The following is a 113,449-nucleotide window of genomic DNA, read 5'->3' on the forward strand; positions in this document are numbered from 1 at the left end:
AGGTTATCGTGCGCAACTGCATGCGCGGGCGTGGCTATAACGTCGTCGGCTAAGGGTTGATCGTCAAAACGAGTGGCTTGCGATGGCGGTTCCAGCGGCGTGGCCGGAGGACCATGCCCATTGGAAGTTGTACCCACCCAACCATCCGGTGACATCCACCGCTTCACCAATTGCATAGAGGCCGGGGACATCCCTGGCCTCCATCGTTTTTGAGGACAGGTCATCTGTGTCGATCCCGCCCAGCGTGACCTCGGCCGTACGGTAGCCTTCGGTGCCCGATGGGGTCAGTTGCCAGTTGGACAGGGCAGAGATCAGATCGCTGAGCGCCGCATCAGACTGGTCGGCCAAATTGCCATGCATTGGCATCTGCTGGCTGAGGTAATCGACCAGTCGCGCGGGCAAGTGGCGCGCCAGTTCGGTGGTCAAATCCTTACGCCCAGCGCTTTGGCGTTGATCCCGCAGCAGGTCGAACAGCGGCAGATCGGGGATCAGGTTCACGCAGATCCCCTCTCCCTCGCGCCAATAGCATGAGAGTTGCAGTACCGACGGCCCACTTAGGCCGCGATGGGTGAACAGTAGCGCTTCGTCAAAACTGGTACGCTCGTTTGACAGTCGTGCGGGCAGCGAGACGCCCGATAGGTCTTTGAACTTCCCATCTGAGAACGTGAACGGGACTAGCGCGGCGCGGGTTTCGGTCATTCGCAACCCGAATTGCAGCGCGATATCATAGGCCAGCCCTGTCGCGCCCATTTTGGGGATTGACTTGCCGCCTGTGGCCAGAACCAGATTGGAGCAAGTCAGGCTTCGGCGCTGTCCTTCGCGCTCGACCTCCAGCGTAAATCCACTTTCGGTCTTGCGCAGGTCCTTCAACTCGGTCCGGACCCACAGCTCTGCTCCGATACGTGTCATCTCATCCAGCAGCATCTGGATTATCTGTTTGGAGGACCCGTCGCAGAATAGTTGGCCGAGTGTTTTCTCGTGCCACGCGATGTTGTGGCGCCCGACCAGATCAATGAAATCCCATTGCGTGTACCGCGCCAGGGCGGATTTGCAGAAATGTGGGTTCTGCGACAGGAAATTGCCCGGCCCTGCGTACATATTGGTGAAATTGCAGCGCCCGCCGCCTGAGATACGGATTTTCTCGCCCGGGGCTTTTGCATGGTCGACCACCAGAACGCGTCCGCCGCAATGGGCGGCGCACATCATGCCGGCCGCTCCGGCCCCAAGGATGATCGTGTCATAGGTCATTGGTGGGGGATGGCTTGGATTGAGCCGGAACGCAAGAGCGTGCCATCGTCTCGTTCAGGCTGCAATCCCGCGCGGGAAATCCGGATTGCCAGTTGCCGGACGCACTGTCATCCTGCGGTGATAACTTACCTGCATAGAAGGAACAGTTCATGCAATTCCCGGATTTTATGGTGGCCTTTCCAAAACTCGAAGTTCCTTTCCCCGAAGATGTGGTGCAGACGGCCGTAATTCGCTCGGATGCAGGGCTGGTGGCGTTCTTTACCTTTCTTAAGGAAATGGAGCTTCCGCTTCATTCTCATGGCGCGCAATGGGGTACAGTCGTTGAAGGTGAGATTGAACTAACAATCGGAGATCAGACGAAAACCTACCGTCCTGGTGAAAACTACTCGATCCCAGCCGGGGTCGAACACGGAGGCCGGATCAAGGCAGGTACGCGCGTGATTGATGTCTTTGAGGAACCGGACCGGTACCCGATCAAAGCGTAACGCACTTTCATATCTCTGGGGCTGATCGAATTCCGCTTATGCCCCTCATTTCCCTAGCCCAATCCCCAAAATCCCTGTACACTTCGACCCAGACCCCGAAAACGGGGCGTTAACGAGGCAGTAAGTGGCGGTATCTCATGACTGAGATGGTGTATGGCGCGGTCCAAGACCAGCGCGGCGAACCGATTCTACCAAAGTGGTGGCGCACGATTGATCGCTGGACGATGTCCTGCGTTCTGATCCTGTTTGTCATCGGGCTATTATTGGGGTTGGCGTCCTCGCCGCCACTGGCTGGGCGCAACGGCTTCGATCCGTTTCACTATGTCGAACGGCAGGTGCTGTTCGGTGGACTGGCTCTGATTGCGATGTTGCTGACCTCGATGATGTCGCCGACACTGGTACGCCGTCTGGCGGTGCTGGGCTTTCTGGGGGCCTTTGTTGCGCTCGCGTTCCTGCCGATCTTCGGCACCGATTTCGGCAAAGGGGCGGTGCGTTGGTATTCTCTGGGATTCGCGTCGCTGCAACCGTCCGAGTTTCTGAAGCCCGGATTTGTGGTTGTTGCGGCGTGGCTGCTGGCGGCATCGCAGGAAATCAACGGTCCACCGGGGCGGTTGTGGTCTTTTGCCCTGTGCATCTCAATTGTTGCGATGCTGGTCTTGCAGCCCGATTTCGGCCAAGCCTGTCTGATCCTGTTTGGCTGGGGCGTGATGTATTTTGTGGCCGGGGCCCCCATGCTGCTGCTGGTAGGCATGGCCGGTGTGGTCATTCTGGCGGGGATGTTTGCCTATTCAAACTCGGACCATTTCGCGCGCCGCATTGACGGATTTCTGAATCAAGAGGTCGATCCGACCACTCAGCTTGGCTATGCCACCAATGCTATCCGCGAGGGCGGCTTGTTCGGCGTCGGCGTGGGCGAGGGGCAGGTCAAATGGTCTCTGCCCGACGCGCATACGGATTTCATCATCGCCGTTGCGGCTGAGGAGTACGGCCTGATCCTGGTGCTGATTATCATCGCGCTCTATTCGATTATCGTCGTGCGCTCGCTGCTACGGCTGATGCGCGAGCGGGATATGTTCATCCGCTTGGCGGGAACTGGCCTGGCCTGCATGTTTGGCGTTCAGGCAATGATCAATATGGGTGTTGCGGTGCGACTGCTGCCTGCCAAGGGTATGACGTTGCCTTTTGTCAGCTACGGCGGCTCGTCCCTAATTGCAGGCGGTATCGCAATTGGCATGTTGCTGGCCTTCACCCGAACCCGCCCGCAAGGCGAACTGGGCGATATTCTGCGCGGACGAAGCTGATGGGCAAACCCTACCTTCTGATTGCGGCGGGCGGCACCGGGGGCCATATGTTCCCGGCGCAAGCCCTGGCTGAGGCGATGTTGCACAAAGGTTGGCGGGTGCGCCTGTCTACCGATGCCCGTGGGGCCCGCTATACCGGTGGCTTCCCGCACACGACCGAGATTGTCGAAGCCTCCTCGGCCACTTTCGCGCGAGGCGGTTTAGCGGCTAAGGCACTGGTCGGCCCTAAGATTGCTGGTGGTGTCGCCAGCATGGCGTTTCAGATGATGCGGGACAAACCGGATGTGGTCGTGGGCTTCGGCGGATATCCCTCGATCCCAGCCCTGGGTGCGGCGGTGATGCTGAAACTCCCACGCATGATCCATGAGCAAAACGGGGTGCTAGGCCGGGTGAACCAGCTGTTTGGCACGCGCGTTTCACAAGTGGCCTGCGGTGTCTGGCCGACCGATCTGCCGGACAGTGCGCAGGGCATACACACCGGCAACCCGGTCCGAGCCTCGGTTTTGGAGCGGGCCGGGGCGCCCTATATCCCGCCCGGCGAATATCCGATGTCGGTTCTGGTGATGGGCGGCAGCCAGGGTGCCCGTATTCTCAGCGATGTGGTGCCTGAGGCGATTGCCGCTCTGCCCGAGTTCCTGCGCGGATTCATCCGCGTTTCACACCAGGCCCGGGACGAGGATGGCGCGCGCGTCACGGCCTTCTACGCCGATCACGGTATTCGCGCCGATGTTCAACCGTTCTTTGACGATGTGCCACGGCTCATGTCGGATGCGCAGCTTGTCATCAGCCGTTCGGGCGCGTCGAGCGTGGCCGACATCTCGGTGATCGGTCGGCCCTCGATCCTGATCCCTTTCGCCGCCGCTGCAGGGGATCACCAAACCGCCAACGCCCGAGGGCTCGTGCAGGCAGGGGGGGCGATCATGATCCCTGAAAATGCTCTTGACGTTGCCGCGTTGACCGAGCAAATGACCACGGTTCTGACAAACCCCGAAGCCGCACAGAAAATGGCCCATGCCGCCTTGTCGGTCGGGGCACCGGACGCCACCGAGCGTCTGGTCGCCCTTGTCGAGCAATTGGCGCAGAAGGAGACCACATGACCCCAGCAACCAAACTACCGCAGGACGTAGGACCTATCCATTTTGTTGGGATCGGCGGGATCGGGATGTCGGGCATCGCCGAGGTGCTTTTGAACCTAGGGTATCAGGTGCAGGGGTCAGACCTGAAGGCTTCAAAGATCACCGATCGGTTGGCCTCGCTGGGGGCGGAGATATTCGTGGGTCAAAAGGCCGAGAACCTGCAAAACGCTGCTGTCGTGGTCACATCCACGGCGATCAAGCCTGGCAACCCGGAACTGGATCAGGCGCGCGCGCAAGGTCTTCCTGTTGTCCGTCGTGCGGATATGCTGGCCGAGCTGATGCGCCTGCGGTCGAACATCGCCATTGCCGGGACCCATGGCAAAACCACCACGACAACGATGATGGCCGAATTGATGGTGGCGGGTGATTTCGACCCCACCGTCATCAATGGTGGCATCATCCACGCCTATGGCTCGAACGCGCGGATGGGGCAGGGCGAGTGGATGGTGGTCGAGGCCGACGAATCCGACGGCTCGTTCAACCGTCTGCCGGCAACCATCGCCATCGTCACCAATATTGACCCCGAGCATATGGAGCATTGGGGCGATTTCGATAAGTTGCGCGATGGGTTCTATGAGTTCGTTTCGAACCTGCCCTTCTACGGTCTGGCCGTCTGCTGCACGGACCACGCCGAGGTTCAGGCTCTGGTCGGACGCATCACTGACCGCCGCGTGCGCACCTATGGTTTCAACGCGCAAGCCGATGTGCGGGCCGAGAACCTGACCTACAAAGGCGGCGTCGCGCATTTCGATATTCATCTGCAATACGAAGACAAGGTGATTGAGGGCTGCACGCTGCCGATGCCTGGCGATCACAACGTCTCAAACGCGTTGTCTGCCGTGGCTGTCGCCCGCCATCTGGGCATGAAAACCGCAGAAATCCGCGAGACGCTGGCCAATTTCGGCGGCGTCAACCGCCGCTTCACCAAGGTCGGAGAGATTGATGGGGTCACCATCATCGACGACTACGGTCATCACCCGGTGGAAATCGCTGCGGTGCTGAGAGCTGCGCGTCAGGCGACGGACGGACGCGTGATTGCCGTGCATCAACCGCACCGCTATTCCCGTCTGTCCAATCTGTTCGATGATTTCTGCACCTGTTTCAACGACGCGGATGTGGTGGCGATCGCCGACATCTTCGCGGCCGGCGAAGACCCGATCGAAGGGGCGTCGCGCGATGATCTGGTGCAGGGGCTGATCCGCCATGGGCATCGGCATGCTCGTGCGTTGCTGGACGAGGACGATCTTGAACGCCTCGTACGCGAACAGACGCGCCCCGGAGATATGGTCGTTTGTCTTGGCGCCGGAACGATCAGCGCCTGGGCGAATGGGTTGCCTGAGAGATTGCAAAGAAAACAAGCAGTTTGACGGCACGCCTCATTTGCAGCACAACCTGAAAGTGTGATACAATAACCTCAGCTACCGCGAGTCCTCGGAGGGGGCGCATGGACTATTCGATGATCTTTGCCGCGATTTGGGTGATCTGCGCCACCATTGTGGCGTTGTTGCCCATGCGGCTGCAATTCCCTCCGGGTTTCACCTTGTTGATTTGCGCGCCAGTTCTGATTGTCTGGCTGGGCTATGATCACGGCTGGTTCTGGTCGGCTCTCGCCTTTGGCGGCTTTGTCTCAATGTTCCGCAACCCGATCCGTTACTACTGGCGCAAATGGGTGCGCGGGGAGGTGATGGAATGAGCTGGTCGCTTGCACTGGCCGCCCTCTGGGGCCTTGCCGCCAACCTGTTGGCCATGATCCCCAGCAAGGACAACCACTGGACTCGCGCCTATTTCCTGATCGCAGTGGGCATTCCGATTTTGGGCTATGTTACCTATGAAAACGGCCCATGGATCGGGTTGTTGGTTTTGGCTGCGGGCATGTCAATGCTGCGCTGGCCCGTGATCTATCTGGGTCGCTGGATCCGTCGACGCATTTGATCATCTGATATGATGTTGCATTCAGATGTGCTGATCTACGGTTTCATCCTTTGCGGCGCATTTGGATGGTTTCTAACATCTTCCTACGCCGCTTTTCATGGAAAGCTCTGGTTTGGGTATACAGCGATCACGTTATGGTTTGTCCTTTTGGGTCTGGCGCTATATGCGTGGTCCGTTGAAACCTATGACATCACGCGTGCGGGCCTCGGCTACATAATTTCTCTTCATGTGATGTTTGGATTGATTGCAGTTCTCGCGTGGAGAATAGGAACGTGGTTGCGGAAACGAAGTCAGATCTGAATTCAGTCACTCTACGTGGCAAACTGTCCGAAAATCGCGACCTAAACGACCTGACATGGCTCCGCGTTGGTGGCCCGGCAGACTTTCTGTTTCAGCCTGCCGATCTTGAGGATTTGCAGGAATTTCTGCGCGAGCTACCCGAAGATGTGCCAGTCTTCCCTATGGGCGTCGGCTCCAACCTGATTGTGCGCGACGGTGGCTTGCGTGCCGTGGTGATCCGGCTGGGGCGTGGCTTCAACGGAATATCGGTCGAGGGAACGACCGTTACGGCAGGTGCTGCCGCATTAGACGCGCATGTGGCGCGCAAGGCGGCGGATGCGGGGGTTGATCTGACGTTCCTGCGCACGATCCCCGGATCGATCGGTGGGGCGGTTCGGATGAATGCAGGCTGCTACGGCAGCTATACGGCAGACGTCCTACACAAAGCCACAATCGTCACGCGGCAGGGTGAGTTGATAGACCTCACCGCCGCCGAACTGAACTTCCGCTATCGCCAATCCGACCTGCCTGAAGGGGCTGTTCTGGTGTCGGCCACGTTCGAAGGCCCCAAGGGCGACCCGGCAGAGCTGCACGCCCGAATGGAGGCGCAGCTGAAGAAACGCGACGAAACGCAACCCACCAAAGACCGCAGCGCCGGGTCGACCTTTCGCAATCCGGCGGGGTTTTCCTCGACCGGCAAGGCGGATGACGTACATGACCTCAAGGCATGGAAGGTGATCGACGATGCCGGGATGCGTGGCGCAACCAAAGGTGGCGCGCAGATGAGCCCGAAGCATTCGAATTTCCTGATCAACACTGGTGACGCCACCGCGGCTGATCTGGAAGGTCTGGGCGAAGAAGTGCGAAAAAAGGTTTACGAAACAAGCGGCATCACGCTAGAGTGGGAAATCATGCGGGTCGGTGACCCGCTGACAAAATAAAGCCCCAACCGTCAGACCAAAACAGGCAAATTCAGGCGACGGATCAAAGGCATAAACGCAGTACGGACCATTACATAAGGTCCGGGGACATTGAGGCGCACATTGGGTATGTCGAGCAGGACAAACCCCAAAGTGGCGGTATTGATGGGCGGCCCCTCGGCGGAACGCGAGGTGTCTCTCAGCTCTGGGCGCGAATGCGCGGCCGCCCTTGTGGGAGAAGGCATTGACGTGGTCGAGCTGGACGCAGGTCCGGACCTCTATGCGCGCCTGATGGAAATCAAGCCGGATGTGGTTTTCAACGCCCTGCATGGACGCTGGGGCGAAGATGGCTGTGTGCAGGGGCTGCTTGAGTGGATGCAAATCCCATACACGCATTCCGGTGTTTTGGCCTCGGCCCTCGCAATGGACAAGCAACGCAGCAAAGAGGCGTTTCGCATTAACGGCCTGCCCATTGCAGACAGCATCATCGTGCCCAAGCGGGACGTGATGGCCGATCACGTGATGGCGCCACCTTATGTGGTCAAACCCAACAACGAGGGCTCAAGCGTCGGTATTTATCTGGTGCATGAAGATGCAAATGGCCCTCCACAGCTATCCGATGACATGCCGGATGAGGTGATGGTCGAGCAATATGTGGCCGGTCGAGAGCTGACGGTGACCGTCATGGGTGACCGGGCCCTGACTGTGACCGAGATCATGACCGATGGCTGGTACGACTATGACGCCAAGTATAAGCCCGGCGGCTCGTGGCACGTTCTACCAGCTGAGATTCCGGCTGAGATTTTTGACCTTTGTATGGACTACGCCCTGCGCGCTCACAATGTTCTTGGCTGCAAAGGCGTCAGTCGGACCGATTTCCGTTGGGATGACACCAAAGGCGCTGATGGTCTGGCGTTGCTGGAAACCAATACTCAGCCGGGGATGACTCCCACCTCGCTGGTCCCTGAGCAGGGTGAGCATTGCGGCATGACATTCGGCCGGCTGTGCGCTTGGATGGTGGAGGACGCCTCATGCGACCGCTAAGCGCCACCCGCGCTCCGGTGATCCACCGGACCAAACCCGTTGCAGGGCCGGATGCGGATTTCGAATCTGCAGATACAGAAACGCATGAGGTGGACCCCGTCTTGCGTCTGCGCGGGGCGCGGCTGTTTGGGCGTACGTCACGAGGCTCGGACCCGGCGCCTTCGCGGCTGAGCTATAGGTTTCAGCGCTGGATGCTGACGCCTGGCATTCGATTGGGTGTTAAGCTGGGCTTGCCGATTTGTGCGGTCGTTGCGGGTGTGGGGCTTTACTTTGCCTCTGCCGAACGGCGTGAGGCGGTCAGCACCTACATTGCCGACATCCGCACTTCGATTCAGGAACGTCCGGAATTTATGGTCAACCTAATGGCCATCGATGGCGCGGGATCAAGCCTTGCTGAGGATATTCGCGAGGTCGTGCCGCTGGATTTCCCGATCAGTTCCTGGGATCTGGATGTCGAACAGATGCGCGACACGATCATCGGGTTGGACCCCGTGAAAACGGCCACCGTGCGCATCCGGCCCGGCGGCATATTGCAGGTCGATGTGATCGAACGTCAGCCCGTCATTGTCTGGCGCACCCGGAGCGGCATTGAACTGCTGGATGAAACCGGGGTTCATGTCGATCAGATCGTCTCGCGCAAAGATCACGTTGACTTGCCGCTGATCGCAGGCGAGGGCGCGGATCTGCACGTTGCCGAAGCGTTGGAGATTTTCCGGACCGCGCGCAGCCTTGGCACGCGGGTGCGCGGGCTTGTGCGCATGGGCGAACGGCGCTGGGATCTGGTTCTGGATCGCGGGCAGCGCATCATGTTGCCGACCGAGCGTCCGGTGCGCGCGCTGGAACGGGTATTGGCCGTCAATGAAGTGCAAGATCTTTTGGAACGCGATGTCGCTATCGTCGACATGCGCCTCGGGCAGCGTCCCACGGTCAGAATGACCAAAGCCGCCAGCGAAGACTGGTGGAACACAAAAACAGACGTGAGTAGCGGGCAGTAACGACCATGATGACCGATCTTTATCAGTCCCAACGCGCCATGCGGCAGATGCGAAGACAAGCGATGCAGCGGGGTGTCATTGCCATTCTGGATGTGGGCAGTTCCAAGATTGCCTGTTTGGTGCTGCGCTTTGACGGAACCGGTCGCCTGAACGAGGATAACATGATCGGGTCCATGGCCGGTCAGACCGGGTTCCGCGTCATCGGTGCCGCCACAACGCGTTCGCGAGGTGTGCAATTCGGCGAAGTTACTGCGATGCAGGAAACCGAGCGGGCCATCCGGACCGCACTGCAAGCGGCGCAGAAAATGGCCGATATTCGCGTCGATCACGTGATTGCCTGTTTCTCGGGCGCGAACCCGCGTTCCTACGGTCTGGACGCGCAGGTCGATCTGGAAGGCCAACTGGTGACCGAGGCCGAAGTGGGCCGCGTACTTAATGCTTGCGACGTTCCGGATTACGGGGCAGGGCGCGAGGTTCTGCATGCGCAGCCTGTGAACTTTGCGTTGGATAACCGCTCAGGCCTGATCGATCCGCGTGGGCAACTGGGTCAAAGCCTGGCCGTTGATATGCACATGCTGACTGTCGATACGGTTGCGATCCAAAACATAGTGCGCTGTATCAAGCGTTGTGATCTTGAACTGGCCGGTATTGCAAACTCGGCCTATGTGTCGGGCGTTTCTGCATTGGTTGAAGACGAGCAGGAGCTGGGTGCCGCCTGTATCGATATGGGCGGTGGTACGACCAGCGTGTCGATCTTCATGAAGAAACACATGATCTATGCCGATTGCGTGCGCATGGGTGGGGATCACGTGACCGCTGATATCTCAATGGGGTTGGGCGTACCAGCGGCCGTGGCAGAGCGGATCAAAACCTTCAATGGTGGTGTCCACGCAACCGGTGCCGATGACCGCGACCTGATAGATATCGGGGGAGATACCGGCGATTGGGAACATGATCGCCGCACCGTTAGCCGGGCGGAGTTGATCGGCATCATGCGCCCCCGTGTCGAGGAAATCCTGGAAGAGGTCCGAGTGCGTCTGGATGCAGCAGGCTTTGAGCATATGCCGAGCCAACAGATCGTTCTGACTGGCGGTGGCAGTCAGATCATGGGGCTGGATGGGCTGGCGACGCGCATACTGGGTCAGCGCGTGCGCCTGGGCCGCCCACTGCGCGTTCATGGTCTGCCGCAATCGGCAACAGGGCCGGGCTTCTCGTCTGCCGTGGGGCTCAGCTTGTTTGCGGCCCATCCGCAGGACGAATGGTGGGATTTCGAAATTCCAGTAGACACCTATGCCGCGCGCCCGTTCAAACGCGCCGTCCGGTGGTTCCGTGACAATTGGTAGAGTTCTCGGCCTTACCACTCTGACGCTGTGGTCGGGCGCTGCCTTGGCGCAAACCCGGATCACGCCCGAAGCCTTTCTGGATGCTGTTGTCGGTAAAACCGTCATGTTCTACGAGATTCGCAGCGGGGATCTGGTCGGGACCGAGGAGTTTCTGAATCACCGAACCTCTGTCTGGCGGGAAGAAGGGCGCGGCTGCGTCTATGGTCAGATCACCACGCCGGATGGTCAGATTTGTTTTCTGTATGACAATGACGCGGACGGGGTGCCGGTCTGTTGGTGGCCGTTTTTGTACCAGGACCGGCTGATGGTGCGACTGGCCTCATTGTCGGATGGGGAAATTCAGGAAACGCGAAACATCTCTGACAAGGGTTTGAACTGTCCGAATGCGCTCACCAGCTAAAGAAACCGGTTGCAGCGCAGGCATTTATCCATAAAGATATCCACAAGGCCCGTCAGAGGCCCGGCGGCAGGACCATGAGCAGTTTTCCGCCCTTTGAAATCCGGGAATGCAACCCGCACGTGAGCTGAAAGGCGTCACGCACATTTCTGCTGTCTTGTAGCATCGTTAAGTCAATCCGCTAGATTTCGCAGGTGGCGCGAAATACCGCCGGATAACGCCTTATTTCCTCCATATTTTGTGGGAATTCGCGATTTTTAGCGTGACCTTTGCGCATCACAACGATAGAATCGAGCAAGGATAGGTAAGAAAAACACCGCTTTGGCGGAACAAAGATACAGGCGGACAGAGCATGACATTGAACCTTTCGATGCCCGGGCACGACGAACTGAAGCCTCGGATTACAGTATTTGGTGTTGGCGGTGCGGGTGGCAACGCAGTCAATAACATGATTGAAAAGCAGTTGGATGGCGTTGATTTCGTAGTTGCAAACACCGACGCGCAGGCGCTGCAGCAAAGCCATTCCTCTGCACGCGTGCAGCTAGGTGTGAAAGTCACCGAAGGTCTGGGGGCAGGGGCCCGCCCAACCGTCGGCGCAGCTGCCGCAGAAGAAAGCATCGAGCAGATCGTCGATCATCTGGCCGGCGCGCATATGTGCTTTATCACCGCCGGTATGGGCGGCGGCACCGGTACGGGTGCTGCGCCGATCATAGCACAGGCCGCTCGGGAACTGGGCGTGCTGACCGTTGGTGTTGTTACCAAGCCCTTCCAGTTCGAAGGGGCCAAGCGGATGCGTCAGGCCGAAGATGGCGTTGAATCGCTGCAACAGGTCGTCGACACGCTGATCATCATTCCGAACCAGAACCTGTTCCGGCTGGCCAACGAAAAAACCACCTTCACCGAAGCCTTCTCGATGGCGGACGACGTTCTGTATCAGGGCGTCAAAGGTGTGACCGACCTGATGGTGCGCCCCGGCCTGATCAACCTCGACTTCGCGGACGTACGCGCTGTGATGGACGAGATGGGCAAGGCGATGATGGGCACAGGCGAAGCAACTGGTGAAGACCGCGCCATTCAGGCGGCCGAGAAAGCCATCGCCAACCCGCTGCTGGACGAAATCAGCCTCAAAGGTGCCAAGGGCGTGTTGATCAACATCACAGGCTCGCACGACCTGACGTTGTTCGAACTGGACGAGGCCGCCAACCGCATTCGCGAGGAAGTGGACCCCGAGGCCAATATCATCGTCGGTTCGACCCTCGATACCGCGATGGAAGGCGGAATGCGCGTTTCGGTGGTGGCAACCGGGATCGATGCTACGGAAAAAACCAGCGATGTGCCGGTCGCGCGCCGTTCGATGTCCGAGCCGCTAACTCGCACCGTATCTGCCGAAGAACCGACCCCCGAGGCAGCGCCTGTTGCTGCTGAGGTTGCTGAACCTGCGCCTGAAATGGTGGAAAACCGTGAGCCGACGTTGTTCGAAACCACCGAAGACCCGGCAACCCGGTTCCAGCCGCAGGATCAGCAGGAGGATGACGGCCTGCCTCCGCCAGCCTATCAGCCTCGGGTCGCCGAGTTTGAACCGCAGCCGGAGCATTTCGAACAGACCCCCGAAAGCTATGTTGCGCCGCAGCCGGAACCCGCAGGAACACCTTCGCCAGAAGCGCTGCAGCGGTTGCAGGCCGCTGTGCAGAACGTGCCTTCTTCGGCGCAGCGTCTGACGGCGACCCGGGCACAGGAACCGGCGCCTCAGGCGCAGGCAGAAACCGAGGAACGCTCGCGCTTTGGCTTCAACCGATTGATCGATCGGATGACCGGACATGCGGCAGACACACCGTCTCAGCCAGCCCGTCAGCAGCCCGCGATGCGCCAGGTTGACGCCACGGCACCTGCGCATGAAGAGGCCGACCCCGATCAGGATCGGATCGAAATTCCTGCTTTCCTGCGCCGTCAGGCCAACTGATCGCGGTAACAAAATGAATGCAAAGGGTCGCCTTCCGGCGATCCTTTTTTCTTTGTTAACAGGTGGATATAGGGGGATAAGCAGGGTTTTGCCGATCTGTCACATCCATGTTTCATTCAGTTACAAAGAGTGAGTTGAGCATAGACCCGTGCTTCCTTAACTGAGTGGCCAACACAGCTTTAACAGGCTGGACACCACTCGCTGAGGCCCAATTTGCAACATACGCTCAAATCTCCGGTTACCTTTAACGGCGTCGGACTGCATGGCGGCCAGCCTGTCGTTATGGTTCTGAAACCCGCTGCGGCAGGTCATGGAATCTGGTTTAAGCGGACGGATATTGAGTTGGGCAATGCGCTGATCCCTGCGATCTATGACGTGGTCGAGCGGACACCGCTCTGCACCCGTCTGGTGAACGACGCAGGCGTATCGGTTTCGACCGTGGAACATATCATGGCCGCACTTGCAGGCTGTGGTGTTCACAACGCGCTGATCGAGATTGACGGCCCCGAGGTTCCGATCATGGATGGCTCGTCGATTGATTTCGTGCGCGGCATCATGGCCAAGGGCGTGCGCCGTCAGGCCAGCCCGGTTCTGGCTTACGAAGTGCTCAAGCCCGTTACTGCGTCCCGCGAAGGTGCAAGTGCAACGATTGCGCCTGCCGATGGTCTGATCATCGATTTTCACATCGACTTTGAAGATGACGCAATCGGAAACCAGACCAAGACACTGGACATGCGCAATGGCTCGTTTGTGCGTGAGCTGAGCGATTGCCGCACTTTCTGTCGCCGTATTGATGTCGAGACGATGCGCGAAAACGGCCTTGCCTTGGGCGGCACGCTGGAAAATGCAGTGGTGGTGCAGGGTGAAGAGGTGCTGACACCAGGCGGTTTCCGCCACGCGGATGAGGCCGTGCGCCACAAGATGCTGGACGCTTTGGGTGATCTGTATCTTGCCGGTGGTCCGATTCTGGGCCATTTCACCGGCGACAAGTCCGGTCATTCCATGACCAACACCCTGTTGCGGAAGCTGTTTGAAACGCCGGGTGCTGTGCGCCCGATCCTGTGTACCCCAGAACAGGCGGCACGCCTACCGGGGCAAGGTCTGGTTCAGGAAGAGATTCCGGCGGTGGCCTGAGCCGTTCACCTTTGACGACATTTGCGACAGAGGGTGCATAAGGCGTTTTGCACCGGAAATATCTATGCTAGACCATGGCTCAATTCGGGGCGAACCCCGGTGAGTAAGATGACAAGGATGGGCGGTATGGTTGGCAGCAAAGCGGCAGTCAGGTTCGCAGGTGCGATTCTTCTGGCAGCAGTTTTGACGGCATGCGGCAACAGGGGCGCAGACCGCGATCAAAACCTCGAAGGCTTCACGCCCGAGCAGATCTATACCCGTGGTGAATACGAACTGTCGCAGAATCGCTCGGATGATGCGGCTTGGTATTTCTCGGAAGTTGAGCGTCTCTATCCCTATTCTGACTGGGCAAAACGCGCACTGATCATGCAGGCGTTTTCGTTCCACTCCGACAAGAATTATGAAGAAAGCCGTGCCGCTGCGCAGCGCTATATCGATTTCTATCCCACGGATGAAGATGCCGCCTATGCGCAGTATCTACTGGCGCTCAGCTACTATGATCAGATCGACGAAGTGGGCCGCGATCAGGGTCTGACCTTTCAGGCGCTGCAAGCGCTTCGAACGGTGATCGAAGTCTATCCTGACAGCGAATACGCGACCTCGGCGGTGTTGAAATTCGATCTGGCCTTCGATCATCTGGCGGGCAAGGAAATGGAGATCGGGCGCTACTATCTGCGTCAGGATCACTATGTCGCGGCCATCAACCGATTCCGCGTTGTTGTCGAGGATTTCCAGACTACGTCCCACACAGCCGAAGCGCTGTATCGTCTTGTCGAGGCCTATTTGTCTCTGGGTCTGTTTGATGAGGCGCAGACCGCTGGTGCGATCCTGGGGTATAACTACCAATCCTCGGAATGGTATGACGATGCCTACAAGTTGCTGACCTCGCGCGGGTTGGACCTGAAGAGCCGCGGCAACAATTGGCTCAGCCAGATCTATCGTCAGACGATCAAGGGTCAATGGTTGTAAGCTGGTGACGGGCAGGGGATGCTAACACCCGATGCTGCGTGCCTTAGATATCCGTGACATGTTGATCATCGACCGGCTGGAATTGACCTTCCAGCCGGGACTGAACGCGCTGACCGGTGAGACCGGGGCGGGTAAGTCGATCCTTCTGGATTCGCTGGGATTTGTTCTGGGCTGGCGCGGGCGGGCCGAACTGGTCCGGCAGGGGGCTGCGCAAGGCGAGGTCGTGGCCGAATTCGAACTGACCGAAGGCCATCCCGCGCACGAGATTTTGGCTGAGGCTGGACTGCCGGGTGGGGAAGAGTTGATCCTGCGCCGTGTCAACACTGCCGAAGGCCGTAAGACCGCCTGGGTCAATGACCGCCGCTGTTCCGGTGAAGTTCTGCGCGCCCTGTCCGAGACTCTGGTCGAGCTTCACGGCCAGCATGATGATCGCGGCTTGCTGAACCCGCGGGGGCATCGCCTGCTGTTGGACGATTACGCTCAGGTCTCGGAGCAACTAGCCGCAGTGCGCCGCGCATGGTCCGAAGTGTCGCGCAGCGGCAAAGCGCTGGCCGAGACCGAGGCCGCGCTGGCTGCGATGCGGGCCGAAGAAGAATTCTTGCGGCATTCCGTTGCCGAACTGGACAAGCTGGACCCGCAACCGGGTGAAGATGCTGAATTGGACGCCCGCCGCCGCATGATGCAGGGGGCTGAACGCATCCGCGACGATGTCGCCCGGGCTTTTGACCTGCTGGGTGGCGAAGGGGCCGAAGGGGCGATGTCGGATGCGATGCGCTGGCTGGAAGGTGTCGCGGACAATGCTGGCAGGCAGTTGGAAGGGCCAATCGGTGCTTTAGGCCGCGCGCTGATCGAGCTGGGCGAAGCGCAGGACGGCGTGAACGCCTGCCTTCAGGCGCTGGATTTCAACCCGGCCGAGCTTGAAGCGGCCGAGGAGCGCCTGTTTGCGATACGCGCACTTGCCAGAAAGCATGATGTCGCCCCGGATGACCTGGGGGCCTTTGCGAATACCCTGCGGGATCGGCTGGGTCGTTTGGATGCAGGCGATGCCGATCTGGCCGATCGACGCGCATCAGTCGAGGCCGCGCAGGCCGCTTACAACGCCGAGGCTGCGACCCTCAGTACGGCCCGTCAAAAGGCGGCCGGTCAATTGGATGCAGCGGTCATGGCCGAGCTTGCGCCGCTCAAAATGGAACGCGCCGTGTTCCAGTCCGAAATCACTATAGCGGAGCCGGGTCCCGAAGGTATCGACGCGGTTGCATTTACCGTGGCCACGAACCCCGGCGCGCCATCGGGTCCATTGAACAAGATCGCTTCTGGCGGTGAGCTCAGCCGCTTTCTGCTGGCGCTCAAGGTCTGCCTGTCTGGCGATGACAGTGCGCGCACCATGATCTTTGATGAGATTGACCGAGGCGTCGGGGGCGCCACCGCCGATGCGGTTGGCCGCCGGTTGGCGGCGTTGGCGCAGGGAGGGCAGGTTCTTGTCGTGACACACTCGCCTCAAGTGGCCGCACGGGCAGCACACCACTGGCGGGTGCAGAAACAGGTCAGCGACGGGCACACGCTGTCTACGGTTGTCCCGCTGGCCGAAGGTGACCGTGTGGACGAAATTGCGCGGATGGTTTCGGGCGATACGATCACCGACGAGGCGCGGGCCGCAGCACGTGCGCTGTTGAAGGCGTGATGTTTCGGAGCCGCCTTCTTTGTCCTGCCATACTTTTATATGACCGCCCCTTGGCTTACTAAGGGTTAAGTGACGAGCCCCGAAGGCAGATGACTCAATCAACCTATACCGTTCTGCGCAACCAGCTGAATCAGGCCATCGCCGCGATCAAGGATGCCTTTTGGGTGATGCGCCGACGCGGGCCCAGTCAAATACAGTTCTGGTTCATCGCTTTGGTGATCGGGATTGCCGCCGGGTTCATGGCCCTGGGGTTTCGCAAGGCAATCCAGTTTTTGCAGGCCTATCTGTACGATACAGATAATATCTTGCTGCTGCACAGCCATGCCGAGAAACTGCCGTGGTACATGGTTCTGATTATCCCGATCCTGGGCGGTTTGCTTGTTGGCGTGATCCTAAACCGGTTCACTGATGATGGCCGTGTACGGTCGGTCGCGGATGTGATCGAAGGTGCTGCGATCACCGATGGCCGGGTCGAGACGAAGGCGGGTATCGCCTCATTCTTCGCCTCACTTATCACGCTCAGCTCGGGCGGTTCGACCGGACGAGAAGGGCCGGTTGTGCATATGGCAGGGGTTATTTCAACATGGGTCAGCAACCGTATTCATGCGGATGGGATCACAGGCAGGGACCTGTTGGGGTGCGCTGTCGCGGCTGCTGTCTCGGCCAGTTTCAACGCGCCCATTGCTGGGGCTTTGTTCGCGCTTGAGGTCGTGCTGCGCCATTTCGCAGTTCACGCTTTTGCACCCATCGTCATTGCCTCGGTCGCAGGAACGGTGATCAACCGGCTGGCCTATGGGGATGTGACTCAATTCGCGCTGGATACGCCTGGGTCGCTGAAATTCTATGTGGAACTGCCCGCGTTTCTGATCCTCGGCCTGATCTGCGGTCTCGTTGCTTTGGTATTGATGCGCTCAATCTTTTTCGCCGAAGACATCGGCACCCACGTCCAGAACCGCCTGTCCTTGCCGGGATGGCTGCGTCCGGCTGTGTCCGGTGCGATGCTGGGTCTTTTGGCCATCTGGTTTCCGCATATAGTCGGGGTCGGCTATGAAACCACGATCCGTGCCTTGACCGGCGATCTGTTGCTGACCACCGCCATCTTGTTTGCAGTGATAAAAACCGTGGCGGTTGCAATCACCATGGGGGGCCGTATGGGGGGTGGGGTGTTTTCGCCCTCTCTGATGATTGGGGCTTTGACCGGGCTCGCCTTTGGCCTGATTGCAACGGGTTTACTACCGGATGTATCAGGAACTCATACGCTTTATGCCTTTGCAGGCATGGGTGCGGTTGCAGCTGCGGTGTTGGGCGCGCCGATTTCAACCACACTCATTGTGTTCGAACTGACCGGAGACTGGCAGATCGGTTTGGCGGTGATGGTTTCGGTTTCGATGTCGACGGCGCTGGCATCTCGTTTGGTGGACCGGTCTTTCTTCCTGACCCAGCTGGAGCGTCGAAATGTGCATCTGGCCGCTGGCCCGCAAGCTTATCTGCTTGCCATGCTGCGTGCCGGGGCGGTGATGCGGCCAATAGGCGACCCGCGCTCGATAACGGCGGATGAGGCGCAGGAACTGATCGCGCGAGGCCTCTGCGTCAAAGCGAGCGCCACACTGGAAGCCGCCATGCCCTATTTCGACCGAGAAGACATTCCATGCATTCCGGTGATTGTGCTTGAAGAGGACGGGTCAGAAACCCCGATCGGCGCGCTCTATCATGTCGATGCGTTGAAGGCTTATAACAGGGCGTTGGCGGCCACTGCGGCCGAAGAGCATTCCTAGCCACCATAGACGCTGGCAGCGTCACCCAGATAGTTATCCCAGGCAAACCAATAAGAGATATGCCCGGCGACGCGTGGCAGTTGCGCGCCATCTGGTCCGGTTAACATCTCTTCGGACAGGGTCCACTTCCGACCAGACTCATCTACCAGCCCAACGTCAAAGGCTTTGAATCTGTGCCCCGCCCGCTCATAAGCACGCACGGTCCGGCGATCCGGGTTTCCGATCAGAACCAGAGGGCGGTTCGCAATTGCATCATTGATCACACGGGTACGGCTGAACGCGTCCAAAGGCCATGCCCGCGCAGCACCGAACTGACGAATCGTAAAGATGTAGTCCTTTTGTCGGTGCTGGGATTGATCGACCTGCGCGGGGAACATCAGTTCGGGCGAGGCGAAATACTCGCGGTAGACCACGCCAGACCCATAGTTTCGGCGATGCCCGGTATCCAGCGACAGTACGCGGGTACCAGGATGCGAGGTCTTCCAATTGTCCCAGGTCGTGATCACCACCGGACGCTGCTTCAACTCGATCCCGCTGTCGACCAATGGGCCGACCACGGGTTTGCCAGTATACTGGTTCCACAGCGAGTGTGTCTCGCGGTCAAACATCAGTTTGTTCGACCGGTAGAGGAAGCCAGAGGAGCCAAAGACAAACGGTTTGCGCCGCCCCGCAACCTGCGTTTCAAACAAGATGCCCGACCCGCACAGGGTACAATAAGCAAGTGCGACCGGAACTCCTCCGATCACTTCGTTGAACATTTCATGCCACCCCATGATCCGCAGCGGATAGGCGCGTACATCCCCGTTGATCGAGACGCCAAAGACCAGATCGTCACCCTTGAGGTAGCTGGCATCAGCCGCCGAGATGAGGGTTGGATTGTCCAACGAAGGGATACCGTCTTTATAAACCCCACCCCAGGCAATCTCTTCCAGCCTGATTTTCATCCGGTCCCGTGCCAGGTATTCGGGCCGGAGGAACAGATCAAAGTTTTGGTCGAGGCCCAGCAGAACCTCGCGCTTGAAGGGGATCAGTGATGGGTGGGGGATCAGCTGCGGGTTCCGCTCTTGCCAGAGCATCCAATCAAACCAATCGGTGCCCAGCTTTTGCCCACTGAGGGTTTCCATCACCTCCGAGATTTCATCCCGTCGCCGATCCCCGTATCGCATGGCGGTCAGCAGGGCAGGCACCACATCCGGCTTTCCGCGCTGCGTCAGATAGGTCATCTGCGCCTCAAACTCGGTTCGACCGGAATAAAGCGTGCTGCGCAGCGCCTCGAGCACCGGGTCCTGCTGCGCCCATAGCACTCGTGGTGCCAGCACGCTGAGACCCAGCCCCCCAACAAAGCTGCGGCGTGAAACTGACATGGCATCCTCCATGGTCGTACATGTATAATATGCCTTCAGTTGCACTCACTTTCATTCAACAGCGTCGTGATTGGGGCGTGAGCCTTTCGTTTCGCGCGTCGCAGCCGATTCCAAACACATCGCATTTGAATAAATCGGCATATTCGAGGAGCGACCCCTGCATCCCAACTGAAGGTCAAGATCCTAAGTGTGTCACTCAGTTAGCAATCCGTATTTGCGGATCTCGGATTTTGACATCTTGTGTATGTCGTCAGCCGGGGCCGCATCGATTGTGAACCAGTAGAAAGCGTCATGCCCTAGCATGCGTTCGACATAAAGTCGGTTTTGCTCGTGTTCAGGCGCGCCGCGCGGGTAGTCGGATGCTTCTTTTGAACCATCTGACCATGCGTGTACACCAATCTCTGCCCCGTCATCCATGGTTCTTCTGACACCTGCCAGAAAAAGATCAACCCCGCCCGAGTGGATGAGACTGGATGATGTGAGATGCGTGTTGAGGCCCAGTTCGCGCACTCGGTAGGCCAGTGCGATCATGGTATCGTCATCCAGTGAGCCCGGCACATCAAGTTCAACCAGGGTCTCGATGTCGGGGTATTGGGCATAGATTTCCTCGAATTGTTCTAGAGTTTTCGAGTTGATCGCTCCATGCATAAACAGCTTTGTGCCTTCGACGCGGAACTCGGTCATTGGGACCTGGTTCCACGCCATAACAGCCATCTGGGTACAGCCAGATAGCACGACCGCCACCAATGCTGCCATTACAGCAGCATACTTTCCAAAGCGCCAGCGGCGGGTGCGTCTCAGCCTAGCCGACAACATTATGCCCTCGACCGCGCATGCAGTTAAAAACAATACTCTTTCTCGCTTCATCTAGCTCGCTAGAGTCTTCTGCCGTTCCCAGAAGCCCTCCGACAGCTGCGCCGACACCCAGCCCGGCAAGCGCATCTCCGCTATCGGCTTCGGCAGCACCTACAAGCCCGCCTACTATGGCACCTGCGATAGCAGAGTCATTGGATTTCTCTTTTTGCAAAGACACCTGCTCGCACGCTGCCAGATCTGATTGGAAGTTTGGGTTTCGGTGCCCGTCAACGATCAGTGGGTCATTCGCGTCTGCGCACGCGGTTAGGGTTAGTCCAAGCGCCATCAACCCATATGCTTTTGTCATTTTCATAAACTTTTGTCCTTCTGTTCAGTCTGAATTGCTCGGAAGCTGAGGTAGAGTTTCAATCTCAATAAATCAACAACTTTTTTATGTTTTATTTAAATTACGTAAAGTAAGGATTTATTGATTTGATGATTTGCGCTAAAGAACGCTTGCTACTGCAGGAGGACCGATGACTTTTTTCGCAAAAGCCGCCATGGCGCTTAGTCTGAGCTACTATTTCCTATTGTTCGGATTCGTCTGGATTGGTGAGATGTTGGGGGTTCACGGCCTGGTTTGGGATATGTTCGACTTTCCCGAACAAGACACTTCGCCGCCATTCTGGACGCTGGTTGTTGGTCTGATTTTAACCCTGATGGCGCTCGTGTCCCTTGCTGGCGCCTTTCGCGGTGCATGGCTAGTGCTCAAGGGAGGGCCAGAACAGGATTTTCGGGATCTTGGACGAAACCTACGGCATATGGCCTGGGGGCTGATCGGATTTTGGATCGGCTACAACGTAATAGCTCTCGTCATGCCGCATCTGATCGTAATTGGATTGGAATCAACCGAAGGCTTTGATTTTAGTTGGGCGCCGCTCGACCTGGATATTGTTTTTGCGATTACGGGTGTGGTGTTGCTTGCAATATCCCAAACGTTAGAACGCGCCTGGCAGGCTGAAGACGAAAACAAGCACTTTCTCTAGGGGGCACCATGGCTATTCAGGTAAATCTCGACCTGATGCTTGTTAAGCGCAAGGTCTCCTCGCGTGAGTTGGCTGCGGCAATCGGATTGTCCGAAACCAACTTGTCGTTGATCAAGTCCGGCAAAATCAAGGGTGTCAGGTTCTCAACGCTGGAGGCTATCTGCAGATATTTGGACTGCCAGCCGGGCGATATTTTGAGCTTCGAACCGGATTAACCCGGTACCAAATCTGTGCGTAGGTCAGTCTGACAGTGCACTAAACTGTCAGATCTGCTCTACCTTCACCGACTCCACCGGATAAAACGCGATGTAGTCCTGAATCTGCGCCACACCAGGGATCGGGTTCTCATAGCTCCAGGCAGCATTCTCGGTGACTGATGACTTGTTGACGATCGAGAAATGAGTTGCGTCCCCTTTGTGCGGGCAATGTGTCACCTTGTCCGTTTGGTCCAGGAAGGCCATCGCGATGTCAGACCGAGGGAAATAGATCACGGGTTCCAGATCACCTTCCAGCAGTATCAGAGCATTGTTTGTTTCGCCAAGAATGGCACCGCCTGATCGGACGCTCCACTTGCCATCAGCCTTCTCGATTGTGATCTCTGTCATTTCTTGCCTTTCCCTCAGCTTCGCGTGGGGCTCTCCTCTGCCCGTTCTATGTAACAGTCCGGTGTCAGACCGGCGCGGTTGCGGCATCCAACCACAGTTGAGCGTCAGGGCCCAGCCTTGGTCGGATTTTTCCCGCAACGTCGTGGTGATAAGCGTTTAGCCAGCTGCGTTCGGCGGCGGTCAGCATGTCTACAACGATCAGCCGACGATCAATAGGTACATAGGTCAGAGTGCGCCAATGCAGCATCGCGCGTTCATCATCGCCACCAGGCAGGGCTGGAGCATCTTCGACGACGACCAGATTTTCGATGCGTATGCCAAAGGCCCCTTCGCGGTAGTATCCTGGTTCGTTGGACAAGATCATCCCGGGTCTCAGCGGCACATGGCTGACGCGTGACAGGCGCTGTGGGCCTTCGTGCACGCTGAGATATGCGCCCACACCATGGCCGACGCCGTGATTGAAATCCTGCCCGGCCAGCCACAGTGGCGCGCGCGCGATGCATTCGATGTCACGTCCAGCCAGACCGACGGGCCAGCGCAACATCGAGAGGTTGATCATGCCTTTCAGAACACGGGTGAAACAGGCTTTTTCGTCGTCACCAACCTCACCAATCGCGATGGTTCGGGTGATGTCAGTGGTGCCGTCCAGATACTGCCCGCCGCTGTCCAGAACCAGCAGGTGGCCATTCTGCAGCTGACTGTCGGTCTCCTCGGTCACTCGGTAGTGCATGATGGCTCCATTCGGGCCGGTACCTGAAATTGTGTCAAACGAGATGTCCTGCAAGGCATTGTCCTTGCGCCGGTTATGTTCCAGCCGGGTCACGACCTGCGTTTCGGTCACGCTGCCGGGCTGTTGCGCATCCAGCCAACACAGGGTCTCGACAACTGCGACCGCATCGCGCAGATGCGCCTCGGCGCTGCCTGCAATCTCGGCGGGGTTTTTGCAGGCCTTAGGTAGGGCGCAGGGATCGCCACCATCGACCATCTTGTCGCCCAGCATATCTGCCACGATCTGCGGCACCGTGCCTGCGTCGACCTGAACACGCCCGTCCAACTTCTGAACCGCATCCAGAAAATCAACAGGGTCATGGATCGAAACCTCATCATCCAGATGATCGCGCACCTCGATAAGCTTCTCGGCAGCCATGAACAAATCTACCTGGCCTGCGGCGTGCAAAATTGCGAAACCATGAGCAACCGGATTATAGGCGATATCAGAGCCGCGAATGTTCAGCAGCCACATGATCGAATCCGGCAACGTGATCAGCGCTGCCGTACACCCAGCCTCCTGCACCCCACTCGCCAATCGCGTGATCTTGTCACGCCCGGCTTCTCCCGCAAACTCTAACGGGTGTGCTTTGACCGGGTTCATCGGCGGGGCAGGCTGGTTCTCCCACACTCGGTCGACCAGATTGTCGGAGCGCACCAGTTCGATTCCGCTGCCTTCAAGCTCCTTTTCCGCGGTAGAGATTTGCCCCGCCGCGTGCAGCCAGGGATCAAATCCGATCTTTCCACCTTGCGGCAATTGCTCTTTCAGCCAGGTGCTTAGGCTGACATCCGGCCATGGGACGGGAGTGTAATCATCAGCGACCTGAGCCTTAACCTGCGTGCGGTAACGCCCATCGATGAACAAACCAGCCACTTCCCGCAGGGCGGCGCAGAACCCGGCAGAGCCTGTAAAACCCGTCAACCAGGCCAGACGTTCATCCCGAGGCGCTACGTATTCACCTTGATGCGCATCCGCGCGGGGAATCAGAAACCCATCGAGCCCCGCGCGCGCAATCTCGGCGCGCAGTGCAGCCAGCCGGGGTGGCCCCTGTTCTCGGCGCGCGGTGACTTGGAAAGACTGGAACATAAGGGCCTCTTGCTTCGGACGATTTGTGCTGAAACCTGCGGCTTGTCGGGGGAAATGTCCAGCTTGCGATAGCTCTGCTATGCGCCCGAGTTCAGAAAGTCATCAATTGCATTGATATAGGCGGCATAGGCTTTGTTGCCGGGCAACGGGATTTGGTTTGCGGTCTCCAGTATAACGAGAGACGCGTCAGGTATACCGGACGCGAGCTTGTGCGCTTCGGACAAGGGATGAACAGTCGCGTGTCGTCCATGTAGGATCAGAGTTGGGCACCTTACCTGCGGCAGAAGGTCCATTGCTGTCATGCTATTGCCAACATCGCGATAGTGCAGTTTCTGATCGCGCGAATAAAGCGTTTGCATCTCCGTCACCATGTCGCGGACATCATCCAATGGTCCATCTGGAAAATAGCTGAGCGTTGAGCCAATAGCATATCCACCGCCGGGCATATGCCAGCCTTCGGCGATCAGTGTTCTGATCGAATCTGGTTGTTCACTATCTGCACGATGATCGCGGCCTTCTGCCCAACCTCCGGCGATAACCAGTTTGTTGACCCGATCAGAATGACGCGCTGCAAAGTGAAGAGCAGGAAAGGCGCCGCCAAACTCTCCGATGATCGAGAAACGGTCGAAATCCACTGCATCTGCCACGGTCAGAATCTCTTCCAGTCGGTGGTCGTAGACCGCCTGATGGTCGTTGTTCGAACTTACGCCGTGGTCCTTGTTGTATCGCAAAAGGTGGAAACGATTTGCCAAATCCGTCAGGCGTTTTCGCTCAGAGGTTAAGCGCCATTCTGCTTCCAGATCATGGATAACCGATCCGATGCGAAGCACCGGAAGGCCCTCACCGTTGAGGGTATATGGAACAACCAGTCCATTCTTGCCGTGCGCGTAGCGTAGTCTTTGCGTATGCTGCGGTGCGGGGCCGTGTTCAGGATCGCCTTCGCATGTGACATCCGCGGCCAATTGCAGCCCGCGGCGCACGATTGTGCGGATGATCCGCTGCGCCTTGCCATCATCTCCAACAGCTCGCCTTGCGGCGGCCACGCGGGCGCTGATGGTGGATTCCGATACGAAGCGCCCGTTCCAGACCCGCTCGATGATCTCATCACGTGCCACCAGTTTGCCGGGGTGTTCAGCCAGAAGTTTCAGCAGATCGAAGACCTGCGGCTCAACAGGCACCGCCTCGCCCTGGCGGGTCAGAACGTGACGATCCACGTCCAGAACACAATCTGCAAATTCATAGCGCATGGGATCACTACATCCGGTTTTGGGCGGTCTCACAAGCGCCAATGGCAATCCCAAAGGTTTCTTAGGGATTTCTCAATGCGGCCTTCAAGCGCTCGGCTTAACTGGGTGGCAAATTGACAATCAAAATCAGGAGATTTCAACATGTTGTCACCCTTTGACACAGCGCTTCTGCAGCATCAACCGACACGCTACCAAATGCGTAACGCTGCTGCCCGTACCAAGAGGTCTCGCCGACCGTTCCTGCAGAGCATTTTCGCCTTCTTATCAGGCCTATGGACTCTTCGGGAGCAGCAAGCCTAGCTTGCCTTCTTCATCCCCATGACGCGGGCACGGGCGCGAGGATCGCTGTCAAACAGCGCAGCCAACTGTTCAGTCATCGCACCTGCCAATTGCTCGACATCGGTAATGGTCACCGCGCGGTCGTAGTAGCGCGTCACGTCGTGCCCGATCCCGATGGCCAGTAATTCGACCATCTTTCGCTTTTCCACCATGGCGATCACATCGCGCAAGTGTTTCTCCAGATAATTCGCCGGGTTCACACTGAGCGTTGAATCGTCGACCGGCGCACCATCCGAGATCACCATCAGGATCTTGCGCTGCTCGCGCCGGGCCAGCATGCGGCGATGCGCCCATTCCAGTGCCTCACCGTCGATGTTTTCCTTCAGCAATCCCTCTTTCATCATCAGGCCCAGATTGGCCCGTGCACGCCGCCAGGGCGCATCGGCCCCCTTATAGATGATGTGACGCAAATCGTTCAGACGACCGGGTTGCTGTGGGCGGCCATCGTTCAGCCATGCCTCGCGCGCCTGTCCGCCTTTCCATGCCCGTGTGGTAAAGCCCAGAATTTCGACCTTCACATTGCAGCGCTCCAGCGTCCGGGCCAGAACATCCGCACAAACAGCCGCGATCGAGATCGGGCGTCCGCGCATTGAACCAGAGTTGTCCAGCAGAAGGGTCACCACCGTATCGCGGAACTCGGTATCCTTTTCGACCTTGAAGCTCAGCGGAGTGGTTGGATTTGCCACCACGCGTGCCAACCGACCGGCATCCAGAATTCCTTCTTCGCGGTCGAACTCCCAAGACCGGTTCTGTTGCGCCTGCAAACGGCGCTGCAGCTTATTGGCCAGTCGGCTAACCGCGCCTTTCAGCTGATCCAGCTGTTGGTCCAGATAGGCGCGCAGCCGTTCAAGCTCGGCCGGTTCCGCCAGATCCTCGGCGGCGATCTCTTCGTCATGCGTGTTCAGGTAGACCTTGTAGTCCGGATCAGCCTCGGAGGCAGGCGGAGGGGCAGGCGGCTCCAGCGGGGCCTCGCCATCTGGCATTTCGGCCTCATCCGACATCTCTTCGTCGGCCATCTCATCCATCGAGACCTGTGCCTGAGACTGGTCCTGCTGTTCTTCCTGCGTCTGCTCGGGCGTGGCGTCAGCGTCTTGTTCGTCCTGATCATCCTGCCCGGTGCTGTCGGGATCGGGCTGTTCTTCGGCGTCTTCCTCGGCCTGATCTTCTTGTTCGTCGTCCAGCTCATCCGGATCGTCGCCCAACTGGTCGCCATAGCCCAGATCCTTGATCACCTGACGGGTGAATTTGGCGAACTCGGCCTGATCCGAGAGGATCTCGTCGAGGTTTTCCAGCGTTCCGCCCGCCTGTTCCTCGATAAACCCGCGCCACAGGTTCATGACATTCTCAGCCGCGGGCGGCAGCTCACGCCCGGTCGCCAGATGCCGGATCAGATAGCCTGCTGCCACGGACAACGGCGCCTCGGCTGGTTGTTTGCATTGATCATATCCGCGCCGCAGCGCTTCATGGCCGATTTTCACATCGATGTTCGACGCGGTACCGGGCATGTCCCGCGCACCCATCGCTTCGCACCGCGCGGTTTCCATAGCCTCATAGAGGTCCCGCGCCATGTCTCCCGGAGGGGCATAACGCGCATGGGTCGCGTCGTCATGATAGCGGCGTTGCAAGGCCAGAGCATCCGCTGTGCCGCGCGCCAGAAGAACCTCTTCGCGGGTCATCCGACGGCTGACCTGAGGCAGACGCATCGACTCACCCGACAGGCCCGACGGATCGACAGTATAGCTTATCGACAGCTCTGGATCGTCGGCCATCACCTTGGTGGCCTCGGCCAGGGCCTTCTTGAACGGATCAGCGGGGTTGTCGTTTGGTTTGCTCATGATCGCCATCCGCTTTCGTTCTGAAAACTCTCGATACAAACGGTTGGAGCATAGGGCATCTCTTCACCATTCTTTAGTTCATAGGCTTCGCGAGCTACATAGAGCAAGCCTTCAAGCCAATCAGTCTGCCATAGACGATAGTGCTTCGGATTGGCCAGGAACGCATCGAAAACCTTGGGGCCTTGCGCCACAACAGCCAATCTCTTGTACAGAAAGGTGTCGGCTCTACCGGGAAATAACCCACACATGCGTCGATAGTGAGCTCTTGTATCCAAGGCATGAGCTTTTCTTGCGAGAGCCTCTTCAAACGAAAAAATGACATTCTCGTCCTGATCGCGCAAAGCGGACACTAGCGGAGTGAGATCGGTTGTTGGATCTCGCCGCTTTGATCCTTGGATCAGGCCGATAAAATACCAGAATCTATCATCTAATAGAGGCTCCAAGCATCACCCCAAGCTCGCGCTCGCCGCGCTTTCTGGCAGTTCCTCGTCGAAGCAGCGCTGATAGAACTCGGCCACGGTCTGGCGTTCCAACTCGTCGCATTTGTTCAGGAAGGACAGACGGAAGGCGTAGCCGACATCGCGGAAAATCTCGGCGTTCTGGGCCCAGTTGATCACGGTCCGAGGGCTCATCACGGTCGACAGGTCACCGTTCATGAAGGCGGTCCGGGTCAGGTCGGCAACGGTAACCATCTGGCTTACGGTCTTACGCCCCTCGGCGGTGTTATACAAAGGCGCTTTCGACAGCACGATCATCGTTTCGGCATCGTGGCTGAGGTAGTTCAGCGTTGAGACCAGAGACCAACGGTCCATCTGCGCTTGGTTGATCTGCTGCGTGCCGTGATAGAGCCCGGTGGTATCCCCCAGACCAACCGTGTTTGCGGTGGCAAACAGGCGGAAATTTGGGTTCGGTGTGATGATTTCATTCTGGTCCAGCAAGGTCAGCTTACCGTCATGCTCGAGGACGCGTTGGATCACAAACATCACGTCGGCCCGGCCCGCATCGTATTCGTCGAACACGATGGCAACCGGGTTGCGCAGGGCCCAGGGCAGGATGCCCTCGTGGAATTCGGTGACCTGCTTGCCGTCGCGCAGTTTGATCGCGTCTTTACCGATCAGGTCGATCCGGCTGATGTGACTGTCCAGGTTCACACGCACGGCGGGCCAGTTCAGGCGGGCGGCGACCTGTTCGATATGGGTCGACTTACCCGTACCGTGATAGCCCTGGATCATAACGCGCCGGTTATGGGTAAAGCCCGCCAAGATCGCCAGCGTGGTTTCCGGATCGAACTTATAGGTCGGGTCGATTGCCGGGACGCGGTCGCTTGATTCAGCAAACCCTTTGACCGCCATATCGCTATCAATGCCGAACACTTCACGGACCGAAATCTCTTCGGTTGGTTTTGCGTTGATGTCGATCGATCCGTCAGCCATGCGCCTTGTCCTTATCCTTTGGCCCGTTCACCGGGTTTGAACCCGTGTGTGGTGCAACATATTGCAGACAAGGGCAAGGGAAAGCCGCGTGATGAAATGGCTGACAGGATCTTTCTTTCAAACTGGCCTTATGGCGGGCAGAGCCACGCTTAATCCAGAATGGCGTCACGCATCCGGATTAGGCTGCGTTCATCAACGAAACGCGGGGTCTGATGCATGTAGTCGCGGAATGCGCGGCCATAACCCTGCAGCAGCCAGCGTTCTTCGTTCAGAACGAACAGAAAGTAGATCACGAACAGAATAGCGGCCAGACCAAGGGTCAGCCAAGACCCGCTGGCGATACCCAAGCCAATGGTTGCCAGAACCGAGGTGACGTATTGCGGATTGCGCGAATAGGCATACATGCCGCCGGTCACCAGCCCATCACTTTCGCAATAGGTGTTATCGAGCCCCAGGAACCGATAGCCCCAAAGCGTGATGCCAAAGGACATCACCATGATCGGCAGTCCCAGCACATAGCGGCTCCAATGGCCCCAGCCATTCACCCAGACCTCGGACAGGGCAAACACAACCGTTGCTCCGCAGAACAGCCGAAACAGGCCAAAAGCCGTATGATGTCGCCATCCGCTGGCGCTGGGCCATAGGCCAAACTGCGGAAGGCGCAGATTCAGAGAAAGATATCCGCTCAGCAACAGGGCCGAGCCCAGAGCAACACAAAGAGCAATCGTATGAACGTGATAGATGAGGGGTTCCATATCGAATTCCGTTGTCACAGGTCATGTTCGAATATGGGCAAAGTGCGCAGCCCATAGGGATAGGCCGTAGCAAGGCTTTGTAACAGGTTGAGGACGCAAAAGCCGGTTAAAGGTTCGGTGCGGCGCCTCGGTTATTTTGAGAGTCCTGAAAAGCGCGCGAAAATTCGTTTCTGACAGAAATAACTCGAAACCCGATGCATCTGTCGGTAGGATTACGACCAACAAAAGATCGATTATGTAGAGCGTGTTCTAGTTTAGAAATGATTGATATTGATGATGAAAAATTGAGCAATATTAATGCTCTAGCCAAGCTCGTTGAAAGACGCCAATCCGTTGATCGAGATTTCGGACGCGCTATTGGAACTCTAAAGGATGATCTGGTCTACATAGACAAAGCCCTAAAAGCCGAGCCTGCCAAGTGGCGGCAAAACAGGGCGTTCCATATCGTTCATGTACCAAGCTTCCTCGCCATCATGTCGATATTCGATGACATGGATCAGATGGTGTCTGTATCGGATGATGAAAAACACCAGATTCTGATTTCGGTTCATCGAGCTGCGCAGCTGGCCAAAGAAGCTAGACGACGCATGGAACAATCCAAATTGATGGATGCCAAGACCGAGCTTGGGGTGCTTGCCCAATACGCAGCAGTCCCGGACGAACCCTATCAAAAGCCGTCGCGCCTTACGCGCGCGCTCGATGGCCTTGCTTCGGCTTCGGACTCCGCGTGGCAGGGTGCGAAATCGCATGCAACTGCAATGCCTAGTTTGGTTAGCGGCCTTCAGAGCGGTGTTTCAGGTACATTATCTCGCGCCGCGTCTGCTCCGGCATTGTTCGAGAATTTGCAGAAAACCGTGTCTGGTGCACTGTCTGACACCGTTTTGACTCCGATATCCATGCGGCTGAATGCAGGGGGGCGAGCTCTGAAACATGGCGTCGGGGCCGGGGTCGGGTTGGGTGTTGTGGTTGGGGTCCTGTGCCCACCATTGTTGCCGCTTACGGCAGGGGGCGCAGTGCTTGCTGCGATGCGTGCTTGGCGCAAAGACATGGACAAAGCAGCCACGCTACATCAGGCTGAACGCGAACAGCGCATTGCAGAGCTGCAATCCGAGCGAAAGGCCGCCTTGCGCCATTTGACCCACGGGGCGCCTGCGTTGCAGATGGAAACCGAAGACCTCAGCATGACACTGGATGTTGAAACCGGTCGCGCGGATGCGGTGATTTTGAAAGGCGATCACACGGGCTGCCTGTGGTCAAACTTGTCCCCGGCTGACAAAGCAGAGCTTGGGATGGATCTGGCCGAAGGCGCAGCCAGCCTGCTTAATATCTTAGAGCTTGCGATAAAGGACTAACCTTCAGCCCCAAGCTACTTAAAGTTCCGGCTGTCCTTGATTTGATCCCAGGCCCAGACCACCTCTTGCAGCTGTTCCTCTTGTGACCGGTCGCCGCCATTCATGTCAGGGTGCAGGACCTTGATCAGCTTTTTATAGGCTTTGCGTACTTCGGCTTTGGACCAGCTGTCATTGGCCTCAAGAATCTCAATGGCGCGACGCTCGGTCGGCGGAAGGCGGCGCCCACCGCCACCCGACGTGCGACCTTTGTTTTGGGTGCTGTTTGCGCCTAGAACCTGATGCGGGTCCTCGATGCCCAGACGGGCCCAAGCGCGGGCTTCAGGGTCGCCCATGGGCTTTGTTTCACGTTCCCACACCTTGTCTTTCGAGCGTTGCGCATTCAGCTCGGCCTCGGTCGTGCCATCAAAGAAGTTCCATTTCTGGTTATATTCACGCACATGTTGTTGGCAGAACCAGTAGAAATCATCCAACACATCCGGGGCCTTGGGTGCGCGGTACTTTCCGGGCTCCTGACATCCGGGATGGTCACAGATTCGCACCGAGGTTTCAGACGCACCCGACATGCCCCGACGCCCGCGCGGGTTCTTTTTCTTGGCGCTGGAAACGGACATATCGAATCCAAAGGGGTCTGATTTCGCCATACTTTATCCTCACGAACGCATCTTTTCGACTCGGAGGCAGCAGTTTAGTCTAAGCTGCCGAAAGTAGAAGAGGGGGGCGGCAAGTTTTTTGCCGCTGAGCACAAAATTGAGCATAACCGAGGACATCCGAACCCGCCTTCAAGCCGCCTTTGACCCGCGAGAGTTAGAGGTGATCGACGACAGCGAAAGCCATCGCGGCCATGCAGGCTTTCAGGAAGGCGGGGAGAGCCATTTCAACGTCCGCATCCGCGCCGCCGCGTTCGAGGGTCAATCGCGCGTCGCGCGTCACCGGGCGGTGCACAAGGCGTTGGGCGATGTCTTGCCACGCATCCACGCACTGGCGTTGGATATCGACGTCTGAATGCGTTTAGAACCGCAACCGAAAGGCGAGACCGACAAGTGGGGCTGTGTCATAGCTTTGACGGCTGATCTCAGTGCCGGTTTCGTCCTCTAGTGTCAGTCGACCATCGAATTCTGCCCCTGCAAAGACGGTTACCGACAGGCCGGGATTTGGCGCGTAGTTTAGAGATGCGACGACCGGGATGCTCTGATCTTCGCCAATCCCGTTGGGCGCTAGCCCGCTGTCGTCCAACCGAAAGCGGATTTTCTCGGACCGGGCGGAAAGCGAGAGGCTGAAATCGCCATTCATCGCATAGCTGAGAGTCAACCCGGGCCCGCGCGTGGCACCAATTCCTGATCCAGTGTTCAGATTCCAGCGATCATTGATGTCCCAGTCGACCAACAGTGCCGGAAAGACTTCCACGCCGCTGTCTTCCAGTTGTGTGAAGGCCCCTAGAGCAGGGCCGATGGTCAGGCTTTCGCTCAGGCGCCACGCAATACCTGCAAAAACGCCATAGGTACGGCCATCAGACAACTCCGCACTGCTTTGATAGTCCCATCTGACCTGGGGAGATATGAACACATTGGTTCGTTGCCCGGCCTGAAAACGAAGCGGAGCTGAAATTCGGATGTCGCGAATATCGTTCCAAGGCTGGTTACCGGCCGCGCTGAAATCATAGTCTATCTGACCGTAGCTGAGCGAAAAACCGAGCGAGGTTTCGCTGTCGAAATTATACAATCCTGTGGCCCGCAGGAACGAGCGCGTCGCACTAAAGTCCCCACCCTGATCCAGATCTGCGCTGCTCTGATATACTGCAAGCCCGTCGATCTGGCTGACCCAACCCAGCGGTTGTTGTGCAGCGGCGGGCAGTGCAACCTGACAGGCGATGGCGGTGATTAAGTGAAGACAAGCGGTGCATGGTTTCATCGCGGCTGGGTTCCCAATCGATGCAAAAAAGGTATCTCAGAACGATACGACTAGAACCCTTAAACGGATGACCACCTCAATCCCGTCGGTTAAATCCGTGCCATCATAACCACACCCACAGAGCCTTTCGATCCTAACGGGCGCTACTTGGTGTCTTCACTGCCTTTTTCACTGGGTTTCAACGTCAGCGGAGGCTCATCTGCTTCGGCTGAAATCGGTTCCGGGGCTTGAACCGCATCCGGCCCAGGTACCGGATGCGCCAACGGTACGCCTTCAGGCGTCTCGTTGGGAGTTGGGGCTGCAGCCACGGGTGCCGTCTCGACGTCTGGCGCGTCTTGCGCCACCGCCCGCCGAAACACCAGCACATTGCGCCAGTTAGTTGTCGACCCCGTCAGGCCCGAGCGTTCCTCGCTGGGCAGTAGTTCCGCGCGCTGATACTCCCAACCGTCCTGGCCCATCTGGTTCAACACCTGCTCGACCGAGGCGGCAAAGCGGCCCTCGGTCGTTTTCACGCCCTTGGCTTTGACACCTTTTTGCGGGGCGGGGATGACCTTGTATTCGTAGCGCTGCATCAACTGTTCCTAAACCATATTCGCGCCAACTTAACATGCTGGTCCCCGGGCGAAAGCATCGTTGCGGGATCGGCGAGATTTAGCTCCGCATGTTGCCGCTGGCCTGTGCCGCTTTGGTCACAACTGACAGGCAAAGCTCCGTTGCCAGCGCCATGTCCTGGACCGAGATCCACTCCAGCGGTCCATGTATACACTGCATACCGGTGAACAGGTTGGGACAGGGCGTGCCGAATTCGGTCAGCCGAGAGCCATCGGTGCCGCCGCGAATCGGAACGGAGAGGGGCTCGATGCCCAGTTCCTGACAGGCTTCGCGCGCCAGATCGACGGGTGTCATGTCATTCTCGAGCCAATAGCGCATATTGCGGTATTGGTGGCTGATGTCGCAGGTGATGGTCGCGCGCGGTTCCGAGGCCTGAACAGCGTCGCAGACCTTGCGCACCAGATCGCGCTGGGCCTCAAGCCCCTCCATCTCGAAATCCCGCAGGATCAGCTTGATTTCCATCTCGGACGAGCCGCCATTCATGTCGGTGACATGGATGAACCCTTCGCGCCCATCGGTGACTTCGGGGGTCAGAGTGGCTTGTGGGAGGGTCTGTACGATCTTTGCGGCCAGATGGGTGGCATTGACCATCTTTTCCTTCGCCAGACCGGGATGGATCGACACGCCGGTGATCTTGATCACCGCACGGTCGGCCGAGAAGCTTTCATATTCGATCTCGCCCACCTCTTGTCCGTCCAGCGTATAGGCGAAATCGGCCTTGAGGTCCTTTGGCAGTTGCTCGGTAACGCCGCGCCCGATTTCTTCATCCGGGGTGAAAGCAATGCGGATTGGCCCGTGTGGAATGTCTGGATTTTCTATCAGGTGCCGCGCCATTGTCATCAGGATCGACACGCCCGCTTTGTCATCGGCGCCGAGCAAGGTCGTACCCGAAGCGGTGACCAGATCATGGCCTATCTTTTCGGCCAGATAAGGGTGTTCCTCCGGGGACAGAACCAAATCGGGATCGTCGGGAAAGGTGATCTCACCGCCGTTATAGCCCTTGATGACGCGCGGTTTGACCCCGGTTGCGTTGAATTGCGGGGCGGTATCGACATGGGCCAGAAATCCCACGGTCGGCCCTTTGGCGGTGCCGGGAATGGTGGCCACAACAACGCTGTCTCCCGTTATCTCAACATCCTGGGCGCCGATGTCTGTCAGTTCTTGCTGCAGCAGTTTCAGCATGTCAAACTGTATGTCGGTGCTGGGGGTCGAGGGCGAGGTCTCGTCACTTTGGCTGTCGATTGCGGCGTAGCGCATCAGCCGGGTTTCGAGTTCCTGGTCAAATCTGTTTGTCATGATGCCTCGCATATTTTAGTCTAAGCAAGACGAGCAATTTCCGGTGGTGTCAAGCGAGCGCCCGGAATTCGAATTTTCCTGAACCGACCGTGTCTCTACTTTTGACTTAGCGGAGTACCTCGGTCTTCGTACTTCAATATGTGTTGGGCAGATCAGGTGGTTCTCGGTTGAAGCAGAAAGTCAGTTGCCCGAAAAACTACTCCCTTGCCTGACCGGACGCATATCTGACACACTCTTCAGCATTGAAAGAACAAACTTATTCGAATGTATTTGAAGGAGGGGAAAGTGAACGGAATCCATAATCTGTGCAGAGCTGCCTTAACATGCGTCGCTTTGACTTTGAGTGCAGCATCCTGCGTGGCGCAATCAGTACCTGTTGCCGAGTTGACCGAAGGGCTTTGGGCCGAGGGACGCGATTTTGACCCTTTTGGACGGCGCCCTGTGCAACTCTGGCTGCCGGAAGGGACACTGATCTTTGACATTCAGAAGTCAGACCGGGTATCGGGTTCCAAGGGCAGAAAGTATCGTTCAGCGCATACTTTCCACGGCTATCCTGTCAATCTCGAACTGTTCCCAAGACGGGGTGTCGCGCGCTACAGCACGATCTCCGTGCCGGATGACAGCGCGCGTTTTCGTCTGATCCAGTCGGTCTATTGCCCCGGGGAAACGAACCCCATTGTGACTTCGGGAGGATGCAGGCACTCCGAACCCGTTGGGGAAGGCTGGGTGTTCGAACTGTCCGAAACGGGTACGGACACCACGTTGGGACTGCGCTTGAAAGCGACCGCATATCCCGATGACGCAACAATCGCGGCGCTCGGACCGGCCTCAAGCAGTATATACACGTTCGACATTTACGAGCGTGATCTGGATTTGTTCGAACAGCAAGGCGTACTGTTTCGCCTTGATCGAGAGCACCCGTTGACAGAATTTGTTTTTGTGGACGATTACTTTTTTCCCTGCAACACAACCAGCACGGTTGAGTTCAAGGAGGAAGAGATCGTTAAAGCGTTCGTCGAGGCATCGGTCGAGGCCGAAGTCGGATTCTGGAGCTGGTTCAAAGCGTCTGCATCGGCTGGCGGCGGATTTGAAGACAAGGGTACGTCAATCAGTTCCAGCAGAACTCAGACAGATTCGTCCGAATCCTCTGTTTTTAGCCAGTGGGGCCTGATGAAGAGCGCTGACATGGGGGAAACCCCCTTCTTCGTTGAAAAGAGATTTGACTGTCAAAGTGGTGCAGGGACCACCAAGCCGGGGGATTGGATCAACTCGATCGAGATCAGCTTCTGGAATGACGACGACGATGTGAATGACGTCTACGAATTTAATCTCGCCGGTGACTGGGTGGAAATGGATCGGGATGAAATCAAAAAGCGGCACCAGCGTCCGGTTTTCTTCAGTATCAACGATTCAACGAAACAGGCGAAGGTAATTCAGAACATCCTTACGGAATACCCAGAGCTAAACTACAATCAGGCGGTTTTCATGTTCGCTCAGCTCAACAACGGCTGTAGCGGCCGGTTCCGCGATGACTGCAACAAATCCGTGGACGTTGTCGAACAATAGAGTTTCGTGAATAGGCTGGGTTTCACGCAGCGCTTTGGTCCCTGTTTTGCCCGTATTCGAGCAAAACAGGGACGCACGCGCTTTGAGGCTGGCGAATTCAGTCGCCTAGTTTTTTGCTGACCAGTTCGTTGACGGCCTTGGGGTTGGCTTTGCCGCCGGTGGCTTTCATCACCTGACCGACGAACCAGCCTGCCAGTTTCGGGTTTACCTTGGCCTTTTCGACCTGCGCCGGGTTTGCTGCGATGATCTCGTCCAAGGCGGCCTCGATGGCGCCAGTGTCAGTGACCTGCTTCATGCCGCGCTCTTCCACGATCTGCGCCGGGTCACCACCTTCGGTGTAGACGATCTCGAACAGGTCCTTGGCGATCTTGCCCGAGATGGCATCCGACGAGATTAGATCAATGATCCCACCCAACTGAGCCGGAGATACGGGCGACTCGGTGATGTCGTGATCTTCTTTTTTCAGGCGGCCAAACAGTTCGTTGATGACCCAGTTCGCGGCCAGTTTGCCGTTGCGGCCTTTTGCGACCTCTTCGAAATAGGCGGCGCTTTCGACCTCGGCGGTCAGTACTGAGGCGTCATAGTCGGTCAGGCCGAACGCTTCGATGAACCGCGCTTTTTTCTCGTCGGGCAGTTCCGGCAGCTTGGCGGCGATGTCATCGACCCATGCCTGTTCGATCTCCAGCGGCAGCAGGTCGGGGTCTGGGAAATAGCGGTAGTCATGCGCTTCTTCCTTGGACCGCATCGAGCGGGTCTCACCCTTGTCCGGATCGTACAAGCGGGTTTCTTGATCGACTTTGCCACCGCCTTCGACGATGGCGATCTGACGGCGGGCTTCGACCTCAATCGCCTGCTGGATAAAACGCATCGAGTTCATATTCTTGATCTCGCAACGCGTGCCCAGATGCGAGAAGTCCTGCGTTTCCTGATACTTCTCATACGCACCCGGCAAGCAGATCGAGACGTTCACGTCCGCCCGTAGGTTGCCGTTCTGCATGTTGCCATCGCAAGTACCCAAATAACGCATGATCTGGCGCAGCTTGGCGATGTAAGCGGCGGCTTCTTCGGGGCCACGGATGTCGGGGCGCGAGACGATCTCCATCAGGCAGACACCAGTCCGGTTCAGGTCGACGAAGGACATATGCGGGTCCATGTCGTGGATCGATTTACCGGCGTCCTGTTCCATGTGGATGCGTTCGATACGGACCATACGTGCGGTGCCATCACCCATCTCAACCAACACTTCACCTTCGCCCACGATGGGGTGGTACAGCTGCGAAATCTGGTAGCCTTGCGGCAGGTCGGGGTAGAAATAGTTTTTGCGGTCAAAAGCCGATTTCAGGTTGATATCCGCCTTCAGGCCCAGACCCGTGCGCACGGCCTGTTCCACGCAATATTCGTTGATCACAGGCAGCATGCCCGGCATTGCCGCATCCACGAAGGCCACGTTCGAGTTCGGCTCGGCCCCGAATTGGGTCGACGCGCCGGAAAACAGCTTGGCATTGGACGAGACCTGAGCGTGCACCTCCATCCCGATCACCAGTTCCCAATCGTGCTTGGCCCCGGCAATGGTTTTGGGTGTGGGCATTTCGTATGTCAGGTCGAGCATGGCGCGCCTCATATCCGCAGAAGTCTAAGCCTGCGTATTAGGCTCGGCGGGGCCTAGGGGCAAGGGGTAAAGGCGCGATTCAGTGCTGCGAGAATTGCAGACCGGTAGGAGTAAATGTCACGTCCTTGCCGCTGCCCAACTCATCCCGGAAGAAATCGCCGATCGTACGCAGCGCATCGCGCTGTCCACGTGCTGCAAATCGCTCGGGTGAATTGATACGCACTGAGTTGTTGAAGCCCGCAGTTGCATGGGCCCAAATCAGCGGATGCAGCTCGGTCAGATGGTCGCGGATCAGCCAATTGGCGGTCTCGCGCATCTGGCTGCGGACCTGATCGGCCTTCTCGTTCAAGCCCAGCCCATTTTGCACCGTGATCGCGCAATAGGCGGACAGCATATTAACCATTTGCTGACCGGGGTGCAGCCGCAGAATATCGCGCAGGCCTTCAAGGAAATACTCGACATCCACCCGCGCGCAAGCTTCGGCATCCATCGCGATGGCGTCGAACTGGACCCATGTGTAACCGCCTGCGCCCCATGTGTCGTGTGTTCTGGCCGCGTTGCGTAGGGCTTGTAGTTCAAGCTCCTCATAGCTGCCGAACCAGCGAGGCAGCAGATGACTGCCCATCGCGCGCATATGGCGCTGGTTTTTCGGGTCGAGGTCAATTAGGCGCTCATACTTTTCGGCGACCCGAGCGGTCTCCTTGCGTTGACCGGCTAGCAACGCACAGTTGGCCGCAGCGATAAGCGGGCTATCGGGTGCGGTGGCTGTGCAGTCCGGTAGGATTTGCCCGGCGCGATCGAAATGGGCCGCGCAACGCGAGCTGTGCAGCGCAGGCAAAGTCGCATCCGCCGAATTGCCTCGCCAAGCCCACGCAATATCAATATGTGCCAGCGCGACGATTGCAGCAATCATTGGATCACCCGGATGATCGCGCATCTCGGTTTCAAGTTCCGAAATTCCCCCCAGAAGATCATAGTCGGAAACGGCCTTGCCATCTGACAACGCATGTTCCGCCGCCAAAACCACGTCAGACCGGGCGCCAAAACCCAACAAATCGGCAATCGGCATCCCATCCGGCGCCGTCGCGCCTGTCTGATCTGCAGCGCGCATTTCTGCGGACAATTCATCCCACCGATCCTGACGCGCCAGATGACGCCCGCGTTCGATCATCTCACGGCCCACAAGATCCTTGGGGTCAAGCTTGGCAACGGGAATGTTCAACTGGCCCTGTTCGGGTAGAGCGGCGGCCAAGGCAGAATTAGCTGGACAGAGATCAGGTGCAGCTTGCGGTTTCTGAGGTGAAAATCGGGCAGAGATTGCCCGTGCAATGCGGAACATAGTGGAACTCGAGAACTTAAAAACTGGTAACTGCAGGGTAGGCTGGCCGGAAAACCCGACGATTTCAAGTTAAATGCGCGTTACCTTCCATGAATCCTGTGTAATCGCACTCGGCTGCGTGGATCGTTTCAGAAAACAGAGAAATGATGGCGCTCAACGCGGAAACCGGCTTGGGTGACAACGTTTTCAAACTCTCGATGCGGCGGCAACGACTCATCAGGCAGGCGGATGCGCTTTTCCGATTTCAGCACCAATGAGACGCGGACCGAGAAATCCCAGCGCGTATCAAATCGAAAGAAATCAACCTCTTCCAAAGCGATCTGGCCCTGCCGTTTGCCGGAATACCAGCGCAGGCTATCCCGATCGAATTGAATACCCGCACTGCTGTCGTGCAAAACATCCCATATCGCGGGCAGGGTCGTCAAAGCCAGCAAAGCCATCAGCCACCATACAGCGTCAAACAGAATAATCAGCGCAAGCAAAGCCGCGTAGATGCCGATCAGAAGAATGACTGTCCGAGGGTTCCGATTGCGCCGCGTAAACGTGTAGGTCGTCATGCGTTTAGTATGCGCGAGATCATTTCGATCGTGTCGCGCGACAGGTTTGGTGTTTCGGAGATGCGGGTCAGTTGCGCCTGAATCAGGTCCTGTCGGCCCGCATCATATCGCCTCCAGGTCTGGAAGGCTGAACACATGCGCGCCGTGGTTTGCGGGTTCACGGGATCCAGTTTGATCAACCAATCGGTCAGTAGTTGATACCCTGCGCCATCAAGCTGATGAAAGCCTGCATGATTCATTGCCAAACCACCCATCACAGCGCGGAATCGGTTGGGGTTTTTCCAATTGAAATCAGCATGTTCCGTTAGCTTCTGTGCGACATCCGCCGTGACTTCGGGCGCGGCCATTGCCACTTGCAAACCGAACCATTTGTCGATGACCAACCGATCATGCTGCCATTGATCATAGAATCCGGCCAATTCCGCCTTGCCTTTCCGGGCACGCAGAAGGCAGGACAGGGCCGAGAGTTGCAAGGTCATGTTATCCGACTTCGCGTAGGATTCAGCCGATAGTGCGCCTCCATCCAGACGGGTGGTCAAAGCCAGTGCCGCGCCGCCCAGTGCGCGCTTGCCAGATTGTTCGGCATCCGGCGCATAGGGCACGTCCACCAGCGCTTCGCTATGCAGGCGAGGCAACAGGTCTTGCAGATGCTGGGCTGTGGCTTGCCGCAAAGTCTCGGTCGCGGTCCAGATCGCCATCGGATCGGGCGTACGGCCCCGTTCGTGCAAAGCCGCTGCAAGTTCCGATTGTGTGGGCAGGCCCAGCATCAGCGCTCGGTAGGCGGGATCTAAATCCCCATCGCGTAGCACGGCCAGCAACCCGTCCAGGTAGTCGGTTCCTGGCGTTGCGTCCTCTGCAATCATGCGCAACAAGGTGTCTTCGGCCAGTGAACGCCCGGCTTGCCAGCGGTTGAACGGGTCGGTGTCATGGGCCAGCAAGAAGGCACGATCTGCGTTGGTGTGATCGTGTTCAAGGATCACCGGCGCCGAGAAATCTCGCAGGATCGACGGTACTGGCTTGGCCGTGAGACCCGAGAAGGTAAAGCTCTGCTCGGTTTTGGTCAGTTCCAGCACTTCGGTGGCGCGCACTTCGTCACCGTTTGGACCAAGGAGGCCGACCGCGATGGGGATGACCTGCGGCAGCTTTTCGGTCTGTCCTGGTGTCGGCTCTGTGCGCTGGCTCAGCGTCAGAGTATAGGTCCCATCGTTCCAGTCTTCGGCGACCGAAACCTTTGGCGTGCCGGATTGGCTGTACCAGCGCTTGAACTGGCTGAGGTCGCGGCCCGTCGTGTCTTCGAACACTTGTAGCCAGTCCTCAATCGTGCAGGCCTGCCCGTCATGGCGGTCAAAGTAGAGGTTTAGCGCTTTGGCATATGCCTCATCGCCGACCAGCCGTTTCAGCATACAAATCACCTCGGCGCCTTTCTCATAGACTGTTGAGGTATAGAAGTTGTTGATTTCCTGAAAGCTTTCCGGTCTCACTGGATGCGACAGCGGCCCATTGTCCTCGGGGAACTGGCGTGCGCGCAGGTCGATAGCATCGTGGATGCGCTTCACCGGGGCCGAACGCATATCGGAGGTGAACTGCGCATCACGGAGCACCGTCAGCCCCTCTTTTAAACACAGCTGGAACCAATCGCGGCAGGTGATGCGGTTGCCGGTCCAGTTGTGGAAATACTCATGCGCGATGATGGCCTCGATCCGTTCGAAATTCAGATCGGTTGAAGTTTCAGGACTGGCCAGAACAGCGGAGGAGTTGAAGATGTTCAACCCCTTGTTCTCCATCGCGCCCATGTTGAAATCATCCACGGCGACGATGTTGAACACATCAAGATCGTATTCGCGGCCGTAGACGTCCTCATCCCATTCCATGGACTTCTTCAGCGCCTCCATCCCGAAGGCACATTTGCCTTCGTCACCGGGGCGCACCCAGAGGTTCAGCTCTACCTCGCGGCCCGACATGGTGGTGAACCGGCCCGGATGCGCGATCAGGTCTCCGGCGACCAAAGCGAACAGATACGCGGGTTTGGGCCATGGATCGGTCCATTCGGCCCAGCCTTTGCCTTTGCCCGATGGGTTGCCATTAGAAAGCAGAACAGGAAGGTCGCCGTTGATCCGCACTGTGAATGTGGACATCACATCGGGGCGGTCGGGATAGTAGGTGATCTTGCGAAACCCCTCGGCCTCGCATTGGGTGCAGTACATGCCGTTTGACATGTACAACCCCTCCAGCGCGGTGTTGTTGCCGGGGTCGATCTCGACCTCGGCCTCCCAGATGAATGGCGCATCGGGGACATCGGCAGTCAAACCTTGCTCGGTCACCGCAGGGTTCACATCTGTGCCATCAATGGACGCACGTATCAGCTTTAACTCTTCCCCATGCAAAAAGAAGCGGTGGTCCGAGGCATCGGGGTTTGGTCGAAATGCGATGCGCGATTTCACACGCGTTGCATGTGGTGCGAGATCAAAGGTCAGATGAACGCTGTCCACCAGGAACCCAAAGGGCGTGTAGTCTTTCAGATAGATTGTCTTGCCAGTTTCGTCGCGCATCCGAGGCCTCGCATCGGTTTTGGGTTTTTCGCGACGTTATGAGCTTCGATCCGGGGCTGCAACCGGCCCGCGCGATTGCCTTGCCGCTTTTGAAACAGCTTTAGGCAAAACTGGGCGATGAGAAACCTTAGACAAAAGTTGCCTATCGGAAACATTCGGCTTAAGTCAGTTTGGCATACATCGGCACACAAACGCGGGAGAGCAACATATGAGTGGCAGACAGACCCTGAGCGGGTTGCAGGTAGACCCAATACTGGTTGAGTTTATCGAGACTCAGGCGCTGCCAGGGACGGGCGTATCGTCCGAGCATTTCTGGGCTGGTCTCGCACGTATGGTTCTAGAGCTGGGGCCCAAGAACCGTGCCCTTCTGGCCAAGCGCGCGGATATTCAAAGTCGTGTCGATGGCTGGCATCTTGCAGAAAAATCGCAACCCATGGATCCCTCCGCCTATCAGGCTTTCTTGAAAGAGATCGGGTATCTGGTTGATGAAGGCGAGGCGTTTCAGATCAAAACGGCAAATGTGGACCCCGAGATCGCGCTGACCCCTGGCCCGCAGCTTGTCGTGCCAATTACCAATGCCCGCTTTGCTTTGAACGCGGCAAACGCACGCTGGGGCAGTCTATATGATGCACTCTACGGGACAGACGCAATGGGCGATCTGCCTGCGGGTGGGGGCTATGACGAAAAGCGTGGGGCGCGTGTAATTGCATGGGCCAAAGCGTTTCTGGATGAGGTTGCGCCGCTTGCCGAAGGATCATGGGCTGATGTCGCGGGGCTGACCATCGATGCCGGAGCGTTGACTCCCGCGTTAGCCAATCCTGCACAGTTTGCCGGTTTCGGCGGGGAAGCAAATAAGCCTGCGTTCGTATTGTTGAAAAACAATGGCTTGCACATTCAAATCATGATCGACCCGTCCAGCGCAATTGGGACGAGTGATCCTGCGGGCATTGCCGATATGCGCCTGGAATCGGCGCTGTCGACCATCATGGATTGCGAAGATTCGGTCGCCTGCGTGGATGCCGAAGACAAAGTTGTCGCTTATGGCAACTGGCTGGGCTTGATGAAAGGCGACCTGACCGAGGAGGTCACGAAGGGCGGCGAAACCTTCACCCGTAAGCTTGCGGATGATGTGGAATACACCACAGCTCAAGGCGGTCAGGCGTGGCTAAAGGGCCGGTCGCTGATGTTGATACGGAATGTGGGCCACCTGATGACCAACCCGGCCGTATTGGACGCTGAAGGCAATGAGATCGGTGAGGGGCTGATGGATGCGCTGTGCACCACGTTGATCGCAATGCATGACCTGAAGCGCGACGGCGGGAACTCGGTCGAAGGGTCTGTCTATGTGGTCAAACCCAAGATGCATGGCCCCGCAGAGGTCGCTTTCGCGGTTGAGATTTTCGACATGGTCGAAGATGTTCTGGGACTGCCGCGCAACACCGTGAAACTGGGCATCATGGACGAGGAACGCCGCACCTCGGCAAACCTGACCGAGTGCATCCGCGCCGCGAAATCGCGCGTGGCGTTTATCAATACCGGGTTCCTGGATCGTACCGGGGATGAGATTCATACCTCGATGGAAGCGGGTCCGATGCTGCCCAAGGGGGACATCAAAACCACGCCGTGGATAGCCTCGTATGAGGATCGCAATGTCGATATCGGCCTAGCCTGCGGTCTCAAAGGCAAGGCGCAGATCGGCAAAGGTATGTGGGCGATGCCCGACCGGATGGGTGAGATGCTGGAAGCCAAGATCGGCCACCCGCAATCTGGCGCAACCTGCGCTTGGGTTCCATCTCCTACAGCGGCAACTCTGCATGCAACGCATTACCACAAGGTGGATGTGCTTGCCCGGCAGGATGAAATCGCAGCTGGCGGCGCGCGCGGTACTTTGGATGATCTGCTGACCGTTCCATTATTGGGTGGTCGCAACCTGAGCGATGAGGAAATCACCCGCGAGATCGAGAACAACGCGCAGGGCATCCTGGGTTATGTAGTACGCTGGGTCGATCAGGGCGTGGGCTGTTCGAAAGTGCCGGACATCCATGATGTCGGGTTGATGGAGGATCGCGCGACCTGCCGTATCTCATCCCAGGCGCTGGCGAACTGGCTGCATCATGATGTGGTGAGCGAGGCACAAGTGATGGCCGCGATGCAGAAAATGGCGGCTGTAGTGGATCGCCAGAATGCGAGCGATTCAAACTATGTCCCGATGGCGCCGGGATTTGACGGTGTCGCTTTTCAGGCTGCTTGCGATCTGGTCTTCAAGGGCCGGGTTCAGCCGTCAGGCTATACCGAGCCGGTTCTGCATGCGCGGCGGTTGGAATTCAAAGCCAGTCAGGATTGAGTGGTAGTTGCGGGAACGAGGGGGCTGTCTGCACCCTCGCGCTCCCCCGAGGATATTATTGGCCAGATGAAGGGATCAGGTATGGGTATTTCTTTGCGCAAGGCGCGGACCATTGTACGTAAAGCGATGGAAAAAGGGCGGGAAATGGAACTAAAACCACTGTCGGTTGTGGTTCTGGATGCCGGCGGTCATGTTATCGCGTTTGAACGTGAAGACGGTGCCGCCCCCGGCCGGTTCGCCATTGCGCAGGGCAAGGCATATGGTGCGGTCATGCTGGGCATGGCAGGCACGGCGCAGATGCAGCGGGCCGAAGCGCAGGCCTATTTCATGGCTGCGGTGAACGGCGTGTATGGCGGACAGGTCGTGCCAGTGCCGGGTGGCATTCTGCTGCGCGACCGCAAAGGTGCCGTGATCGGTGCGGTTGGTGTGACAGGCGATACCTCTGACAATGATGCTGTTGCAGGCATGGCAGGGATCGAAGCAGCTGGGCTGACGGGCGAAATCTAAGCCGGCACTGTCCAGTTAATAGGCGTGTGCGCAATTGAACATTGCTTTGCGCTGTTATGCAGCCTGTGCTCTGTTGCACGGGCTGCTTTGTGTCGATAGCGTCAGTTCCAATCAATGCAAAAGCAAGGACATTGGAATGGTGCGACCCGTTGTTGGTATTATCGGCAATTCTTATCTGATGAATGATCAGTATCCCACACATGCGGGTGGGACGATGAATTCGGATGCAGTGGCCAATGTATCGGGTTGTCTGCCGCTGCTGATACCAGCTGATCCGCGGTATGTTTCGGTCGACGAATTGCTTGAGGTCTGTGACGGGTTCCTGCTGACGGGTGGTCGCCCCAACGTACACCCTGAGGAATATGGCGAAGCGGCCACAGATGCGCATGGAGATTTCGACCGGGCGCGGGATGCAATCACGCTGCCTTTAGTGCGCGCCTGTGTCGAACGTGGCCAGCCCTTTCTGGGGATATGCCGCGGGTTTCAAGAGGTGAACGTGGCCATGGGCGGCACGCTTTATCCCGAAATCCGGGACCTGCCGGGCCGCATGAACCACCGGATGCCGCCCGATGGGACGCTTGAGGAAAAATTTGCCCTCCGCCACATCGTAACCCTGTCGGAAAATGGTATGTTTCATGATCTTTTTGGTGCGACCGAGGTGATGACGAACACGTTGCACGGTCAGGGCATCAAACGGATTGGCGAACGCGTTGTGATCGACGGCCATGCGCCGGATGGCACACCTGAGGCGATCTATATCAAGGATGCGCCCGGTTTTACCCTTTCGGTTCAGTGGCACCCGGAATGGGATGCGATCAATGATCCGGTGTCTCGTCCGCTGTTTGAAGCGTTTGGGGCGGCTGTGCGGAACTGGGCTTCAGGAACCGCGCTGCAACAGATGCAGAGATTGGCATGATATTGTCAGCGGCCCGGCGATGGGTGCCGGACCGCCTCTATGTCATCAGATCATCAGATCGAACTGATTAATCAAAGGCAGGCTGCGCGCTCGTTCCCCGGTCAGGTCGAACAATGCGTTCCCAAGCGCGGGCATGGATGGCGGCGTGCCGGGCTCACCCGCGCCGCCCATATGGCGGTTGGTTTCCAGCACGCGCACCTCAACCTGTGGCGCAGTGTGCATGCGGATCGCGTCATAGTCGGGGAAGTTGTACTGCTCCACTTCGCCGTCGGCAAAGGTAATCTCGCCGTAGCAGGCCGCTGATAGGCCATACATCATGCCGCCGAACATCTGGGCTTTGACATTCTCGGGATCCAGCGCAAGCCCCATGTCACAAGCGATCCACGCCTTGTTGATACGGATCGTGCCGTCTTCATCCACCACTTCGATAACTTGCGCAACAGGGGTGCCGAAGCTGTAGGTGAAGGCCACACCGCGCCCGACACCGTTGGCTGTTTGACCCGTCCAGCCCGACATATCGCGGACCGCTTCGAGGCATCCTGCGGAAGGGGCGTGCTCGTCTTGCATCAGTTCCAATCTGAATTCCAGCGGGTCACGGCCTGCAGCATGGGCCAGTTCATCCATGAATGTCTCGTGGAAGAACCCGTTATGGCTGTTGCCGACCGAGCGCCAGAACCCGACAGGGATATCGAGATTGGCGATATGTCCGCTTATGCGATAGTTCGGGACGCCATAGGGCTGGTTGAAGAAACCTTCGACCAATACCTTGTCCGGGCCGGCGCCAGGCAGGCCAGTATAGCGCTGAACAGCTTGTTGCGTACAGGACTGTGAGGCGACGGCGCCATCGATCAAAACCGCTTTGCCATCCTGAACCGCACCCCGCATCCGGGCGATGGCACCGGGGCGGTAGTAGTCGTGGCGCATGTCTTCTTCGCGGCTCCAGGTGGTTTGGACCGGCGTTCCCGGCATCGCCATGGCGACCTTGGTGGCAATGTCACCAAAATCCAGCTCACCACGTCGGCCAAAGCCGCCACCCAGATAGGTGGTATGAATTTGCACGGCTTCGGTCTCCAACCCGGCTGTGTTGGCAACCCGGAACTGGATCAGAGTGGGGGCCTGGTTGCCGCACCACAGCTCCAACGCGTTTCCGGTGTAAAGCGCGGTGGCGTTCATCGGCTCCATCGTTGCATGGGCCAGATAGGGCAGTTGATACTCAGCTGTGATCTCTGTTGCGCCCTCGGGCATAACGCTGACATCGCCATCATCGCGCATGGTCGAGTTCGGGGCGTCGTCGAACGCCTTGGCAATCTCGGCAAAGACCTGATCGGTTTCGGGCGGGTAGGGGGCGTCGCCCCAATCCACGTCAATTGCGTCAACCGCCTGTTGGGCGAGCCATGTGTTGTTGGCGATGACCGCAACTCCGGTGCCCAAATCGACAACTTTCTCAACACCCGGCATCGAGGTTGCGGCACTGTCATTATATCCGTTCATCGCGCCACCCAGCTTAGGGTTCATGCGCACAGCGGCGAATTTCATACCCGGCAAGCGGACATCGACGCCAAACTCTGCCGTACCCGTTGCTTTCTCCACCATATCCAGCCGCGGCTGGGACTGCCCCAGATAGCGCCATTCGGAGGGATCGCGCAGGGGAACCTCGACCGGCTCAAGATCGGCGACATCAACGGCCAAATCGGTGTAAGGGATTTTGTCACCATTGGGGGCGATTACATGGCCAGACGCGGTCTGCAACTCTGCTGGGTCAACGCCCAGCCGGTCGGCAGCGGCGCGTTTCAGGGTTTCGCGCGCCGAAGCCCCGGCCTGACGCATGCGTTCATACCCGTCCTTCATCGAAGTCGAGCCACCGGTGACCTGAAGGCTGAGTGTACGCCCCAACACCCCTAGTGCTTCACCCAAATTGTACTGGATATCCGGGATGTCATAGCCCTTGTTGGGCAGACCTTCGCCAATCAGAGCCGAGTTGTAGTAGGCCGCAGCGGCAGGCCCGTGCAGAACGGTGACCTGATCAAGGTCAACGTCCAGTTCTTCGGCAATCAGCGCGGCCCATGTGGTTTGCACGCCCTGTCCCATTTCCGCGCGGGGCGCGAATAGCGTTACACCGTTCTGGTCGATCAGAATGAATGGGTTCAGTGCAGCCTCACCCTCGCCGGGTTTCAGCGGGTTCGCGGCGGGTCGGCTGACGTAATACGCACCGAAGGCCACACCGCCGACAATCGCGGCGGACCCGATCAGGAAGGTGCGGCGCAGGATTTTTCCAACTTTGCCCATCTCTTACGCCTCCTTCAGTTTGCCAGCGGCGTCGTGAATTGCTGCACGTATCCGGGGATAAGTGCCGCAGCGGCACAGGTTGCCCTGCATCGCGTCTTCGATATCGGCATCTGAGGGCGCGGGGTTTTCGGCCAGCAAAGCTGCGGCCTGCATGATTTGACCGGACTGACAATAGCCGCATTGCGCCACCTGATGGTCGACCCAGGCTTGTTGGAGTGCTGACATGGCCGCAGGCGTTCCGATGCCTTCAATCGTCGTCACGTCACCCCAAACATCCGACAAAACCACCTGACAAGAGCGCACGGCCTCGCCATCTATATGAACAGTGCAGGCCCCGCAGGCCGCGACACCGCAACCGAATTTGGTGCCGGTCAGGCCGACCTCATCGCGCAGAACCCAAAGCAGGGGCACATCATCAGGCAGATCCACCTGATATGCGGTTCCGTTGATTTTAAGGGTGGTCGCCATGGCGCGCCTCTCGTTAGCTGTGGCAGTTTCTGACATAATTGGTGAAAAGTGTCAGCATGTCAATTGACAAAATATACGAAAACTGTCAGAGCTTCTGAAATGAAGGATACGAGCGACGACATACGGCAAAAGGCTATTCTGGCTTCGGCTTTCCAGGCATTTTCGAAATACGGATTCCGCAAGACATCGATGGATGACATTGCGAAAGGCGCGGGTATGTCCCGGCCTGCTGTGTATCTGCATTACAAGAACAAAGAGGCTATCGTTCGCGAACTAACCAGGCTGCACTATGCTGACAAGACAAATGCCGTAGCCGCTGCATTGAAGAAGGCAGGATCAATCTCGCAGGTGTTGAACGCAGCGATTCAGGCGCAAATGGAGGGAATGGCGGCGATACTGGCGTCACCCCATGGGGTCGAGATGCTGGATACGACCAAATCCATGTCCACCGATATTGTCGAACAGGGTGAGGCAGAACTGACTTTGCTATTTGCGGAATGGCTGACCGATATGCAGGCCAAAGGGCGCGCCCGCGTGTTCGACACGCCCCACGACACCGCAAAGACGATTACGGCCAGCCTGAAAGGGATCAAGCTGACCGCCTCCAGCGCCGAAGAGTTCGAACAGCGCACCCGGCAGCTGGCTGCGATGATCGGCGCGGGGCTTGAAGTCAGGTAACCCGCTGACGGATTTTGTATTCGGGCCGATCCCACTGCCTGTTGCGCATGATATCGGCCAGAATATCAACCGCTTGCTCTACATCCGTTACATCAATGTAAAGCGGTGTAAAGCCAAAGCGCATGATATCCGGTGCCCGGAAATCTCCGATTACGCCGCGCGCGATCAAGGCCTGCATCGCGGCGTATCCTTCGGTGAACCGGAACGACACCTGACTGCCCCGTTGCAGCGGGTCGCGGGGGCTGGCCAGTGTCAGGCCAGGGCAGGTGGCCTCGACCCGTTGAATGAAAAGCTCGGTCAATTCGATGGATCTGGCACGGACATCGGCCATATCGGCCATATCCCAGACATCCATCGCCACCGAAAGTGAGGCCATCTGAATGACTGGAGGGGTTCCGACCCGCATCCGTTCGATCCCCGCGCCGGGGCGATAGTCGAGATCAAAAGCGAACGGAGCCTCGTGCCCCAGCCAACCAGACAGTGCTGGGCGCACCCGCTCCGCCAACCGAGGGGCCACATAGACAAAGGCCGGAGCACCGGGCCCGCCGTTGAGGTACTTGTAGGTACAGCCCACTGCAAAATCGGCATTGCAGCCCGTCAGATCTACAGGAATCGCCCCAGCCGAATGAGCCAGATCCCAAACGGTCACCACGCCCAAAGAGTGCGCCAATTCGGTCAGGGTTTTCATGTCATGCATGCGCCCGGTCCGGTAATCGACCTCGGTCAGCATCAGTACGGCGACGTCATCCGTCAGGGCAACGGCCACCTGTTCAGGGTCGACCACGCGCAACTCATAGTCATCGCTGAGCGAACGCAAAAGCCCGTCAACCATGTAAAGATCGGTTGGGAAGTTGCCATTGTCTGACAATACAACTTTGCGATCCGAGTTTAGCTCCAAAGCGGATGCTACCGCTTGATAGACTTTGATCGATAACGTGTCGCCCACGACAACACTGCCCGGTTTTGCTCCGATCAGTTTGCCAATCCGGTCGCCCAACGCCGCGGGCATACCCATCCAACCGGCTTTGTTCCAGCCCGTGATCAGCATTTGCCCCCATTCGTCGGTCATCATCTGATGCACGTGATCCGCCGCCGCCTTCGGAACCGGGCCCAGAGAGTTTCCGTCGAGGTAGATCATCCCCTCGGGCAGAGTGAACATGTCTTTGGTCGTCGCGAAATCAGTCATGGCGGCCCGTTTTTTGTATATTTGGATAGCATTGCCCCTAGGGCGTAAATCATCCCATCTCTGCTGTCCATTGATGCGACAACTGGGGTTTTGCCTTTTCGGTCCCAAAGCGGTAGGACAGCGCCCAGAAACGACACGTGCCCTTACGTGACGTCAGCCCCGAGGATTGACGATGCGCTGGATCGACCTTCCCCCTGTCTGGCTAGTGGGCTTTGCCCTGCTTGCCTGGTTACAGGAGCGCTATTTGGGATTTGGCCTGTCCCTTGACGGTGGGTTGACCGATCTTCTCAGCGGTGTGCTGATCGGGGGTGGCATCCTGCTGGCCGTATTGGCTGTTGCCGAATTCCGGCGCCACAAGACGACAGTCATCCCGCATGAAACACCCAGTGCAATCGTGCAATCCGGTATCTACAAACGCAGCCGGAATCCGATCTACCTGGGAGATGTTTTGATCCTGGCGGGCTTGGTTCTGCGCTTTGACGCCGTTCTGTCACTGGCTCTGGTGCCGATCTTTGTCTGGGTGCTTGAACGTCGTTTCATCCTGCCCGAGGAGGACCGCATGCGCCGCACCTTCCGCGCTGATTTCGCCCGCTATGAACAAAAGACAAGACGGTGGGTGTAGCCAGATCAACCGAATGACACAACGTAATGGATGCTGCGCTTGCGAAATAAAATTGCGCAAGATACATCTTTTCTTAACAATCCATACCCGAGGACCTGACCGGCCTTAGAAGCAAGGGGGACTGCCAGTGAAAATAGGCACACCAAAAGAAATACTGGATGGCGAGAACCGAGTGGCAATGACGCCAGACTCGGCCGTGCAGTTGCAGAAACTGGGCTATGAGTGCCTGATCGAAAAAGGGGCTGGTGCTGCGGCTGGGTTCTCGGATGCGGCATATGAGGCTGCGGGTGTTGAGGTCGTAAAAACTGCGGCGTCTCTCTGGAAAAGCTCGGACATTGTTGCCAAGGTGCGCATCCCGACTGAGACCGAGTTGAAACGGCTGACCAAGGGTAAGACGCTGATCTCGTTCTTCAACCCCGCGGGCAATGAAGAGGGGATGGAGCTGGCCAAATCCAAAGGCGCGAATGTCATCGCCATGGAGATGGTGCCGCGTATCTCTCGTGCGCAGAAGATGGATGCGCTGTCTTCGATGGCCAACATCGCTGGGTATCGTGCGGTGATTGAGGCCGGCAACAACTTCGGCCGGTTCTTCACCGGTCAGGTGACCGCTGCCGGTAAAGTACCACCTGCCAAGGTGCTGATCGTCGGCGCTGGCGTGGCGGGTCTGGCCGCTATCGGCACCTCGACCTCGCTGGGTGCGATCACTTATGCGTTCGACGTCCGCCCGGAAGTGGCCGAACAGGTCGAGTCGATGGGTGCTGAGTTTGTCTATCTGGACTTTGAAGAAGACCAGCAGGACGGCGCGGCCACTGGTGGTTATGCCTCGGTTCAGTCGGATGAATTCCGCGAGGCGCAGCTGGCCAAGTTCCGTGAGCTTGCGCCAGAAATGGACATCGTCATCACCACAGCGCTGATCCCGAACCGCGAGGCTCCTGAGCTTTGGACCAAGGATATGGTCGAAAGCATGAAACCGGGCTCGGTTATCGTGGATCTTGCGGCGGAAAAAGGCGGCAACTGTAAGTTGACCGTCGCGGATGAGAAGATCGTGACCGACAATGGCGTGACCATCATCGGTTATACCGATTTCCCCAGCCGGATGGCGGCGCAATCCTCGTCGCTTTATGCCACTAACATCCGTCACATGATGACCGACCTGACGCCCGAGAAGGACGGTCAGATCAATCACGACATGGAAGATGACGTGATCCGCGGCGCGACCGTGACTCATGAGGGTGAGATCACCTTCCCGCCGCCTCCGCCAAAGGTGCAGGCGATTGCGGCGCAGAAGAAACCCGAGGTCAAGGAACTGACCCCGGAAGAAAAAAAGGCGCAAGAAATCGCAGCCTTCAAGGCGCAGACTAAACAGCAGTTCACCCTGCTGGGTGTCGGTGGTGCGCTGATGCTGCTGGTGGGACTGATTGCTCCGGCCAGTTTCATGCAGCACTTCATCGTCTTTGTTTTGGCGATCTTTGTGGGCTTCCAGGTGATCTGGGGCGTTGCGCACAGCTTGCACACACCGCTAATGGCGATCACCAACGCGATCTCGTCGATCATTATCGTCGGGGCGTTGATGCAGATTGGGTCCGGGTCGTTCCTGGTCATTCTGCTGGCGGCGCTGTCTGTCTTCATGGCCGGGATCAACATCTTTGGCGGCTTCCTCGTAACCCGGCGCATGCTCGCCATGTTCCAGAAATCTTAAGGAGGTCGGGCATATGATTGGCTTTACTTCTGCCGCTTATGTAGTTGCGGCTGTCCTCTTCATCCTATCGCTCGGCGGCCTTTCGAACCAGGAAAGCGCCAAGCGCGCGGTCTGGTATGGCATCGTCGGTATGGCGCTGGCGGTTTTTGCCACGCTGGTTGGTCCCGGTTCGGGTCTGTGGTTGCTGTCCATCCTGCTGATCATTGGCGGTGGTTTGATCGGTCAATACGTGGCGCAGCGCGTCCAAATGACCGAGATGCCGCAGCTGGTGGCTGCAATGCACTCGCTGGTCGGCCTGGCGGCTGTGTTCGTGGGCTTCAACGCGCATTTTGAGATCGGCAACGTGGCGCAGGTCATGGCGATTGCGGATAGTGCCAGCCAGGCGAACCTGTCTGATCTGGGCGCGTTTGCCAAGCTGATCGCCAAGAAAACCCCTGCGGAACTGGCGATCCTGCATGTTGAGTTGTTCCTGGGCATCTTCATCGGTGCGATCACCTTTACCGGCTCGGTCGTGGCCTATGGCAAGCTGGCTGGCAAGGTGACCTCGGCGGCGACCAAACTGCCCGGTGGTCATATGCTGAACGCGGCGGCTGCAGGTCTCTCGCTGATCTGTCTGATCTGGTATACCAGCTCGGGTGGGTTGTTCCCGCTGTTCCTGATGACGCTAGCGGCGCTGTTCATTGGCTATCACCTGATCATGGGCATCGGTGGTGCCGACATGCCGGTGGTTGTGTCGATGCTGAACTCGTATTCGGGTTGGGCGGCTGCGGCGATCGGCTTTAGCCTTGGCAACGACCTGCTGATCGTTGTCGGCGCCCTGGTTGGTTCCTCCGGTGCGATCCTGTCCTACATCATGTGCAAGGCGATGAACCGTCACTTTGTCAGCGTGATTCTGGGCGGCTTCGGTGGTCCGCAGGGCGAGCAGATGGCTGTCGAGGGCGAACAGATCGCGATTGAGGCTGATGGCGTGGCTGCTGCGCTGAACGATGCGGACAGTATTGTCATCATCCCGGGTTATGGCATGGCAGTGGCGCAGGCACAGCAGTCGGTGTCCGAGTTGGTTCGCAAGCTGCGCGCCAAGGGCAAAGAGGTGCGCTTTGCGATCCACCCCGTTGCCGGACGTTTGCCTGGCCACATGAACGTTCTGCTGGCCGAGGCGAAAGTGCCGTATGACATCGTGCTTGAGATGGATGAGATCAATGACGATTTCCCGGACACGGATGTAGCCATCGTCATCGGCTCGAATGACATCGTGAACCCTGCCGCGCAGGAGGATCCCAACAGCCCCATCGCCGGTATGCCGGTTCTGGAATGCTGGAAGGCCAAGCAGGTCTTTGTGTCGAAGCGCGGTCAGGGTACTGGCTATTCGGGCATCGAAAATCCGCTGTTCTTCAAAGAGAACACGCGCATGTTCTATGGCGATGCCAAGCAGTCGCTGGACAAGCTGTTGCCGATGATCGACTGATCAACTGTTGCTAGTAAATTGCAAAGGGCGCCTGCGGGCGCCCTTTTCTTTTTTGGGTAGAGTTGGGGGCTTTGCCCCCAAGCCCCCAGGATATTTGTGGCCAGATGAAGCCTGTGGAATGTGCTATTCTGAGCCGGAACACGGTGACAGGAGGTGGCCATGCAGAAAGTGAATGGTATTGGCGGGGTTTTCTTTCGGGCCCGGGATCCTGAGGCGTTGCGGGATTGGTATGAAAGGCATCTGGGCGTTAACCATTATGATCCAGTGCCCTGGAAACAGCGCGAGGGCTATACAGTGTTTGCACCTTTTGCGCAGGATACCAAGTATTTTGGCCGCGCCGAACAACAATGGATGATCAATTTTCGCGTTGATAACCTTGCGGCGATGACCGCACAGCTTGAGGCCGCGGGGATCAAGGTTGAGACCCATCCCGACTGGGACAGCGAGGTTGGCAAGTTCGCCCGCATTCATGACCCGGAAGGCAATCCGATTGAGCTGTGGCAGCCAAATCAATGAGATAGCAGGTTTGTATACCGTTGCATTCCTGTAAGTATATGAAATAAAAAGAGAATTGATGTATTTCAGCTGTGTCGTATAGTGCCCCGGATAAGACGGAGCCAAAAATGACGCCGATTGATGATCATCCCTTGCGCTATGCGCTGGCCAATGAGCTGCACGCACGGCCCTTTCCAAGCGCCGAGGTGCCTTGCACAGTTGCATTTCTGGCGATCAAGAAGCCGACTGAGTCGGTTGATGGAGATCGTCAGGCGGACATCGCACATCTGACCGATCTGTTGACGCGCCATGGTGCGTCTCGCCCCCAGCCGGATGCAACACATTACGCGGGTCAGATTGGGCGTCATTGGTTGAAGTGGGAACAGCATACCGAGTTTGTGACCTATACCGCGATCTCTCAGAATGTGAGCGCGCGGGCTTTTGACCCAGCTGACTTTGAAGTGTTCCCGGCGGATTGGGTTATGGCCAGCCCGGGCAAAAGGATTACGTCCATCCTGATGCGTGTCGTGCGGCGGCCAGATCAGGATGCGGTCCGTGCTGTGTTGCCCGACTGGTTCGAACTCGAAAGCCTGGCCGTTTCTTGCGTTCTGGATGATGCGGCGATCTGCGCCAGCGATTTTCGCATCGATCCGGCGGGCCATATGCGTTTTGCAGTATTTATTTCCGAAGGCACGGGTCAGCGACGGATCGGGCGTATCATTCAACGCTTGTGCGAGATCGAGACGTATAAGGCGATGTCCATGTTGGGCTTTGCCAGGGTCAAAAGCCTGACGCCGCGCATCGGTGGGTTAGACCAGAAGTTGACCGCGTTGATGGGCGAGATGACGGATGGAGAAAACCATCCTGACGATCTGTTACCTGATCTGCTGCGCATCTCGACTGAGTTGGAAACCTTGTCTGCCCGCTGTGCCTTTCGCTTTGGGGCGACTGGTGCCTATGAGGCCATTGTCAATCAGCGCATTGCCGTGTTGCGGGAAGAACGGTTTATGGGCCGTCAGAGCTTTGCCGATTTCATGATGCGCCGCTACGACCCGGCTATGCGTACTGTGAAATCGACAGAAAAACGCCTGCAAACCCTTTCAGACAGAGCAATCCGCGCCGGGGATTTGTTGCGTACACGGGTTGATGTTGAACGCAGCGCACAGAACCAGGCTTTGTTGGAAAGCATGGACAAGCGCGCGGACCTGGCCTTGCGCCTGCAGCACACGGTCGAGGGGCTTTCGGTTGTGGCCATCAGTTACTATGCCGTCTCGCTGGTCAGCTACGTGCTGTATCCGCTCACGTCGACCGGGTTGAGCAAGGGTACATTGACCGCCTTGATCACGCTGCCGGTCATTTTGATGGTCTGGGCTGCCGTCCACAGAATTCGCAAGCGGTTGGAATGACGTCACTTGCACAGCAGGGCAAGCTTTGTACTAGTGACCGGCAGCGATAGTCACACAATCGGAGCATCCCTGTGATCAGTGTCGTTTCAGCATGGCGGGCTGTGACCGCGATGTTCATCCTCAACGGTGCGTTGTTTGGTATCTGGGCCTCGCGCATTCCGGCGGTTCGGGATCATCTGCAGCTGAGCCATGAGGCGTTGGGCTATGGCCTGCTGTTCATGGCAGCGGGCGCGGTGTGCTCCTTTCCCGTCACTGGGCGACTGACCGACCGGTTTGGCGCCGTTGCAATCACGCGGGTTATCGCGGTTCTCTATACCGGATCTCTGGTGCTGTTGGGGCTGGCGGACAGTTTCACCCTGCTGGCTGTCTTTCTGTTTGTCTTCGGGGCGTTTCACGGGTCGATGGACGTGGCCATGAATGCTTGGGCCGCCGAAGTTGAAAGCGCCTATGAGAAACCGTTGATGTCCTCATTCCACGCGATGTGGAGCCTTGGGGCAGGGCTGGGGGCGATCAGCGGGTATGCGGCTGTTCAGATGCAGATGAGCGTGTTGCAGCATTTTCTTTCCGCAGGTGGTTTGGTCGTGGCTCTGGCTTTGGCGCTGTCCTGGGTGCAATGGACATCTCGGCGTTCGGTGCAGTCGCAGGGGTCAGTTTTTGCGTTCCCGTCTGGGGTGCTGATCCTGGTGGGGTTCACGGCCTTTTGCGGTGCGCTGGGCGAAGGGGCCGTCGCGGATTGGAGCGCGATTTTCCTGCGCGATGTCACTGGCGCTGCCGAAAGCATTGCGACGCTGGGCTATGCCGTGTTCTCGGTCGCGATGGTGGTATGTCGTCTTGCGGGAGGGATGGTGATTGCTTGGGTCGGGCCGGTTGCTGCGGCACGGGGTGGTGGAATGTTCGCCGCTATGGGCGTGTTTTGTGTTGTCTCGGCCGGGGCCGCTCCGCTGGCTTTGGTGGGCTTTACGCTGATGGGCGTGGGATATGCGGTGATTATGCCTTTGGCGTTTAGCCGTGCCGCGAATGACCCACAGATACCGCCGGGGCAGGCCATCGCCAGCGTGGCAACGCTTGGCTATGGCGGCCTGCTGATCGGGCCGCCCCTGATCGGGTTTTTGGCAGAGTTGCTGACGCTGAGAATGGCCTTTGGTGTCTTGCTGCCGCTTGCCGTTCTGATCGTTGTATGCGCCGGCGCGCTGAAGCGCGCCGACTGAGTTTGATTAACGTCCGCGAATACGCGGATCCAGCGCGTCTCGCAGGCCGTCACCCAGATAGTTGACGCTGAGCACCGTGAGCGAGATGGCGAGGCCGGGCCAGAACACGCGCTCGGGGTATTGCTGAAGATAATCAACGCCATCAAACAGCAAGCGGCCCCAGGTCGGGAAGTCGGGCGGGAAGCCTAGCCCCAAGAAGGACAGCGCGCTTTCGGTGATGATCGCGGTGGCAATCCCCAATGTCGCCGACACCATGATCGGAGACAGCACGTTCGGCAGGATGTGCCGCGTGATGATCTGGCTGTTGCTGGTGCCGATGGATCGGGCTGCCAGAACGAACTCTCGTTCCTTAATGGCCAGAACATCACCGCGCACGATCCGTGCGGTGGGCATCCACGAGGTGATGCCGATGGCGCAGACGATCAGGATGAAGATCCCGCGTTCCAGCCCGAATGCCGCAGACAGAGGCTCGCGGAACAGCAGCATCATGACCAGCAGCAAGGGCAGCAGAGGCAGGGCCAGAAACAGATCGGTCAGGCGCATCAGCGGCCCGTCGAGCCGTTTGAAGAACCCAGCGACCACACCGATGAATGAGCCCAAGAACAGCGCCAGCAGCATCGCGGTGATACCCACCGAAACCGAGGTTTGCCCACCTGACATCATCCGCGCCAGAATATCGCGGCCCAACTGGTCGGTGCCAAAAGGGTGCGCCCAGCTTGGACCCTGATTACGCGACCGGATGTCGATCTGCGTCGGGTCGATGGTCCAGAGATATGGGCCCAGATACACTGCAGCGACGATGAAGATGAACAGGACTGCCCCGATCATCGCGCCTTTGTGTGTCTTGAACTGATCCCACACATCGCGCCACTGGCTGCGGGGGGGGGTGGTCAGATCGTCCATCACGCCTGCAGTTGGCAGGGCAGTAGACGCGGGTGCAATGCCTTCATCCGGGACCAGCGTATCGGTACGATCATGATCAGTCATAGCGAATCCTCGGGTCCAGGATGCCGTACAGGACGTCGGCGATCAGGTTGAACAGTACGATCAGCACGGCAAAGATGAAGGTCAGGGTTTGAACCATCGGCAGATCGTTGGCCTGAATGGCCCCGATCAGCAACTGGCCGATGCCGTTCACCTTAAAAACCTGCTCGGTGATGATGGCGCCGCCAAAGATGGCCGGGATACCCAGCGCGATCACTGTGACCACAGGGATCATCGAATTGCGCAGGACGTGGACCATGACGACGGTGTATTCGCTGAGGCCCTTGGCGCGGGCGGTGCGGACGTAATCCTGATTGAGGTTGTCCAGCATCGAGGCGCGCATAAACCGACTCAGCTGAGCGGTGATCTGAAGCGCCAGAACCATGACTGGCATGATCATTTGCTTGAGCTGCACGACAAAGCTGTCCCAACTGTTGACCACCAGCGTGGTGTCATAGATCGAAGGGAACCAGCCAAGCTGGACTGAGAAGATCACGATCACCAGAACGCCCGAGAAGAAGGGCGGGACCGAGAAACCAACCATCGACACGAATGTGCCCATTTGGTCGAACCAGGAATACTGGCGATAGGCCGAATAGATACCGATGGGCAGGGCGATCAGGATCGCAACTACATAGGCAGTGCCAACAACCCACAGGGTCTGGGGGATACGCTGAACGACGATGTCCATAACGGGCGAGCGGGTCTGCCACGAAATCACACGTAGATCACCTTCGGAAAAGGTGGTGCCGAACATGTGGTCAATCAGAACCTGCGGTTCGATCCAGAAGAACTGAACGATCCATTTCCAGAACCGGATATGCATCGGCTGGCCGAGACCAAGCGCTTCGCGCATCTTCTCTTTGACTTCGGGAGGAACGGTGAGCGGAACCTGTGCCATCGGATCGCCAGGTGCGAGTTCGAGGAGCAGGAAGATGACGAGGCTGATGAACAGCAGTGTAGGCACCGCCAATATCAGTCGTCTGATGGTAAAATTAAGCATTAAGAGGCGCCTTTATATGCGTCTTCTTGTTGGGGTGGTGTGCAAAGCACCGCGCCCCGAAGATCGGGGCGCGGCTTTGCAAGGCTAACGCTTAGGAACCGGTCTTGCGGTACCAGTCAGCGATATTCCAAAGTTCGCTGTCCCAAACGTTCAGGACAACGCCACCCAGGGTGTTTGCATGTGCCGACAGGCGACCACGGTGCACAAGCGGGATCATACCGCCGTTTTCAACCATGATGTCGTTCAGCTGTTTCGCGATCTCGGCACGCTGTTCCAGACCGGCAGTTTCGGCCAGCTGCGCATGCAGCGTATCGAACTCTTCGTTGCAGAAGCGGCTGATGTTTTCACCCTGCCACTGTGTATCGGGACGAGGAGCCTTGTCGCATAGACCGTTGCCCAGATAGGACTGAGGGTCGGTGCCGTTGAAGGTGTTGGCGTACATTTCAACGTCGGCATAGAACTTCTGGAATGTGTCGGGCGAGCCCGGGTCACCACCGAAGAAGACCGACGCGTTGATGTTGCGCAGTTCAGTTTCGATACCGATCTGGCTCCACCATTCCTTGATCAACGCCTGGAAGTCCTGACGGACGGCGTTGGTAGACGTTTGATAGACGACTTTCAGCGGAACACCGTCTTTTTCACGGACGCCGTCGCCATTTGTGTCAACGATGCCTGCTTCGTCCAGCAGGGCGTTTGCGCCCGCGATATCCTGCGTGTCACAGGTCATCGAGGTCGAGTTGAACGCAGCCGGGGCCGGAACCCAGTTACAGGTCACTTTGCCTGCCTGACCATAGCCGATCTCAACCAGTAGCGGGCGGTCGATGGCCATGGACATGGCTTTGTAAACGGCCGGGTCCTGCAGGAACGGGTGCGGATGCGTTGCGGTCGACCGCTCGCCTTCCGGCAGGTCAGGCGACGGGTTGGTCTGGTTCAGCATGATACGCTCGACCAGAGGACCGAAGCCCGCAACCGGGGTACCTTTGCCGCCTTCTTGCATCTGCGCGATTACTTCAGGTGCCAGCTGCAGGTTCCAAGCATAGTCAAACTCGCCGGTTTCCATAACAGCACGACCAGCCGCCGTTGCATCGCCGCCACCTTTGAAGGTGACTGTCGCAAAGGCAGGTTTCGCCGGATCGCGATAGTTGTCGTTGGCCTTGAAGGTGATCACGTCATTTGGCTTGAATTCGGTGACAACAAATGGGCCAGTGCCGATGGGGTTAAAGTTCTGTTCGGTGCATTCGGGGGCCTTCGCGCCCATGCAATCCGCGAACTGAGCGGCCTGAATGATCGGGCTTTCACCACCCACAAACGGTCCGTAGGGGAAGGGGGTCGGTTTGTCGAAGGTGACTTTGACGGTCAAGTCATCCACCGCTTCGACATTGGTGACGCCTTCAAACTTGGTGACTTGCGCACAGCCACCTTCGGGGTCCATGCAATAGTTCGCGGTAAAGACCACATCTGCCGAGGTAAACGCCGAGCCATCCGACCAAGTGATTCCCGGTGCGATCTTCCATGTGATCGAGGTCAGGTCCTCGCTAACTCCACCGTTTTCAACGGTCGGAATCTCTGACGCCAGATAGGGCACCATGTTGCCATCTTGGTCGTAGCGCGCGAGTGGCTCGATCACCAGCGATGCGGATTCAACGTCCTTGGTTCCGCCCGACAAAAAGGGGTTCAGGATCGACGGAGCCTGCCAATAAATGATGCTGACATTGCCGTCCGATCCACGCTCGGCCAAGGCCATCGGGGCCATCGCCGTGCTTGCGATCGCACCGAGCAAAAGGGTTTTGATCTTCATAATAAACTCCCGAAAAGGACACTTCCGTGTCTCGATTATCTCCGCAAGGCCTGCGGATTTGGCGTTGCCGCTTTGGGTAAGGGTCTGAATTGTTGCCGCAAAATCTGCTAAGACCCACGGAATCCATGATCTCCCCATCACGGTTACGCGAGGTATCGAAACAGAACTCTGGAAAAAAGCAAGGGTTGCCGTCGGGAAAAATGGCAACGGGTTTGACTTTTCCTGCCTTGCCGCCTTAGCGTCGGGCATCCGAACAAAAAAAGACTACCAACGGGAGCGCGTGCGTGCTGGATCAACCTATTGCACAGATCAAGAAACTGCGGGTCGAGTTTCAAACGAAAGATGGCCCTGTAGTGGGTGTCGAGGATGTCTCGTTCGAAGTAAATCCCGGCGAAACCGTTTGTATCGTTGGCGAATCTGGCTCAGGGAAATCGGTTTCCTCGCTGTCGTTGATGCGCTTGGTCGAGTTCGGTGGCGGCGAAATCGCGGGTGGAGAACTGTTGTTTGACCGCCGCGACGGCGAAGAGATGGACCTGTCGAACGCCGATCAGGATCTGATGAAACAGATTCGCGGCAATGAGATCGGGATGATCTTTCAGGAACCGATGACTGCGCTGAACCCGGTTTTCACGGTCGGACGCCAGCTGACCGAAGGGCTGCGCATCCACAAAGATATGTCCAAGGCGCAGGCCGAGGAGCGCGCGCTTGAGTTGCTGCGCCAGGTTCGAATCCCTGAACCTGAGCGTCGTTTGAAACAGTACCCCCATGAATTGTCGGGTGGCATGCGGCAGCGTGTTGTGATTGCGATGGCGATGGCGTGTGAACCGCGCCTGCTGATCGCGGACGAACCCACGACCGCGCTGGATGTGACCATTCAGGCCGAGATTCTGGCGTTGATGGACCGGCTGAAGCGGGAAACAGGTACGGCGGTGATGTTTATCACCCATGACATGGCCGTGGTGGCGCAGATGGCGGATCGGGTTGTCGTCATGTTCCGTGGCAACAAGGTTGAAGAGGGCACCGTAAAGGAAATCTTCGAGAACCCGCAGCATGATTATACCAAAGCGCTGCTGGCGGCGGTGCCGAAGCTGGGTGAGATGCGCGGCAAATCTGCGCCTGAACCCATGAAACTGCTGGGGGTCGAAGGACAGAACATCGCCCCCATCCCGGGTACCGAAGAGGTTCTGCTGACCGTCAACAACCTGACAACGCGGTTTCCGGTCAAGGGTGGTTTGCTCCGTCGTACTATCTCGAACGTTCATGCGGTTGAGGATGTGTCCTTTACCCTCAACAGGGGGCAAACGCTGAGCCTGGTGGGCGAATCGGGGTGTGGAAAATCCTCGGCTGGACGCTCGATCCTGCGGTTGGTCGAGCCTATGGCCGGCGAGATCAATCTGGACGGCGTCGACATTATGAAACTGGATCCTTCCGGCCTGCGTAAGGCGCGGCTGGACATGCAGATGATCTTTCAAGACCCGTTTGCCTCGCTCAATCCGCAGATGCAGCTGGTCGATCAGGTGGCCGAGCCGATGCGCAACTATGGCGTCGCCTCAGGGTCGGAATTGCAGGACCGGGTCGCGCAACTGTTCGACAAGGTACAATTGCCTCGCAGCTTCATGCGTCGCTTCCCGCACGAGATGTCAGGCGGTCAACGTCAACGGATTGCCATCGCCCGTGCATTGGCCCTGAACCCTAAGCTGATCATCGCGGATGAGGCGGTCTCGGCCCTTGATGTGTCTGTGCAGGCGCAGGTTCTGAACCTGATGATGGAACTGCAATCTGAACTTGGCCTGTCCTACCTGTTCATCAGCCACGACATGGCTGTGGTCGAGCGTGTCAGCCATTATGTGGGCGTTATGTATTTGGGTCGGATCGTGGAACTTGGACCGCGTGCGCGGGTATTTGAGAACCCACAGCACCCCTATACACAGGCGCTGATGAAGGCGGTTCCAATTGCTGATCCAAATCAGCGAAAGTCGGAAAAAGACTTGAATTTCAAACCGATCCCGTCGCCCATTCATCCGATTGACTACAAGCCGGAACCGTCTGAGTACCGCGAGGTCGAGCCGGGGCACTTTATCCTGACCACGGATAGCGGATACTGACCCACATGGCACAGCGTCTGACGCCGCTTGAGATCATGACTGAACTGATCTCGTTCCCAACCGTAAGCCGTGAAAGCAACCTGCCGCTGGTCGATTGGGTCGAAGGGTATCTGGGCGAGCATGGGATCAAGGCGCATCGCTGGCCTGACCCGAACCAACCGCACAAGGCAGCGATCTTTGCGCATGTGGGTCCTTGGGAAGAAGGCGCGGTCGTTCTATCCGGTCACACCGATGTGGTGCCAGTCGACGGGCAACCTTGGGATACCGACCCTTTTGTTGTGACCGAGAAAGATGGTAAATATTTTGGCCGCGGCACCTGCGATATGAAGGGATTTGACGCGCTGGCGATCTGGGCCCTGGTCGAGGCGCACTACGCCGATCTCAAACGCCCACTGCAATTGGCGCTGAGCTTTGATGAAGAAGTCGGCTGCACCGGCGCGCCGCCCATGATTGAGGCAATGCAGAAGGTTTTGCCCAAAGGGTCGGCTGTGATCGTCGGTGAGCCATCGGTGATGCAGGCTGTCACGGGTCACAAGGGCGGGTTCGGTTATGACACGCATATGATCGGGTTCGAGGTCCATAGCTCAATCATGCATACAGGCGTCAATGCGATCATGGAGACGGCGCCTCTGATCAATTGGGCCAATGAACAGAACGCCCGCAACCGGGCTGCGACGCCAAGTGACACGGCGGCGGTGTTTGATCCGCCCTGGACCACCGTTCATGTGGGTATGATCGAAGGCGGTACAGCGCATAACATCACCGCGAAAGATTGCCATTTCATGATGGATTTCCGGACCGTGCCGGATGAAGCCAAGGCCGAATGGCGAGATGCGTATTTCCAGCAGGTGCGCGCGGTTGAGACGCGGATGCAGGCCGTACACCCTGAAGCCCGTATTGAGATTTCCGAGAACTTCTCGATCCCCGGTCTGGTGCCCGAGCAGGATGGTGAGGCCGAAGCTTTGGTGCGCGCGCTTACCGGCGACAATGCCAGCCATGTGGTCAGTTACGGCACCGAAGCGGGCCAATTTCAGGACGCAGGTTATTCCGCGGTTATCTGTGGCCCTGGCGACATCGCACAGGCGCATCAACCGAACGAGTTTATCTCGGTCGCGCAGTTCGAAGCAGGGCACGCGTTCATGCAGCGGTTGGTTGAAAAATTGTCAGGCTGATCCAGCCCTTTTTAAGGAGGCTTCAAATGCCGGTCAAAAACAGACTTGCCGAGATGCAGGATGAGATTACCAAATGGCGCCGCCATCTGCATATGCATCCCGAGCTGATGTATGACGTCCACGAAACCGCGGGTTTTGTGGTTGACCGCCTTAATGAGTTTGGCGTCGATGACATCACGCCGGGCATCGGCCAAACCGGTGTCGTGGCGGTGATTAAGGGTCGGACAGATACCAAAGGTCGGGTGATCGGACTGCGTGCCGATATGGATGCTTTGCCCATCGAAGAGGCGACGGGATTGGACTACGCCTCGACCGTGTCCGGCAAGATGCATGCGTGCGGGCATGATGGTCATACCTCGATGCTGCTGGGGGCGGCGCAGTATTTGGCTGAGACGCGGAACTTCGATGGCACTGTGGTGCTGATCTTTCAACCAGCCGAAGAAGGCGGGGCCGGGGGATTGGCCATGTGTCAGGACGGGTTGATGGATCGTTGGGGCATTCAGGAAGTATACGGGATGCACAATATGCCCGGCCTACCGGTTGGCGAATTCGCGATCCGGCCCGGTGCGTTGCTGGCGTCGTCCGATGAGTTTGAGGTCGTTGTAACAGGCAAAGGCGGCCACGCTGCAGCCCCGCATGAAGCCGTCGATACAACGCTCGTTGCTTCGCATATTGTTGTGTCTTTGCAGTCGGTTGTAGCGCGAACTGTCGATCCGATTAAACGCGTTGTACTGACCGTCGGTACGTTCGAGACAGACAGCGTCGCCTCGAATGTGATTGCGCATACGGTCAGGTTGAAGGGCACGGTACGGACGCTTGACCCCGAATATCGCGCCATCGCCGAGGAACGTGTACGCCGGATTGCCGAAGACACGGCCTCGGCCTTTGGTGCGACCGCTCAGGTAACATGGACGCCTGGGTATCCGGTGACGGTGAATTCCGAGGCGGAAACAGGATACGCCGCCGAAGCCGCCGCCGCTGTTGCAGGCAAGGTGAATGACAGCACCGATCCCATCATGCCGTCAGAAGATTTCGCCTACATGCTTGAAGAACGGCCCGGAGCCTACATCTTTGTTGGAAACGGGGATACGGCCATGTGCCATCACCCGGAATACAATTTCGATGACGACGCGATTCCTGCCGGCTGCAGCTGGTTTGCGGAGCTTGTGGAACGACGATTACCCATCGCCTAACAAAGGGAGAATGATATGCCGATCAGAAACCGCCTTGCAGAGCTGCATCAAGAAATCACCGGTTGGCGGCGTGACATTCATGAACACCCCGAAATCCTCTACGACACCCACCGCACCAGCGCTTTGGTGGCGGAAAAGCTGAAAGAATTCGGTTGTGACGAGGTGGTCACCGGCATCGGTCGTACCGGTGTGGTCGGCGTGATCAAAGGTAAAACCGATACGCTAGGTCGGGCCATTGGGTTGCGGGCGGACATGGACGCGCTGCCCATGCAGGAACAGACCGGGCTGGATTACGCCTCAAAAACGCCTGATGCGATGCATGCCTGTGGGCATGATGGTCATACGGCAATGGTTCTAGGCGCTGCGAAATACCTGGCCGAAACACGCAATTTCGACGGCACTGCGGTTGTGATTTTCCAACCTGCCGAAGAGGGTGGCAATGGGGCCGAGGCGATGTGTCAGGACGGGCTAATGGACCGGTTTGGCATTCAGGAAGTCTATGCCATGCATAACGTGCCGGGCCTGCCCACGGGGCAATTCGCGATCCGTTCGGGACCTCTGTTGGCGGCGGCGGACGAGTTCGACATCCATTTGGAAGGTCATGGCGGCCACGCTGCTAAACCGCAGGAGACGGTGGATACCACGGTGATGTTGTCTCAGTTGATCGTGGCACTGCAAACGGTTGTGTCGCGCAACGCCGATCCGATTGAACAGGGTGTTTTGTCTGTGACCTCAGTTGAGACATCATCGAAGGCGTTCAACGTGATCCCGCAATCGGCTCGTGTGCGAGGAACAGTGCGCACCCATTCCAATGAGATGCGCGCCATGATCGAAAAGCGGCTGACCGAAGTTGCCACCGGCATCGCAGCAACCATGGGCGGCACCGCGACCGTGACGTACAACAAAGGCGTTCCGGTCACGATCAACGCTGAAGAACAAACCGGCTACGCCGAAGAGGCCGCGATTGTGGTTGGTGGAAGCTGCGGCGAAGCTCCTATGGTGATGGGGGGCGAGGATTTCTCGTTCATGCTCGAAGAACGCCCCGGAGCCTTCATCATTCTGGGCAACGGCGACAGCGCCGGGCTGCACCACCCGGAATATAATTTCAACGACGAGATCATTCCAATCGGATGCTCGTGGTTTGCCGAAATGGTCGAGCGCCGGATGCCGGCGGCTTGAAATAGGAGAGAGAAGACATGCCAGTTAAGAACCGCTTTGCCGAATTGCAGGCCGAAATCACCGAATGGCGACGGGATTTGCACGAGAACCCCGAAATTCTGTTCGAAACGCATCGTACCAGCGCAATGGTTGCGGAGAAGCTGAAAGAGTTCGGCTGTGATGAGGTGGTCACCGGAATTGGCCGCACCGGCGTTGTGGGTGTGATCAAGGGCAAGTCTGACAGCAAGGGAAAGGTCATTGGCCTACGCGCGGATATGGATGCGTTGCCAATCCACGAGGCGACAGGTCTGGACTATGCCTCAAAAACAGATGGAGCCATGCATGCCTGTGGGCATGACGGTCATACGGCTATGTTGTTGGGGGCTGCGAAGTACCTGTCGGAGACGCGAAACTTCGACGGCACCGTTGTCGTAATTTTCCAACCCGCCGAAGAAGGCGGCGGCGGTGGGCGCGAGATGTGCGAAGACGGCATGATGGACCGCTGGAACATTCAGGAGGTCTACGGAATGCACAACTGGCCGGGTAAACCGGTTGGTAGCTTTGCTATCCGTCCGGGCTCGTTCTTTGCCGCAACTGATCAGTTCGACATCACTTTTGAAGGGCGCGGCGGACATGCGGCGAAACCGCAGGAAACCGTCGATACAACCGTGATGACAGCGCAGGCGGTGCTGGCCTTGCAAACCATCGCGTCGCGCAATGCGGACCCGATTGATCAGGTGGTTGTGTCGGTGACCTCGTTTGAAACCTCGTCGAAGGCGTTCAACGTGATCCCGCAGACGGTGCAGATCAAAGGGACTGTTCGCACGATGAGCAGCGACATGCGTGATCTGGCCGAAAAGCGGATCAATGAGATCTGCAACGGGGTTGCGGCGACGTTTGGTGGCACCGCGGACGTGACCTATATTCGCGGCTATCCGGTCATGGTGAATAGTGACGAGCAGACTACGTTTGCCGCAGAAGTGGCCCGGTCTGTTTCTGGCGATTGTGAGGATGCACCTCTGGTGATGGGCGGCGAGGATTTCGCGTTCATGCTCGAGGAACGCCCGGGGGCGTATATTCTGGTTGGCAATGGCGATACGGCCATGGTTCATCACCCGGAATATAACTTTAATGACGAGGCCATTCCCGCCGGGTGCAGCTGGTGGGCTGAGATTGTCGAGCAGCGGATGCCGGCGGCCTGATGGCGAGGGTGGGGGCCCTGCCCCCACACCCCCGGGATATTTTTAGCCAGATGAAGAGGGATCCTGCGCCTTTGGTGCAAGGTTCAGGTGCGTGCAGAGCGTTTCGGCGACCTGGTTCAGCGCGTCTTTTTGAGTGCTGACGCAGGTTTGGGCAGCGCTGCGCGCGGTGGTCAGGGTGCTGTCATCGGATAGCCAGGTTGCAACAGCGTTGGAGAGCCCTTGTGCGGTTTGGATTTCGATTGCGCCTCCGCTCTTGATCAGGGGCGCGAAGGTTTCGGCGAAGTTGAAATAGCCCGGGCCGGTGAGGATGGCGGCCCCGGCTTGGGCGGGTTCGAATGGGTTATGGCCGCCGATCTCTTTCAACGATCCGCCAAGGAACACGATGGGGCAGAGCGCGTACCACGTGCCGGTTTCACCTAGCGTGTCGGCGACGTAGGTTTGAGTTTGCTCCGTGACCGGTTCACCCGTCGTGCGGAAAGCGGCTGTGAGATTGGCCTGATGTAGAAGTTTGGCGACTTCGTCACGGCGTTCCGGATGGCGCGGGATCAGAAGCAGGAGCAGATCGGGCCAGCGTTCAAGCAGCGTCTTATGCGCCGCGAACACGGTTTCCTCTTCGCCTTCATGGGTAGAACTGGCGATCCAGACGGGGCGGTCTGCGATTTGCGTGCGGATGTCGGATAGCGCCTGTTCGTCGATGTCCAACGGATCGGACATCGCTTTGAGGTTGGTGCCGGGTTTCACGTCCTCGGGTTTGGCACCCATCTCGATCAGATTGGCTGCGGTTCGGTCATTCTGGGTCAGGAAGAGATAAAAACTGTCCAATATGAAACGCGCAGTTTTGGGCCGCTTTTTCCAACCCTCGACAGATTTCTGCGAAAGACGGGCGTTCAGCAGGGCCAGTGGCACGCCGCCCCTGGCGCTTTCGACGATCAGCTGAGGCCAGATTTCACTTTCGACAAACACGCCTGCATCGGGTTTCCAGTGTGAGAGAAAGCGCTGTACCGGGCCATGCGTATCCAGCGGTGGGTATTGGTGTCGTGTCCGGGGGGGCAGGCGTTTCTCAATTAGCGCGGCAGATGTCGGCGTGCCGGATGTGATCAGAAACTCGGCGTCGGGCAAAAGCGTGCCCAACCGCCTGATCAGGCTGAGGACCGACAGGCTTTCGCCAACGCTGGCCGCGTGAAACCATATCAGACGTCCTGAGGGTCGCGGTAGGCTGGCATGACCCAGCCGTTCCTGCTGTCTTTTGTTTGGAACACCTGCAGATTCAAGTTTGCGGCGCACGGTGCGCCAGAACAAGGGCGCTGTCACAGCAATGATCCCGCAGTATAAATGATACAGCAGTGTCGGACGACCGGGGCGATGGTCGGGCATCCTAGCCGCCCGTATGGCTCATATGGCGGGTCATCTGGCCATCAACGGCCTGGCGGGAATAGTCGAAATCATGGCCTTTGGGTTTCAGGTTGATGGCGGCGCGGATCGCATGCTCCAAGGGCGCTTCGCTGTCCGGATGGTCACGCAAAGGCGCGCGCAGGTCAGCCATGTCTTCCTGACCGAGGCACATATAGAGTTCACCCGTGCAGGTCAGGCGCACCCGGTTGCAGCTTTCGCAGAAATTATGGGACAGGGGCGTGATGAAGCCAATCTTCTGCCCGGTTTCTTCCAACCTTACATAGCGCGCGGGTCCACCGGTGCGTTCGGCCAGATCTGTGACCGAATAGTGGTTTTCATATTCCTTGCGCACGTCCTTCAGCGACCAGTATTGATCCAGACGATCTTCGTTGCCGATATCGCCCATGGGCATCACTTCGATCCAGGTCAGGTCCATATCGCGTTCGGCGCACCATTCGGTGATGCGGGGCAGTTCGGGTTCGTTGAAGCCTTTAAGAGCAACCGCGTTGATCTTGACCCGCAAACCGGCCTTTTGCGCCGCATCAATCCCGTTCAACACCTGTTTCAGGCGGCCCCAACGGGTGACTTTGGTGAATTTGTCTTCATCCAGCGTATCCAGAGAGACGTTCACACGCCGCACACCGGCGGCATAGAGTTCGTCGGCAAAGCGATGAAGTTGCGAGCCGTTGGTTGTCAGCGTCAGTTCCTTGAGCGCGCCGCTGTCCAGATGCCGCGTCATGGAGTGGAAGAAACTCATGATGTTGCGACGCACAAGAGGTTCCCCCCCGGTGATCCGCAGCTTTTGAACGCCCAGCTTCACAAAGGTCGAACACATCCTGTCCAGCTCTTCCAGGGTCAGAAGATCTTTCTTCGGCAGAAAGGTCATGTTCTCGGACATGCAGTAGACGCAGCGGAAATCGCAGCGATCCGTTACCGAGACGCGGAGATACGTGATGGCACGTGCGAAGGGGTCTATCAGCGGAGCAGTCATGCGTAATAGGTAAATCGGTAACTGGTCCGCGACAAGGGGCTAACATGCTTTGGACTGGAACAGATAGATACGTGGTTGTAAGTTTCGGGTATGAAATACGTTCTTGTTTTCCTGTGTGTTCTGCTTGCCGGCTGCGAAACGGTGCGGTCGACGACGGATCGTGTGTTTGGGCGCAGCGAGGCCGCGCCCGAGACAGAGGCCAATGCAGAACCCGAAGCCGCACCCGAAACTGAGCCCGTCACGACGCGACCGAACTGGGACGGTGCTAAATCCACTACCGCTGTTCTTGGGGACCCCTCAACGCCAGGGCGCTGGATGCAAACGCCGCTTGTGGACACCGAAGTCACTGCGCGTGTGGTTGTGCCCCGAACCGGGGCGCAGGCATATATCACGCTTATCCCGTCGCGGGGGCCCGAAGGGGGCGGTAGCCAGTTGTCACTGGACGCGATGCGCACACTTCTGGTGCCTTTGGATGCGCTGGTTGAGGTTGACGTCTACGCCAACTGATCTTTCAGGTACTTCCCGGCTTCCCGCCGCGCAAAGGGTTTCATCGCCGGGCCATGCTGCTCCAAAAACGCGACAACGCGCGGGGCATCGTGTTTTGACAATTCGCGCAGCCACCAGGCGATGGCCTTCTGGATGAACCAGTCCCGATCTGGAACGTAGCTGGCTGCCCAACCCAAGATGCGGTCTCGGCGGTCCAGATCATCAGGTTTGGGATGGTTTTGCTTGGTCCAGGGCAGGGTGGCCACCAAGGCGGCGCGGCGTGTCCACATGTGATCTGATGTTGTCCAAACCTCGACCTGATCCAGCCGGGCGGGATCAGCCGTCAGCCGTTTTTGCATCGCCATAGCCGCATGATCGGCCACGGCCCATGCATCGAAATCCGGCAGCCAGCTTTGCAGCAGTTCCCAGACGGCGTCATCCGGTCTGATACGCGCCTGAGTGAGGAGTTTTGAGGCGGCGAGCCGGGTTTCGTGAGTATTGAATTGCCACAACTCATCCGCCAACTGCACGCGTTGCGGCACGTCCAGCTCATGCCGCCAAGCCTTGGTTAGATCATTCAGAACGGGGTTGGCAACGCCTAGATAGGGGCGGTCCACCTTGTGATAGGCCGCCATTTGCACGCCGCGTTCGGGGTCGGCATGGGCTTTGATTTGGGCCAGATAGGGATCAAGCAGCGGCATGTCAGACGGGGACTCCTGTGGGTTTGCCATCAATCGTCTGTTTGTTCTTGTCCGCCCAATAGGCGCGGATGTCGTCATCGGACTTGCCATCAACCCATTTCTGCATGGTGTCACGTTCCGACGTGTATTCCATGAAGGGCACCGCGTAGCCACAGGAGGTCTGAACCATATCAACGTTCAGGTCATAAATCTGCCGCGCGCTGCGATGGGTGGGGAAATGCCTGGACAGTTCCTCCCAACCGGCATCGCCTGTGTGGAGCGTTCTGGCGGTTCCATAGGCGCGCAGGATCAAAGGGCGGGTGGTGAAGGAACACCACATCAGGGTCATGCGATTGACGTCCAGTAGATGCCCCGCCGTTTCGTTGCCGCTGCCGGTCAGGTTCATCCAGATGATCCGGTTGGGGTCCAGAACGCGCAGGGAATCCATGCCCTTGGGCGAGATATTGACTCGCCCTTCAGACCCAGCGGTTCCGACAAAGAACATGTGCTGATCTTCGATAAAGGCCTGATGCGGGGGATCGAGTTGCGGAAATTGCTTGGCCATGATGCGCTCCGGGTAAGGGGTTGCGGCAAACCTAAGCGCGTACGGATGGGCCGTCCAGCACTCAGGAGATTGAGCGCCGTTCTGCGAGCAGGGCATCCAGATGTCTGGGATAAGTTTTGTACCCTGTGAATATGAATTCGTCCTCATCCGCCGGGGCGCGCAAATTGGCCTCTTGATCCCAGATTCGGGCCCAATCCCGCAAATGCTCTTGCAGGTCTTCCAGCGCAGACATCAGTTCAGGCGCGGCTTCGAAAGGAGTGTCTTCGATGAAATCCAGCACCTTTTGGTTGGTCGCGCGCAAGGCCCGCGCCGGACCAAAGGTCTTGCCTTGTGCCAAATAGCGCTCGTATTCCGCACGGGACGCACGCATTAGGGACATCAGTTGCGCAATTGCGTCCTGCTGAACCATGATCCCGCCTATTCCACCGTTACCGACTTTGCCAGATTGCGCGGCTGATCCACATCCGTGCCCTTGGCAACCGCCGTGTGATAGGCCAGCAGCTGTGCGGGGACAGAATACAGGATCGGGGCAAGGCTGGGGTGGATATGCGGCATTCGGATTGTGCTCCAAACCCCGTCCTCGGCCTCGGCAATGCCATCATCGTCTGAGACCAGGATGACCTTTCCCTTGCGCGCCATGACCTCTTGCATATTGGACACGGTCTTGTCGAATACGGTATCTTTCGGTGCCATCACCACAACTGGCATATGTTTGTCGATCAGCGCGATGGGGCCATGTTTCAGCTCTCCCGATGCATAACCTTCGGCGTGGATATAGCTGATTTCCTTCAGTTTTAGCGCACCTTCCATCGCCAGCGGGTACATCAGGCCGCGCCCCAAGAACAGGACATCGCGCGCCTCGGACAATCGCTGGGCAGATTTGCGGATGGCGCGATTTTGATCCAGCGCCGAGTTCAGAACCGAGGGCAGCCCACGCAAGGCGGCGGCGTGATCGGCCAGTTCCTCATCGGTCAGGGTACCCCGGTCGGCGGCGGCTTTGAGCGCCAGCATCAGCAAGACGCTGAGCTGGCAGGTAAAGGCCTTTGTCGAGGCCACGCCGATCTCGATACCTGCGTGGATGGGCAGTGCCACATCGCTTTCCCGTGCGATCGAGCTTTCGGGGACGTTGACGACCGAAACGATCTTGTCAGCCTTGCCTTCGCAATAGCGCAGGGCCGCCAGGGTATCGGCGGTTTCGCCTGACTGGCTGACAAACAGCGCCAGGGTGCGGTCACTGATCGGCGGTTCGCGATAGCGGAATTCGCTGGCGATATCGACCTCGACCGGCATTTTGGCCAGTTGTTCGAACCAGTATTTTGCCGTCAGGCAGGCGTAGAACGCGGTTCCGCAGGCCACCATGGTTAGGCGGTCAAGCTTGGTGAAATCCAGATCGATATCTGGCAGAACCACCCGATCCCCGCCAGTTGGTAGGTAAGACCGGATCGCCTCAGCCACGACGACGGGCTGTTCAGCGATTTCCTTCGCCATGAAGTGTTTGTGCTCGCCTTTGTCGGCCCGCGCATGATCCAGCTTGATCTTGCGCATTTCCCGATTGGCCAATTCACCGGCCTCATTGCGGATTTCAAACGAGGTGCGGGTTAACACCGCGCGGTCGCCTTCCTCAAGATAGGTGATCTTGTTTGTCAGAGGGGCCAATGCGATAGCGTCGGAACCCACAAACATCTCTCCATCTCCGTGCCCGATGGCCAAGGGAGAGCCCTTGCGCGCTGCGACAATCAAGTCATCCTGGCCGTCAAACAGAAAGGCCAGCGCAAAGGCGCCTTCCAACTGATCAATGGTCTTGAATGCCGCTTCGACCGGGGACAGGCCTGAATTCAGCAAGTGTTCGGCCATCAGGGCCACTGTCTCGGTGTCGGTCTCAGTTTCAAATCCGATCCCGTTTTCGGCCAGCTCGGCGCGCAGTTCGCGGTAGTTTTCGACGATGCCGTTGTGCACAACGGCGACCGGGCCGGCCTTGTGCGGGTGGGCGTTGTTGACCGATGGCGCGCCATGGGTGGCCCAGCGAGTGTGGCCAATCCCGGATTTGCCAGGCAGCGGGTCATGGACCAGCAGGTCACTCAGGTTGACCAGCTTGCCTACCGCCCGGCGACGCCCCAGCGCCCCGTCATTCACGGTGGCAATGCCGGCGCTGTCATATCCGCGATATTCCAGCCGTTTCAGCGCTTCAACCAGAATAGGGGCGACCTCATGCTGCCCCAGAACACCTACAATTCCACACATAAACTCAGGCCTCTTTATCGCGGCGAGCCTTTTTCGCCTTTAACATATCAAACAATTTGCGCGCGTAGCCGGGTTTGTTTTCCTGCTTGGCTCGCGCAACGGCCAAGGCATCAGCTTCGACATCTTTGGTCACCACCGTGCCGGTCGCCGTCATCGCCCCATCGCCCACCGTCACCGGCGCAACCAGCATGGTATTCGAGCCGATAAACACGTTCTGACCAATCGTGGTTTTGTGCTTCATCACGCCGTCATAGTTGCAAGTGATCGTGCCCGCACCGATATTCGTTGCGGCCCCAACTACAGCATCACCGACATAGCTAAGGTGATTGACCTTCGCGCCCTCGGCAATCTCAGCGTTTTTGATCTCAACGAAATTGCCGATTTTCGCGTTTTCTGCGAGTTCCGCACCCGGGCGCAGGCGGGCATAGGGGCCGACGACGGCGCCTCGGCTGACATGGCAGCCTTCCAGATGCGAATAAGCTCGGATCGTCGCGCCGCTTTCTACGGTCACGCCGGGGCCAAAGACCACGTTGGGTTCGATTACCGTATCGCGCCCGATGACCGTATCGGCGGCCAGATAAACCGTTTCCGGCGCCATCAGAGTCACGCCCAGATCCAGCAACTCGGCGCGCGCCTGCGTCTGAAACACAGCATCCGCCGCAGCCAGATCAGCGCGAGAATTCACACCCAGTGTCTGGGCTTCGTCACAAGCTACGGCGGTTACGCTCAGACCACGGTTGCGAGCGATTTCGACCACATCCGTCAGGTAGTACTCGCCCGCGGCATTGCCATTGCTCACCGCATCAATCAGCGACAACAGTGTTTCTGCGTTACATGCTAAAAGCCCTGAATTGCAGAAACTTATCGCGCGTTCTTCATCTGATGCTTCTTTGAATTCGACAATCCGCTCCAGCGTGTCACCATTCATGACCAGACGCCCATAGCGTGCGGGATCTGCGGCCTTAAAGCCCAGGATCACAAGATCATTCTGCACGCGGGCCTCGATCATGCGTTCCAGCGTATCGGGCTTCAAGAACGGAGTGTCACCGTAGAGAACAACGACATCACCGTCGAAACCTTCGAGCGCGTCGCGCGCTTGCGCAACCGCATGCGCGGTGCCCAGCTGCTCCTCCTGAACTGCGATCTGCGCCGTTTCATCTTCGGCCTGCGCGACCTTGGCGACGGCTTCGGACCCGTGGCCTGTGACGATCACGGTGCGCTCGGGCGACAGCACCGACCCGGCGCGCATGGCGTGGATCAGCATCGGAACCTGGGCGATGGGATGCAGTACCTTTGGAATATCCGAATTCATCCGGGTGCCTTTTCCAGCGGCAAGGATGACAAGGGCAGTGGTCATGAAATCGTTTTCTCTTTGTGTTTTCTTGCCGACCGTTTTATCCGCTGAGGGCAAAGGCGCAAGCCGTTCGGCCATCAAACAAGATTGCCGTTTGCAACATGACATGGCGGAAAACTGCCGAGCAAGGAGGCGCGATGCGCACTGTCATCTTCGATCTGGATGGGACTTTGGCGGATACATCCGGGGATTTGCTGGCCGCTGCAAACCATTGTTTTCGCGCGATGGGACATGGGGATGTGCTAGTCCATGGACAGGATGCGGGCATTGCGGTGCGTGGTGGTCGGATGATGCTGAGGCACGGGTTGAAACGGGTCGGGGCCTATAACGAGGATACGGTGGATGCTTACTATCCTGTGTTGCTCGAGGCTTACTCTAAAGATATCGACACCCATACGCGTTTTTATCCGGGTGCGTTGGAGGCGGTCGACGCCCTAAAGGCCGCAGGCTACGGCGTCGGCATCTGCACCAACAAACCCGAACGGCTGGCGGATCAATTGTTAACTCAGATGGGTGTTCGCGATCAGTTCGCTTCTCTGGTTGGTGCAGATACGCTGCACGTACGCAAACCCGATCCCGCGCCCTTGCGTGAAGCAGCACGACGGGCAGGTGGGCATCCCGATCTGTGCGTTCTGATCGGGGACTCTGATACTGACCGCAACACAGCAAAGGCCGCAGGCGTGCCGTCTGTGCTGGTTACGTTCGGGCCATCGGGGGATGATATGGCCGCGTTGGAGCCCGAGGCTTTGCTGCATCATTTTGCCGATCTGCCGGGTGTTGTGACCGATCTGATCGGTGCGGCGGCATGATCTCTTGACCCGACGCGGATAGAGCCCCAGAACTGAGCCATGACTGAGACATTCACCGGCAGCTTCACCCAACAGGAACCGATCCCCGACGAGGCGATCGAGGCCGCGCTGGCCGTCCTGCGCCATGGGCGTCTGCATCGCTATAACGTCGCACCGGGTGAGCTGGGCGAGACCGCATGGTTGGAACAGGAATTTGCCGCCCAGATGGGGGCGAAATACTGTCTGGCGGTGTCCTCAGGCGGTTACGCATTGGCGACTGCCTTGCGCGCGGTGGGTGTGCAGCCCGGCGATCCGGTGCTGACGAATGCCTTTACCCTTGCACCGGTGCCGGGGTCGATTGCATCTGTTGGGGCTAAACCTGTGTTTGTAGGCGTCTCGGAAAATCTGACGATTGATCTGGACGATCTTGAGACCAAGCTGGATCAGGCGCGGGTTCTGATGCTCAGTCATATGCGCGGTCACCTATGCGACATGGATCGGTTGATGCAACTTTGTGATGCGGCTGGTGTGGTCGTGATCGAGGATTGCGCACATACGATGGGCGCGGCTTGGCGGGGGCAATTGTCCGGTCGGCAGGGGGCAATCGGCTGCTATTCCTGCCAGACGTACAAACATGTCAATTCCGGTGAAGGCGGACTGCTGATCACTGATGATGAGGAGCTTGCCGCCAAGGCCACGATGCTGTCGGGCTCTTACATGCTCTATGAACGTCATCTGGCAGCCCCGGCGCCCGAGGTTTTCGAGCGCGTCAAATACACCACGCCCAATGTCTCGGGTCGCATGGACAATTTGCGCGCTGCCATCCTGCGCCCGCAATTGCGCGATCTGGATCGGCAGGTTGGGCGTTGGAATGAAAGATACCGGGCCATCGAGGCTGGCTTGCGCGGAACACCGGGGCTGACAATTGTGGACCGGCCAGAGGAAGAAACCTATGTCGGTTCGTCGATCCAGTTCCTGCTTCTGGACTGGGTTCCCGATCGGATCACCGAGGTTATTGATAGGTGCGCAAAACGGGGGGTCGAGTTGAAATGGTTTGGTGGGGCTGAACCGACAGGCTTCACCTCTCGCTATGACAGCTGGCGCTATGTCGAAAGCGAATGTATGCCGGGATCGGATCGTATCCTTACGGGTATTTTGGATATGCGTGTCCCGCTCACGTTCTCTTTGCAGGACTGTGATCTGATTGCTCGAATAATTCGGGAAGAAGTCGCGCGGATCCACAATCTGGCGACGGCCTGAAACAGCAAAATCCGTTGTCCGGACACGATTTCGCTTGCGTACGGACGTTATCATGCTGGCAAATTGAGGTGTCTTTGCTTCTTTGAGCGGGCACACCATCAGATATCATTGCGGAACCATGACCAAAGAGAAAAAATCTGAATCTCTGGAAGTCAGGCTAAGCCTGTCGGAAAAAAACGCGTTCGCCGCAAGGGTTGCTGCGCGCGGGGAAACCATGAGCGCGGCTTTGCGCCGCTTGATCGCTGAAGATGGAGTGCCTCATTCAAACTCGAAGGAGGTTTCGACCATGAAAAAGACTGTAGTTGCGGCGTCTCCAGTAATTCTGACGATCGCTATCTTAGCCGCTGTATCGATGTCTGGAGCATCTGCAAAAACCGATTTCGCTGGCAATTTTCGTGCCAAGGATACCAACGGCGATGGATTTGTCGATCGGATCGAAATGCTGAGTTACATGACGCAGCAGGCCGAGCAGGTGAACTTGCCTAGCGATTGTGATGGAACCGAACTGGCGAAAGTTTGGTCAATGTCGCCGGAAGAACTGGCAGATGATGCAATTGGCTTCTCAGATGCTGACAATGATGGCCGCATTACCTTGTCTGAAGTCGTAGCGGCAAACGAACGCTACCGGGCTGACGATTTCACATCCGCCGATACCAACGAGGACGGATTTGTGACCTTGGCAGAGTTGGAGTTCGGCTTTCGTGAAGACGAAGCCAAGGTCAGCGCGGAATGCAGAGCGGCCATTGGTATGCACAGCGCCGCTCGCGCTTCTGAGATTTTGGAGCAAATAGATACAGATGGTGATGGGCGGATCAGCTTGGGTGAGTTCGTGAACCACTAGACCGCATTCCAACTGGACAGACACTCTTGGTTTCGCTATAAATGAACACATGTTCAATTACTGAAGTGTAGCGCAGAGGCAGACCAAATGTTCCAGGCGGCAATGACTTTTGATCTCGGCGAGGATGTAAACGCGCTGCGCGAGATGGTGCATCGCTGGGCGCAGGAACGGGTCAAGCCGATGGCCGCCGAGATCGACGCATCTAATGCTTTTCCCAATGAGCTATGGGCGGAGATGGGAGAGCTTGGCCTTCTGGGCGTGACGGTGCCCGAGGAATATGGCGGGGCCGGAATGTCCTATCTGGCTCATACAATTGCAGTAGAGGAAGTGGCGCGTGCCTCGGCATCGGTTTCGCTGTCATACGGGGCGCATTCCAACCTGTGCGTGAATCAGATCAAGCTGAACGGCAATGAGGAGCAAAAGCAAAAGTACCTGCCGCGGCTGATTTCTGGCGCGCATGTGGGTGCATTGGCGATGTCCGAGGCTTCGGCCGGGTCGGACGTCGTTTCGATGAAGCTGCGCGCGGAAAAGCGCAACGATCATTACCGGCTGAATGGCAACAAATACTGGATCACCAACGGGCCGGACGCGGATACGCTGGTCGTCTACGCCAAGACAGACCCAGAGGCCGGGTCCAAAGGAATCACCGCGTTTCTGATCGAAAAAGAGATGAAGGGCTTCTCGACCTCACCGCATTTCGACAAGCTTGGAATGCGCGGGTCCAATACAGCAGAACTGATCTTTGAAGATGTCGAAGTGCCGTTCGAAAATGTTCTGGGCGAAGAAGGCAAGGGCGTTGCCGTTCTGATGTCTGGGCTCGACTACGAACGTGTCGTTCTGGCCGGGATCGGAACCGGGATCATGGCGGCCTGTCTTGATGAGATCATGCCCTATCTGGCCGAACGCAAACAGTTCGGCAAACCCATCGGCAGCTTCCAACTGATGCAGGGCAAGATCGCGGATATGTATACCTCGATGAACTCTGCCCGGGCTTATGTCTACGAAGTTGCAAAGGCCTGCGATCGTGGGGATGTGACGCGGCAGGATGCAGCGGCGTGCTGTCTCTATGCCTCAGAGGCTGCGATGACGCAGGCGCATCAGGCGGTTCAGGCGATGGGCGGGGCCGGGTTCCTGTCGGACGCGCCGGTCAGCCGGATTTTCCGAGATGCCAAACTAATGGAGATCGGTGCAGGCACCAGCGAAATTCGCCGGATGCTGATTGGCCGCGAGCTGATGAACGAGATGCAGTGAAGAAAACGCCCCGCTGACTTTGGGTCGACGGGGCGCTTTGGATTGGATCAGAACCGATGGACGTAGGACACACCGACCAGCCAGGGATCGATTTCGGCGGTGCCGATATCGGCGCCATCCAGGGTCACGTCCGAGTCGATGTCGAACCAGCGCACATTCAGTCGGACTGCCCCGTTTTGGGTGACCTGATAGTCCAGCCCGGCCTGCAGCGCGACCCCGAACGAGTTATCGACCTTGAGATCCCCCAGCGGAGAGCTTTCGTCGAAGAAGATCGTGTAGTTCAGACCGGCCCCGACATAGGGTTTCCAAGCGCTGTTGGTCGGGAAGTGATAGTTCAGCGACAGGGTCGGGGGCAGGTGCTTGACGCTGCCCGCATCAGTGCTGCCTCCCAGAGTGATGTCGTGGCTGAAGGGCGTTGCAGCCAAGAGCTCGATCCCCAGATTGTCGCGGATAAAGTATTCGGCGGTGAAGATCGGGCGGGTATCCGCGTCGATATCTGCGCTAAGCCCCGCAAGCGTTCCGTTGTCGGATTTCGGGTCCAGATATCCCACACCTACGCCAAGGGTCCAGTCGCCCTGCGATTGGGCAAATGCGGGCACGGCCAAAGCGGCCAGTGCGGTCGAGAATGTCAAAGCGGCGAGCGTTTTCATCATGATCTTGCCTTTGGTTTTGTTGATGCCCCTTGTGTGGCGGCAAAGGCCAATCCGCGCTCTGATCTGTATCAAGTTTTGCTTGGTTCTGGTTGCCTGCGTCCGGCGGGAAAATTCAATGAAAAAAGAGGCCTAGCAGATGCTTGACCCTAGGCGCATACCTGGTTTGCGCCCAGAGGGTGGCTGGGACCTGCCCGATCAGTTGAACATGGCGCGTCAGTGTCTGGTTCATCCCGATGATCGTGTTGCCGTGATTGATCTAACCGGTCCCACTGAACAGCGTGTGACTTATGAGCAGCTACATCATATGACCGACGGGATTGCTCGTGCTTTGCAGCAGAAGGTACAGCCAGGTGATCGGGTCGGTGTCCTGCTCAGCCAATCCCCATGGTGTGCCGCCGCGCATCTGGCGATCTGGAAGATCGGCGCGATCTCGGTTCCCCTGTTCAAGCTGTTCAAACAGGAGGCATTGCGGTCTCGTGTCAGTGATGCGGGCGCCAGTATTGTGCTGACCGATGTCGAGGGTGCCGGGCTGCTTGAAGGGATCGCAAAGCCTCTGATCGCATCTGAAGTAGGGGTGCCCGGCGCTCCACTTCCCTTTGCCGAGACTGGGCCGGATGATCCGGCGGTGCTGATCTATACGTCGGGCACAACCGGCAGCCCCAAGGGCGCGCTGCACGGGCATCGGGTGCTGACGGGCCATTTGCCCGGTGTCTCGATCAGCCACAACCATTTGCGCGACGGGGACTGTCTTTGGACACCGGCTGATTGGGCCTGGATCGGCGGGCTGTTCGACGTGCTAATGCCCGGTCTGGCGCTGGGCATTCCGGTGGTTGCGGCGCGGCTTGACAAGTTTTCGGCTGAGGCCTGCGCGGACGTGATTGCACGTGGGGCTGTGCGGAACGTGTTTTTCCCACCCACGGCGCTGCGGATGCTGAAGGCAGCGGATCGGAGCATCCCCGGCTTGCGTTCGGTCGCGTCAGGGGGTGAGCCTTTAGGGGCCGAGATGTTGGCCTGGGGTCAGCAAGCCTTTGGCTTGACGATCAACGAATTCTACGGCCAGACCGAGTGCAATATGGTGGTGTCCTCTTGCGCTGAGGATTTCCCGGTGAACCCCGGCTGTATCGGCAAACCGGTGCCCTGGCATGAGGTTGCGGTGATCGATGTAGATGGCAATCCGACCACAGAAGAGGGCGATGTAGCCATCCGACGCGGCTCAGCCTCTATGATGTTGGAATACTGGAACAACCCGCAAGCGACGGCAGAGAAGTTCCGAGGCGACTGTCTGATCACCGGAGATCGCGGTGTTTGGGAGGGGGAATATCTGCGTTTTGTCGGTCGTGAGGATGACGTAATCACGTCATCGGGCTATCGCATTGGCCCGGCTGAGATCGAGGATTGCCTGCTGACCCACCCGGCGGTGGCAACGGTCGGCGTGGTCGGCAAGCCCGACTCGCTGCGAACCGAGATCGTGAAGGCCTATGTGGTGCTGAAACCGGGGGCTGAGGCGACGGAGCAAGTGTTGCAGGAGTGGGTCAAGGACCATCTGGCGCAGTACTCCTATCCGCGCGAGGTAGCGTTTTTGGAGGAACTGCCAATGACGGTCACGGGGAAGGTGATACGCAAGGAATTGAAGGCCCGAGCGGCCACAGAGGTGTTATGATACGTTTTATCGCCGTCTTGTCTCTGCTGCCCGTTCAAGCGGTGGCTGATTGGGCTCCTGACCCGGTAGCCGAGGCTGATATTTGGCATTGTGTGGCCGAGGCGGGTGAAGGCTGGCATGCTGGTGCAACGTGTGTCCGGAACTTTGCGAATGCCTGCATAGAAGAGGGCGGTTCCTATGACAGCATAGCGGTTGCACAGTGCATGGACGCAGAGACCAAAGCTTGGGATGCAGTGATGAACACAGCATACGGGTCTTTGCGCCAAGATTTATCAGATCCAGAACTGCCGCCCGTTGCAGCTGAGGCTCTCAGGGACGCACAGCGCGCCTGGATCGCATTTCGAGACGCTGAATGCCTGTCGCGGGGAAATCTGACAACCGGAACGGGCCACTTCGAAGATGGGGCGGATTGTATGTTGCGGGTAACAGCAACGCGCGCGTTGGATTTGATCGGATATGGGGGCACACAATGAGTAAATTGAAATCCGCGTTCCTTCCTAGTTCGGAAGCCGCACAAACAAACCGCACCGCCCATCTCGACGCGCTGGCGCAAATCTCCGAAGCTGCTGAAGCAGCCCGTATCGGAGGCGGCGAGAAATCTCGCGCGCGGCACGTTTCTAGGGGCAAGATGCTACCTCGGCGCCGGGTGGCGAACCTGCTTGATCCGGGGTCTCCGTTTCTGGAAATCGGCGCGACTGCAGCGCATGGGATGTATGGCGATGCCGCGCCAAGTGCGGGGGTCATCGCAGGCATTGGGCGGGTGCAGGGGCGCGAGGTCATGGTGGTGTGCAACGATGCCACGGTTAAGGGCGGCACCTATTACCCGATGTCGGTGAAGAAACACCTGCGCGCGCAGGAGATCGCCGAGGAAAATCAACTGCCCTGCATCTATCTGGTCGACAGCGGCGGTGCGAACCTGCCCAATCAGGATGAGGTCTTTCCTGATCGCGATCACTTTGGCCGCATCTTCTACAATCAGGCGCGTATGAGTGCGACGGGGATCGCTCAGATCGCCGTTGTGATGGGGTCATGTACCGCGGGCGGGGCCTATGTGCCCGCGATGTCTGACGTCACGATCATCGTGAAGGAACAGGGGACGATTTTTCTGGCCGGGCCGCCTCTGGTGAAGGCTGCGACCGGCGAGGTCGTGAGTTCCGAAGATCTGGGCGGCGGTGACGTGCATACCCGCCTGTCAGGTGTGGCGGACTACCTAGCGGAAGATGACGCCCACGCTCTGGCTTTGGCGCGACGGGCTGTTGGCTCGCTGAACCTGCGCAAATCGCAGACGGTAGATTGGGCCAGCCCCGAAGACCCTGCCTATGACCCAGAGGAAATCCTCGGCGTTGTTCCGGCTGACTTGCGCACGCCCTATGACATCCGCGAGGTGATCGCGCGGCTGGTCGACGGCTCTCGGTTCGATGAGTTCAAGCCCAGGTTTGGGGAAACGCTGGTGACCGGCTTTGCCCATGTCAAAGGCTGCCCGGTGGGCATCATCGCCAACAATGGGGTACTGTTTTCCGAGGCCGCGCAGAAGGGCGCGCATTTTGTCGAGCTGTGCTCGCAACGCAAAACCCCGCTGGTGTTCCTGCAAAACATCACCGGCTTTATGGTGGGCCGTAAATACGAAAACGAAGGCATCGCGCGGCATGGGGCCAAGATGGTGACGGCGGTGGCAACAACTTCGGTGCCGAAGATCACGATGCTTGTCGGAGGCTCATTCGGGGCCGGAAACTATGGCATGGCCGGTCGGGCCTATCAGCCTCGGTTCCTGTGGACTTGGCCGAATTCACGGATTTCCGTGATGGGTGGCGAGCAGGCAGCGGGTGTTCTGGCCACCGTCAAACGCGACGGGATCGAGCGGCAGGGCGGCACTTGGTCGGTTGAGGAAGAGGCCGAATTCAAACGCCCGACACTGCAGATGTTCGAGGAACAATCGCATCCGCTCTACGCCTCGGCCCGCCTCTGGGACGACGGTATCATAGACCCGCGCAAATCGCGTGATGTGTTGGCCCTATCGCTCAGCGCTGCGCTGAATGCCCCGATTGAGGAGACACGTTTCGGCGTGTTCAGGATGTAAGATGACCGATCTGGAACAGCTAAAAAACCGCTACCCGGGCGCGCAGATCTTTAAGTTTGGGGACAACGCGGCACTGAGTGACGAACTGCTGGCCCTTGTGCGTGCTGGAAAGAAAACGGCGACCTGCGATGCATTGCGAAACTATCCCGAGGGCTCTCTCGACATGCCCGTGGTCGGGCGGCGCGATATTGCTCTGAACTGGGATGATCACCCGGTACTGGTGATCGAAACGATCGAGGTTACGATTTGTCGCTATTGCGATGTGACCGAAGGTTTCGCGCTGGCCGAGGGCGAGAATGAAACGCTTGCGGGGTGGCGCGATGATCACCGCCGCTATTTCGAGCGCAATGGCGGCTTCGATCCTGAGATGGAGTTGGTCTGCGAGCGTTTTCGTCTTGTCGAAGATCTGGCGGGCAAGCGGTAAATGGGGATGCTTACGGAAACGCGCCGCTCAGTTTGGTTTGGTTCCAGAAAACCGAACAGCGCTGCCACCTACATAGTAGGTCATTTCGACGTTCAGCCCTGCGGATTTAAGGGCTGTCAAAACGGTCTCACCTTTTCCGAAATTCCGTGTGTATTCACCGATCATGGTGAAGTCTTGCGCACCATTCAGAAAGAAACGCTCAACTTGCGGAAGCACTCCGTCAAGATAGAAACGGTAAACAGGCCGCAAAAACCAATCCACAGGGTCCGTTGCCTCGATCAACGAAAACGGAGCGCCGGGCTTGAGAATACGACAAAGCTGGTTGGCGAAAACCTGATGCTGCTGAGCGTTAAAGGTTTTCAATCCAAAGGTAGAAATCGCAAAATCCGCCGAGGCGGTTGGAAGGTCTGTCGTCAACATATTGGCACAGAGGTGGGTGATGCGGTCATCCCGGCTTTTGTGCAAACGGCTCATAGCATGCTTGTGCATCCCCGGGCTTATGTCGACCGCAGTAACGTTCGCGATTCTAGGAAACTCGGCAAGCAGATGAGGCCAAGCTTCTCCGGTGCCGGACATGAGATCGACTCCGGACGCTTGCGTGTCCTCGGACAAGGTCAGCCCTTTCACACATGCTCTGCGCCATGCGCGAACCAGGCCGAAGGAAGCGACTGCGCTCCAATTTCGGTAGGAATCCGAACACCTGTCGAACACGCCTGCCACAAAGTCGGGGTCATAGATGTCATTGCTCATGGTCTGGACCCTGCGGAGAGGAGAACCGGATTACAAGGGGTTACCAATGTTCAATAAAATCCTGATTGCCAACCGTGGCGAGATTGCTTGCAGAGTTATGGAGACGGCTCAGAAACTGGGCGTGTCCTGTGTTGCTGTTTACTCCGATGCGGATGGGTCAGCCAAGCATGTGCAGATGGCGGATGAAGCGGTTAATATCGGCGGCGCGGCTCCGTCAGAGAGCTATCTGAAGGGCGATGTGATCATTCAGGCGGCGCTGGATTCCGGCGCGCAGGCGATCCATCCGGGCTATGGGTTTCTATCCGAAAACCCGGAATTCGTGGATGCGGTTGAGGCTGCGGGCTTGACGTTCATCGGACCATCGGCAGATGCGATCCGGAAGATGGGCCTCAAAGACGCAGCAAAGGTTCTTATGGAACAGGCGGGCGTGCCTGTCGTGCCGGGTTATCATGGGGACAATCAGGACCCCGAGCATCTGGCCGAGGCGGCCGAAACTATTGGCTATCCTGTGTTGATCAAGGCCGTGGCAGGCGGCGGCGGCAAGGGGATGCGGCTGGTCGAAAATCCCGAGGATTTTCTGTCCGCTCTGGACAGCGCACGCGGCGAGGCGAAAACCGCCTTCGGCAATGATGCTGTGCTGGTTGAGAAATTCGTTGCGAAGCCTCGGCATATCGAAGTTCAGGTATTTGGCGACGGCACGCACGCAGTTCACCTATTCGAACGGGACTGCTCGTTGCAGCGACGGCATCAGAAGGTGATCGAAGAGGCTCCGGCCCCTGGCATGACAACTGAAATGCGCGACGCGATGGGACATGCAGGTGTCCGCGCGGCTGAGGCGATTGGCTACAAAGGGGCGGGGACGGTTGAGTTTATCGTCGACGCGTCCGAAGGACTGCGCCCGGATCGGTTCTGGTTCATGGAAATGAACACGCGCCTGCAGGTTGAACACCCTGTAACCGAGGCGATCACGGGCGTCGATCTGGTCGAATGGCAGTTGCGTGTGGCAGCGGGTGAGAGCTTGCCGAAACAGCAAAGAGACCTTTCGATCAACGGCCACGCGTTCGAGGCGCGGCTCTATGCCGAAGATGTACCCAAGGGATTCCTGCCAGCAACAGGTACCCTGACCCATCTGCGCTTTCCTCAAGGGTGTCGGGCAGATAGTGGCGTGAGGGCGGGGGATACAATCAGCCCCTGGTATGACCCGATGATTGCAAAGGTGATTGTGCATGGGCCGACGCGGTCGGTCGCTCTCGAACAGTTACACCGCGCGTTGCAAGGGACTGAGGTCGCCGGAACGGTTACCAACCTGTCATTCCTGGGGGCCTTGACCCGGCATACTGGCTTTGCCTCGGGCGATGTCGATACGGGGCTGATCGGGCGCGACCTTGACGAATTGGTGCAGGCGGTACCGCCACGGCCCGAGACCCTTGTGGCGGCAGCCATGCGGGCATCGAACTTGGTGGACATGCAGGCAGACGCTGGTTTCTCGCTTTGGGCACCTCTGCATCGGGCGGTTCAGCTGATATCCAGTGAGGATCATATCGAGCTTGATGTTCAAGTTATTAGCGCCGAGCGGCAGGAGTGGCACGTGGGTGAGACGGTCGTCACGGCACAACGCCAGGACGGGCGCTGGCTGATCAACGGAAAACCGATGCCCTATGTCGCGGTCACTGGTCCCCGGATCACGGTCTTCGAGGATTATGGACAGAGTTTTGACCTGGTCGACCCACTGGACCGCGAGGCCAGCGCGGCTGGGGATACCAACCTGATCGAAGCGCCGATGCCGGGGCTTGTCAAAGCGGTCTTTGCAGTGGCTGGTCAGTCGGTCAAGGAAGGCGACCGTTTGGCGGTGCTGGAGGCGATGAAGATGGAACATTCCCTGCTTGCTGCTCGGGATGGTGTTGTCGCAGAGGTTCTGGCCGAAGAAGGCGCTCAGGTCGAAGCCGGTGCCGCCTTGGTCCGGTTGGAAGATAGCTAGGCTGTTCGAAAGTCTGAGCATGTGTCACGATCAGTTTGGACACCTAAGGGAGATGAGGCATGGGCGAACGGGTCGAAATTTTTGAAGTCGGGCCTCGGGACGGGTTGCAGAACGAAACGCGCGACATTCCGGTGGCCGAGAAGATTGCGCTTGTCGATTGCCTGTCGGATGCCGGGTTCAACCGGATCGAAGTGGCCAGCTTTGTTTCACCTAAATGGGTTCCCCAAATGGCGGGAAGCGCCGATGTTCTGGCCGGCATAGCGCGCGCAAAGGGTGTGCGATATGCAGCCCTGACCCCCAATATGCGGGGGTATGAAGATGCATTGGCAACCAAAGCGGATGAGATCGCGGTTTTTGCCTCGGCTTCCGAGGGATTCTCGAAAGCGAATATCAATGCCACCATTGCCGAGTCGATTGAACGGTTCACGCCGATCCTGGACGCCGCGCGCCACATCGACCTGCCAGTGCGCGGCTATGTCTCTTGCGTGACTGACTGCCCGTATGATGGGCCGACACCGCCCGAAAAGGTGGCCGAGGTTGCGGATCTTTTGTTCTCTCACGGCTGCTATGAGGTGTCTTTGGGCGATACGATCGGGCAGGGCACGCCGGACAAGATCGCACGGATGTTGATGGCGGTGCGAGAGCGTGTTCCCGTGACCCGGCTGGCCGGTCATTTTCACGACACGAATGGCCGGGCGTTGGACAATATCGATGCCTCGCTTTCACTGGGCGTCCGTGTATTCGATGCCGCCGTTGGTGGCCTTGGTGGTTGCCCTTACGCACCCGGTGCAGCGGGCAATGTCGCGACCGAAGCCGTTGCGGCGCATCTGGAACGGTTGGGATATGCCACCGGCCTGGATGCCAAAGTGTTGGATAAAGCCGCGCAGATGGCGCGCGCCATGAGGGGCTAAGATGTACGAAACGATCTCGATCGTCACAGATGCACGCGGCGTTGCCACCCTGTGCCTAAACCGCCCGGAAAAACACAACGCGATGTCGGCCACGATGATCGCCGAACTGACGCGCGCAGCGCAGGATTTGGGGCAAGACCCCGCTGTTCGGGTCGTCGTGCTGACCGGGACTGGTAGATCCTTTTGCGCGGGCGGGGATCTGGTTTGGATGCAGGATCAGATGACAGCCGACCCTGAAACGCGTTTCATCGAAGCACGCAAGCTTGCGGAAATGCTGCAAGCGCTCAACACGATGCCGAAACCCCTGATCGGAGCGTTGCAAGGCAATGCGTTCGGCGGTGGCGTGGGTCTGGCTGCTGTCTGTGATGTGGCGATTGGTGTTGAAGCCCTGAAAATGGGCCTGACCGAGACAAAGCTGGGCCTGATCCCGGCGACGATTGGGCCCTATGTGATCGCACGTATGGGGGCGGCCAAGGCCCGCCGGGTTTTCATGTCTGCGCGTCTGTTTGATGCGGCCGAGGCCGTGAGGCTTGGGCTTTTGGCCAAAACAGTTGCGGTAGACGGGTTGTATCAGGCCATCGAGGACGAAGTTCTTCCCTATCTGAACTGCGCACCAGGGGCGGTTGCCTCGGCCAAGGCGCTGGTGCAGGATCTTGGGCCTAAGATTGACGATCAGGTGATTGACCATACGATCAATGCGCTGGTTTCTCGCTGGGAAACAGAAGAAGCGCACGAGGGAATTAACGCTTTCTTTGAGAAACGTAAGCCCAAGTGGATCAACGACGTTTAATTCTGAGACGGAATGCGGCGCTGTGCAGAATGACATGCGAAATTTCAGGATGGTCAACCCCAAGGTTGATGCCCCTGCGCGCTTGTGATCGGTTGACCCTCTGACCCCGCAGAGATAGAGAATGTCCAGTCAACTCGCCAATTGACCGCGCGCTCAATATGGATCGCGCAGGAAAGGAGCTACTCTTGGAAGAGCTGTTGCGGGAATATCTCCCGATCCTGGTGTTTCTGGCCGTGGCCGTGGGCCTTGGAATAGTGCTGATTCTGGCGGCTGTCGTTTTGGCCGTCCGCAACCCCGATCCGGAAAAAGTCAGCGCATATGAATGCGGCTTCAACGCATTTGATGACGCGCGGATGAAATTTGATGTCCGATTCTACCTGGTCGCGATTCTCTTCATTATCTTCGATCTGGAAATCGCCTTCCTGTTCCCCTGGGCCGTTGGCTTCAAGGACATCAGCGATGTGGGTTTCTGGTCCATGATGGTGTTTCTGGGCGTTCTGACCATCGGCTTTGCCTATGAATGGAAGAAAGGGGCGCTGGAATGGGAGTGATGACGGGTGCAAACACCGCTGGCGTCGACAAAGAAATCGCCACCCAGGCCTTGAATGCCGAGCTTCAGGACAAAGGGTTCCTGCTGACTTCGACCGAGGACATCATCAACTGGGCGCGCACTGGCAGCTTGCACTGGATGACCTTTGGTCTGGCTTGCTGCGCGGTTGAGATGATGCACACCTCGATGCCGCGCTATGATGCGGAACGGTTCGGTATCGCCCCGCGCGCATCCCCGCGCCAGTCCGACGTGATGATCGTGGCTGGAACCCTGACCAACAAAATGGCCCCGGCGCTGCGCAAAGTTTACGATCAGATGCCCGAACCGCGCTATGTGATCTCGATGGGCTCCTGCGCGAATGGCGGTGGCTACTACCACTATTCCTATTCAGTCGTGCGCGGCTGTGACCGCATTGTGCCCGTGGATATCTACGTACCCGGCTGCCCTCCGACCGCCGAGGCGCTGCTCTATGGCCTGATGCAACTGCAACGTAAGATCCGCCGCACCGGCACGATTGTACGCTGAGGGAGGGGCAGATGAGCGAAGCACTCAAAGAACTCGGCACACAGCTTGAACTGAAACGCTCAGATTGTGTTCTGTCCTGGGACGTGACCCATGAAGAATTGAACGTCGATGTTGCGCTGTCGAACCTTGTCGAATTCATTGAATTCCTGAAAAGCGACCGGTCCTGTCAATTCTCTACCTTGGTGGATATCACCGGCGTGGACTATCCCGAACGAGCCAAGCGGTTCGACGTGGTCTATCACTTCCTGTCGATGTACCAGAACCAGCGTATTCGCCTGCGGGTCTCGATCCGCGAGGAAGACATGGTGCCCTCGATCGTTGACGTACACCCCTCGGCCAATTGGTTTGAGCGTGAGGTGTTCGACATGTTCGGCATCCTGTTCTCAGGCCATCCGGACCTGCGGCGTATCCTGACCGATTATGGCTTCCGGGGCTATCCGCTGCGCAAGGATTTCCCGACCACAGGCTATACAGAAGTGCGCTATGACGAGGCGCAAAAGCGAGTGGTCTACGAACCCGTCAGCCTCGTGCAGGAATACCGTCAGTTTGATTTCATGTCCCCGTGGGAAGGTGCGAACTACATCCTGCCGGGGGATGAGAAGCAGGAGGCCGAGTGATGGGGGGTATCTGGTGGCTGATCCTTTCCGCGCTGACCATCATCCCGATGGTAAAGATTTTGCCATTCTTCGGGATCAACAAGGTCTGGTGCCTGCTATGTCTGGTCCCTTTTGGCACGATTGCCCTGCTCTGGTGGGTCGGGATCAAGCTACAGGAAATGGAGCGCCGTTAAGATGCTGACGATGTTGGGCGAACTGATCACATTGGGCGCGCTGGGTGTTTTGCTGGCCGGGGCTGCTGCCAAAGCCGTTGAGGCAAAAAAGGTCCGAGTTCGGGCTGAAGCAAAGAAAAGACGGGGGCGTTGATGGACGGCTCAAGATATGATGACGGCAGCACGGACGCGCTGAGCGGCGAGCAGAAGATCCGTAACTTTAACATCAACTTCGGCCCGCAACACCCTGCAGCGCATGGGGTTTTGCGCTTGGTTCTTGAGTTGGACGGCGAGATCGTGGAGCGTTGCGATCCGCATATCGGCCTGCTGCATCGTGGTACTGAGAAGCTGATGGAAAGCCGGACGTATCTGCAGAACCTGCCGTATTTCGATCGTCTGGACTATGTGGCGCCGATGAACCAGGAACATGCCTGGTGTCTGGCGATTGAGAAACTGACTGGTGTTGAAGTGCCGCGTCGCGGCTCGCTGATCCGGGTTCTGTATTCCGAGATTGGTCGTATCCTGAACCATCTGCTGAACGTGACCACACAGGCGATGGATGTGGGCGCTCTGACTCCGCCGCTTTGGGGATTTGAAGAGCGCGAAAAGCTGATGGTGTTCTACGAGCGTGCCTGCGGGGCCCGCCTGCACGCTGCTTACTTCCGCCCCGGCGGTGTCCATCAGGACCTGCCACCCGAACTGCTGGATGATATCGAGGCTTGGAGCCACGAATTCCCCGCCGTTCTCGACGACATCGACGGGCTGCTCACCGAAAACCGCATCTTCAAACAGCGCAACGCCGATATTGGCGTGGTGACCGAGGATGACATACAGAAATACGGCTTCTCGGGCGTGATGGTCCGTGGCTCGGGCCTCGCATGGGACCTGCGCCGCGCGCAACCTTATGAATGCTATGACGAGTTCGAGTTCCAGATCCCGGTCGGCAAAAATGGCGACTGCTACGACCGCTATCTCTGCCGCATGGAAGAGATGCGCCAATCGCTGCTGATCATCCGTCAGGCCATCGCCAAGATTCGCGAATGCCCGGGCGACGTTCTGGCCCGCGGTAAAATCACCCCGCCGACACGCTCGGACATGAAAACCTCGATGGAAAGCCTGATCCATCACTTCAAACTGTATACCGAAGGTTTCCACGTCCCCGCAGGAGAGGTCTACGCTGCCGTCGAAGCCCCCAAGGGCGAGTTCGGCGTCTATCTGGTCGCCGACGGCACCAACAAACCCTACCGCGCCAAACTGCGTGCGCCGGGGTTCCTGCATCTGCAAGCCATGGATCACGTCGCCGGAGGGCACCAACTGGCCGACGTCGCCGCGATTATCGGGACGATGGACGTTGTGTTTGGGGAGATTGATCGGTGAGTCTTATCTCCCTTTCTCTGATCTTTGCCGGAATTGGCGCAGTGTTTCTGCTGCTCTTGGGGTATCTGTTCTGGACTAAACCCGAGTTTGGTCTTGCTCAGACGGGACATCATAAGGAGAATCTGCCCAGCGTTATGGCAGATCGCTACTTTGCGTTTGCTCTTATTGGTGTGTTCGCCGCTCTGTACCAAGATTTGTACGTCATACTTGCCTTCTTTGCAGCATGCTCGGTTATGGCGTTTGTAGATGCGCTTATCTACTCGCGTGCTAAGAAAAACACCGCAAAACACCTGATAGCTGGCCTACTGTCGATGGTTGCCTTTGCAGTCACGGTTGTCGCCAAACTGACCGAAGGAGCCGCGTGATGCTGCGCCGTCTTCACCCCGAACAACCTGAGAGCTTTGCCTTTACCGCTGCCAACCAGCAATGGGCCGAAGCGCAGGTTACCAAGTACCCCGAGGGTCGTCAGGCCAGCGCTGTTATCCCGCTGCTCTGGCGCGCGCAAGAGCAAGAGGGCTGGCTGACCCGTCCGGCGATTGAATCCGTCGCCGACATGCTGGGCATGGCCTATATCCGCGTGCTCGAAGTGGCCTCGTTCTACTTCATGTTCCAGCTGCAACCGGTTGGTTCTGTGGCGCATATTCAGGTCTGCGGCACGACCTCTTGCATGATTTGCGGGGCCGAAGACCTGATAGCGGTCTGCAAGGACAAGATCGCCGCCAAGCCGCATGAACTGTCTGCCGATGGCAAGCTAAGCTGGGAAGAGGTCGAATGCCTGGGGTCCTGCGCGAACGCTCCAATGGCGCAGATCGGAAAAGACTATTACGAAGACCTGACGGCCGAGAGCTTTGGCAAGATCATCGACGATCTGGCCGCAGGCAAGGTTCCGACACCGGGCCCTCAGAACGGACGTTATGCAGCGGAACCGCTGGGCGGATTGACCAGCCTGACCCAGCATGACGCTGGGAAGCCAGAGCACAATGCCAGCGTGGCCTTGGCCACCGATCTGGGCGACACGGTCAAGCGCATCGACGGGACCGAGGTTCCGATCCTGACACCGTGGCTGGGCAAGGATGGCAAGGCAGCGGCGACCAAATCGGCCCCGAAACCGCCCAAAGCGCCGAAACCGGCCAAACCTGCTGTGAAACAGGCGGAGGAGGCGAAGGCGTCCAAGGAAGATCAGCCAGAAACGCTGACCGCCGCGCGGGGTGGTAAGGCCGATGATCTGAAAATGCTTAAAGGCGTCGGCCCAAAGCTCGAGCAGACGCTCAATGAGCTGGGCTTTTACCACTTCGACCAGATCGCAGCCTGGACGCCCGAGCATGTGGCTTGGGTCGATACACGGTTGAAATTCAAAGGCCGGATCGAACGCGACGGTTGGATCGCACAGGCGGCCAAGCTGGCGGCGGGGGAAGAGACCGAGTTTGCCAAGCGCGCCAAGAAAGACGGTATGTACGAAGACTGAGATGGACACGGATAAGGAACAAGCTATCGCCCGCAAGGGTCGACATATTGGCATCGTCATTGCCGTGACGATGGCGATCTGGCTTGCCATGAACCTGTTCATTGGCCCCGCGTTGGGGCTGACCACGCGCCACGCATTGTTTTTTGACCTCGCCGCCCTGGCCGGGTTCATCTATGCGGGCGTCAACATATTTCAACTCTGGCGCATGCGTCAGGAAAGCCGAAGGTAACACGCGATGCTGAAGGATCAGGACCGGATCTTTACCAACATCTACGGGATGCATGAGCGTACGCTGCGCGGTGCACAAGCTCGCGGGCATTGGGATGGCACCGCTGGATTGATCGAAAAGGGGCGCGACTGGATCATCCAGACGATGAAGGATTCCGGGCTGCGCGGGCGTGGTGGCGCGGGTTTCCCCACCGGTTTGAAATGGTCCTTCATGCCCAAGGAAAGCGATGGCCGTCCGGCCTACCTGGTTGTAAACGCAGATGAATCCGAGCCGGGCACATGCAAGGACCGTGAGATTATGCGCCACGATCCGCACACTTTGATCGAGGGGTGCCTGATCGCATCCTTCGCGATGAATGCGCATACCTGCTATATCTACCTTCGCGGCGAATACATCCGCGAGCGTGAAGCCCTACAGGCCGCGATTGACGAAGCCTATGACGCCGGCCTGCTGGGCAGGAATGCCGCTGGTTCGGGTTGGGATTTCGATCTGTTCCTGCATCACGGGGCGGGCGCCTATATCTGCGGCGAGGAAACCGCGCTGATCGAAAGCCTTGAAGGAAAAAAGGGCATGCCGCGCATGAAACCCCCGTTCCCGGCGGGGGCGGGGCTGTATGGTTGCCCGACCACTGTGAACAATGTGGAATCCATCGCTGTTGTGCCGACCATTCTGCGTCGCGGCGCCGATTGGTTCGCGGGCTTCGGTCGTCAGAACAATGCGGGCACCAAGCTGTTTGCGATCTCGGGCCATGTGAACAACCCCTGCGTCGTCGAAGAGGCGATGTCGATTTCCTTTGAGGAACTGATCGAGACCCATTGCGGCGGCATTCGCGGCGGTTGGGACAATCTACTGGCTGTGATCCCCGGCGGTTCCTCGGTGCCTTGTGTGCGCGGTGAGAACATGCGCGATGCGATCATGGATTTCGACTATCTGCGCAACGATCTGGGCTCGGGCCTTGGCACGGCGGCGGTGATCGTGATGGACAAGTCCACCGACATCATCAAGGCGATCTGGCGCCTATCCAAATTCTACAAGCACGAAAGCTGCGGTCAGTGTACGCCCTGCCGCGAAGGCACAGGTTGGATGATGCGCGTGATGGATCGTTTGGTGCGCGGCGAGGCCGAGCTGGAAGAGATCGACATGCTGTTTGATGTTACCAAACAGGTCGAAGGTCACACGATCTGCGCCCTTGGTGATGCGGCGGCCTGGCCGATCCAGGGCCTGATCCGCAATTTCCGGGACGAAATCGAAGATCGCATTAAGGCCCAGAAATCAGGTCGTTCAAGCGCGATTGCAGCGGAGTAGGAAACATGGACCTATTCACAGATTATTCTCATGCTGTCGCTTCGGTTGTGATTTTCACACTGGTCGTGTTGTTGTTGTCGCCCCTCACGGCGATGGCGAAACAGAGCAAAGGGTTGGCACCGGGGGCGACGCCTGATCAGGACTATGCCGACCGGGCCTATCGTCTGAACCGGGCCTATCTGAATGGAACAGAAACGCTGCCGGCTTTTGTCGCGGTGACGATTGCCGCGATTTTGCTGTCGGCGAGTCCGTTTTGGGTGAACCTGTTGGCTTCGGTCGCTCTGGTCGCGCGGTTGGCGATGCTAGTGGTCCATATTCGCGGAACGGGTAAGCCAAATTCAGGCATCCGTTCGATCTTTTATGTGCTGAGCTGGGCCTGCATGTTTGTGATTGGGGTCATGGCTTTGGTGGCGGCGTTCTGATGGGGAGCAAGGATAAAGTGAACTGGTCGACGGTTGGGCGCATTCGTTCAGGTACCTGCGTTGCTATTGCAGCCGTAGCGCTTGTGTCGGCCTGTGGTACGATCACAAAGTCAAGTGACCGGGTTCAATTCGAAGGCAATTTCTTCCGTGCCAAGGCTAAGCCGGTGGACAAGAAAAAGGCCCCGACTGATTTTACTGTTGTCGTGAACGGCGTCTCGCAGTCCTTGAACGGCGCGCGTGAAGCCGGGCGCTATGAGGGCACGAAGTACTGTATTGAGCAATTCGGCTCCTCCCGTATTGAATGGAAGGTCGGGCCTGATACCGAGCCAGATCAGCTTCAGATCAGCGACGACAAACTGTCTTTTGCAGGAACGTGCCAGCGACCATGATCTGTGTTTTTGCATATCAGCGCGTGAAAGCGTGTTTGCTATCGCATAGCAGGCCGTCAGGCCTTTGTTTTGGGGAACCCAAAACAAAAGGAAATAACATGTCTGTAGCAAAATCTTTAAGTCTGGCCGTTTTGTTTACATTGCCAGTTGCGGCCGAGGCAAAACCGCCCCTGCGCGATGTTCAAGAGATCGACAACGAGCTGTACTATATCGCCATCGCCAATGAGATTTCTGAATATTGCCCCTCGATCAGTGGTCGGCGCCTCAAGGCGATCAACGTGATGTGGGGGCTGCGGTCCAAAGCCCACAAGCTGGGATATTCCGACAAGGAAATCCGCGCTTATGTGGAATCGGACGCGGAAAAAGACCGGATGCGTACCAAGGGCGAGGCTTATCTGGCGCAAAACGGAGTGTCTTATGACACACCGAACTCATTTTGCACCTTGGGTCAGGCCGAAATTCAAAGAAATAGCGCCATCGGCGTCTATCTGAGGGCGAATTGAGGATGCGGTTCAGGGTAGCGCAAACGAATCTACTTGGCGGATTGCTTCTGCTTGTTGTGGCAGGATGTCAGACTACCACCAGCGAGTCCCCAGAGGTGGCGGCTGCACGTGCGCCGTTCCGTACTGAGATGCCGGAGAACCTGTATAATGTTGCCTTTGCCAATGCGATGGCCGAACAAATTTCAACTGGGTGCCCTTCGTTGTCGATGAACCGGCCACAGATCGCGAACAGCATGAAAGCGGTGGCTGACGATCTTGAAGCCAAAGGGTATCAGGAAAGCGACTTTAAATATCTTGAACAAAATCTGCCTCGGAAACGGATTCAGGACGATGCAATCCGGTACATCCAAAGCAACGGGATCGTCATCGGTGTGCCTGAAACCATGTGTTCGGCGGGCCGTCGCGAGATCGCCAAAGGCTCTGCCATTGGCACATTCCTAAAAGGGTAACGTCACAATGTCTGACCTCCGCAAGATCAATATCGACGGCCAGGAAATCGAAGTCGATGGCGCGATGACCCTGATCCAGGCTTGTGAGCAAGCCGGGGTCGAGGTGCCGCGCTTTTGCTATCACGAGCGTCTGTCGATTGCCGGAAACTGCCGGATGTGTCTGGTCGAGGTCGTGGGCGGTCCGCCGAAACCTGCGGCATCTTGCGCGATGCAGGTGCGCGATCTGCGCCCCGGTCCGGAAGGTCAGGCGCCTCAGGTCAAGACGAACTCGCCCATGGTGAAAAAGGCCCGCGAAGGGGTGATGGAGTTTTTGCTGATCAACCACCCTCTGGACTGCCCGATCTGTGACCAAGGCGGTGAGTGCGACCTGCAAGATCAGGCCATGGCCTATGGCGTCTCGGGGTCGCGCTTCAAGGAAGCGAAGCGTGCGGTGGATGATTTGGATCTGGGGCCGCTGGTTGGCACCGCGATGACCCGCTGTATCAGCTGCACCCGCTGCGTGCGCTTCACCACCGAGGTTGCTGGGATCACTCAGATGGGTCAGACCGGGCGCGGGGAAGATGCTGAAATTACCTCGTATCTGAACCAGACGCTGGAATCGAACCTTCAGGGCAATATCATCGATCTTTGCCCGGTTGGGGCACTGACCTCGAAGCCTTACGCCTTCACCGCCCGTCCTTGGGAACTGACCAAGACCGAGAGCATCGACGTGATGGACGCGCTTGGCTCGAACATTCGCGTGGACACTAAGGGGCGCGAAGTTATGCGTTTCCTGCCGCGGAACCATGATGGCGTGAACGAGGAATGGATCAGTGACAAGACCCGTTTTGTCTGGGATGGCCTGCGCCGTCAGCGTCTGGATACGCCTTACATCCGTGAAAACGGCAAGCTGCGACCTGCGTCCTGGCCAGAGGCGCTGACCAAAGCCGCTGAGGCGTTGAAGGGCAAGAAAGTTGCGGCCTTAGTGGGTGATCTTGTGCCGGTTGAAGCTGCATTTGCGCTCAAGCAGCTAGTCGAAGGTCTGGACGGCAACATTGAATGCCGCGTGGACAATGCGCGTTTGCCTGCCGGAAACCGCTCGGGATATGTCGGGACGGCGTCAATCGAAGATGTCGATGACGCAAAATACATCCTTCTGATTGGAACCAACCCGCGTGACGAAGCGCCGGTTTTGAATGCACGCATCCGAAAGGCCTGGTTGAACGGGGCCAAGATCGCCAATATCGGACTTCAGTCTGATCTGACCTACGACGTCTTCCAGATGGGCGACGGGCGCGATGCATTGATTGATCTTCAAAAGCACGAGTTCGACGATATTCTGGAAAACCCCTCGGTGATCATCGTCGGAATGGGCGCTTTGCGTGAAGCGGATGGTGCAGCGGTGCTGGGACATGCCATGGAGGCAGCGGCCCGGACCAACGGCAAACTGATGGTCCTGCATACTGCTGCGGGTCGTGTCGGAGCAATGGACGTAGGTGCTGTGACGGAAGGCGGGCTTGAGGCGGCAATTGACGGAGCTGAGGTGATCTATAACCTCGGTGCGGATGAGGTCGAAATCGATGATGGGGCCTTCGTCATCTATCAAGGCAGCCACGGCGACCGGGGCGCGCATCGTGCCGATTTGATCCTGCCGGGCGCGGCCTATACCGAAGAAAACGGTCTGTTCGTGAACACCGAAGGCCGCCCGCAACTGGCGATGCGCGCCGGGTTTGCACCGGGCGAGGCCAAGGAGAACTGGGCTATCCTGCGGGCCCTTTCCGCAGAACTGGGCGCAACGCTGCCCTATGACTCGCTGGCGCAGCTGCGCACAGCTTTGATTGAGGCGGTACCGCATCTGGCCCGCATCGATGAGGTGATCGAAAATGAGATGCAGCCGCTGGAAGCTGGTGCATTGGGCGACGCGACATTCCGCAATGCGGTTAAGGATTTTTACCTGACCAACCCCATCGCCCGCGCGTCGCAACTGATGGCCGAGCTTTCGGCGCAAGCCAAAGCCCTGAAAACCGACAGGATTGCCGCAGAATGATCCGAACCGCTGACATATCCCCGACGACCCACGGTGTGAGGACCAATGGCTGATTTCTTTAACACCCCAGGCGGCATCGCCATGATCATCCTTGCCCAAGTTCTTGCGGTTGTGGCTTTCGTGATGATCTCGCTGTTGTTCCTTGTCTATGGCGACCGCAAGATTTGGGCCGCCGTCCAAATGCGCCGAGGCCCCAACGTTGTGGGCGCTTACGGCCTTTTGCAAACGGTGGCGGATGCGCTGAAATATGTGGTCAAAGAGGTTGTCATCCCGGCGGGGGCGGATCGAACGGTATTCATCCTTGCACCACTCACGTCCTTCGTGCTGGCCATGATCGCCTGGGCGGTGATCCCGTTCAACGATGGCTGGGTCCTGTCGGATATCAACGTCGCTATTCTCTATGTCTTCGCTGTCTCCTCGTTAGAGGTTTATGGCGTGATTATGGGTGGTTGGGCGTCGAACTCAAAGTACCCTTTCCTTGGATCGCTGCGGTCAGCCGCGCAGATGATTTCTTATGAAGTCTCCATTGGCCTGATCATTATCGGCATCATTATCTCGACCGGGTCGATGAATTTTGGCGACATCGTGCGCGCACAGGATGGGTCCTTCGGCTTCTTCAGCTGGTACTGGCTGCCGCATTTCCCGATGGTCTTCCTGTTCTTCATCTCTGCACTGGCCGAGACCAACCGTCCGCCGTTCGACTTGCCCGAGGCGGAGTCAGAACTGGTCGCAGGCTATCAGGTCGAATATTCCGCCACGCCCTTCTTGCTGTTCATGGCCGGTGAATACATCGCCATCTTCCTGATGTGTGCCTTGACCACGCTGCTTTTCTTCGGCGGCTGGCTGTCGCCGATCCCGGGCCTGCCGGATGGGGTGCTGTGGATGGTCGCCAAGATGGCGTTCTTCTTCTTCCTCTTCGCGATGGTCAAAGCGATCACACCGCGCTACCGCTATGACCAACTGATGCGGCTGGGTTGGAAAGTGTTCCTGCCGTTCTCGCTGGTCTGGGTGGTGTTCGTGGCCTTTGCGGCGAAATTCGACTGGTTCTGGGGCGCGTTTGCGCGATGGAGCGTAGGAGGCTGATATGACTCAAATCGACTACACCCGCGCCGCCAAGTATTTCCTTCTGCAGGACTTCTGGGTCGGCTTCAAACTTGGCATGAAGTACTTCTTCGCACCCAAGGCCACCGTGAACTATCCACACGAAAAAGGGCCCCTGTCCCCGCGCTTTCGGGGCGAACACGCCCTGCGCCGTTACCCAAATGGCGAAGAACGCTGCATCGCCTGCAAACTGTGTGAGGCGATCTGCCCGGCACAGGCCATCACCATCGACGCTGAACCGCGCGAAGACGGCAGCCGCCGCACCACGCGCTATGACATCGACATGACCAAATGCATCTATTGCGGTTTCTGCCAAGAGGCCTGCCCGGTCGATGCCATCGTCGAAGGCCCGAACTTCGAATTCGCTACTGAAACCCGCGAAGAGCTGTTCTACGACAAGGAAAAGCTGCTGGATAATGGCGAACGCTGGGAAGCCGAAATTGCCCGCAATCTGGAAATGGACGCGCCGTACCGATGAATGACAGCCCGACAAATCCGTTCGAGCTGATGATGAAGCAGGCTCAGGACATGGCCAAGGCGATGAACCCGGCGATGGAAAGTTTCTCGCCCAAAGGGTTCGAGGCGCTGTGGCCGACCATGCCGAAAGAAGTCATGGAGATGATGTTCGGCAATACCGTCAACAAAGACGGGCTGGATGCCAAAACCCGCCTGCTGCTGACGCTGGCCGGGCTGACCTGTCAGGGCGCGCAAGCGGATTCGGCGGTGCGTCAGACCGTGCGCCACGCGCTGGAAGCGGGTGCCAAGAAACAAGAGATCGTGGAAACGATCGGTCAGATGTCGGTCTTCGCCGGCATCCCGGCCATGACCCGCGCGCTGGATCTAGCGCAAGAGGTCCTGGGCGACAACGAGGATGAGGATCAATGACCGTCTTTGCCTTCTACCTGTTTGCCATCAGCGCCATCACCGGCGGGCTGTTTACGGTGATCAGCCGTCAACCGGTGCATTCTGTGCTGTGGCTGATCTTGTCCTTCCTGTCCTCGGCCGGGCTGTTCGTGCTGCTGGGGGCTGAATTCGTGGCGATGCTGCTGATCATCGTTTATGTCGGCGCGGTTGCGGTGCTATTCCTGTTCGTTGTGATGATGCTGGACGTGGACTTTGCCGAGCTCAAGGCCGAGATGGCGCGCTATATGCCGCTGGCCCTGCTGATTGGTCTGGTCATCCTGATGCAGTTCGTCATGGCCTTTGGGGCCTGGGACAGCGCGCAGGGTGCGGCGGCAAACCTGGCCCAGCCGGTTCCAACCGACCGCCACAACACCGAGGCGCTCGGCGTCATTCTTTACGATCAATACTTCCTTCTGTTCCAGCTTGCGGGCTTGATCCTGCTGGTGGCTATGATCGGCGCCATCGTGCTGACGCTGCGCCACCGTCAGGACATCAAGCGTCAGGACATCATCGGCCAGATGATGCGCGACCCGGCCAAGGCGATGGAGCTGAAGGACGTGAAACCAGGGCAGGGGTTGTGATGCGACGCTTAACTCTTGCCATAATGCTAGCTGCATTTTCGAGCGCCGCCCTTGCGACCACGGACGTTGATGGTTTGCCGCAGTGGCTCGGAGAGATGCAAGGCCCAGATATTCCGGGCCTCCATCCGCACGTTTATGGCATTTGGCGTTCCAATAGAAACGGAACGGATGTTTGCTTCAATAGCATGAAGTTCTTACAGCCGGTTTGCATTGCGATTTGGGCGCGCGACTACTTTGGGAACGGGGACCAATGATCGGACTTGAACACTATCTTACGGTCGCGGCGACGCTGTTCGTCATCGGCATCTTCGGTCTTTTCCTTAACCGCAAGAACGTCATCATCCTGCTGATGAGCATCGAGTTGATGCTGCTGGCGGTGAATATCAACCTCGTGGCGTTTTCCAGCTTCCTCGGCGATCTGGTCGGGCAGGTGTTCACGCTGTTCGTGCTGACCGTGGCGGCGGCCGAGGCGGCGATTGGTCTGGCCATTCTGGTCTGCTTCTTCCGCAACCGTGGCACCATCGCGGTTGAAGACGTCAATATGATGAAGGGCTAAGAGAACTATGGAAACCACCATCCTCTTTGCCCCGCTCGTGGGCGCGCTGCTCTGCGGGTTCGGCTGGAAGTTCATTGGCGAGAAAGCCGCCATGTGGACCGCAACGGGCCTGCTGTTTCTGGCCTGTCTTCTGTCATGGATTGTCTTCCTCACCTTCGACGGCCAGACCCAGCAAATCGAAATCCTGCGCTGGATCGAAAGCGGCTCGCTGTCGACAAGCTGGGCTATTCGTCTGGACCGTCTGACCGCGATCATGCTGATCGTGGTGACGACCGTCTCGGCGCTCGTGCACCTGTACAGCTTCGGCTACATGGATCACGACCCGCAATGGCGTGAGGGCGAAAGCTATAAGCCGCGCTTCTTTGCCTATCTCTCCTTCTTCACCTTCGCGATGCTGATGCTGGTGACAGCCGACAATCTGGTGCAGATGTTCTTTGGCTGGGAAGGCGTGGGCGTCGCATCCTACCTGCTGATAGGGTTCTATTACCGCAAATCCAGCGCAAATGCGGCGGCGATGAAGGCGTTTATCGTCAACCGGGTTGGCGATTTCGGCTTTGCTCTGGGCATCTTTGCGATCTTCTTCCTGACTGACAGTATCAATTTCTCGGATGTTTTCGCCTCGGCCCCGACACTGGCCGAAACACAGCTAAGCTTCCTGTGGGGCGAGTGGAACGCTATCGAGGTAATCTGCGTGCTATTGTTCATCGGCGCGATGGGCAAGTCAGCGCAGTTGATCCTGCACACCTGGTTGCCCGACGCGATGGAAGGCCCAACGCCTGTATCAGCCCTGATCCACGCTGCGACGATGGTAACGGCGGGTGTGTTCCTGGTCTGCCGCATGTCGCCACTGATGGAATTCGCGCCGGGTGCGACCGGATTCATCACCTTCCTTGGCGCCTCGACTGCCTTCTTTGCGGCAACCGTGGGACTTGTGCAAACCGACATCAAACGCGTCATCGCGTATTCGACCTGTTCGCAACTGGGCTATATGTTCGTCGCGGCTGGCGTCGGCATGTATTCTGCGGCGATGTTCCACCTGCTGACCCACGCGTTCTTCAAGGCGCTGCTGTTCCTCGGGGCAGGTTCCGTAATCCATGCGATGCATCACGAGCAGGAAATGACCGAATACGGCGGATTGCGGAAGAAAATCCCCTATACGTTCTGGACGATGATGATCGGAACGCTGGCCATCACCGGTGTGGGGATCCCGCTTACCACGTTCGGTTTTGCCGGGTTCCTGTCGAAAGACGCCATCATCGAGAGCGCCTTTGCCGGCGGCACAGGATACGCCTTCTGGATGCTGGTCATCGCGGCGGTCTTCACCTCGTTCTACAGCTGGCGGCTGATCTTCCTGACCTTTTACGGCGAACCGCGCGGGGACAAGCATACGCATGATCATGCGCATGAAAGCCCGATGGTGATGCTGGTGCCTTTGGGCGTTCTGTCGCTGGGAGCGGTATTTGCTGGGATGCTCTGGTACAACAACTTCTTTGGCCATACCGACAAGGTGGGCAAGTTCTACGGCATTCCGGTGGCTGAGGCCTCAGAGCATGGTGGTGCGCATGGCGATGCCCATGCAGATGAGGGTCACGCCGACGATGCACATGCTGATGGCTCGCATGGTGACGACGAGGGTCACGGTAAGAAAGACGACCATGGCGACCATCACTATGTGTTTGCGGGTGAGCCGGGTGAAGGCGCGTTGTACATCGCGCCCGATAACACGGTGCTGGACGATGCGCATGCGGTGCCGAAATGGGTCAAGGTCTCACCCTTTGTGGCGATGTTGTTGGGCTTCATCGTGGCCTATTGGTTCTACATCGTGAACACCACGTTGCCCGCGCGGCTGGCTGCGAACCAGCGTCCGCTGTACCTGTTCCTGCTGAACAAATGGTACTTTGACGAAATCTATGACGCGGTCTTCGTCAAACCCACTGTGGCCATTGGCCGCTTCCTGTGGAAACGCGGCGACGGCAACACAATCGATGGCTTCCTGAACGGAATAGCAATGGGCGTTGTTCCCTTCTTCACCCGCCTCGCAGGCAAGGCGCAGACCGGGTACATCTTTACCTATGCCTTCTGGATGGTGCTGGGCATCGCGGCCCTTGTGACCTGGATGTCGATCGGCGGAGGGGCGCAGTAATGGACAATATCCTTTCCATCGTTACCTTCATCCCGGCGATTGCAGCGGGCATTCTGGCGCTGTTTCTGCATGGCGATGATGCGGCGGCGCAACGGAATGCCAAGTGGATTGCCCTGCTGGCGACGACTGTAACCTTCCTTGTGTCCATCGGCATCTACACGGGTTTCGACCCCTCGAATACCGGCTTCCAGATGGTGGAAGAGGGTGAATGGCTGCTGGGCCTGAAGTACAAGATGGGCGTGGATGGGATCAGCGTTCTGTTTGTACTGTTGACCACCTTCATCATGCCGCTGACCATTCTGGCCAGCTGGAACGTGACCGACCGCGTCAAGGAATACATGGTCGCCTTCCTGCTGCTGGAAACGCTGATGCTGGGCGTGTTCATGGCGCTGGACCTGGTGCTATTCTACCTGTTCTTCGAGGCTGGTCTGATCCCGATGTTCCTGATCATCGGAATCTGGGGCGGTGCGAACCGCATCTACGCCAGCTTCAAGTTCTTCCTTTACACCTTCCTCGGATCGGTGCTGATGCTGGTGGCGATGGTTGCTATGTACGCAGACGCAGGCACCACGGATATCGAGGCGCTGATGACCCACCAGTTCTCATCTGATGGGTTCAGCGTGCTGGGCATCTATATCGTCGGCGGTATGCAGACGCTGATGTTCCTGGCCTTCTTCGCCTCATTCGCTGTGAAAATGCCGATGTGGCCGGTGCACACCTGGCTGCCGGATGCGCACGTGCAGGCCCCGACAGCCGGTTCCGTCGTGCTGGCGGCGATCCTTCTGAAGATGGGCGGCTATGGCTTCCTGCGGTTCAGCCTGCCGATGTTCCCGGTGGGGTCAGCGGTGATGACCGATCTGGTGCTGTGGATGTCGGCGATTGCTGTCGTCTACACCTCGCTTGTGGCGCTGGTGCAGGAGGATATGAAAAAGCTAATCGCCTATTCCTCGGTCGCGCATATGGGCTTTGTAACCATGGGTATCTTTGCGGCGAACCAGCAGGGCATCGATGGTGCGATCTTCCAGATGCTCAGCCATGGGTTCATCTCGGCCGCGCTGTTTCTGTGTGTCGGCGTGATCTACGACCGTATGCACACCCGTGATATCGAGGCCTACGGGGGCTTGGTGATCCGCATGCCTGCCTACGCGTTGGTCTTCATGCTGTTCACTATGGCGAATGTTGGCTTGCCAGGCACGTCCGGGTTCATCGGTGAATTCCTGACCCTGATGGGGGCCTTCCAGGTCAACACCTGGGTGACCGCAGTGGCGGCGACCGGCGTGATTTTTTCAGCCGGTTATGCGCTGTGGCTGTACCGCCGGGTTGTGTTCGGCGATCTGATCAAGGAAAGCCTGAAGGCGATGACGGACATGAGTTCGCGCGAGCGGCTGATCTTCGCTCCGCTGATCATTATGACCATCCTGTTGGGCGTCTACCCATCGCTGGTGACCGATGTGATCGGGCAATCCACCGCCGCGCTGATCTCGAACTATGACACGGCTCTGGCCGCGGCAGAGGCCGCGATCCAGACAGCCGCCTCGCATTAAGGGAGCTTTGGAGACATGATCCAAGCTGATCTGACAATAATCCTGCCAGAGATCGTTCTGGCCGCGTATGCGATGGTGGCTCTGATCGGAGCCGTCTACACGACGAAAGACGGCCTGGCCCCGGTGCTGGTCTGGACAACGGCGGGCCTGATGGCGCTGCTGTCCTTCTGGATTGCCACCAATGGGGACGGCACGAATGTCGCCTTCAACGGCATGTTCATCGACGATGGCTTCTCACGCTTTGCCAAGGTTGCCATCCTTCTGTCCGCCGCCGCCGTTCTGGTCATGAGCCAGGACTACATGGCACGCCGCGATCTGTTGCGGTTCGAATACCCGCTGCTGGTCGCATTGGCGGCTGTTGGCATGATGATGATGGTCAGCGCGGGCGATCTGATGTCTCTTTATATGGGGTTGGAGCTGCAATCGTTGGCGCTCTACGTCGTGGCCGCGCTGCGCCGCGACAGCGCGAAATCGACCGAGGCGGGTTTGAAATACTTCGTTCTGGGCGCGCTCAGTTCAGGTCTGCTGCTCTATGGGGCATCGCTGGTTTATGGTTTCACCGGAACAACCTTGTTCTCGGGCATCATCACCACCGTACAGGCCGGAGAGGTCTCAATCGGTTTGCTGTTCGGTCTGATCTTCCTGATCTCGGGGCTGGCCTTCAAGGTTTCGGCCGTGCCGTTCCATATGTGGACCCCGGATGTTTACGAGGGCTCTCCGACCCCGATCACCGCCTTCTTCGCCACCGCGCCCAAAGTGGCCGCCATGGCGCTGTTTGCGCGGCTGTTGCATGACGCCTTTGGTGGCATTGTGAAGGATTGGCAGCAGGTGATCGTGTTGCTGTCGGTTCTGTCGATGCTATTGGGTGCAGTCGCCGCCATTGGTCAGCGCGACATCAAACGCCTGATGGCGTTTTCGTCGATCGCCCATATGGGTTACGCGCTGATCGGTCTCGCCGCAGGGACCGAGCTGGGTATCAAAGCCATGCTGATGTATCTGGCGATCTACGTGACGATGAATATCGGTACCTTTGCCTTCATCCTGATGATGGAACGCGACGGAAAACCGGTCACCGACATCGATGCCTTGCGCCAGTATTCCAAACGTGATCCGGGCAAGGCGCTGGCGGTTCTGATCTTGATGTTCAGCCTTGCGGGCGTGCCGCCGATGCTAGGCTTCTTCGCGAAGTTCGGCGTTTGGCAAGCGGGTGTCAGCGCAGGTCTGATCGGGCTTGTCATCGTCTCGGCCATCGCCTCGGTCATCGGGGCGTTCTATTATCTGCGGATCGTGTTCTACATGTATTTCGGTGCGGAAAACGAAGAACCGATCGAGACGCGTTCGACGCCTGTTTTATGGGTGGCGCTGATGGGCTCGGCCGCGTTGATGCTGGTGGGCGTATTCTACCAGTTCGGGGTTGAAGGCGCAGCGGCTGCCGCTGCGGCGACGCTTGTCAACTGATCCCTTCCGCAAGACCGGGCCTTTCCTGTCATGAGCAATTGGCCAGACGGATACGGCCTGCATGTTGTGCAGGAGGTCGACAGTACCCTGAACGAGGCTGCCCGTTTGGCACCGCAGGCGCGGGGATCCGTTTGGATCATGGCACATCACCAGACCGCCGCGCGTGGTCGGCGGGGCCGGGCCTGGACGCACCCAAAGGGTAATCTGGCGGCGACGCTGATGATGCGTCCCAGTGGCGATCCCGAGCAGGCCGCACTGCGAAGCTTTGTGGCGGCGCTCGCGCTGTTTGACGCCTGCGTTGCTGTGACAGGCCGCGCAGCGGGCCTTGCATTGAAATGGCCCAATGATGTTTTGCTGAACGGCGGCAAACTGGCTGGCATTCTGCTTGAAAGCACGGGACAGGGGCGCGATGTTTCGCATCTGGCGATTGGGATCGGCGTGAACCTGATGGATGCTCCGGGCGCGGATATGGTCGAGTCCGGCGCGGTGCGTCCTGTCTCGCTCTTGTCAGAGACCGGGGCACAGGTCTCGCCCGAGGATTTCCTGACCGAACTCGCCGCCGCTTTTGCGCGCTTTGAGGCGCAATTCGTGACTTATGGGTTCGAACCCATCCGCAGCGCATGGCTCGCGCGTGCAGCCCGATTGGGCGAGGTTATTACCGCTCGCACCGCAACGTCCGAAACAGTGGGAACCTTTGAAACGGTAGACGCGGGGGGCAACCTTGTCCTAAACACCGCGAAAGGCCGCATTAGCATTCCTGCGGCCGATGTGTTTTTCTGAAGGGGGCTCAGATGCTTCTGGCCATCGACTGCGGTAATACGAACACTGTGTTCTCGATCTGGGACGGCGATAAGTTCCTGTGCACCCTGCGCACATCGACCCACCATTCGCGCACCGCTGACGCCTATTTCACCTGGTACTCGACGCTGGTGAAACATTATGGCATCGAGGCTGAGATCAGAGATGTAATCATCGCGTCGACTGTGCCGCGTGTTGTCTTCAACCTGCGTATCTTTGCGGATCGGTTCTTTGGCTGTCGTCCGCTGGTTGTGGGTAAACCCGATTGCTTATTACCGGTGCCTCCGCGTATTGACGAAGGCACGGTCCCGGGGCCGGATCGTTTGGCCAACGCCGTTGGTGCGTTTGACCGCCATGGTGGCAATGTGGTTGTCGTGGATTTCGGCACCGCAACCAATTTCGATGTTGTAGCTGCGGATGGCGCTTATGTCGGTGGTATCATCGCACCGGGCGTGAACCTCAGCCTTGAGGCCTTACACCAAGGGGCCGCCGCCCTACCGCATATTGACATCACGCGCCCGGACAAGGTGATTGGTACGAATACGGTTGGCTGTATCCAATCGGGCGTGTATTGGGGATATTCCGGTCTGATCGAAGGGCTGATCGCCCGTATCAAGACCGAATACGGAATGCCGATGAAAGTCGTTGGAACCGGAGGGCTTGCACCCTTGTTCGATCAGGCCGACGTGGGGTTCGACGCAATCGAAGATGATCTGACGATGCACGGCCTGACCGTGATCCATCGCTATAACAAGGAAAATGGCTCAACATGAGCAGCGAAAGACTGATCTACCTGCCGCTGGGCGGGGCCGGTGAAATTGGGATGAACGCCTATGTGTACGGCTATGGCACGCCAGGCAAGGAACGTCTGATCCTTGTCGATCTTGGGGTGACGTTTCCGGATATGGACACCACACCGGGGGTGGATCTGATCCACGCAGATATCTCATGGCTGCGGGAACGTGCCGATCGGCTTGAGGCCGTGTTTGTCACCCATGCGCATGAGGATCACGTTGGCGCCGTTGCTCATTGCTATGAGGCGCTGGGGGCACCCGTTTATGCGCGCGCCTTCACGGCCAATATCGCGCGCCGCAAGATGGAAGAGCATGGCCACCCAGAGGACGCGGTCCATACGGCTTCGGCCTGGCCAGAACAGGTCTCGGCTGGCCCGTTCACGGTTGGCTTTCTGCCTGTTTCACACTCGATCCCTGAAAGCGCGGCACTGGTGATAGACACGCCTGCAGGTCGGATCGTGCATTCAGGCGACTTCAAACTCGACGCGAACCCGGTGGTGGGTGAGGCGTTTGATCCGGACCTGTGGGCCGACGTCGCCAAATCGGGCGTCAAAGCGCTGGTCTGTGACAGCACGAATGTGTTCTCGACCCATGCCGGGCGTTCGGAATCCGAAGTGGGGCCCGAGATCACCAAGCTGGTCGAAAGCGCCGAAAGCATGGTTGTGGCGACCACCTTCGCGTCGAACGTGGCGCGGGTGAAAACCTTGGCTGAGGCCGGGCAGCGGGCCGGGCGCTCGGTTGTGCTGCTGGGCCGCGCCATGCGCCGGATGATTGAAGCGGCGACGGAAACCGGCATTCTGTCGGACTTTCCTAAAGTGATCAGCGCTGAAGAGGCGGTGGACCTGCCACGCCAGAACCTGATGCTGATCGTGACCGGCAGTCAGGGCGAACGCCGCGCTGCCAGTGCGCAGCTGGCACGCGGCAAGTATCGCGGTATCGAGTTGAAAGAGGGTGATTTATTCCTGTTTTCATCCAAGACCATCCCCGGCAACGAGCGTGGCGTGATTTTCATCATGAACCAACTCAGCGAAAAGGGCGTCGATGTGGTGGATGACAGCTCGGGGCTTTATCACGTCTCGGGCCATGCAAACCGGCCTGATCTTGAGAAAGTGCATGCGTTGGTTGATCCACAATTCGTGGTTCCGATGCATGGGGAACACCGCCATCTGCGTGCACATGCCAAGCTGGCTGAAGCTGGCGGACGGACGGGTGTTCTTGCTGTGAATGGCACCATGCTGGACCTGACTGGCAACGCGCCCAAAATAGTGGACTATGTCGAAACCGGACGCACTTATCTTGACGGTACCGTGAAGATAGGCGCGTTGGATGGGATCGTGCGTGACCGCATCCGTATGGCGCTGAACGGACATGTGACAGTGACCGTTATTCTGGATGAAGAGGATGAACCGCTGGGTGAGCCCTGGTGCGACACGATGGGTCTACCCGAGATTGGAACATCACGTGCGGCGCTGGTCGAGGTGCTGGAAGAAGACTTGAACCAGTTCCTGATGCGGGCCGAAGCGAAAACGCTGCGGGATGACGACAAGCTAGAAGAGGCGATGCGCCGGATCGTGCGCCAGACGGCAAAAACCGAGATCGGCAAGAAGCCCGAAGTGACGGTTGTGATCAGCCGGGTGAAGTAAGCCGGGCGTCAGTCGACATCCGGCATCGGAACGCCCCTCAGGCGGAAAAACAGGCTCGCCTCGTCATTGTTGCTGTAGAATGGCACCGACGCGGGCGGGCTGGGGTCAGCGACACGGGTTTCAATTTCGGCCAGCACGACCTCGGTGATGAAGGGCAGGTCCAGATCGCGGGCGCGGTTCAGTTTGACCCATTGCAGATGCGACAGCTCATCCGAGGCGCGGCTGAAATCATCCAGATCTCCTTGAATCTGATCTGCATCCACCAGGAAGAACCGCGCATCGAACCTGCGTGGTCGACCCGGCGGGGTGACCGCGCGAAACACAAACTGCAGTGCATTGGCCGATGGCAGGAAACCGGAGCGGGCAAAGCCGGACCAGTCTGCGGGTACGTCGCCTTGCCAGTTGCCGGGCTGACCCAATATCAGCCCGGTTTCCTCCCAAAGCTCGCGGATCGCTGCAGCGGCCAGTGCCGATTGTAAACCGGGGTCGGAATGCTCGGCCAGGCGATCATGGCAGAGGGTAGGCAAGGCATTTGCAAGCGTGATGTCGGCGTCTGCCGGATCAACCGCCCCACCTGGAAACACGAACTTGTTCGGCATGAAGACGGCATTCTTGCCGCGCTGCCCCATCAGGATCGACGGATCAGACAGCCTGTCGCGCAACACGATGACCGTTGCGGCGTCTCGTATCGCGGTCTTATCGATGCTCATGCGTGGTTGGTTCCGGTGGTAGGCGTCATCAAGCCTTTTCAAACCCGTTCATACGACGGGCCCATTGATAGGCCACGACGGCGCCTTTCAGCCGGGGCAGCAGGTACAAAGACAACGCCACACAAGCGATCGAGAGGCTGATCGCCATGGTCCAGGGATCCGGTCGCCAATGCACGTACGACACATGCAGAACAGGTGCCAGCAGGTGACCAACCAGAAGGATCGTCAGATAGGCCGGGCCGTCATCGGCGCGGTGATGAAACAGCTCCTGCCCGCAATTTGCGCAGTGATCATTCACCTTCAGATAGCTGTGCAGCAGCTTGCCTTCACCGCATTTGGGGCATTTGCAGCGAAATCCCTTGACCAGCGCGGGCCAAGTCTCGCGCTCATCTGCGGTTTCAGTCGATTTGTCGATTGTCTGGTCCATAGCAATACTCATGCGTTCGCCTTTCGCAGATATTGCGCCCGAATGGTGCGAGTTAAAAGGGGGGTGCGTCGCTTTGTGCCGATGTGATTTTTAGGGCCCGCGCAAAAAATATGCGATCCAGGCGACGGAAATGCCCGCGGGGTGCGTTTGAATAGTTATGAGCAGCGGTGATGAGGCCGCTTCAAAAAGGGGAAAGACCTATGAAGAACTCAATATTTATTTCGGGGATCATTCTTGCCGCGGTTGCAATCACAGGCACATCCGTTTTGGCAGCGGGTCCCAAAGATCGCCAGCCAGCTTCGTTCCAAGAACTGGACGCGAATGGGGATGGTCAGATCACCAAAGATGAAATGACGGCCCATCGCAACGCACGGTTTGCAACCGCTGATACCGATGGCGATGGTCAGCTGAGCGTGGATGAAATGCAGGCCGCAGCGCAGCAGAGATCCAGCGATCGTGTAACCAAGATGTTCGAAAAGCATGACGCAAACGGGGATGGTTTTCTGAGCGATGATGAGTTGCCGAAACCGCGCCGGGCTGACAAGATGTTTGACCGGATCGATGCCGATGACAGCGGCGGCATCTCGGAACAGGAATTTGCTGATGCAAAAGACAAAATGGGTCGACATAAAAAGCGTCAGAAGGCGGACGCCGACGATAGCTGATGCAGGATGGAGGATCTGACCTCCCACTCACAGACCGGTTGCGGTGGACCTTCTGCCGCAACCGAACTTGGCGACGATATGTTGCTAAGGCGCTTTGCCGATGGCGATGCGGGCGCGGCACGGATTTTAACCGACCGTCTGGGCCCGCGCTGCTATTCGGTGGCACTGCGTGTTTTGGGAAACCGGGCCGAGGCTGAAGATGTCACCCAGGACGCGATGATGCGTCTGTGGCAGATGGCACCCGATTGGGTTTCTGGTCAGGCCAAGGTTTCAACATGGCTCTATCGGGTGACGCTTAACCTGTGCACGGATCTACGGCGCAAGAAACGGCCAGAGCCGTTGTCAGATGTGCCGGAGCCCGAGGATGACAGCGCCGGTGTCGTCGATCAAATGCAGGACGCCGCGCGAAAAGACGCGCTGCAAGCGGCTCTAGACATGTTGCCGGATCGGCAGCGGCAAGCGGTTGTGC

113 protein-coding genes (2 of these 113 running past the window's edge) are annotated in these 113,449 nt (G+C 58.0%); 77 read left to right on the plus strand and 36 right to left on the minus strand.

All coding sequences use genetic code 11. The annotated features are described in order from the left end of the window. Positions 1-53, plus strand: the 3' end of a protein-coding gene (locus ACR0JX_RS01150; RefSeq protein ID WP_170532131.1) for a glycine zipper family protein. Its footprint begins 322 nt before the window's first position; only the last 53 of its 375 coding nucleotides appear in the window; its start codon lies off the left edge, out of view; its stop codon occupies positions 51-53. A 10-nt stretch (positions 54-63) separates the two neighbouring features. Here ACR0JX_RS01150 and ACR0JX_RS01155 read toward each other — a convergent pair whose 3' ends face one another. After that, complete coding sequence (locus ACR0JX_RS01155) at positions 64-1,248, minus strand: BaiN/RdsA family NAD(P)/FAD-dependent oxidoreductase (RefSeq protein ID WP_480540674.1); 1,185 nt, start codon at positions 1,246-1,248, stop codon at positions 64-66. A gap of 149 nt (positions 1,249-1,397) precedes the next feature. Here ACR0JX_RS01155 and ACR0JX_RS01160 point away from each other — a divergent pair, with 149 nt between their 5' ends. The 16 genes from ACR0JX_RS01160 (at position 1,398) to ACR0JX_RS01235 (ending at position 18,599) form a co-directional block, all read left to right on the plus strand. Next, positions 1,398-1,733, plus strand: coding sequence for a cupin domain-containing protein (locus tag ACR0JX_RS01160; protein WP_480540676.1), 336 nt, complete (start codon positions 1,398-1,400; stop codon positions 1,731-1,733). Between the two features lie 137 nt (positions 1,734-1,870). After that, the gene (gene ftsW, locus ACR0JX_RS01165) at positions 1,871-3,034 is read left to right on the plus strand and encodes a putative lipid II flippase FtsW (RefSeq protein ID WP_480540678.1); all 1,164 of its coding nucleotides are present in this window, start codon (positions 1,871-1,873) and stop codon (positions 3,032-3,034) included. Further along, a complete protein-coding gene (locus tag ACR0JX_RS01170) occupies positions 3,034-4,131 on the plus strand; it encodes a UDP-N-acetylglucosamine--N-acetylmuramyl-(pentapeptide) pyrophosphoryl-undecaprenol N-acetylglucosamine transferase (protein WP_480540680.1) in 1,098 nt (365 codons plus the stop codon). The genes ftsW and ACR0JX_RS01170 overlap by 1 nt, the downstream gene beginning before the upstream one ends. Continuing rightward, positions 4,128-5,537, plus strand: a complete 1,410-nt coding sequence (gene murC, locus ACR0JX_RS01175) for a UDP-N-acetylmuramate--L-alanine ligase (protein WP_480540682.1) — start codon at positions 4,128-4,130, stop codon at positions 5,535-5,537. Before ACR0JX_RS01170 ends, murC begins: the two co-directional genes overlap by 4 nt. A gap of 77 nt (positions 5,538-5,614) precedes the next feature. Further along, positions 5,615-5,863 carry a DUF2484 family protein gene (locus ACR0JX_RS01180; protein WP_480540684.1) on the plus strand — a complete coding sequence of 83 codons (249 nt, stop codon included), beginning with the start codon at positions 5,615-5,617 and terminating at the stop codon, positions 5,861-5,863. Further along, positions 5,860-6,102, plus strand: a complete 243-nt coding sequence (locus ACR0JX_RS01185; protein ID WP_480540686.1) for a DUF2484 family protein — start codon at positions 5,860-5,862, stop codon at positions 6,100-6,102. Before ACR0JX_RS01180 ends, ACR0JX_RS01185 begins: the two co-directional genes overlap by 4 nt. Before the next feature lie 296 nt (positions 6,103-6,398). Then, positions 6,399-7,322: a UDP-N-acetylmuramate dehydrogenase gene (gene murB, locus ACR0JX_RS01190; RefSeq protein ID WP_480541735.1), complete on the plus strand. Its 924-nt coding sequence runs from the start codon at positions 6,399-6,401 to the stop codon at positions 7,320-7,322. Between the two features lie 108 nt (positions 7,323-7,430). Beyond that, positions 7,431-8,345: a D-alanine--D-alanine ligase gene (locus ACR0JX_RS01195; RefSeq protein ID WP_480540688.1), complete on the plus strand. Its 915-nt coding sequence runs from the start codon at positions 7,431-7,433 to the stop codon at positions 8,343-8,345. After that, on the plus strand, positions 8,333-9,340 hold the full coding sequence (locus ACR0JX_RS01200; protein WP_480540690.1) for a cell division protein FtsQ/DivIB: 1,008 nt from the start codon (positions 8,333-8,335) through the stop codon (positions 9,338-9,340). Before ACR0JX_RS01195 ends, ACR0JX_RS01200 begins: the two co-directional genes overlap by 13 nt. A gap of 8 nt (positions 9,341-9,348) precedes the next feature. Beyond that, complete coding sequence (gene ftsA, locus ACR0JX_RS01205; protein ID WP_480541737.1) at positions 9,349-10,683, plus strand: cell division protein FtsA; 1,335 nt, start codon at positions 9,349-9,351, stop codon at positions 10,681-10,683. After that, on the plus strand, positions 10,670-11,083 hold the full coding sequence (locus ACR0JX_RS01210; protein WP_480540692.1) for a hypothetical protein: 414 nt from the start codon (positions 10,670-10,672) through the stop codon (positions 11,081-11,083). Before ftsA ends, ACR0JX_RS01210 begins: the two co-directional genes overlap by 14 nt. Before the next feature lie 349 nt (positions 11,084-11,432). Beyond that, positions 11,433-13,040, plus strand: a complete 1,608-nt coding sequence (gene ftsZ, locus ACR0JX_RS01215; protein WP_480540694.1) for a cell division protein FtsZ — start codon at positions 11,433-11,435, stop codon at positions 13,038-13,040. Between the two features lie 213 nt (positions 13,041-13,253). Continuing rightward, positions 13,254-14,174 carry a UDP-3-O-acyl-N-acetylglucosamine deacetylase gene (lpxC, locus tag ACR0JX_RS01220; RefSeq protein ID WP_353008221.1) on the plus strand — a complete coding sequence of 307 codons (921 nt, stop codon included), beginning with the start codon at positions 13,254-13,256 and terminating at the stop codon, positions 14,172-14,174. A 126-nt stretch (positions 14,175-14,300) separates the two neighbouring features. Further along, on the plus strand, positions 14,301-15,143 hold the full coding sequence (locus ACR0JX_RS01225) for an outer membrane protein assembly factor BamD (RefSeq protein WP_170532154.1): 843 nt from the start codon (positions 14,301-14,303) through the stop codon (positions 15,141-15,143). A gap of 31 nt (positions 15,144-15,174) precedes the next feature. Continuing rightward, on the plus strand, positions 15,175-16,824 hold the full coding sequence (gene recN, locus ACR0JX_RS01230) for a DNA repair protein RecN (protein ID WP_480540697.1): 1,650 nt from the start codon (positions 15,175-15,177) through the stop codon (positions 16,822-16,824). A gap of 89 nt (positions 16,825-16,913) precedes the next feature. Continuing rightward, positions 16,914-18,599 (plus strand): chloride channel protein, encoded by a 1,686-nt coding sequence (locus ACR0JX_RS01235; protein WP_480540699.1) that lies wholly within the window; start codon positions 16,914-16,916, stop codon positions 18,597-18,599. Here the strand turns inward: ACR0JX_RS01235 and ACR0JX_RS01240 are convergent. The 3 genes from ACR0JX_RS01240 to ACR0JX_RS01250 form a co-directional block, all read right to left on the minus strand. Further along, the gene (locus tag ACR0JX_RS01240; RefSeq protein WP_480540700.1) at positions 18,596-19,963 is read right to left on the minus strand and encodes a DUF3179 domain-containing protein; all 1,368 of its coding nucleotides are present in this window, start codon (positions 19,961-19,963) and stop codon (positions 18,596-18,598) included. The genes ACR0JX_RS01235 and ACR0JX_RS01240 overlap by 4 nt on opposite strands. Before the next feature lie 192 nt (positions 19,964-20,155). Further along, complete coding sequence (locus ACR0JX_RS01245; protein WP_480540702.1) at positions 20,156-20,719, minus strand: alpha/beta hydrolase; 564 nt, start codon at positions 20,717-20,719, stop codon at positions 20,156-20,158. A 46-nt stretch (positions 20,720-20,765) separates the two neighbouring features. Next, positions 20,766-21,131 carry a glycine zipper family protein gene (locus ACR0JX_RS01250; protein WP_480540704.1) on the minus strand — a complete coding sequence of 122 codons (366 nt, stop codon included), beginning with the start codon at positions 21,129-21,131 and terminating at the stop codon, positions 20,766-20,768. A 163-nt stretch (positions 21,132-21,294) separates the two neighbouring features. On the opposite strand from ACR0JX_RS01250, the gene ACR0JX_RS01255 reads away from it, so the two are divergent. Then, entirely contained in the window at positions 21,295-21,804 is a 510-nt protein-coding gene (locus ACR0JX_RS01255) for a hypothetical protein (protein ID WP_480540706.1), read from the plus strand. Between the two features lie 8 nt (positions 21,805-21,812). Next, positions 21,813-22,019, plus strand: a complete 207-nt coding sequence (locus ACR0JX_RS01260; protein WP_480540708.1) for a helix-turn-helix domain-containing protein — start codon at positions 21,813-21,815, stop codon at positions 22,017-22,019. Positions 22,020-22,067: 48 nt separating this feature from the next. Here ACR0JX_RS01260 and ACR0JX_RS01265 read toward each other — a convergent pair whose 3' ends face one another. The 7 genes from ACR0JX_RS01265 to ACR0JX_RS01295 form a co-directional block, all read right to left on the minus strand. Next, on the minus strand, positions 22,068-22,409 hold the full coding sequence (locus ACR0JX_RS01265) for a DUF427 domain-containing protein (protein WP_480540710.1): 342 nt from the start codon (positions 22,407-22,409) through the stop codon (positions 22,068-22,070). A 64-nt stretch (positions 22,410-22,473) separates the two neighbouring features. Beyond that, positions 22,474-24,264: an aminopeptidase P family protein gene (locus tag ACR0JX_RS01270; RefSeq protein WP_480540712.1), complete on the minus strand. Its 1,791-nt coding sequence runs from the start codon at positions 24,262-24,264 to the stop codon at positions 22,474-22,476. A gap of 77 nt (positions 24,265-24,341) precedes the next feature. Next, the gene (locus ACR0JX_RS01275) at positions 24,342-25,511 is read right to left on the minus strand and encodes an alpha/beta hydrolase (RefSeq protein WP_480540714.1); all 1,170 of its coding nucleotides are present in this window, start codon (positions 25,509-25,511) and stop codon (positions 24,342-24,344) included. A 296-nt stretch (positions 25,512-25,807) separates the two neighbouring features. After that, a complete protein-coding gene (gene cobT, locus ACR0JX_RS01280) occupies positions 25,808-27,685 on the minus strand; it encodes a cobaltochelatase subunit CobT (protein WP_480540716.1) in 1,878 nt (625 codons plus the stop codon). Then, positions 27,682-28,128 carry a DUF4240 domain-containing protein gene (locus ACR0JX_RS01285; protein WP_480509867.1) on the minus strand — a complete coding sequence of 149 codons (447 nt, stop codon included), beginning with the start codon at positions 28,126-28,128 and terminating at the stop codon, positions 27,682-27,684. The genes cobT and ACR0JX_RS01285 overlap by 4 nt, the downstream gene beginning before the upstream one ends. 3 nt (positions 28,129-28,131) lie before the next feature. Further along, positions 28,132-29,118, minus strand: coding sequence for a cobaltochelatase subunit CobS (gene cobS / locus ACR0JX_RS01290; RefSeq protein ID WP_480540718.1), 987 nt, complete (start codon positions 29,116-29,118; stop codon positions 28,132-28,134). A gap of 149 nt (positions 29,119-29,267) precedes the next feature. Next, a complete protein-coding gene (locus ACR0JX_RS01295) occupies positions 29,268-29,873 on the minus strand; it encodes a methyltransferase family protein (protein ID WP_480540720.1) in 606 nt (201 codons plus the stop codon). Between the two features lie 284 nt (positions 29,874-30,157). Here ACR0JX_RS01295 and ACR0JX_RS01300 point away from each other — a divergent pair, with 284 nt between their 5' ends. After that, positions 30,158-31,225 (plus strand): hypothetical protein, encoded by a 1,068-nt coding sequence (locus tag ACR0JX_RS01300; RefSeq protein WP_480540722.1) that lies wholly within the window; start codon positions 30,158-30,160, stop codon positions 31,223-31,225. Positions 31,226-31,239: 14 nt separating this feature from the next. On the opposite strand, the gene ACR0JX_RS01305 is transcribed toward ACR0JX_RS01300, so the two are convergent. Next, positions 31,240-31,866 carry a J domain-containing protein gene (locus ACR0JX_RS01305; protein WP_170532183.1) on the minus strand — a complete coding sequence of 209 codons (627 nt, stop codon included), beginning with the start codon at positions 31,864-31,866 and terminating at the stop codon, positions 31,240-31,242. A 106-nt stretch (positions 31,867-31,972) separates the two neighbouring features. On the opposite strand from ACR0JX_RS01305, the gene ACR0JX_RS01310 reads away from it, so the two are divergent. Continuing rightward, positions 31,973-32,227 carry a BolA family protein gene (locus ACR0JX_RS01310; protein WP_480540724.1) on the plus strand — a complete coding sequence of 85 codons (255 nt, stop codon included), beginning with the start codon at positions 31,973-31,975 and terminating at the stop codon, positions 32,225-32,227. A 6-nt stretch (positions 32,228-32,233) separates the two neighbouring features. Here the strand turns inward: ACR0JX_RS01310 and ACR0JX_RS01315 are convergent, their stop codons facing one another. The 3 genes from ACR0JX_RS01315 to pepT all read right to left on the minus strand — a co-directional run bounded on the left by ACR0JX_RS01315 (position 32,234) and on the right by pepT (position 35,041). Then, positions 32,234-33,133, minus strand: a complete 900-nt coding sequence (locus tag ACR0JX_RS01315; RefSeq protein ID WP_480540726.1) for a hypothetical protein — start codon at positions 33,131-33,133, stop codon at positions 32,234-32,236. 143 nt (positions 33,134-33,276) lie between these two features. Continuing rightward, on the minus strand, positions 33,277-33,705 hold the full coding sequence (locus ACR0JX_RS01320; RefSeq protein ID WP_480540727.1) for a DUF4177 domain-containing protein: 429 nt from the start codon (positions 33,703-33,705) through the stop codon (positions 33,277-33,279). Positions 33,706-33,784: 79 nt separating this feature from the next. After that, positions 33,785-35,041: a peptidase T gene (pepT, locus tag ACR0JX_RS01325; protein ID WP_480540729.1), complete on the minus strand. Its 1,257-nt coding sequence runs from the start codon at positions 35,039-35,041 to the stop codon at positions 33,785-33,787. 357 nt (positions 35,042-35,398) lie between these two features. Between pepT and ACR0JX_RS01330 the strand changes: the two genes are divergently transcribed. Further along, the gene (locus ACR0JX_RS01330) at positions 35,399-36,607 is read left to right on the plus strand and encodes a hypothetical protein (protein WP_480540731.1); all 1,209 of its coding nucleotides are present in this window, start codon (positions 35,399-35,401) and stop codon (positions 36,605-36,607) included. A 97-nt stretch (positions 36,608-36,704) separates the two neighbouring features. On the opposite strand, the gene gatB is transcribed toward ACR0JX_RS01330, so the two are convergent. From gatB to pepN, 4 genes are all read right to left on the minus strand, one after another. Further along, complete coding sequence (gene gatB / locus ACR0JX_RS01335; RefSeq protein ID WP_480540733.1) at positions 36,705-38,216, minus strand: Asp-tRNA(Asn)/Glu-tRNA(Gln) amidotransferase subunit GatB; 1,512 nt, start codon at positions 38,214-38,216, stop codon at positions 36,705-36,707. Positions 38,217-38,295: 79 nt separating this feature from the next. Continuing rightward, positions 38,296-39,555, minus strand: a complete 1,260-nt coding sequence (locus tag ACR0JX_RS01340; protein ID WP_480540734.1) for a hypothetical protein — start codon at positions 39,553-39,555, stop codon at positions 38,296-38,298. Between the two features lie 128 nt (positions 39,556-39,683). Continuing rightward, positions 39,684-40,112 (minus strand): hypothetical protein, encoded by a 429-nt coding sequence (locus ACR0JX_RS01345; RefSeq protein WP_480540736.1) that lies wholly within the window; start codon positions 40,110-40,112, stop codon positions 39,684-39,686. Then, complete coding sequence (gene pepN, locus ACR0JX_RS01350) at positions 40,109-42,661, minus strand: aminopeptidase N (RefSeq protein WP_480540738.1); 2,553 nt, start codon at positions 42,659-42,661, stop codon at positions 40,109-40,111. Before pepN ends, ACR0JX_RS01345 begins: the two co-directional genes overlap by 4 nt. Positions 42,662-42,869: 208 nt before the next feature. Between pepN and ACR0JX_RS01355 the strand changes: the two genes are divergently transcribed. The 3 genes from ACR0JX_RS01355 to ACR0JX_RS01365 all read left to right on the plus strand — a co-directional run bounded on the left by ACR0JX_RS01355 (position 42,870) and on the right by ACR0JX_RS01365 (position 46,428). Next, the gene (locus ACR0JX_RS01355) at positions 42,870-45,005 is read left to right on the plus strand and encodes a malate synthase G (RefSeq protein WP_480540740.1); all 2,136 of its coding nucleotides are present in this window, start codon (positions 42,870-42,872) and stop codon (positions 45,003-45,005) included. Between the two features lie 81 nt (positions 45,006-45,086). After that, positions 45,087-45,512, plus strand: coding sequence for a GlcG/HbpS family heme-binding protein (locus ACR0JX_RS01360; RefSeq protein ID WP_480540742.1), 426 nt, complete (start codon positions 45,087-45,089; stop codon positions 45,510-45,512). A gap of 136 nt (positions 45,513-45,648) precedes the next feature. Further along, entirely contained in the window at positions 45,649-46,428 is a 780-nt protein-coding gene (locus ACR0JX_RS01365) for a gamma-glutamyl-gamma-aminobutyrate hydrolase family protein (protein ID WP_480540744.1), read from the plus strand. A gap of 45 nt (positions 46,429-46,473) precedes the next feature. On the opposite strand, the gene ACR0JX_RS01370 is transcribed toward ACR0JX_RS01365, so the two are convergent. Beyond that, a complete protein-coding gene (locus tag ACR0JX_RS01370; RefSeq protein WP_480540746.1) occupies positions 46,474-48,714 on the minus strand; it encodes a xanthine dehydrogenase family protein molybdopterin-binding subunit in 2,241 nt (746 codons plus the stop codon). A 3-nt stretch (positions 48,715-48,717) separates the two neighbouring features. Beyond that, positions 48,718-49,182, minus strand: coding sequence for a (2Fe-2S)-binding protein (locus ACR0JX_RS01375; protein WP_480540748.1), 465 nt, complete (start codon positions 49,180-49,182; stop codon positions 48,718-48,720). A 99-nt stretch (positions 49,183-49,281) separates the two neighbouring features. Here ACR0JX_RS01375 and ACR0JX_RS01380 point away from each other — a divergent pair, with 99 nt between their 5' ends. Further along, positions 49,282-49,860, plus strand: coding sequence for a TetR/AcrR family transcriptional regulator (locus tag ACR0JX_RS01380; protein WP_480540750.1), 579 nt, complete (start codon positions 49,282-49,284; stop codon positions 49,858-49,860). Here the strand turns inward: ACR0JX_RS01380 and kynU are convergent. Continuing rightward, the gene (gene kynU / locus ACR0JX_RS01385; RefSeq protein WP_480540752.1) at positions 49,853-51,046 is read right to left on the minus strand and encodes a kynureninase; all 1,194 of its coding nucleotides are present in this window, start codon (positions 51,044-51,046) and stop codon (positions 49,853-49,855) included. The genes ACR0JX_RS01380 and kynU overlap by 8 nt on opposite strands. A 172-nt stretch (positions 51,047-51,218) precedes the next feature. Here kynU and ACR0JX_RS01390 point away from each other — a divergent pair, with 172 nt between their 5' ends. From ACR0JX_RS01390 to ACR0JX_RS01415, 6 genes are all read left to right on the plus strand, one after another. Beyond that, complete coding sequence (locus ACR0JX_RS01390) at positions 51,219-51,668, plus strand: methyltransferase family protein (protein WP_480540754.1); 450 nt, start codon at positions 51,219-51,221, stop codon at positions 51,666-51,668. A gap of 127 nt (positions 51,669-51,795) precedes the next feature. After that, entirely contained in the window at positions 51,796-53,367 is a 1,572-nt protein-coding gene (locus ACR0JX_RS01395; protein WP_480540756.1) for a Re/Si-specific NAD(P)(+) transhydrogenase subunit alpha, read from the plus strand. Between the two features lie 13 nt (positions 53,368-53,380). Next, positions 53,381-54,832, plus strand: a complete 1,452-nt coding sequence (locus tag ACR0JX_RS01400) for an NAD(P)(+) transhydrogenase (Re/Si-specific) subunit beta (protein WP_480540758.1) — start codon at positions 53,381-53,383, stop codon at positions 54,830-54,832. Between the two features lie 159 nt (positions 54,833-54,991). Next, a complete protein-coding gene (locus ACR0JX_RS01405) occupies positions 54,992-55,348 on the plus strand; it encodes a VOC family protein (RefSeq protein ID WP_480540760.1) in 357 nt (118 codons plus the stop codon). Positions 55,349-55,455: 107 nt separating this feature from the next. Continuing rightward, complete coding sequence (locus ACR0JX_RS01410; RefSeq protein WP_480540762.1) at positions 55,456-56,733, plus strand: DUF3422 family protein; 1,278 nt, start codon at positions 55,456-55,458, stop codon at positions 56,731-56,733. Between the two features lie 71 nt (positions 56,734-56,804). Next, positions 56,805-57,941 (plus strand): MFS transporter, encoded by a 1,137-nt coding sequence (locus tag ACR0JX_RS01415; protein WP_480540764.1) that lies wholly within the window; start codon positions 56,805-56,807, stop codon positions 57,939-57,941. A 6-nt stretch (positions 57,942-57,947) separates the two neighbouring features. On the opposite strand, the gene ACR0JX_RS01420 is transcribed toward ACR0JX_RS01415, so the two are convergent. From ACR0JX_RS01420 to ACR0JX_RS01430, 3 genes are all read right to left on the minus strand, one after another. Next, positions 57,948-58,928: an ABC transporter permease gene (locus tag ACR0JX_RS01420; RefSeq protein WP_170532225.1), complete on the minus strand. Its 981-nt coding sequence runs from the start codon at positions 58,926-58,928 to the stop codon at positions 57,948-57,950. Then, positions 58,921-59,928: an ABC transporter permease gene (locus tag ACR0JX_RS01425; RefSeq protein WP_170532227.1), complete on the minus strand. Its 1,008-nt coding sequence runs from the start codon at positions 59,926-59,928 to the stop codon at positions 58,921-58,923. Before ACR0JX_RS01425 ends, ACR0JX_RS01420 begins: the two co-directional genes overlap by 8 nt. Positions 59,929-60,019: 91 nt before the next feature. Beyond that, complete coding sequence (locus ACR0JX_RS01430) at positions 60,020-61,726, minus strand: peptide ABC transporter substrate-binding protein (RefSeq protein ID WP_480540766.1); 1,707 nt, start codon at positions 61,724-61,726, stop codon at positions 60,020-60,022. A gap of 284 nt (positions 61,727-62,010) precedes the next feature. Between ACR0JX_RS01430 and ACR0JX_RS01435 the strand changes: the two genes are divergently transcribed. Genes ACR0JX_RS01435 through ACR0JX_RS01455 form a run of 5 tightly spaced genes read left to right on the plus strand, consistent with a single transcriptional unit; the run spans position 62,011 to position 68,556 of the window. Further along, a complete protein-coding gene (locus ACR0JX_RS01435) occupies positions 62,011-63,831 on the plus strand; it encodes an ABC transporter ATP-binding protein (protein WP_480540768.1) in 1,821 nt (606 codons plus the stop codon). A 5-nt stretch (positions 63,832-63,836) separates the two neighbouring features. Beyond that, complete coding sequence (gene argE, locus ACR0JX_RS01440; RefSeq protein WP_480540770.1) at positions 63,837-65,003, plus strand: acetylornithine deacetylase; 1,167 nt, start codon at positions 63,837-63,839, stop codon at positions 65,001-65,003. A gap of 26 nt (positions 65,004-65,029) precedes the next feature. Continuing rightward, positions 65,030-66,196, plus strand: coding sequence for a M20 aminoacylase family protein (locus ACR0JX_RS01445; RefSeq protein ID WP_480540771.1), 1,167 nt, complete (start codon positions 65,030-65,032; stop codon positions 66,194-66,196). A gap of 15 nt (positions 66,197-66,211) precedes the next feature. Continuing rightward, entirely contained in the window at positions 66,212-67,375 is a 1,164-nt protein-coding gene (locus ACR0JX_RS01450) for a M20 aminoacylase family protein (protein WP_480540773.1), read from the plus strand. Between the two features lie 17 nt (positions 67,376-67,392). After that, positions 67,393-68,556, plus strand: a complete 1,164-nt coding sequence (locus tag ACR0JX_RS01455) for a M20 aminoacylase family protein (protein WP_480540775.1) — start codon at positions 67,393-67,395, stop codon at positions 68,554-68,556. 42 nt (positions 68,557-68,598) lie between these two features. Here the strand turns inward: ACR0JX_RS01455 and ACR0JX_RS01460 are convergent, their stop codons facing one another. Both ACR0JX_RS01460 and moaA read right to left on the minus strand, forming a co-directional pair. Further along, complete coding sequence (locus ACR0JX_RS01460) at positions 68,599-69,930, minus strand: 3-deoxy-D-manno-octulosonic acid transferase (RefSeq protein WP_480540777.1); 1,332 nt, start codon at positions 69,928-69,930, stop codon at positions 68,599-68,601. 1 nt (position 69,931) lies between these two features. Continuing rightward, positions 69,932-70,939, minus strand: a complete 1,008-nt coding sequence (gene moaA / locus ACR0JX_RS01465; protein WP_480540779.1) for a GTP 3',8-cyclase MoaA — start codon at positions 70,937-70,939, stop codon at positions 69,932-69,934. Positions 70,940-71,029: 90 nt separating this feature from the next. Here moaA and ACR0JX_RS01470 point away from each other — a divergent pair, with 90 nt between their 5' ends. Next, positions 71,030-71,446, plus strand: a complete 417-nt coding sequence (locus ACR0JX_RS01470; RefSeq protein WP_480540781.1) for a hypothetical protein — start codon at positions 71,030-71,032, stop codon at positions 71,444-71,446. Here ACR0JX_RS01470 and ACR0JX_RS01475 read toward each other — a convergent pair. From ACR0JX_RS01475 to glmU, 5 genes are all read right to left on the minus strand, one after another. Next, entirely contained in the window at positions 71,434-72,126 is a 693-nt protein-coding gene (locus ACR0JX_RS01475) for a DNA alkylation repair protein (protein WP_480540783.1), read from the minus strand. The two genes, ACR0JX_RS01470 and ACR0JX_RS01475, sit on opposite strands and share 13 nt — an antisense overlap. Before the next feature lies 1 nt (position 72,127). After that, on the minus strand, positions 72,128-72,670 hold the full coding sequence (locus ACR0JX_RS01480) for a pyridoxamine 5'-phosphate oxidase family protein (RefSeq protein ID WP_480540785.1): 543 nt from the start codon (positions 72,668-72,670) through the stop codon (positions 72,128-72,130). A gap of 61 nt (positions 72,671-72,731) precedes the next feature. Continuing rightward, the gene (locus ACR0JX_RS01485) at positions 72,732-73,079 is read right to left on the minus strand and encodes a hypothetical protein (RefSeq protein ID WP_480540787.1); all 348 of its coding nucleotides are present in this window, start codon (positions 73,077-73,079) and stop codon (positions 72,732-72,734) included. Between the two features lie 8 nt (positions 73,080-73,087). Further along, positions 73,088-74,911 (minus strand): glutamine--fructose-6-phosphate transaminase (isomerizing), encoded by a 1,824-nt coding sequence (glmS, locus tag ACR0JX_RS01490; RefSeq protein WP_480540789.1) that lies wholly within the window; start codon positions 74,909-74,911, stop codon positions 73,088-73,090. Between the two features lie 4 nt (positions 74,912-74,915). After that, positions 74,916-76,268: a bifunctional UDP-N-acetylglucosamine diphosphorylase/glucosamine-1-phosphate N-acetyltransferase GlmU gene (gene glmU, locus ACR0JX_RS01495; protein WP_480540791.1), complete on the minus strand. Its 1,353-nt coding sequence runs from the start codon at positions 76,266-76,268 to the stop codon at positions 74,916-74,918. Positions 76,269-76,402: 134 nt separating this feature from the next. Here glmU and ACR0JX_RS01500 point away from each other — a divergent pair, with 134 nt between their 5' ends. From ACR0JX_RS01500 to ACR0JX_RS01515, 4 genes are all read left to right on the plus strand, one after another. Further along, entirely contained in the window at positions 76,403-77,074 is a 672-nt protein-coding gene (locus ACR0JX_RS01500; RefSeq protein ID WP_480540793.1) for an HAD-IA family hydrolase, read from the plus strand. Between the two features lie 39 nt (positions 77,075-77,113). After that, complete coding sequence (locus ACR0JX_RS01505; protein ID WP_480540795.1) at positions 77,114-78,313, plus strand: DegT/DnrJ/EryC1/StrS family aminotransferase; 1,200 nt, start codon at positions 77,114-77,116, stop codon at positions 78,311-78,313. 118 nt (positions 78,314-78,431) lie between these two features. Continuing rightward, a complete protein-coding gene (locus ACR0JX_RS01510) occupies positions 78,432-79,154 on the plus strand; it encodes an EF-hand domain-containing protein (RefSeq protein ID WP_480540797.1) in 723 nt (240 codons plus the stop codon). Between the two features lie 87 nt (positions 79,155-79,241). Further along, positions 79,242-80,405 carry an isovaleryl-CoA dehydrogenase gene (locus ACR0JX_RS01515; protein ID WP_480540799.1) on the plus strand — a complete coding sequence of 388 codons (1,164 nt, stop codon included), beginning with the start codon at positions 79,242-79,244 and terminating at the stop codon, positions 80,403-80,405. A gap of 47 nt (positions 80,406-80,452) precedes the next feature. On the opposite strand, the gene ACR0JX_RS01520 is transcribed toward ACR0JX_RS01515, so the two are convergent. Further along, positions 80,453-81,058 carry an OmpW family outer membrane protein gene (locus ACR0JX_RS01520; RefSeq protein WP_170532263.1) on the minus strand — a complete coding sequence of 202 codons (606 nt, stop codon included), beginning with the start codon at positions 81,056-81,058 and terminating at the stop codon, positions 80,453-80,455. 136 nt (positions 81,059-81,194) lie between these two features. On the opposite strand from ACR0JX_RS01520, the gene ACR0JX_RS01525 reads away from it, so the two are divergent. From ACR0JX_RS01525 to ACR0JX_RS01540, 4 genes are read left to right on the plus strand one after another with little or no spacing between them, the layout of a single operon-like run. Further along, positions 81,195-82,718 (plus strand): AMP-binding protein, encoded by a 1,524-nt coding sequence (locus ACR0JX_RS01525; protein WP_480540801.1) that lies wholly within the window; start codon positions 81,195-81,197, stop codon positions 82,716-82,718. After that, complete coding sequence (locus ACR0JX_RS01530) at positions 82,715-83,191, plus strand: lysozyme inhibitor LprI family protein (RefSeq protein ID WP_480540803.1); 477 nt, start codon at positions 82,715-82,717, stop codon at positions 83,189-83,191. The genes ACR0JX_RS01525 and ACR0JX_RS01530 overlap by 4 nt, the downstream gene beginning before the upstream one ends. Beyond that, positions 83,188-84,795, plus strand: coding sequence for a carboxyl transferase domain-containing protein (locus tag ACR0JX_RS01535; RefSeq protein ID WP_480540805.1), 1,608 nt, complete (start codon positions 83,188-83,190; stop codon positions 84,793-84,795). The genes ACR0JX_RS01530 and ACR0JX_RS01535 overlap by 4 nt, the downstream gene beginning before the upstream one ends. Position 84,796: 1 nt before the next feature. Beyond that, on the plus strand, positions 84,797-85,219 hold the full coding sequence (locus ACR0JX_RS01540; protein WP_480540807.1) for an ASCH domain-containing protein: 423 nt from the start codon (positions 84,797-84,799) through the stop codon (positions 85,217-85,219). 27 nt (positions 85,220-85,246) lie between these two features. Here ACR0JX_RS01540 and ACR0JX_RS01545 read toward each other — a convergent pair whose 3' ends face one another. Then, positions 85,247-85,969: a class I SAM-dependent methyltransferase gene (locus tag ACR0JX_RS01545; protein ID WP_480540809.1), complete on the minus strand. Its 723-nt coding sequence runs from the start codon at positions 85,967-85,969 to the stop codon at positions 85,247-85,249. A gap of 46 nt (positions 85,970-86,015) precedes the next feature. On the opposite strand from ACR0JX_RS01545, the gene ACR0JX_RS01550 reads away from it, so the two are divergent. The 29 genes from ACR0JX_RS01550 (at position 86,016) to ACR0JX_RS01690 (ending at position 111,178) form a co-directional block, all read left to right on the plus strand. Beyond that, entirely contained in the window at positions 86,016-87,947 is a 1,932-nt protein-coding gene (locus tag ACR0JX_RS01550; RefSeq protein WP_480540811.1) for an acetyl/propionyl/methylcrotonyl-CoA carboxylase subunit alpha, read from the plus strand. Between the two features lie 59 nt (positions 87,948-88,006). Further along, positions 88,007-88,858, plus strand: coding sequence for a hydroxymethylglutaryl-CoA lyase (locus ACR0JX_RS01555; RefSeq protein ID WP_480540813.1), 852 nt, complete (start codon positions 88,007-88,009; stop codon positions 88,856-88,858). Position 88,859: 1 nt separating this feature from the next. Further along, a complete protein-coding gene (locus ACR0JX_RS01560) occupies positions 88,860-89,648 on the plus strand; it encodes a crotonase/enoyl-CoA hydratase family protein (protein WP_480540815.1) in 789 nt (262 codons plus the stop codon). 185 nt (positions 89,649-89,833) lie between these two features. Further along, the gene (locus ACR0JX_RS01565; protein ID WP_170532281.1) at positions 89,834-90,199 is read left to right on the plus strand and encodes an NADH-quinone oxidoreductase subunit A; all 366 of its coding nucleotides are present in this window, start codon (positions 89,834-89,836) and stop codon (positions 90,197-90,199) included. Next, positions 90,190-90,723 (plus strand): NuoB/complex I 20 kDa subunit family protein, encoded by a 534-nt coding sequence (locus tag ACR0JX_RS01570; RefSeq protein WP_480540817.1) that lies wholly within the window; start codon positions 90,190-90,192, stop codon positions 90,721-90,723. The genes ACR0JX_RS01565 and ACR0JX_RS01570 overlap by 10 nt, the downstream gene beginning before the upstream one ends. Positions 90,724-90,734: 11 nt before the next feature. Beyond that, on the plus strand, positions 90,735-91,340 hold the full coding sequence (locus ACR0JX_RS01575) for an NADH-quinone oxidoreductase subunit C (RefSeq protein ID WP_170532283.1): 606 nt from the start codon (positions 90,735-90,737) through the stop codon (positions 91,338-91,340). Continuing rightward, positions 91,340-91,513: a hypothetical protein gene (locus ACR0JX_RS01580; protein ID WP_170532285.1), complete on the plus strand. Its 174-nt coding sequence runs from the start codon at positions 91,340-91,342 to the stop codon at positions 91,511-91,513. Before ACR0JX_RS01575 ends, ACR0JX_RS01580 begins: the two co-directional genes overlap by 1 nt. A gap of 1 nt (position 91,514) precedes the next feature. Next, positions 91,515-91,646 (plus strand): hypothetical protein, encoded by a 132-nt coding sequence (locus tag ACR0JX_RS01585; protein WP_480540819.1) that lies wholly within the window; start codon positions 91,515-91,517, stop codon positions 91,644-91,646. After that, the gene (locus tag ACR0JX_RS01590; RefSeq protein ID WP_170532287.1) at positions 91,646-92,869 is read left to right on the plus strand and encodes an NADH-quinone oxidoreductase subunit D; all 1,224 of its coding nucleotides are present in this window, start codon (positions 91,646-91,648) and stop codon (positions 92,867-92,869) included. Before ACR0JX_RS01585 ends, ACR0JX_RS01590 begins: the two co-directional genes overlap by 1 nt. Continuing rightward, positions 92,866-93,234, plus strand: a complete 369-nt coding sequence (locus ACR0JX_RS01595; RefSeq protein ID WP_480540821.1) for a hypothetical protein — start codon at positions 92,866-92,868, stop codon at positions 93,232-93,234. The genes ACR0JX_RS01590 and ACR0JX_RS01595 overlap by 4 nt, the downstream gene beginning before the upstream one ends. Continuing rightward, positions 93,234-94,334: an NADH-quinone oxidoreductase subunit NuoE gene (nuoE, locus tag ACR0JX_RS01600; protein ID WP_480540823.1), complete on the plus strand. Its 1,101-nt coding sequence runs from the start codon at positions 93,234-93,236 to the stop codon at positions 94,332-94,334. The genes ACR0JX_RS01595 and nuoE overlap by 1 nt, the downstream gene beginning before the upstream one ends. A 1-nt stretch (position 94,335) precedes the next feature. Then, entirely contained in the window at positions 94,336-94,563 is a 228-nt protein-coding gene (locus ACR0JX_RS01605) for a DUF5337 domain-containing protein (RefSeq protein WP_170532293.1), read from the plus strand. Between the two features lie 6 nt (positions 94,564-94,569). Continuing rightward, the gene (gene nuoF / locus ACR0JX_RS01610) at positions 94,570-95,868 is read left to right on the plus strand and encodes an NADH-quinone oxidoreductase subunit NuoF (protein ID WP_480498852.1); all 1,299 of its coding nucleotides are present in this window, start codon (positions 94,570-94,572) and stop codon (positions 95,866-95,868) included. Between the two features lie 5 nt (positions 95,869-95,873). Continuing rightward, positions 95,874-96,290, plus strand: coding sequence for an MAPEG family protein (locus ACR0JX_RS01615; protein ID WP_480540826.1), 417 nt, complete (start codon positions 95,874-95,876; stop codon positions 96,288-96,290). Next, entirely contained in the window at positions 96,290-96,679 is a 390-nt protein-coding gene (locus ACR0JX_RS01620) for a hypothetical protein (protein WP_480540828.1), read from the plus strand. The genes ACR0JX_RS01615 and ACR0JX_RS01620 overlap by 1 nt, the downstream gene beginning before the upstream one ends. Before the next feature lie 98 nt (positions 96,680-96,777). After that, positions 96,778-97,182, plus strand: coding sequence for a DUF5333 domain-containing protein (locus tag ACR0JX_RS01625; protein WP_480540830.1), 405 nt, complete (start codon positions 96,778-96,780; stop codon positions 97,180-97,182). A 95-nt stretch (positions 97,183-97,277) separates the two neighbouring features. Continuing rightward, positions 97,278-97,631 carry a DUF5333 family protein gene (locus tag ACR0JX_RS01630; RefSeq protein ID WP_480540832.1) on the plus strand — a complete coding sequence of 118 codons (354 nt, stop codon included), beginning with the start codon at positions 97,278-97,280 and terminating at the stop codon, positions 97,629-97,631. Between the two features lie 7 nt (positions 97,632-97,638). Continuing rightward, the gene (gene nuoG, locus ACR0JX_RS01635; protein WP_480540834.1) at positions 97,639-99,657 is read left to right on the plus strand and encodes an NADH-quinone oxidoreductase subunit NuoG; all 2,019 of its coding nucleotides are present in this window, start codon (positions 97,639-97,641) and stop codon (positions 99,655-99,657) included. A 45-nt stretch (positions 99,658-99,702) separates the two neighbouring features. After that, complete coding sequence (gene nuoH, locus ACR0JX_RS01640; RefSeq protein ID WP_480540836.1) at positions 99,703-100,740, plus strand: NADH-quinone oxidoreductase subunit NuoH; 1,038 nt, start codon at positions 99,703-99,705, stop codon at positions 100,738-100,740. Position 100,741: 1 nt separating this feature from the next. Further along, positions 100,742-101,236 (plus strand): NADH-quinone oxidoreductase subunit NuoI, encoded by a 495-nt coding sequence (gene nuoI, locus ACR0JX_RS01645; RefSeq protein ID WP_353008116.1) that lies wholly within the window; start codon positions 100,742-100,744, stop codon positions 101,234-101,236. Continuing rightward, on the plus strand, positions 101,233-101,643 hold the full coding sequence (locus ACR0JX_RS01650; protein ID WP_480540838.1) for a carboxymuconolactone decarboxylase family protein: 411 nt from the start codon (positions 101,233-101,235) through the stop codon (positions 101,641-101,643). The genes nuoI and ACR0JX_RS01650 overlap by 4 nt, the downstream gene beginning before the upstream one ends. After that, positions 101,640-102,242: an NADH-quinone oxidoreductase subunit J gene (locus tag ACR0JX_RS01655; RefSeq protein WP_008755476.1), complete on the plus strand. Its 603-nt coding sequence runs from the start codon at positions 101,640-101,642 to the stop codon at positions 102,240-102,242. The genes ACR0JX_RS01650 and ACR0JX_RS01655 overlap by 4 nt, the downstream gene beginning before the upstream one ends. A 250-nt stretch (positions 102,243-102,492) precedes the next feature. Continuing rightward, a complete protein-coding gene (nuoK, locus tag ACR0JX_RS01660) occupies positions 102,493-102,798 on the plus strand; it encodes an NADH-quinone oxidoreductase subunit NuoK (protein ID WP_005984024.1) in 306 nt (101 codons plus the stop codon). A gap of 7 nt (positions 102,799-102,805) precedes the next feature. Further along, complete coding sequence (gene nuoL / locus ACR0JX_RS01665) at positions 102,806-104,941, plus strand: NADH-quinone oxidoreductase subunit L (RefSeq protein WP_480540840.1); 2,136 nt, start codon at positions 102,806-102,808, stop codon at positions 104,939-104,941. After that, positions 104,941-106,485, plus strand: coding sequence for an NADH-quinone oxidoreductase subunit M (locus ACR0JX_RS01670; RefSeq protein ID WP_480540842.1), 1,545 nt, complete (start codon positions 104,941-104,943; stop codon positions 106,483-106,485). The genes nuoL and ACR0JX_RS01670 overlap by 1 nt, the downstream gene beginning before the upstream one ends. Positions 106,486-106,500: 15 nt before the next feature. Further along, on the plus strand, positions 106,501-107,943 hold the full coding sequence (nuoN, locus tag ACR0JX_RS01675) for an NADH-quinone oxidoreductase subunit NuoN (RefSeq protein ID WP_480540844.1): 1,443 nt from the start codon (positions 106,501-106,503) through the stop codon (positions 107,941-107,943). Positions 107,944-107,973: 30 nt separating this feature from the next. Next, complete coding sequence (locus ACR0JX_RS01680; protein ID WP_480540846.1) at positions 107,974-108,723, plus strand: biotin--[acetyl-CoA-carboxylase] ligase; 750 nt, start codon at positions 107,974-107,976, stop codon at positions 108,721-108,723. A gap of 11 nt (positions 108,724-108,734) precedes the next feature. Next, positions 108,735-109,514: a type III pantothenate kinase gene (locus ACR0JX_RS01685; RefSeq protein ID WP_480540848.1), complete on the plus strand. Its 780-nt coding sequence runs from the start codon at positions 108,735-108,737 to the stop codon at positions 109,512-109,514. Beyond that, a complete protein-coding gene (locus ACR0JX_RS01690) occupies positions 109,511-111,178 on the plus strand; it encodes a ribonuclease J (RefSeq protein ID WP_480540850.1) in 1,668 nt (555 codons plus the stop codon). Before ACR0JX_RS01685 ends, ACR0JX_RS01690 begins: the two co-directional genes overlap by 4 nt. 8 nt (positions 111,179-111,186) lie before the next feature. On the opposite strand, the gene ACR0JX_RS01695 is transcribed toward ACR0JX_RS01690, so the two are convergent. Continuing rightward, positions 111,187-111,888 carry an NUDIX hydrolase gene (locus tag ACR0JX_RS01695; RefSeq protein WP_480540852.1) on the minus strand — a complete coding sequence of 234 codons (702 nt, stop codon included), beginning with the start codon at positions 111,886-111,888 and terminating at the stop codon, positions 111,187-111,189. A 28-nt stretch (positions 111,889-111,916) separates the two neighbouring features. Further along, positions 111,917-112,315, minus strand: a complete 399-nt coding sequence (locus ACR0JX_RS01700; protein ID WP_480498836.1) for a DUF983 domain-containing protein — start codon at positions 112,313-112,315, stop codon at positions 111,917-111,919. 200 nt (positions 112,316-112,515) lie between these two features. On the opposite strand from ACR0JX_RS01700, the gene ACR0JX_RS01705 reads away from it, so the two are divergent. Next, positions 112,516-112,980 (plus strand): EF-hand domain-containing protein, encoded by a 465-nt coding sequence (locus ACR0JX_RS01705; RefSeq protein ID WP_480540854.1) that lies wholly within the window; start codon positions 112,516-112,518, stop codon positions 112,978-112,980. Positions 112,981-112,986: 6 nt separating this feature from the next. Then, positions 112,987-113,449, plus strand: the 5' portion of a protein-coding gene (locus ACR0JX_RS01710; RefSeq protein WP_480540856.1) for an RNA polymerase sigma factor. The gene runs 152 nt beyond the window's last position; only the first 463 of its 615 coding nucleotides appear in the window; the start codon lies at positions 112,987-112,989; the stop codon falls past the right edge of the window.

Source organism: Ruegeria sp. AH7 (genome assembly GCF_056541325.1).

Coding starts and splice junctions, on each gene's coding strand:
- nuoG (WP_480540834.1), top strand. CDS start 97,639: ATGTCTGACCTCCGCAAGATCAATATCGACGGCCAGGAAATCGAAGTC.
- ACR0JX_RS01525 (WP_480540801.1), top strand. CDS start 81,195: ATGCTTGACCCTAGGCGCATACCTGGTTTGCGCCCAGAGGGTGGCTGG.
- ACR0JX_RS01430 (WP_480540766.1), bottom strand. CDS start 61,726: ATGAAGATCAAAACCCTTTTGCTCGGTGCGATCGCAAGCACGGCGATG.
- moaA (WP_480540779.1), bottom strand. CDS start 70,939: ATGACTGCTCCGCTGATAGACCCCTTCGCACGTGCCATCACGTATCTC.
- ACR0JX_RS01365 (WP_480540744.1), top strand. CDS start 45,649: ATGGTGCGACCCGTTGTTGGTATTATCGGCAATTCTTATCTGATGAAT.
- ACR0JX_RS01200 (WP_480540690.1), top strand. CDS start 8,333: ATGCGACCGCTAAGCGCCACCCGCGCTCCGGTGATCCACCGGACCAAA.
- ACR0JX_RS01545 (WP_480540809.1), bottom strand. CDS start 85,969: ATGAGCAATGACATCTATGACCCCGACTTTGTGGCAGGCGTGTTCGAC.
- nuoN (WP_480540844.1), top strand. CDS start 106,501: ATGATCCAAGCTGATCTGACAATAATCCTGCCAGAGATCGTTCTGGCC.
- ACR0JX_RS01180 (WP_480540684.1), top strand. CDS start 5,615: ATGGACTATTCGATGATCTTTGCCGCGATTTGGGTGATCTGCGCCACC.
- ACR0JX_RS01475 (WP_480540783.1), bottom strand. CDS start 72,126: ATGCCGCTGCTTGATCCCTATCTGGCCCAAATCAAAGCCCATGCCGAC.
- ACR0JX_RS01590 (WP_170532287.1), top strand. CDS start 91,646: ATGGACGGCTCAAGATATGATGACGGCAGCACGGACGCGCTGAGCGGC.
- ACR0JX_RS01445 (WP_480540771.1), top strand. CDS start 65,030: ATGCCGGTCAAAAACAGACTTGCCGAGATGCAGGATGAGATTACCAAA.
- ACR0JX_RS01160 (WP_480540676.1), top strand. CDS start 1,398: ATGCAATTCCCGGATTTTATGGTGGCCTTTCCAAAACTCGAAGTTCCT.
- ACR0JX_RS01255 (WP_480540706.1), top strand. CDS start 21,295: ATGACTTTTTTCGCAAAAGCCGCCATGGCGCTTAGTCTGAGCTACTAT.
- ACR0JX_RS01500 (WP_480540793.1), top strand. CDS start 76,403: ATGCGCACTGTCATCTTCGATCTGGATGGGACTTTGGCGGATACATCC.
- ACR0JX_RS01425 (WP_170532227.1), bottom strand. CDS start 59,928: ATGCTTAATTTTACCATCAGACGACTGATATTGGCGGTGCCTACACTG.
- ACR0JX_RS01680 (WP_480540846.1), top strand. CDS start 107,974: ATGAGCAATTGGCCAGACGGATACGGCCTGCATGTTGTGCAGGAGGTC.
- ACR0JX_RS01375 (WP_480540748.1), bottom strand. CDS start 49,182: ATGGCGACCACCCTTAAAATCAACGGAACCGCATATCAGGTGGATCTG.
- ACR0JX_RS01570 (WP_480540817.1), top strand. CDS start 90,190: ATGGGAGTGATGACGGGTGCAAACACCGCTGGCGTCGACAAAGAAATC.
- ACR0JX_RS01265 (WP_480540710.1), bottom strand. CDS start 22,409: ATGACAGAGATCACAATCGAGAAGGCTGATGGCAAGTGGAGCGTCCGA.
- ACR0JX_RS01685 (WP_480540848.1), top strand. CDS start 108,735: ATGCTTCTGGCCATCGACTGCGGTAATACGAACACTGTGTTCTCGATC.
- ftsZ (WP_480540694.1), top strand. CDS start 11,433: ATGACATTGAACCTTTCGATGCCCGGGCACGACGAACTGAAGCCTCGG.
- ACR0JX_RS01520 (WP_170532263.1), bottom strand. CDS start 81,058: ATGATGAAAACGCTCGCCGCTTTGACATTCTCGACCGCACTGGCCGCT.
- ACR0JX_RS01695 (WP_480540852.1), bottom strand. CDS start 111,888: ATGAGCATCGATAAGACCGCGATACGAGACGCCGCAACGGTCATCGTG.
- ACR0JX_RS01305 (WP_170532183.1), bottom strand. CDS start 31,866: ATGGCGAAATCAGACCCCTTTGGATTCGATATGTCCGTTTCCAGCGCC.
- ACR0JX_RS01620 (WP_480540828.1), top strand. CDS start 96,290: ATGGGGAGCAAGGATAAAGTGAACTGGTCGACGGTTGGGCGCATTCGT.
- nuoI (WP_353008116.1), top strand. CDS start 100,742: ATGACTCAAATCGACTACACCCGCGCCGCCAAGTATTTCCTTCTGCAG.
- ACR0JX_RS01580 (WP_170532285.1), top strand. CDS start 91,340: ATGGGGGGTATCTGGTGGCTGATCCTTTCCGCGCTGACCATCATCCCG.
- ACR0JX_RS01615 (WP_480540826.1), top strand. CDS start 95,874: ATGGACCTATTCACAGATTATTCTCATGCTGTCGCTTCGGTTGTGATT.
- ACR0JX_RS01650 (WP_480540838.1), top strand. CDS start 101,233: ATGAATGACAGCCCGACAAATCCGTTCGAGCTGATGATGAAGCAGGCT.
- ACR0JX_RS01605 (WP_170532293.1), top strand. CDS start 94,336: ATGGACACGGATAAGGAACAAGCTATCGCCCGCAAGGGTCGACATATT.
- ACR0JX_RS01275 (WP_480540714.1), bottom strand. CDS start 25,511: ATGCGCTATGAATTTGCAGATTGTGTTCTGGACGTGGATCGTCACGTT.
- ACR0JX_RS01400 (WP_480540758.1), top strand. CDS start 53,381: ATGATTGGCTTTACTTCTGCCGCTTATGTAGTTGCGGCTGTCCTCTTC.
- nuoH (WP_480540836.1), top strand. CDS start 99,703: ATGGCTGATTTCTTTAACACCCCAGGCGGCATCGCCATGATCATCCTT.
- ACR0JX_RS01320 (WP_480540727.1), bottom strand. CDS start 33,705: ATGCAGCGCTACGAATACAAGGTCATCCCCGCCCCGCAAAAAGGTGTC.
- ACR0JX_RS01505 (WP_480540795.1), top strand. CDS start 77,114: ATGACTGAGACATTCACCGGCAGCTTCACCCAACAGGAACCGATCCCC.
- argE (WP_480540770.1), top strand. CDS start 63,837: ATGGCACAGCGTCTGACGCCGCTTGAGATCATGACTGAACTGATCTCG.
- ACR0JX_RS01690 (WP_480540850.1), top strand. CDS start 109,511: ATGAGCAGCGAAAGACTGATCTACCTGCCGCTGGGCGGGGCCGGTGAA.
- ACR0JX_RS01480 (WP_480540785.1), bottom strand. CDS start 72,670: ATGGCCAAGCAATTTCCGCAACTCGATCCCCCGCATCAGGCCTTTATC.
- ACR0JX_RS01700 (WP_480498836.1), bottom strand. CDS start 112,315: ATGGACCAGACAATCGACAAATCGACTGAAACCGCAGATGAGCGCGAG.
- glmU (WP_480540791.1), bottom strand. CDS start 76,268: ATGACCACTGCCCTTGTCATCCTTGCCGCTGGAAAAGGCACCCGGATG.
- ACR0JX_RS01530 (WP_480540803.1), top strand. CDS start 82,715: ATGATACGTTTTATCGCCGTCTTGTCTCTGCTGCCCGTTCAAGCGGTG.
- ACR0JX_RS01560 (WP_480540815.1), top strand. CDS start 88,860: ATGTACGAAACGATCTCGATCGTCACAGATGCACGCGGCGTTGCCACC.
- ftsW (WP_480540678.1), top strand. CDS start 1,871: ATGACTGAGATGGTGTATGGCGCGGTCCAAGACCAGCGCGGCGAACCG.
- ACR0JX_RS01705 (WP_480540854.1), top strand. CDS start 112,516: ATGAAGAACTCAATATTTATTTCGGGGATCATTCTTGCCGCGGTTGCA.
- ACR0JX_RS01295 (WP_480540720.1), bottom strand. CDS start 29,873: ATGGAACCCCTCATCTATCACGTTCATACGATTGCTCTTTGTGTTGCT.
- ACR0JX_RS01670 (WP_480540842.1), top strand. CDS start 104,941: ATGGACAATATCCTTTCCATCGTTACCTTCATCCCGGCGATTGCAGCG.
- ACR0JX_RS01460 (WP_480540777.1), bottom strand. CDS start 69,930: ATGCCCGACCATCGCCCCGGTCGTCCGACACTGCTGTATCATTTATAC.
- cobT (WP_480540716.1), bottom strand. CDS start 27,685: ATGAGCAAACCAAACGACAACCCCGCTGATCCGTTCAAGAAGGCCCTG.
- ACR0JX_RS01270 (WP_480540712.1), bottom strand. CDS start 24,264: ATGTTCCAGTCTTTCCAAGTCACCGCGCGCCGAGAACAGGGGCCACCC.
- ftsA (WP_480541737.1), top strand. CDS start 9,349: ATGACCGATCTTTATCAGTCCCAACGCGCCATGCGGCAGATGCGAAGA.
- ACR0JX_RS01315 (WP_480540726.1), bottom strand. CDS start 33,133: ATGAAACCATGCACCGCTTGTCTTCACTTAATCACCGCCATCGCCTGT.
- ACR0JX_RS01245 (WP_480540702.1), bottom strand. CDS start 20,719: ATGGCAGCATTGGTGGCGGTCGTGCTATCTGGCTGTACCCAGATGGCT.
- ACR0JX_RS01260 (WP_480540708.1), top strand. CDS start 21,813: ATGGCTATTCAGGTAAATCTCGACCTGATGCTTGTTAAGCGCAAGGTC.
- ACR0JX_RS01450 (WP_480540773.1), top strand. CDS start 66,212: ATGCCGATCAGAAACCGCCTTGCAGAGCTGCATCAAGAAATCACCGGT.
- ACR0JX_RS01485 (WP_480540787.1), bottom strand. CDS start 73,079: ATGGTTCAGCAGGACGCAATTGCGCAACTGATGTCCCTAATGCGTGCG.
- ACR0JX_RS01195 (WP_480540688.1), top strand. CDS start 7,431: ATGTCGAGCAGGACAAACCCCAAAGTGGCGGTATTGATGGGCGGCCCC.
- ACR0JX_RS01355 (WP_480540740.1), top strand. CDS start 42,870: ATGAGTGGCAGACAGACCCTGAGCGGGTTGCAGGTAGACCCAATACTG.
- glmS (WP_480540789.1), bottom strand. CDS start 74,911: ATGTGTGGAATTGTAGGTGTTCTGGGGCAGCATGAGGTCGCCCCTATT.
- ACR0JX_RS01625 (WP_480540830.1), top strand. CDS start 96,778: ATGTCTGTAGCAAAATCTTTAAGTCTGGCCGTTTTGTTTACATTGCCA.
- ACR0JX_RS01240 (WP_480540700.1), bottom strand. CDS start 19,963: ATGTCAGTTTCACGCCGCAGCTTTGTTGGGGGGCTGGGTCTCAGCGTG.
- ACR0JX_RS01345 (WP_480540736.1), bottom strand. CDS start 40,112: ATGACGACCTACACGTTTACGCGGCGCAATCGGAACCCTCGGACAGTC.
- nuoE (WP_480540823.1), top strand. CDS start 93,234: ATGCTGCGCCGTCTTCACCCCGAACAACCTGAGAGCTTTGCCTTTACC.
- pepT (WP_480540729.1), bottom strand. CDS start 35,041: ATGACAAACAGATTTGACCAGGAACTCGAAACCCGGCTGATGCGCTAC.
- ACR0JX_RS01420 (WP_170532225.1), bottom strand. CDS start 58,928: ATGACTGATCATGATCGTACCGATACGCTGGTCCCGGATGAAGGCATT.
- ACR0JX_RS01575 (WP_170532283.1), top strand. CDS start 90,735: ATGAGCGAAGCACTCAAAGAACTCGGCACACAGCTTGAACTGAAACGC.
- cobS (WP_480540718.1), bottom strand. CDS start 29,118: ATGGCTGACGGATCGATCGACATCAACGCAAAACCAACCGAAGAGATT.
- ACR0JX_RS01340 (WP_480540734.1), bottom strand. CDS start 39,555: ATGTTCCGCATTGCACGGGCAATCTCTGCCCGATTTTCACCTCAGAAA.
- ACR0JX_RS01225 (WP_170532154.1), top strand. CDS start 14,301: ATGGTTGGCAGCAAAGCGGCAGTCAGGTTCGCAGGTGCGATTCTTCTG.
- ACR0JX_RS01370 (WP_480540746.1), bottom strand. CDS start 48,714: ATGGGCAAAGTTGGAAAAATCCTGCGCCGCACCTTCCTGATCGGGTCC.
- gatB (WP_480540733.1), bottom strand. CDS start 38,216: ATGCTCGACCTGACATACGAAATGCCCACACCCAAAACCATTGCCGGG.
- ACR0JX_RS01515 (WP_480540799.1), top strand. CDS start 79,242: ATGTTCCAGGCGGCAATGACTTTTGATCTCGGCGAGGATGTAAACGCG.
- ACR0JX_RS01410 (WP_480540762.1), top strand. CDS start 55,456: ATGACGCCGATTGATGATCATCCCTTGCGCTATGCGCTGGCCAATGAG.
- ACR0JX_RS01405 (WP_480540760.1), top strand. CDS start 54,992: ATGCAGAAAGTGAATGGTATTGGCGGGGTTTTCTTTCGGGCCCGGGAT.
- murC (WP_480540682.1), top strand. CDS start 4,128: ATGACCCCAGCAACCAAACTACCGCAGGACGTAGGACCTATCCATTTT.
- ACR0JX_RS01510 (WP_480540797.1), top strand. CDS start 78,432: ATGACCAAAGAGAAAAAATCTGAATCTCTGGAAGTCAGGCTAAGCCTG.
- ACR0JX_RS01535 (WP_480540805.1), top strand. CDS start 83,188: ATGAGTAAATTGAAATCCGCGTTCCTTCCTAGTTCGGAAGCCGCACAA.
- nuoL (WP_480540840.1), top strand. CDS start 102,806: ATGGAAACCACCATCCTCTTTGCCCCGCTCGTGGGCGCGCTGCTCTGC.
- ACR0JX_RS01170 (WP_480540680.1), top strand. CDS start 3,034: ATGGGCAAACCCTACCTTCTGATTGCGGCGGGCGGCACCGGGGGCCAT.
- ACR0JX_RS01585 (WP_480540819.1), top strand. CDS start 91,515: ATGCTGACGATGTTGGGCGAACTGATCACATTGGGCGCGCTGGGTGTT.
- ACR0JX_RS01655 (WP_008755476.1), top strand. CDS start 101,640: ATGACCGTCTTTGCCTTCTACCTGTTTGCCATCAGCGCCATCACCGGC.
- ACR0JX_RS01155 (WP_480540674.1), bottom strand. CDS start 1,248: ATGACCTATGACACGATCATCCTTGGGGCCGGAGCGGCCGGCATGATG.
- nuoK (WP_005984024.1), top strand. CDS start 102,493: ATGATCGGACTTGAACACTATCTTACGGTCGCGGCGACGCTGTTCGTC.
- pepN (WP_480540738.1), bottom strand. CDS start 42,661: ATGCGCGACGAAACTGGCAAGACAATCTATCTGAAAGACTACACGCCC.
- recN (WP_480540697.1), top strand. CDS start 15,175: ATGCTGCGTGCCTTAGATATCCGTGACATGTTGATCATCGACCGGCTG.
- ACR0JX_RS01470 (WP_480540781.1), top strand. CDS start 71,030: ATGAAATACGTTCTTGTTTTCCTGTGTGTTCTGCTTGCCGGCTGCGAA.
- ACR0JX_RS01360 (WP_480540742.1), top strand. CDS start 45,087: ATGGGTATTTCTTTGCGCAAGGCGCGGACCATTGTACGTAAAGCGATG.
- nuoF (WP_480498852.1), top strand. CDS start 94,570: ATGCTGAAGGATCAGGACCGGATCTTTACCAACATCTACGGGATGCAT.
- ACR0JX_RS01185 (WP_480540686.1), top strand. CDS start 5,860: ATGAGCTGGTCGCTTGCACTGGCCGCCCTCTGGGGCCTTGCCGCCAAC.
- ACR0JX_RS01380 (WP_480540750.1), top strand. CDS start 49,282: ATGAAGGATACGAGCGACGACATACGGCAAAAGGCTATTCTGGCTTCG.
- ACR0JX_RS01455 (WP_480540775.1), top strand. CDS start 67,393: ATGCCAGTTAAGAACCGCTTTGCCGAATTGCAGGCCGAAATCACCGAA.
- kynU (WP_480540752.1), bottom strand. CDS start 51,046: ATGACTGATTTCGCGACGACCAAAGACATGTTCACTCTGCCCGAGGGG.
- ACR0JX_RS01235 (WP_480540699.1), top strand. CDS start 16,914: ATGACTCAATCAACCTATACCGTTCTGCGCAACCAGCTGAATCAGGCC.
- ACR0JX_RS01250 (WP_480540704.1), bottom strand. CDS start 21,131: ATGAAAATGACAAAAGCATATGGGTTGATGGCGCTTGGACTAACCCTA.
- ACR0JX_RS01550 (WP_480540811.1), top strand. CDS start 86,016: ATGTTCAATAAAATCCTGATTGCCAACCGTGGCGAGATTGCTTGCAGA.
- ACR0JX_RS01390 (WP_480540754.1), top strand. CDS start 51,219: ATGCGCTGGATCGACCTTCCCCCTGTCTGGCTAGTGGGCTTTGCCCTG.
- ACR0JX_RS01540 (WP_480540807.1), top strand. CDS start 84,797: ATGACCGATCTGGAACAGCTAAAAAACCGCTACCCGGGCGCGCAGATC.
- ACR0JX_RS01555 (WP_480540813.1), top strand. CDS start 88,007: ATGGGCGAACGGGTCGAAATTTTTGAAGTCGGGCCTCGGGACGGGTTG.